Source organism: Leptospira bourretii (assembly GCF_004770145.1).
GTDB classification, from domain to species: Bacteria; Spirochaetota; Leptospiria; order Leptospirales; family Leptospiraceae; genus Leptospira_A; species Leptospira_A bourretii.
Map to the genome: position 1 here is coordinate 288,358 of NZ_RQFW01000019.1, position 115,343 is coordinate 403,700.

Below are 115,343 nucleotides of genomic sequence, written 5' to 3' on the forward strand. Positions count from 1 at the left end.
AATTCTTCAATGTGGATCGAAGAGAAAACATCGTCTTTAATGATTCGTTCCGAGATTAGAATCGCATCCTCAAAGTTGTAACCTTCCCAAGGCATAAATGCCACAAGAACGTTACGGCCAAGTGCCAAATAACCAGCGTCAGTGGATGGTCCATTGGCAAGAACAGTTCCTTTTTGGAGGATTTGTCCAAACTCACCGTATTTTTCGCCTTTGATGATTTGTCCCGCTACTGGGGCACCAATTCCTAAGTCTTGGCCTTCTTTCACAACCGCAACGTATTGCACATCTTCCGAATGGAAAAGTTCATGGGTTTCTTTTTCTCCGTTAGGAGAAGTAATCTCCACACGTTCTTTGGAAACCTTACCTACTTTACCACCAGTCGTCGTATGCAACATGGAAACGTTTGGTTTTTGGTTAAAACAAGTTCCTTGGTTGGTTTTTTTGAATTTAATGAGTGGGTAATGGACAATCTCTTTGGATTGGTCTTCTTTGATCCAAACACCTGTGGCATCCACTTTCGAAACCACACCATCTTTTTTGGCAACAATACAAACACCTGCGTCATAAGCCGCACGAGCTTCCATACCAGTTCCCACAAAAGGAGCTTCTTCTGTTAAAAGAGGAACCGCTTGGCGTTGCATGTTCGAACCCATAAGAGCGCGGTTCGCATCATCATGTTCTAAGAACGGAATGAGTGCTGTGGAAACCGATACAACTTGCAAAGGAGCCAGATCCATATATTGAATCTCAGATGGACTACGGAAAGGGAAATCCCCTCTATGGCGAGTGGAAATGAGTTTAGAAGTAAATTCTCCCTTATCATCCACAGTCGAATTGGACTGTGCCATGTAGTGGTATTCTTCTTTGTCAGCAGTGAGATACTCTACTTGTTTTTGGACTTTTCCATTTTTTACGAGACGGTATGGAGTTTCAATAAACCCATAATCGTTGACCCTGGCAAAACTGGACATGGAAAGAATGAGACCAATGTTTGGACCTTCCGGTGTTTCAATCGGGCACATACGACCGTAGTGAGAATAATGAACGTCACGAACCTCGAAACCTGCTCTATCACGAGAGAGACCACCAGGTCCAAGAGCGTTTAACCTACGTTTGTGGGTAAGTTCTGCCAGTGGATTGGTTTGGTCCATAAACTGAGAAAGTTGCGAAGACCCAAAAAACTCATTGATCACCGCAGTGATTGGTTTGATGGAAATAAGAAGCTGCGGAGTTTGTTGTTCCGGCTCCTGTACTGTCATTCTTTCTTTGATCACTCGTTCGACTCGAGAGAATCCCAGTTTCAATTGGTTTGCAATAAGCTCTCCGACAGAACGGATCCTTCTGTTTCCTAAGTGGTCAATATCATCCGGATAGTAGTTTTCTGCTTCCGACATAAGCATCACAAGGTAACGAACGGTTTCGATGATATCTTGTTTTCTTAAAACTCGGTCTTCTGCTTTTGAAAATTCTTTTGGATTGTTGAATTCAAATTTACTGTTGATTTTGTAACGACCCACAACACCTAAATCAAAAGTTTTAGGTGAGAAAAAGAGGCGTTTCAGTTCTGCTTCTGCGTTTTCAATCGTAGAAGGTTCGCCGGGACGCATGATCGTGTGAAATTTTTTGACAGCATCTTCGTAGTCGTTCACACCATCTTTTTCTAAACAGTTGATAAGAACTGGGTTGTCCTTTCCTTTCGGAAATTCAATAACATCCACATCTTTTACCTTCATTTCACGAAGGATGGAGATATTGTCCTCATTGATTTTGGATCCGGCATCGAGCATTACCTCGCCCGTTTCCATGTTGATGATATCAGCGATGGTTCGGCGGCCAATCAACCGTTTGAGGTCCTTTGGATTGGCACCAGCAATCTTCATTTTGGAAGATCCGTAGAATAAACGAAGCACTTCTTCGTTCGTTCCCATACCCATTGCTTTGACAAGAAGGGTTGCCGGGAATTTTTTCTTACGGTCGATTTTGGCAACGAGGATTCCCTTGTTGTCCATCTCGAATTCCAACCAAGAACCTCGGTAAGGAATGACCCGCGCCGAGAAAGTATCTCTTACTTGGTCATAAGAAAAGAAAATACCAGGTGATCTATGCAACTGGCTCACCACTACCCTTTCCGCACCATTGATGATGAAAGTTCCGTGGTCTGTCATCACAGGAAGGTCCCCCATGTAGACAACTTGTTCCCGAATCTCTCCGGTGTCTTTGATGATGAGGCGAATGACTGCCTTTAATGGAACTGCAAAGGAAGAATCAGTGTCCTTGCATTCTTGAGGATCGCGTTTTGGCTCTCCCAAGATATAATGGCCATATTCCATGACCATATCGTTGTTTGGTGATTCGATTGGGAAGGATTCACGAAATACCGCTTCCAACCCCTGGTTCAAACGTTTCGTCGGATCTTTCACTTCCGACTGGAGAAACCAATCAAAGGATTTTTTTTGTACGTAGATAAGATTAGGAAGTAAATTGAGGTCGGTAATTTTACCGAAATTTACCCGGTTTCTAATTTGCATTCGGGTATGCATGGAATACTCTCCCTAGAGACAACAAAATAATAGATGGTATGATAAACGAAAAAATAGAGGTGGGGACGCCTACGGCCTCCCTGCCTCTAAGTTTTTGAAGACTGGGTTTAAAAATTGGCAACCGATTAACCGGCAGCAGCAACTTCTACTTGAGCCCCAACACCTTCGAGTTTTTTCTTAATATCAGCAGCTTCGTCTTTAGAAACCCCTTCTTTCACTGATTTTCCACCAGCTTCTACAAGAGTTTTCGCATCTGCTAATCCAAGACCAGTGATTTCGCGAACGAGTTTAATAACGTCGATCTTTTTGTCACCGTGTGCTTTCAAGATTACATTGAAAGTTGCCGGCTCTTCAGCAGCAGCTGCGCCACCACCTGCACCCGCAACAGCCGCTACCGCAACTGGTGCAGCAGCAGAAATCCCGAATTTGTCCTCCATCTTTTTCACTAGATCAGCTGCCTGAACTAATGTAAGACTTCCAATTTGTTCTAATAGCGCGTCAACAGACATCCTATATTCTCCTTATCCTACTAATCACTATGATTACTAATTGCCGTTTTTCTCGGCTACAGCATTGATGGCGCGAGCCAATGATGCCATGATTTGATTGATTCCAGAAGCAATTTGCGTTGCAGGAGCATTGATCCCACGAGCCACTTGCGCAAGAAGTTCTTGTTTGGACGGAAGTCCAGCAATCGCCTCTACTCCGGATTTACCCAAAACTTCCCCGTCCATATAGCCGGTTCTAATTTCGAGTTCCTTCTTATCTTTTGCAAAGTCCTTACAAACTTTTGCTACTGCTGGAAGTGCATCCAGAGAGAAAATCGCTGCAAGAGGGCCTTTGTAAACATCCCCAAAATCAATGGAGTTGTTTTTATGTTCAGAAGACTCTTTTAATGCACGGAGAAAAAGGTTGTTTTTGATTACCTTCATCTCCGATCCTTCTTTGCGAAGTTTCGCACGAAGGTTGGACATATCTTCAACAGTTAAACCGCTGTAAGATGCTAAAATAAAGTTTGGTCGTTTTTCCAAACGAGTTTTTAATTCTGCTACTGCTTCAATTTTAGATGGATTTGCCATTGTTCTTACTCGTTATATGTTCGCGTTTACTAGTTCTTTTACATCGACTTTTACGCCGATTCCCATAGTTGCCGCAACAGAGAAAGACTTGAGGTAATCACCCTTCGCATCAGAAGGTTTGTCTTTCATAAGAGCTGCAACAACAGCATTGATGTTATCAGAAAGTTTATCATCAGAGAAGGAACATTTTCCAACACCTAAGTGAACCACTCCCCCTTTGTCAGGTCGGTATTCAATTCGGCCGGCTTTCAGTTCTTTTACGGCTTTAGAAACATCTGTAGTTACTGTTCCTGCTTTTGGTTTTGGCATAAGGCCTTTACGACCAAGAACTGGACCAAGTTTACCAACTTCCTTCATCATATCAGGAGTTGCCACACAAGCGTCAAAGTCAGTCCATCCACCAGAAACTTTTTCGATTAAGTCCATATCACCTACAAAGTCAGCACCGGCTTCCTTCGCTTCGTTTTGTTTGTCTCCTTTGCAGAAAACCAAAACTTTGATTGTTTTTCCAGTTCCGTGTGGAAGAGAGATAGTCCCTCTTACGTTTTGGAGAGACTTATAATTGATTTTAGTCGAAATCTCTAATGTTCCGTCAAATTTGGAAAAACTAGTAGCTTTTGCCAAACCGACTGCTTCACCAAGGGTATAAGCCTTTGTGCGATCGACTTTCTCTTTGAGTTGGATATATTTTTTGCCGCGTTTCATGACTTCGGTTCCCGTTTCCTAATGATTACTCGACGTTTACACCCATGGAACGACAAGTTCCAGCAATGATCTTAATTGCTGCTTCCATATCGTTCGCATTGAGGTCTTCCATCTTAGTTTTTGCAATTTCTTCTAGTTGTGCTCTTTTGATTGTTCCCACTTTTACAGTGTGGGGAGTGGCAGATCCACCCTGAAGCCCAAGCGCCTTCATCACAAGAAGAGCTGCTGGAGGAGATTTCGTTACGAATGTAAAACTTCTGTCAGAATAAACAGTGATGACCACTGGGAGTTTGAGTCCCATTTGGTTTTTGGATCTTTCATTGAACTGTTTACAGAATTCCATGATATTGAGTCCGGCTTGACCAAGAGCGGGACCTACTGGAGGAGCTGGGTTTGCTTTCCCTGCTTCCACTTGGAGTTTAATTTGTTTTACTACTTTCTTTGCAGCCATCTCGTTTCAAGTTCCTTACTAAAAGTCAATCTATCAGTTCTATTGTTCCGATTTTACTTGGAGGTAATCCAACTCCACAGGAGTGGATCTTCCGAAAATTTCTACACGAACGCGGAGTCTTCCCTTATCAGGAAAAATTTCATCCACAAGACCTGTGAAATTAGCAAACGGACCATCTATAATTTTCAATGTTTCGCCCACTTTGAATAGGAAACGAGGTCTCGAAACTTCTTCCGATTCCACACTTCCCACATCGCTGAAGAGGTTTTTGATCTCATCCAGTGAAAGTGGCTCCGGACCTTTTCCTTTTCCGCCTACAAACGTAGACACGGAAGGTAAGTTCTGGATTTTAAATCGAAGGTCATCGGTCATGTTCATCTCAACGAGAACGTAACCAGGCATGAGTTTTTTCTTTGTGACCTTCTTTTTGCCGTTTTTCATTTCGGCAACTTCCATCGAAGGAATTTTTACTGAGAAGATTTGGTCTTCCAGCTTTTGTTGTTGGACCATCTTCTCAATGTTCGTCTTCACCTTATTCTCGTGACCGGAATAAGTTTGAAGCACATACCATTTTTTATCTAAAGAATCGCCCACTTCCCTACCTATGTTCCTAATGCCCAGAACCACTTTAACAGCTTCAGGAAAACAAAATCCGAAGCTGATAAAAATAGGGAAAAGATAAATACTGTAACTAGGACTACAACGGTAGAACTCACTACCTCTTGGCGCGTTGGCCAATGTACTTTTTCAAGTTCTGCTTTACATTCCTGAATGAAACTCGTAGCTTTCATTGATCCTTGTCCTGTTCTCTAATTCTATATATTCTGCAGTCTGGCAGGGCTGGAGAGAATCGAACTCCCACCAAGGACTTTGGAGATCCTAGTTCTACCATTAAACTACAGCCCTAAAACAAGCCCTCTACCAGGCTTGAACTGGTGACCCCTTCCTTACCATGGAAGTGCTCTACCACTGAGCTAAGAGGGCAAAACGTTTCCCACCCAAGCGCGGGTTTCCAAGCGAGGCTAGGTTTTTTACACTATTTTAAATGAGGCTCTTTGGTCAATGGAAAATGAGTTTATTTCATAGAAATGGCAAAAAAACAGGAAAAACAATGAATTTCCCTTGAGATTTTAGTTGTGGATTTCCCGGTTCGATAATAGAACCATGTGGGATAAGTCCCCCACTTTAAGGAATGATTCGTGGCGAAACCCTTTGTAGAATTAGAAACACAAATCCCCGATTTGGTAAAGGCAAAATCCAAGATTGTCGTAAGATCCTCAAGGATGAATCGCCAACTAGAACAATATGTTTTAGGACTCATCACAAACATCCTTTCGGAAGTGGGACAATCTCAATTCGTGGAGATGCTTTATACAATCTCCAAAGAACTGACCATCAATGGAATCAAAGCCAATCAAAAACGTGTGTTTTTTGAAGATGAAGGCCTCGACATCACCGATGAGAATGATTATTTGCAAGGGATCAAAGAGTATTCCAAAAAATTCTCTGAGAAAATGGCAGATGAATATGGGAAACGTTGCCTTGCTCGTGGAGTTTACGTTCAAATCAAATTCCATTACTGTTTGGACGGACTTCTGGTAGAAGTGACAAACAACACTCCAGTCATCAAAACCGAAGAAGCTCGTATGCGAGAAAAAATGAAGAAGTCCATGGGATACAATGACATCGCCGAATTCTATATGGACAATATGGACAATACAGAGGGTGCCGGACTTGGAATTGCTCTCATTATGATCCTACTCAAAAACGAAGGTGTAGACCCTAACCTATTCCGGATCATCACCCATGCCGATCGAACGGTCGCTCGGGTAGAAATTCCGTTTAACGACAATTACGTGTCATTCCGCAGTGCAGAACTCGCTGAAATCTAGTTCGTTTTTCTCCGCTCCATCTACGATGTAATTGTATCGACCATCTGTTCGCCATTTTCGAAACTGGCGGACATGGAATTAAAAGGTGCAAACATTCTCGTCACCGGATCTGCCGGTGGACTCGGAAAGGCAATGGCTTACCGACTTGGTAAAGCCGGTGCCAATATCATTCTCTCTGACATCCAAAAAGACAAATTGGACGAAACCGTAGCTCTCTTCCAAAAAGAGGGAATCAAAACCACGGGCATTGTGGCAAACGTTGCCAAAGAAGAAGACAGTATCCGACTCATCGAAGAAGCAAGTGCTTTCCAAGGTAGCCTGGACGTTGCCATTTTGAATGCTGGAATTTTACGCGATGGACTTCTCATTCGCGTGGACAAAGAAACCGGAAAAGTAAAAGGCAAAATGGGAATCGACCAATGGCAATCGGTCATTGATGTAAACTTAACCGGTGTGTTTCTGACTGCTCGCGAAGCAGCAGCAAAGATGGTGGAACAAAAGAAAGGAGTGATCATCCCGATTGCCTCCATTGCCATGCATGGAAACTCAGGACAAACTAACTATAGTGCTGCCAAAGCAGGAGTAGCTGCAATGACAGTCACTTGGTCAAAAGAACTTGCTAAGTTTGGAATCAGAGTGGCAGGAATTGCACCAGGTTTTATCGGAACTGAAATGGTTCTAAAAGATATGAATCCGGAAGCATTAGAAAAATGGAAGTCCATCATCCCAGTGGGAAGACTTGGTGAGCCGGATGAGATTGCATCCACTGCCGAATTTATCATCTCGAATGACTTAGTGACTGGAGTAGTTTTAGAAATTTCTGGTGGTGTTCGAATCTAACTTTGATTAATGGTTTTGCCCTCAATTTTTTTCTGAGGGCAAAGCAGAAAATCTATGACTGGGTTTTGTCATTTTTTTTTTAAACGAAAAAAATTTCGTAGGTAAAATCAGTATACATTCGTCATAAGGATATAACGGAATCCTTAGTGATGAAAATAAAAACAGAACTCTCGAAACAACAATTGGAACAAGCCATTAAAGGAATACAAGGTATTGCCCACCCTATTCGTTTATTGATTCTATACACCCTAGCAAAAGAAGAAAAAACAGTCGGCCAACTTGTTGAGCTACTAGGAACAAGCCAATCGGCAGCTTCCCAACACTTAAGTAAGATGAAAAACAACGGAATCTTAGAATCTCGTAAATCATCCAACCAAGTTTTTTATAGTTTGAAGGACCCAAAATTCAAAGATTTGATCCAAACGATTGTCAAAGTGTATAAAAAGTAAACATCAGCTCTCTTCTTCTAATAAGAATCTGACGTATTCGCCAACCGCATCCCTGAGGTTTGTATAACCAAAGGGATATCCGGTTTGACCAATCTTCTCCATTGCCGCACAGGTATAATATTGGTATTTTCCCTTTAACGATTCTGGCATCTCAACATATTCAATTTGAACCGGTTTTTTCATGGATGCGAACAAAGCGTTTGCTAAATCGTTCCAAGTTTCAGCAACTCCTCGGCCTACATTGTACAATCCGTACTTTCGTTCAGAAAGAAGATAAATGCTAATTTTACTGGCATCCTTAACATAAAGAAAATCTCTTTTTTGTTCTCCGTCCTTGTATTCCGGTTTGTAAGACTTGAATAGTTTTAGTTTTCCAGTGTCTCTGATTTGTTCATAACCTTTTAGAACAAGGCTACGCATATCTCCCTTATGGGCTTCCCCATAACCAAAAACATTGAAGTATTTAAGTCCCACAAGTCTGTTTGATATCCCTACTTTTTTTGCATATAGGTCAAATAGCTGTTTGGAATATCCATACATATTGAGAGGTTTCAGATTTTCGATAGGAGCCTCGTCGTTATATCCAAATTCTCCCTCCCCGTAAGTCGCAGCACTCGAAGCATAAAGAAAAGGAATGTTTTTACTGACAGCAAACTCTGCCAATTTCTTCGTATAATGGAAGTTATTTTGCATTAAGTAAGTGGCATCTTTTTCTGTTGTGGCAGAACAAGCACCTAAATGGTAAATTTCAGAAATTTCGTTTAAGATTGAATTTCCAGAATCGAACATGGATTCGAATTTATCTTTTTCATAATAATCTAGGAAAAAATTCCTTTGTAGGTTTTTCCATTTTTCCGTTGTAGCCAAGTGGTCCACAACCAAGATATCTGTGTTCCCATTGTGATTGAGGTCTTCGATAATTTGTGATCCGATGAGGCCTGCGCCTCCAGTGACGAGAGTTAGTTTTTTTGCCATTGGTTTCTTTTTAGTTTTTTATACCTAGAGATTCTTTCTATACACTTTTTTACATTCAAAAGGAAAACGAGTTCTGTTCCTTATGATTTAATTTCCGTCTGCTTAGATTAAGTCGATCATACTTCCAAACTTTGTATCCACCTGTTTTACCGTTTCGGGGAGAGGAAGAAGTACTTCAGGGATCCAAGGTTTCATCCTGCAGTCAAAAACGATAGGAACTTGATATGCGATATGGTTCCCTATGGTTTCCGTTCTGGCATAGACATCAGATGCTGGTTCCATTCTCGTAAACATAGTCCAAATAAAATCAGAATCGGTTTTTACTGCATCCTCGGAATCATCCACAAGAAATACATAATGGAAACGACCAAGGTCTTCTCCAAGCAACCGATTTGCCAATTGGTCATTTGGAGTGAAAGCAGATCCTTCCACCACAAGAACTCCAGGTAAAAAAACTTTTGGTTTTGTGAATCGTTTGTCTTTTAGATTTCCTGTAAACTCTCTTGGTAGGTTTGGAAACTTTATTGGTGCATTGGCATCGGTGATTCCCATCCATAAAAGTTTACTACCTTTGTTGACCGTTCCACTTGTATAATCCAATGTATCTTGGCTAATATGACTGAAGATAAAAAAATCTGTTTTTGGATCCGATCTTTCTGTGATGACTTTGAACGTTTCTGAAAAGTTTTTTAAATTCACTTTTTCGTTTGTGACAAGTAAACATTTTGTGAGTGAAAGTTGCCCTTCTCCTAAGATCCGAAGAGCTCCCATAAAAGCTTCGCGAAAATACCTTTCTTTTACAACAGCGGCCGCAAGGGAATGAACTCCCGATTCTTCATAGGCCCAAACACCAAGCACTTGTGGCATCACCAGTGGGAACATGGGTGAAAGTAAATCCTGTAAAAACTCTGCGATATAATGGTCTTCTTGGGGAGGCCTTCCCACAACCGTAGCTGCCCAGATGGCATCCTTCCGATGGAGAACATGCGTTAGGTCCAAATAAGGATAATCATGTAACAACGAATAGTATCCGTAATGATCGCCGAAAGGACCTTCTGGTTTTCTTAAATGGGGAGGGATCGAACCGATCAGAGCAAAGTCGGCATCGGCAACAATCGGATAAGGAGAAATTGTTTTGTCTTTTTTCATCCGGAGTTTTTCACCCATAAGAAAGGATGCAAAAACAAGTTCCGGGATTTCTTCTGGAAGTGGCGCAACCGCTGCTATGGTCAAAGCTGGTGGCCCACCAATGTACACATGAGCTGGCAAGGACTCTCCTTTTTTTTCCGCTTCGTAATAATGAAAGCCACCACCCCTGTGGATTTGGATGTGCATCCCCACCGTTTTGTCGCCGAAAAGTTGCACCCGGTACATTCCTAAATTTCCATTGCCCGATTCGGGATGTTGGGTATAAACCAATGGCAAGGTGACAAAGGCTCCTCCATCTCTCGGCCAAGAAACCACTTGCGGTAACTCGTTTGTAGATAGAACGCTACCAGAGAGAACTGGGGCCCTTCTCACCTGTTTTAAGCCCACTTGGAAAGGCAAAAGTCCAAGGGAACGTTCTTTCCAAAGTTTGGAAAACCTAGGGGGAAATATCTCTTTTGCGAGTTTGGCAAGCCTTTGGATGGTCGCCACAGGTTTTGGGCCAAAGGCCAAATGAATTCGTTTTTCAGACCCATAAAGATTCGTGGCAACGGGAAACTTGGTCCCTTTGACATTGGTAAAAAGAAGGGCTGGGCCTTTTTTGGCCACAACTCGTCTCTGGATCTCTGCCAGTTCCAGATAAGGATCCACGGGATCGGAAATCACATGGAGTTCTCCCTCTGTTTGCAAAAGTCGGACAAAATCATTGGTGGATCGTAGTGAAACCATAAAAAGGAATGGACGGCTCCTTGTTTTCTTAAACTCTTAAGGGCATAAATTCTATGTCCCAAGAACCAAATACCACACAACCAATCATTACCGATATCAAAAGAATTGCTGTCTGCGGAGGATCTTTAGGAAGAGAGAGGCGCTCCTATGTGCGGGGACAGGTGGTGGATGTCGGGATTACGGATCTTATGAAGGCAGAAGGCCTTTGGGATTTAATGACGGGGCTTTTTATTGGGGAAGAAACAAAAATCACACCGTTCTTAGACTTTTCTTTGGCTCCAGTGCGTAAGCCCGTTTTAAAATTAGAAGTCTTTGATACCGGTGGAAATAAAATCTACACTTCAGGAAAAATCAAAGCCGATGAGGATGGTTTTTTTTCCTGCGAAATTCGAGACAAACTCCCTGTCGGATTTCATGACTTCCAAGTGATACTAGAAGGATTGGATAGTTTTCGCCAATACTCCAAAGACTTAGCCCATCTAAATAATACAGAAGATTCTATCTTAGGAAAGACAACCCTTGTAGGAAAAGGAAAACTCCGAATCCTTGCAGAAGACTACAAAGGGATGGTGGTGACTTCCGACATTGACCAAACTTATCTTGCCACAGACATTCATTCAGGAAAAGGCAAGTTCACAGCAGTTTTTGAAACACCTAACCAGAAGCAGGCGCTACCTGGGATGCCGGAACTTTATAGAGAACTTCGCAGTTCTTTATCCAATGCTCCTTTAGCTTTTATCTCTGCCAGTCCTCATTTTTTTCGTCGCACTATGCTTGCCACCATCGCCAAAGATGGGATCCAAATCGAATCCTTACATTTAAAATATTTAGAAGGAACCATCAAAGGTGTTTTTGATAAAGTACTCGGAACTATCTTTAATCCTATCGAATTTTTGCAAAATGGATTTAAACCAGCATGGTCCAGGACAAAAAAATTCTTAGGTGCTTCTTATCAAAGTCTCTTTGACCAAATGTCTTATAAACTTTCCATCCTACTCTATGACCGAGTGTATCTTCCCACAGAGGCCAAGGAAATTCTTCTGGGTGACAACACAGAATCAGATTATATGATCTTTACTTTGTACCAAATCATCTGTATGGGAAAACTCTCAGGTGATGAATTAGAAGAATATTTGTACAAACTAAACTTTCTCGGTCGCGATGCCATCACAAGAGATTCTGCCAAAAAAATTAGACTACTCGCAGAAGAAATCCAAAGAATCCACGGGACCATCAATCCGGTGGCACTCAGTCTTATCAACCGAACAAGCCATGGTCCGAGTGAAGTGGAAATGCGGGAAAAGGTAAGGGAGGCATTGCCTACGGGGATGTATGACTCAGTTTTTTCCAAGGAACAAGCGTTCTATGGAATAGAAGGAGCAATGGGAATGGCAGTGCTTCTAGAAAGTGAAGGATACTTAAATCTGGAACAGATTTTAGCAATTGTTGCGGGAATGATTGGAAAAGTGTTGGAAGGAAAACTTGTGGATGAAGGTTTTTTATTGAAATTAATCGATGAACTGACACTACCTAAGTCAGCCGAAGGGACTAAACAAAAAGTAAAGGAAGGCCTAGTTGCGGCCTTCCAATCATAAAACAAACTTTATACTTTTGTATCGTTTAGAATATGGCCGTTTAGTCCTGAAAGCGGCTTAAATAATAATGGAAAAATAACTTCTTTTTCGTAACCAAACTGACTGCGTTCATCACAATTGGAATGAGAAAACAAATCCAAAGTGCAAAAGTGGAAGTCTGTCCTGCCTGTATAAAGTCAACGGCAACCATTTGTTTTACAACAAAGTAAGGGAAAAAAGAAAGCAAGGTCAAAAGAAAAGAGACCAAAATCCTTTCTCTTGAATTTCCTTTTACATAATAAAAACTATTTGTAGAAATATCAAACCGAGCCTGAGTCCATTCGCGAATCTTTAAAAACGGTTTTTCAACAATCAAATAACTAATTAAAGCAATAAAGGTTGAAATGAGTAAACTAATCAGCGAAGCCTTGAGCAGTCGACCAAGACCATTGTTGTTTACAATTTTATGATCTAAAACAGATAACATAACGGTTGTATTCACTAACATATGAACTAAGTATATTCCATAACTCAATTTACCAACAAAGACCAACAAGGGATTTGCCAAAAACCAAGATACTTTGGAAAAAAAACCACCAACAGCGCCATAAACAATGACAAAGGCAAAAAAGGAGTAAAAACTAATTCGATAGATGATAAAATATTCTTTTGCTTCTGAGAACTCTAATGTGCAAAGATAACAAAAAATGAATACCAAAACAATAAACAAAAAATAAAAACTTAGTTTAGCACCCGGAAGTTTGGTAGATACTTTCTGTGCTCTCCAAAGCTCCATGAGTAAAATTCCATACACAAATGGTTCAAAATGGGTATGGATAGGATGGAACAACGTCTGCACATAAACCTCAAATGAATCCATGGGTACATTTAAAAAATAGTAGTAGCGAATAAAATTAGGGAGTAACAATAAAACAATTAAAAATACAATTTTCTGGATTCGATTTTGCAAAACCTTTGTATAAAACAAAAAAGCAATTGGCATGGCCAAATAAAATTGTTCTTCCATTGATAGTGACCAGCCATGTACTAAAATCCGATTCGGGAAATAATTGGAAATATAAGTTAGATCAGTCCACCAGTAGTATAGTTTTATTTTTAACCCAACAAGTCCGTCGGCAAAAGAATCAGCACCCTCCATTTCTTGGCTTTTCTTCAAAATCCCTGCCATAATGAGGATCGTTACAGAAAGGATCAAATAAAAGGCCGGAAAAATCCTTAACGAGCGTTTGATTACAAAATTTTTCCAACTCTCTAAAAAACTAGCACGTTCCAATTCTCTTGAAAAAGAAGTAGATACTAAAAAGGAACTGATGACAAAAAATAAACTCATTAGAAATTCAACGTTCTGCGCATTGTTTAAATAAGGTGCATAATGACCGGGAAAAGCATCCAACGAAAATGCAAAGCAGTGGAATAAAATTACGAAATAACAACTAAGGGCACGAATGCCGTATAACTCATTAATTTCCTTTTTGTTTTTCTTGAAAATTTCAATAAAATATTCTTTCATATTGGTACGATATTGGCATTATGTCTTGATAAATCATAAGAATGCAATCGATAATTCTTATTTAACCATTTGAATTGGAAATTGAACAAAAGGAATTTTTATTTAAATGAGAGAAGGCAAAATTAAAAACAGGATCTTTGGGATATTATTTATTCTAACAGTTTTCTATTCAATTGAATATACGCAACCTAAGTTTTCCCTTTTTCAAGATAGTCACGATAAGGCAGTACAAACATTTTCAATTTGGAAAAACCATTTTTTAAAGGAGGATTTGTATTATCCTGCCAAAACTTTTGACCCTACTCTCGATTTCTTTCATTTAGCTAAAAATTTACGTATCCAATTTAAAGAAAAATTAGTAAGTGCCTTTCCTATACAATTTGCATTCATGATGGCTCCCTTTCTATCTTTTTTACCTATAGAATTCTTACCATACACTTCATTTATTTTTCTTGCTCTTAGTTTCTTCGTATTAAACAGGAATTATAACTTTTCTTTGCTTCTACTTGCCCTAACCTATTTCACGACTTTTCTATGGCCTCTAAGTTGGGAATATTCAGAATTTCCTGTAGTTTTTGCCTTTTCTGTTTATGGGCTCATTCCCTTCCTAAGGAAAAATAGCTCAGGCCTCCAGCATTTTTTTGCTGGTTTGGTACTAGCCTGGGTAGTCATTGTTCGATTGGATACCTTGCCTTTCCTTTCACTTTTTTTTGCCGCACATTTTTTCTTCTATGTAAAAAGAAAAGGACTCAATCAATTTAAGGATTATTTCCAAACCTATTTCGTTTTTTTTTCTTCATTAATTACTTTTCTTTTAGTTCAACTAAGCATTAACCAATGGTTATACGGACATTTTTTGGGAACTAGGTTTTTAGCAAATCAGGACGGATTTGCCGTTGGATTCGCAGAAAGATTACAATGGTTTCAAAGTTTATTGTTTTTTTCCAATTTGAAAATTGGATTCTTTGGTTATATACCTTTTGCACTAGTTCTTATCTGTTTTTACTGGCTCAGATTGAATAAAATTTCTGATTCAAAAAAGGCACTACTTGTGGCAATGACCGGGACTTTACTGACCATTCCATGGATAGCTCCAAACGATGGATTTAACAACTGGGGACCGAGATTCTACACAATATTAATTTTTCCTTATCTATACCTATTAAAACCATTGATTACATTTTTTTATCATAGAAAGAAAAAGCTATTTTTTACCTTCTTCCTCATCTTTGGTATTTATACTTTTTCCATAGGTATCATTGGAGCTAAAATACAAAAAACCAAAACAAACTTAGTAAAAAGATTTACCCCAATTCTAGAGGAAACAAAGCCAGATATTCTAATATTCCAGGATTATTTAAACTTATATACCAGTGGAACCTACTATTTCAATCATATAGTGATAGTCTCTTATACAACCGATTCGAATATGAACCTGCTCGAAAAAATTGCACCATTATACCCAAATCAAAAAATTGCCTTCGTTGCTTGGAATCCAGATTTATTTTCGAAAGAAATAAAAGACGCAGTAAATGAAGATAAACGTAAATCAGGATATCCAATCTCTGATTGGGATATAAAACGATTAGAAGATCAAATGCGAAGCACAACTCGAAATTTCGAGATTCTAGATCGGCAAACCTATCGCATATGGACTGGAATCCTTAAATAAAAAGATTCGATCAGACAAAAAACAATAGATCATTTCTTTTTTGATTCTATTGTTTTTCCCTTAACAAACTCAACAACATACAGCGGTCTTCCCTTAGATTCCTCAAAGATACGTGCTATGTATTCGCCCAAAATTCCAATTGATATAAGAATGGAACCGCCAATCAAACAAATAAGTGTGACAATCGTCGCCCATCCCGGATTATAAACGATAGGCATCTGCAAAATGAAATGTTGGAAAGCACGGAATAAAGCATAAACACCCACTGCAAAACCAATGATTGCAACAATGATTCCAAGACCCAAACTAAACCTTAACGGTAATGGGGAAAATGAAACTGCAGCATTCATTGCAAGTTTTAACATCTTTCGCAAAGGGTATTTTGTTTCACCTGCTACACGAGGGTCTCGATTGTAATAGACCGGTGTCTGAGGAAAACCGATCCAAGCATTCATTCCACGGAGAAACCTATGATTTTCACGCAATCCATTTAAAGCATCTAAGCACCTTCTCGAAATTAATCGAAAATCACCAGAATCTAAAGGGAGATCTTTATGAACCAAAATTTTCATAATACGATAGAAGGCCCAAGCTGTTGTTTTTTTGAAAAAAGACTCACCCGATCGAGCCATTCGTTGCCCATAGACAACATCATACCCCTCCCGATATTTAGTAAGCATTTCTAGAATTACTTCCGGGGGGTCTTGTAAATCTGCATCCATAATAACAATTGCATCGCCCTTGGCATAATCCATCCCGGCAGTCACAGCAATTTGATGACCAAAGTTACGAGAAAGACTAACTACTTGGATGCGCGGATCATCCTTGGCCCAATTCACTAATTCAAAAATGGTATGGTCATCGCTACCATCGTTTACAAAAATTAGTTCTGTTTTCGTCGGTAACGTTTCCAAAAAACGATTTAAACGATCCTTTAAATAAGGAAGAACTGATTCTTCATTATAACAAGGGATAATAATTGTAAGCAATTTCGGATTATTTCTACTTTCTAAAAAATATTTCATAATAAATTAATTTTCCAAATCGTGTTTAATAAGAATCCAAAGAATAGTAAACTCTAAAGACTGATCAGTAAAAATCTACTTAACCTTAGCATATTCTTCAACGGTAAAACCATACAAAGTGGTTTCTTTAACTTTCTGAAAGTTCAAATTAGAAGAAAAAGTCATACCATTACCGCCGATCTGCCTTTTTACCACACAAATACTTGATTGAGAAATATCTAAAGGTTCGCGTAACATCAAAGGCTGAACTCCTTCTATTTGATTCCAACGCAAATAAACCGATAAAAATTCTGGGAATGAATCTGTGAGAACAAGAGGTTTCGTACAATTTAAAGAAACAAATTTAGCGGTTCCTCGCCAGTCCTCTTTAAACGCGTTATAGAAGTTTTTCTTAAATTCAAACAATGAAACTAACGTGATCAAAAACAGCAAAAAGACAACATATTTATTCTTAAGTTTTTCCCCCAATTGATCAGCAACAAACAAATACAACAAAGGTAATGTTACAATCCAGTTTCGATTTGTTACGATTGGTTTATAGAAAGAGAACAATAGAGTAGATGTAAGAATAAAGCCAGCAACTAAAAGAAAATTCGTTGAATTCGAGAAGAAAAACTGAGTCGACCGTTCTTTCCGTTTTTGGATATTCCTAATCACCAAAAACACAAAAACAATAAGGGGAACAACAAATGTTAATAAAAAGATTTTTTTTGACGTCGCATAGAACAAAGAATAATAAGTCAAAAATAAAACCAAGTTAGGTGGGTCAATCCAAGCAGCTGTCTCAATTTTTGTACTTCTTGTTAAATGGTAAATAAATGGCAAAAACAAAATGACATTCAAAATACCTAACGTAAAAAAGCGACCCGCATACGGGTTACGATTTTTAAGAGATAATAACCAATAAACAAGAAATATGCTACCTACAAAAATAAAACCAAACAAATGAACATAAGATGTTAAAACTGAAACTAAGCCGATACAAATCCAACTAAAACTTCTCTCTTTATCAAAATCAAGATTATGCACAAGTACAACAATAACCGATGTTAAACAAAGTAACAATGAATAAGATCTTACTTCTTGAGAATAGTAAATGGCTCCCGGCGAAAGCGAAATAAAAAAAATGAATAAAAACCTTTTGGCAGTATCCCACCGCTTTGTTAAAACAAAAATGAATATCAAATTCAAAATTGAGATAAACACAGGAAATATTTTTACGCCAATTTCAGTGAAGTTAGGTAAAAATCGTATCCATAAGGAAAGCAAAATCTGAAACAGTGGAGGGTGCGGGTCATTCTCGATATAAGACCAAAACTCGGTCCAATCAGACAGTGAAGAGGCATAAACAGAAAAAAATTCATCGCCCCAAAGACTCTGCCTATCAATTCGAAAAAAACGTAGGAAAACCCCTAGGGAAATTGAAGCAACAATTCCAACTTCCATACGAATTTTCCAAAACAAAGAAAAATAACCCTTTATCATTTTAACCCAACAGTTAATGTCTTCCATCTCAAGCCATTAACACAAACCTCAATCTGATTTAACGACGATTAATCCCAAATAACAAATTTAAGAATTAAACTTTAAGAGATGTTTTTTACATGCTCTAAACAATATAAAATTTTGTAAAATTCAAAATAGAAACGAAAAAGAAGCTGTTAAGAATCGTATAAAAAAGATAGATCAGATAAAAGAAAAGCTGGGCAAAAATGGACACAAAAATCAAAGCAATTTTGTTTTCAAAACTATACTTTGATACCCGAAAATAGTTACGAACTAACTCTTTTTTCGAAACCATTATTTTCTAATCGACAAAGAAAATTAAGAATAAAACCTTATCTGAGTTTTACCATAAATCAATGAAAATATGCAACGTTTAGAAAATCGAGGCTATCGAATCATGAAAATGACTACCCCATTCATTTTACTTCTTTCGTGCCTGATTCTTCCTTTTCTAAAATTCCACTTTGCCTTTATTAACTCGCAACTTATTGGAGATGGAATAGACAACATCCTTGTACTAACCATTTTTGAAAGAAATATCATTAACTTTTCGAACATTCTGACCGGTCAAGATATTACAACGATCTATTCGAGCAATGGATTATATCCCTACACGGAAACCAATCTATTCACAGAACCACTTTATTTCCCGACACTGCTCTACTCCTTACTAAAAACACTAACAGGAAGTAAATTACTCGCTTTTAATTCACTATTCATCGCAGCTTATGCCATTAATTTGTTTAGTTTTTACTACTTATCGAGATGTTTAAAAAACACAAGAACATCATCCATTTTAGCTTCTATCATATTCAGTAGCGGGCATTTCTTCTCGATACAATACGTACACCTACAAAATCAATTTGCATTTAGCTTTCCTCTTATTTTTGCCTTTACCCTGCGATACAGAGAGACCAACAAAAAGGATTTTCTATTTTTAATATATATAACTCTTACCTTACAATTCTTTTCATGCAACTATTTCGGACTTTATGGTTTATACTTTTCTTTTTTAGCTTTTTATATAACCAATCTATTAAGAATTAAAAACATAACTGATTTCAGGAAAACAGTTTTCAGCAAAACGGAGATTATGTTAGGATTAAACTTATTGATCCCGGCGTTGCTTTTTGTAGTTACAATTTTTATTTTTTATGGATGGTTTCTGATTCAGAATTATGAGTTATATCCCAAACGTATCCTGCTGGAAAACCAACATTATTCGAATACTATTCTTTCTTTCTTGAGGATTCCTGATGTAATTTCGAACTTTCCAAGCATCGTTTTAAATGGCGAGACTCATAACAGCGCCCACATCGGATTTTTACCTCTAGTCGTAATTATAATCTTTCTAATGTATCGCAAATTTCGAAGTACGTCCGCTTGGATCCTACTTGGACTCTCTTTACTCTTTTTCTTATTTAGTTTAGGACCAATTATTTCTATCCATAACTTTGAAATTCCAGGTCCTTATACAATCCTTTACCATATTTTTCCCGGGTTCAAAAACTTAAGAGTACCATCACGAATTTTTATTATCAGTTGGTTTTTTATTTCTGTTTTTCTACTTATGCTCACAAGAACTGCCATCTGGAAGAACAGTCTTAAATTGAAGATTGCGACATTTTCACTAATTTTTGTTGAATTCTTCTTTCTAACTTCAATTAACGAAGCAAACAAGTTACCAGAACAGATTACTACTCTGAAGTTAGATTTGCCATCAAATTCAAATATTGTTTTTATAAAGAAAAAAAAAGGGATTTATACTTTAAATGATGATGGATTTCCAGAGTGGTATCTTCTGAATACAGAATATAAAACGCCAAATGGATACTCTGGATTGACTTTGCCTTTTCAGTACTATCTAATAAATTTATTGTATAACAATTTTCTTACGGATGAGTTAGCTCATTACTTTAAAGAATTAGGAATTTCGCATATAGCCATTTCACATCCGGAATCCAGCAAAAATGATAAATTGTTTGAATTCGACTTTAAGGTTCCAAAATCCTTAAAATTTCTAATTTACGATAAAGCGAATCATTTATATTTATTTAAAATTGAAAATAGAAACGAGAGGACAGTAGAATTCGTCAACAACAACATAACTAACATTGAATCATTGGATTACATAGTAGAAGAAACTTCAGTCCCGAAGAAACAGGAATTCCTTAACGATAAAAAGCAAAAAACTTATTGGCAAAGTTTTTCGTCAGGATTCCAAACGAATTTAGACTTCATCAAAATTAAATTACCTTACAGTTCTAAAAAATCATATCTCATAAAATTGAATTCTGGCCCTTTTTTAGAACGCCTGCCCTATGGATTAGATATTTCCTGTGGAAGTAGAATACAAAACTACAGCTTTCCAAAAATAGATGTTGAGAACTTCCTTTCAAAACCAATTTCAAATCAGTTCATGTATTTCAAAATCAATAATTGTAATTCCAATCATTTAGAAATTCGGATAAACAAAACCACACCTTATTCTGTCTTTATGTTATCTGAACTTGAAATATTTCAGTACAAAGTAGAACCGTAGCAACTAAGCAGTCGCAGATATTGGATTTATTTGAGTAGAGATACCTAACCTCTTTTATAATAAAGGGTACAACGAACGTCTTGTTGAATTTGAACAGATTCAAACCGATAATTTCTTAAATAAGTTTGTAGCGCTAACACAAATTCCTGAGAAAATTCACTTTCACCTTTTTTCTGCGTCAATATTTCATGAATAGACTTCGAATTACACCATGTCACAATATTAACTTTTTTCTTGATAATATCAGAAATGACCTTCTCCCCTGAAATAGCAAAGTTAACTGCAAATGTTTTCTCCAAATAATTATTTGGCTGAATGTATTTAACAGGTGGCAGCTGATCTAGAATAACATATGGCGCATGACTCCCTGATGCAACAAAGAAGTAACCTTGGCCGGAAACCTGTTCTTTTGTTATCTTACGAATCGCATCAGCCATAAACAAACCTTGATCCGGAATAGAATTTAATGTCTTAGCAATATGATTTCTCTTTCGGATAGAAAAAATAAAAACGCCGACAATACATAGTAGTAAGATTGCCCTAATTACTATACGTTTGCCAAAAGTTTTATCGAAATCGAAGACAACAAAAGATATAAAAAGCAAAATCGGAAACAGCACTGCTAACAAATAGTGCTCATACAAAAAACCCGTCCACACAGCACCCAAAGAAGAGGTCAAAAACCAAACAAATGCAACAGTAGCGCCACGTTCTAACTTAAATTTCTTCGTAGTGTAAAAATGATATCCTACAAAAAAGAAAGAAAATAAATAAAAATATTTTAGATAAAAGATAAATTCTAACTTTTCATAAATTGTCGAAATTCGAACGTGATTTTTTCCAACCGCCAAAATAGAATTCCAATACGAATCAAAAGAGCCTAAGTGTAAATAAACGGTAATAGTAATCAGAATCGGACTTAGAAAAACAAAAACATAAAGTGCATATTCATAGAATATTTTTTTGAATACTTCAAATACTGAACCACTTTTTTTTATTCTCTCATCAATGAATGAAAAAACAAGGGCCGCGAAAAAAAACAAGATTACATCAAAAACAATAATGTATTTGATAATGAATGCAATTCCCAATACGAAAAAGGCGATCGACTTTTGTGTAACATTCACCTTCTCATTAACGAAGAGCAAGTAAAACGAAATTGCTTCAAAAAGGAGGAAATAAATTTCTGTATTAGAAGCCAAACCTGACGAATAGTAGACAAAACTATATAAAAAAACAAAAGAAATCAACAACGATTCCTTAAACCTTTTTCTGTAGTTAGAAATAAAAAGAATAACAGCTAAAATGCTAGAAAAAACGTAAGCACTAACCCTCATTGTTAAAATAGAATAATCGAAGAATAGTAACGTAAATGCATGAACTAAGTAAATACCAAGTGGCTTCAAATCCCAATAATCTCGATAAGGCAGAAAACCATCTAGGATTGACTTACCCATTATAAAGTAGGTTAACTCATCCCAGTCGATAGTTGAGTAATAAAAAGTAAATGAACGGTAGTAGAAATTAATTAAAAAAATTAGCACGACGGCTGTAATTATGTTTAATTTAGTTTTCATTATTTAATAAAATTCAGTAAACAATCTTCTACTCTCTTCCCAATCCAAAGCGAGGATACATCCTCACCCCTCCAATGCCTAAGATTAATCTCACATAAAATTGGCCGAAAGTGATGTTTCTCACAATATCCCAAAGTTGCCTCAGGATTTTTTAGCTCATTTTTTGAAATCCTATGTAATTCGGAGTAATGAAATAAAAATTTCTCTTGGGAATAGCGGTAGGAAGGGAAATCAGGCGGAAATATGGAGAACGATGAAAAATTAAGAATTTTTGGTACTTGTATGAGATTTTCCTGAGGGAATCTAACTAGGTTACATTTGTGATTTTTATCGAAATTCGCATTGATAATCGTTTGATTGTAGAAAAATTCATATTTATAAAACAATCTTGATATGAGAAAAGTGGAAAATATAATCAATAACACATAAACAAACAATTCCGACTTTCGCTGATTAATTAAATTTTGTTTTTCCTCCTTCTTAAGAAGCCAAGGATTGAAAGACAAAACAAGTATAAGAGAAAGCGGATATACATCTAAAAGCATATCAAAAGAATTATGAATCAAAAAATATATAATTGCAAAATGTGCGAGTTGAAATTCCCTCTTTTCTTTTATTATCAAAAAACATGACCTAACGAACAACCCAAGAAAAAAGAGATACAGACCAAATCCCAAAAAACCTCCATAAAACAAAACTGTAGTGGGTAAATTATGGGTATGGAGATATGCTCCATCAGCTTTAGTTGCAAACGTTTCCAAAACGATTCCAATATTTTTAGGTAGATATGCTAATAGAAAATTATGTTCACCAAATCCCAAACCTAACAACCAACGAATAGGTTCCAAACTGATAAATATTTTATAAAATGCCTTCCACAACTCTAGTCTGCCGGAAGAGAGAGTATCAAACCAAGCCCAATCAAATCCAAACACGCTTTCAAAAAAAAGAAAATGAAGCGGAAGAAAGTGAACAAAAAATAACAAAAACAGCAGAAGGCTAAGAAAGTATTTCAGATAAGAATATCTCAAATACCTTACGGCAACAAAGGTAAAAATCAAAACGGTGCTAGCAATAATACTCGCTCGCGAGATCTGATTTAAAGAAGTAAAAAACAATAAGGCGAAACTGAAAGCGTAAAAAAAAGAATCTTTCTTACCTTTGGCTTCTCGAAATCCAAACAAAAGATAGGCAACATGAATTCCCAAATAGGCAGCAACCCTATTAGAGTTCATGATACTGGAGCTATCTTTTGTAAACAGCAAGACTGTATCATTAGCATAATAATGTCGCGAAATAACTTGAAGTATATTAAAAGAAAAAATAATCAGAAGTAAATTTAAGTTTAAATCAAAAGAAAAAGATAACAAAAAATAAACCAGTAAAAATAAACCAAAATACACCAAGTATCCTTGAGAATTAAAACCGAATACCAATGATACAAAAAACAATACAAAAACAAGATAAACAGACCAATGAATCTCTTTTGATAATTTATTGAACTCTGGTGAAATCCTAGCAATGAGTAGCGGATAAACTAACAAAAAGGATAACTCAGGTAACTCAGAGAAAAGAAAAGAATAAGATATACCAGTTAAACAGAATATACAAAGGACATGAAACTGCAAAATAAACTTTGAAGACTGATAGCTCTTATGTAAAATAAAGAAGAAAACCGGAATCAAAAAGGGAATAAACCTAAATATATCGGGGTCCCAATAATAGCGACCTAACTTGTAATAATTAACCGCAAGAGAATTAAAAAAAGAAGCAACACCTATCCAATAAGCGAGCCAATAAAGTGAATCAATACCGTAGCTCTTGACATTTACTTTACGATTAAAAGCAAATTTGATAAATATAGATAAAATCGAGAGGTTAAAAATAGTTTGATAAAAGGTTTTAATATGCAAATGACTTTGCGAAATAAAGACTAAAGTGACTCCAAATATTAAAAAAAGAATATGAACAAAAATACTTTTTATTGCAATATTCATTTCTTTTGCATTAACAGGGAGTCAAAATGTATGATTTTTATTTTTTCCCTATCCCAAATACTATTTAAAGATAAATCAAAATTAACATTAAATTTCTTTTCCCAAATCTCCTTTGGAAATTCGTAATTTACTAATTTATTATCCTGCCAATAAAGGTATAATATCCTCTTAAAGCCATTTTTCAAAACTACATGCTCAATTTGATCCCATTCGTCTTGAGAATAAACAGCTATTTGAGGGTATTCTAAATAAGTGACCCCCATTAGATATGTTGTAGAAAGGCCTCTATGAATGATTAAATCCGGATTAATTTTTGAAATTAGATCTGAGTATTCATGAGATACTTTTGCAGCGCCGCTCCAATGTTTAATAGCTCGTAGATTTGATTTATAACTAAAATATAATGTAGTAAGGAATAACAGAACAAATGTAATGATTGCTATTTGAGAATTTTGAATATACTTTCCTGAGGAGAAAATTTGGAAAACCCAAAGAAAAAAACCTATAGACATCAGATAAACACCACTTTCATAATAGCGCAATCCAAGGATATCAACACCGGCTCTATAAGGTGAAACAAAGGGAAGCAACAATATAAATAAATATCCAGAAATCAGATAATCATTAAGTTTCACATTTTTCAATTTTTGTACAAATGAAAATAGGAATGGAACAATGAATAAAACTGCGAAAGGATAACCCTTAAAAAGACCTATTTTATATTTAGATCCCCATAGATCTGAAGTCCAATTAACAAGATAATCGCCTAGATTCAAAATAGCCGTATCATGGATTGTATTCAAACCCCTCATTCCCATGAAGTGACCGTAGACCTTTTGATTCCAATAGGAAAAGGCAAATGTAGAAAGGAAAGATACAATTCCGATACTAAACAATATTCGAAAATTCGTTCTATCCTTTACGTTCCTTACAAAATTTACGAAAAAAAATAAAAGTAGTGCTAAAGTAGATTCTGGTCTTAATTGAAAATTAAAAGACAGACAAATTCCCGATAAAAAAACAAACAGGTATGCACTTATATTGATATTGTTACTAAGAAAAATTCTTTTATAAAACAAGAGGGATAAAATGAAGAATGTATTTGTTAGTGTAAGTTCAGAATAATCCAGCGAAGACAAAAATACTGGGCTAAAAAAATGTATAAACAGACTAGCACATCCGCTCTGGACTACTGATAAACCAAATTGTTTAAAAAATATAAAAAGCAGAACTAGATTCAAGAAGAAGAAAAATATTGGAAAATATATTACAAATGTAAAAGAAGTCATCCTTGCCATAAATGCGTGAAGCACTGGCATAAAAATGGGATATTGAAAAAAACAAGTATCATTTGATGCAGAAAGAGCCCAAGGATAACCTAATGGAATGTTTTGTAACTGGAATCCGAATACTCCCGCAGGAAAAAAGCATTGGCGGGAATATGGCGAAAACCCTTCCTTATAATAAGAATAAGTTTGATAGTATTTGATTTGCGGATCGCTACCGATTGCAACATTAGGCTGATTCCAGTGGTATTTATAATATACGGGGATCATAGTCAAAAATAAAAAAACTATGAACAAAATACTTATTTGGAATCGCATTTTCATTCTAATAAACAGTTAATCTCTTTTTAAAATATGAGCTGTAAGTGCGTTGATTCCGAACAAAAAAGCAATAAGCCCTGAAGTAGAAATAACGATCAGCTCCCGTTCAAAATTTAAGAATTGAAAATTACTAACACTCCACTTCCACATCAAATAAACAAACATAGTGACAACTACAGCAAACCCTGAGACTAATACAAAAAAAAGGCGATCCTCGCTCCAATTTAGTATTCGAGCATAAACGCCGCTTACAACGCTTTGCTTAGTTGCAATTTGTAGACCAATATTCCAAATACTAATTCCGATGATTGCAGCGAAAGAAAGTAGGACAAGAGAATGGATTCCATAAATTCTGAAGCCATAAAACTCCCATATTCCCCCTATATATAAACCGCAAACTAATTGACTGAATGCAAGAAGTAGAATAATAAAACCTGTTTTCTGAAAAAAATAAGGTGCATAAAATAGAATTCTGAGTAGATGTCTCATACCATCTCGCCAAGTTTTTAAATGAGGCGTTCGTCCTGGTTTATCTGGATAAAGAGAGACTGGTTCATGTTCCATCTTCGCACCTTGTCTCAGTGCTTTGATCAACATCTCAGAAGCAAACTCCATTCCTTTGCTGCGAATATCCCAACTCAAATAGCTACTCTTCTTGAAACAACGAAACCCTGAATTACTATCTCGTATTTTAAATTTCTTTGCATATAAGCGATTAATAATCCAATTAATCACAGGTGTTCCTAGGTACCTATGTAGAAACGGCATAGCACCTTTATGAATAGTGCCATCTAATCTAGACCCTATCACCATATCTGCACCACTTGAAATTAACTTTTGAATTAACCTTGGGGATTCTAAAAAGTCATAAGTATCATCAGCATCGGCAAATACGATAATCTCACCTTTTGCATTTCGAATTCCAGAATCTAAAGCTGCACCATAACCTTTTATGGGACAATTCTCAACTCTTACTCCCAAACTCTTTGCAAAATCCTGTGAGCCATCTTCGCTCCCGTTATCAGAAACCAAAATTTCTAATTCGAATCTGTCTTTGAATTCTTTTTGGACTGATATACATTTCTCAAGCACAAAAGGTAGAGTTTTTCGTTCATTTAAACAAGGTATAACAATTGTAACTACTGGCTTTTCCATATAACTAAATCACACAATCTAAATCTTTTTTACTACAAGAATCATACTTTGACCAAATGGCAATGGTAAATAATCTAACCATGCAATAAACGGAATGAGACTATTCATAATCATAGCATCTTGTTTCTTGATCGCCTTTTGATTCATAAGCTTCATTTTTACAAACCAACCAATTGCTCCAATTGGATTAAAATACGACTTTTCCAACCACTTGATTTTCAAATTCTTTTCTAAGGCAGATTCCCATCTCTTTATATCTGTCCTCGAATACCGTCGGATATGACCAATTTTTTTATCAAAAGATGAATATAGTATTGGAAGTGCAGGAACAACGGAAACGAAAAATCCACCCTTTTTCAGCAACTTTAACGAATGATTCAAAACAGCCGTATCATCAGGTATATGCTCCATTACATTTGATGAGTAGATACAATCATACTGGTTCCAATTCTTTACAGAGAAAATATTTTGACCAACCTTCTGAATGTTTACATTCGATCTAAATCGTTTTTTCAGAATCGAATAATTTTCCTTTGATAAGTCATAAACTTCTACAGGAAAATTCTCAGCAACAATCGAAGCGATCGTTCCAGTTCCAGCGCCAATCTCAAGATTTCTCTGGCCTAAATAATCCAAAATCTTACTTGCAATCCAACGATTATATGTTTCCGCCTCTTCTATTGTTTCAAGAGTCTCAATACCCTCACCTTCTAATGAATAACTAAAATCATTAGATACAAAGGCATCAGGTTTTCTTAAAAATACAAACTGATCATAACTGACAAAGTTAATCAAAATGACAAACCCGATACTCACAAAAGAAGAAGATAGCCAGCCAAAACCTATAAATATCATAATTGCGAAAATTATGATCCTTATTAAAATACTCCAGAAGGATACAATGTGAAACTGAATCAGCTTTGGGAAAAAGTCTTCCCAACCCTCCAACCATGTAATAAATTTATGCAAGGGATACGAAAACAACAATGCTAACTCGAGGGCAAGAAGGTTACCTAGGTTTTTTTGCCAAAAACCTTCACTGAAGTATATATACGTAAATATCCATCGAGCCATCCAAGCATTAATCCAGAATACAACGATCCCGATTAACAAATATCGATAATGTCTTCCCTCAAATAAGGAAAATAGCCGTTTCCACATCTTATATTAAGTTCTATTTATAACCAATTTGCAGATTTTGGTATATAGTGATCGGGCATCTCATTCTTAAAGAAACTAACCTTAGATGCAAACAAATTAAAATAAAAGATATGCCTTAACGCTGCAATGCCATCCTTCCATGTAATTTTTTTTCCCTCTAAATAGTTTCTAGGGTAATATGATATTGGGAATTCCTGAACGCGAATTTTCAATCTTGCTAACTTAGCGGTGATTTCTGGCTCAAAGCCAAACCGATTAGATTCCAAATTAATATTTTGTATGATATCAGATCGGAACACTTTATAACAAGTTTCCATATCCGTTAAATAGAGGCCACTGAGGAAATTAGACAAAATCGTTAGGAAACGATTCACAAGATAATGAAAGGTCCGATGGACTTGTCTTCCATCCTTTTTAAATCTAGATCCAAAAACTACGTCAGCTTTGTTAATCAATATAGGATTTACCAACATATGTATCTCGTCCATGTCGTATTCGAAATCGGCATCCTGTACAAGGATGATATCTCCACTTGCCTCTTGAATACCTCTACGTAGCGCCGCACCCTTCCCCTGATTTTCGGGCTGCTGTAATATTTTTACATGATTCGTGCGAAAAGAAAATTTTCCCAATATTGAAAACGATTTATCTTTAGAACAGTCGTCAACAAACACAAGTTCCTTATCTGCAGGAAGAGAGAGTTTATCAATGCGAGATAGGAACTCCTCCAAATGGGCTGCTTCATTATAGATCGGAATGATTAGGGAAATTAATGATTTTGGTGTGCCGGTTGCTTTCTTTTTTGCCTTCGGAAGTGCCATGCGGATATATGACCATACCGTATTCGCAGGGCAAGCGAATATTCGAAAAATGACATGATTTAAATTTAAGAGGGTACAGACGAAACGCAAATATTTCGTGTGTAGAAAACCTAACAGAAATCAAAAGCCAACCGAAGGCTAGCCAAAACAAGAAAAAACAAACGATCTAGAGTAACGGGATTAAAATGGTGGGTAGGGAAAGGGAAGGGAGGCGAAGAAATTTGAGATTGTTATTTGGTTTTGTATTTTCGCAAACCAAGCAGTCCATGGATTAGAGTCAGAATCAATGCATAAAGAAAAGGAAGTTTTTCTCTGTTTTTTAACATTCTAAAATGGGCAAGCATCACTTTTTTCTTGTTAGATGTTGCCGCACCACGTCGAACCCGGTATCTAGCTAAAACCTCAGAATTGGCAAAGGCTACTTTCCCTTCTCTTACTATATCAAGCCAAAGTGCATAATCGTCCCTTAGGCTTTTTAGGGAAGGATCAAAATATTTTTTACCAACACTAGGAACATGATAAATGGCAGTAAGTAAACCAACTCGGTTGTAATGCAACAAATCAGAATAGGAATATGATTTCGATTTTACTAAAAACGGTTCACAAAATTCGAATCCATTTTCATCAATGATTCGATACGAGGCAAATGAAAATGGAGAACCATTTTTCTCCATAAAAGGAATCATCTTTTCCAAAAATTCAGGTTCCCAGAGGTCGTCGGCATCTAAAAATGCAATGTATTCACCCGTTGCCAAATCGATCCCGGTGTTACGAGTATCCGCAGAACCGGAGTTCTTTTCCTTTTGTACAAAACGAATTCGTGGATCGTTTGCGGCAATTTTTTTAGCAAGAATTGCCGTTTCGTCCTTAGAACAATCATCAACGAGTAATAGTTCCCAATCCTTAAAACTTTGATCTAACAAAGATTTTACAGATTCTTCCAGATAAGAAACTGCGTTATAAGCGGGCATGATGACAGAAACTTTAGGCATAAATAAGACTTTAAAATCCAGATTTACAAAACTTAAGAAAAAGAAAAGTCAGAATTAATCTTAAGATTGTTTGTTAATAAATTTTTCAGCACAATCGAGCGCTTCCTCAATGATATGGTGCATATCCAAATACCGGTAGGTTGCCAATCGACCAAGAAATGTAACGTTCGATAAACGAGAAACTTCTAATTCATACTCTTCTAGAATTTTCATATCTTCATCTAAACGTTTCGGATAGTATGGGATGTCGTCTTCATCCGTTTCTTTACTGTATTCCTCAAAATAGATGGTTTTGGAATGTGATTCCCAGGGAGTAAAATGTTTGTGTTCGTGCACTCGAGTGTAAGGGACTTTTTCATCAGCATAATTGATCACGGGATTTCCTTGGAAATCTCCCTCGGTTCGGTGTTCTTTAAAATATACTGTCCGGTATCCCAATCGACCATGTCGAAATGAAAAATAGGCATCAATGGGACCAGTGTAAAATATATGGTCATATCCTGAGCTTTGATCAGACTCGCCCAAAAAACGTTTTTCCAATTGAATCTTTATATTTGGATGATCCAACATCTTCTGTATGATCGCCGAGTATCCATCTTCAGGAATCCCTTGATATATATCATTATAGTAATTATCATCATAATTAAAACGAACCGGAAGTCTTTTTAAAATCGATGCCGGCAAGTTCCGAGGTTCCGTACCCCATTGTTTCTTTGTATATCCGTAAAAAAAAGCTTTGTATAATTCTTCACCAACAAACTTTTTTGCTTGGTCCTCAAAAGTTTTGGGATCATCGATTGATGAATCACCTTTGGATTTGATCCAATTTTTTGCTTCTTCCGGGCCAAATGTCTTTCCAAAAAATTGATTGATGGTATGTAAATTGATAGGCATAGAATAAACCTGGCCCATATAAATCGATTTCACTCGATTGACAAATGGACGAAATGTCCCAAAAGAATTAACATAGTTCCAGACTTTTTCATTACTCGTATGGAAAATATGAGGCCCATATTGGTGGACCATTACATCTGTTTTTGGATCACGTTCGGTATGACAATTTCCACCGATATGATTTCTCTCATCAATCACATCGATATAATATTCACCCGTTTTAGCAAGGGTATTGGCAATAACAGCACCAGAGAAACCAGCACCAACGATCAGTATTTTCTTCATAAAACTCGATTTGGCAATATTCTTAAAATTAAAAAAATGATAACTTTTAATAAAACAAGTAACCTTGTCCGTATCGCAGAAACGGCTCTAAGGAGAAATGGTGTTGACTCAAGGTTATACTTTGATCCTAAAAAAGAAACGATCTGTTTCCACTGCGAATCTGTCCACCGAAGAGATGTTAACCTTTCAATAAATCTTTGCGAATGAATTTTTCCTTCATGGAAAACTAAACGACATTCGCGTGCAAACTCAACATCAGAATTTAAAAACTTAGCCATAATTTCTTCTAGTTCACTTACTCCCCTACTTACATTTTTAGTAGAAAGACCACCAAGAGAATAATGAACAACTGATTCATTGACTATCTGGCCTTGATATCCATTCTTTATCACACGAAACATAAAATCTACATCTGCTGAATATCTGTATTGAATATCGAATCCACCTAACCTAGAATAAACAGTCTTTTTACAAAGATAAGCTTGATGATTTGACGGATTCCCAACAAAAAAATCAAAATCAGTTAAAGTTTTTGGTCTCCAGACCTTAAGTCCAAACAACATACTAGCAAAACCACAGACGTAGTCACAATTCTTGTCATAAGTTTTACTTACCAATTTTTCTAAGGCATGTTCATCCAAAAAATAATCATCTGCATTTAAAAAAAGAATCCATTCACCTTTGGCCAAAGGTAAACTTTGATTCATTGCATCGTATACCCCAGAATCCTTTCCCGAGTAAAAACGAATTTGATCTCTGACAGATTCCAACTTCTCTACCGTTCGGTCCGTACTCAACCCGTCCCAGACAAGAACTTCGAAACTAACATTCTTTTGAGATAAAGCGGAATGAATGGTTCTAAGTATCGTATCTTCGGCATTGCGAACGACTGTAATAATCGATACGACTGGTTTTTTATAATTCATACTTCTTCACTGAGCATTTGGTAAATTCGAATATGTTCATCGGCACATTTGTTCCAAGAAAATTTCTCTGCTCGTGTATACCCTCTCTCCGACAATTCCTTCTGATCATTCTCAGAATCGAGTAAATGCAAAAGTTTGGATTCTAGATCCAAAACGTTTTTCGGATCAAAATACCAAGCGGCATCACCGGCAACCTCATGAAAAACCTCAGTATCGCTACAGAGAACGGGACACCCCACCGACATTGCTTCGAGTAGTGGAATCCCGAATCCTTCATACAACGAAGGATAAACAAATACTTTTGCATTTCGATACAAATTTGCAAGCATTGCCTCGGAACTAAATGGAATCTGATGAACAAACTGATCCAATTTTTTTTCTCGAATCCATTTTTTTTCAGAGAATGAAAAACTGCCACCGCCGGCACAAACCAAATGAATATTTTCTGATTTTCTTAGATGATCAAAAGCCTCTAAAAACAATTTGAAATTTTTATAATCAGCACGATTTCCAACGAACAATACGTAATCGCCAATCGAAAAAAACTGAGGTGTTTTTGGTTCCCCAGAAAGATCTCCTGCCAGATAAATGACAGAAACTTTCTTTTCAGGGATAGTTTTATAAATTCTTAATAAATCTTTTTTTGTCGTATTAGAGATACAAATAATATGAGAAGCAGATTCACACAAGGCCTTCCGGTTGTTTAAAATGAAATTAGACTTTCCATAATATTCAGGAAAAATTTCATGCACACAATCGTAAACGGTAAGAACCATTTTCGTTTTACTACTTTCTAAACTTGGTAAATAGTAACTTTGAAAATATGTAGGATGAAAGATAGAATACTGATTTTTTTCTAATGATTTGTTAACTTTTATATCTATGTTATGAATTTGATTTCTCAAACTACGTTTAAAAATTCCACTTTCCCTCTTCAATAAAAAATCCGGGATTGGCTGACGAAAGATACGAAAGACAAACCGGATCCATTGATAGATTGTAAAAATTGAAAAAAAACTGGGAGAATTGATTTGGATTTTAGATATAGGATCTCTTAAGATTCCTGACTGATATTCCTCAATTGATACAGCCGTATCAAACTCAAGTTTTCGTTCCTTCAGCCTGCGCATGATCTCTAAAAAAATCTTAGAAATTCCGCCGTACTTATTCTGAAAAAAAATTTGATGGTCAAAAAGAATTTTCATTTGAATTTAAATAAGCTTTTTTTGTTAACCTTGCTGTTTCTTCCCAAGAAAAATTCTTAGCTCTCTCAAGGGCACGAAGGGACAAAGAGAATCGAAACTCGCTGTCACCAATCATTTTTTCCATAGCGGTGACAATAGATCTTTGGTCATATGGATCTGCATACAATCCAGAATCGCCAACTACCTCTGGTAAAGACGAAACATTGGATACAAGAACTGGTAACCCACACTGCATTGCTTCTAGTGGCGGTAATCCAAAACCTTCATAAAAGGAAAGATAAACAAAAAATTTGGCTCCAGAATAAATTGATGCTAGCTTTTCATCTGGAACAAATCCAAGAAACACGATTCTCTCATGGAATAGTCCCGGATACTCTCCAGCGATTTCTTCTAAATTATCTCCCCACCCTTTTCCACCTAACAAGACCAATTTTAATTTGGGATTCTTTTTTAAACTCGGTAACTGAAGAAAGGCTCGGATGGTTGATTTCAAATTCTTTCTTGGCTCAAGCGTGCCAACACTCAAAACATAATCACCGTAATTTAAATCAAACTGGCTTAAATCATTTTCTAACTTGATTTCTGAATCAACTCGATAAAAAAAATTAGAGGCAGCAAGAGGAGTTACAGTGATCTGTTTATTTGACAGTCCCAAATTTGCATTCAACAGATCTGCTTTACTATGTTCTGAAATTGTAATGATATTCGTATCCGGAGTTAAATTCCGGATTAGTTTCCAGACAACATCATCTTTATTACCAACAAAGAACTCAGGATATTTAATAGAAATTAAATCATAGATGGTAATGACTTTCCGAACTTTTGAATTTTGAATGTATTTCGGAATCGGCAAAAATGTGCTATGGAAAACAAACTGGTTAGAAAGATAATTCTTTGGAATCGGATAGAGATAACGGTAAAGCCCAAACAGAACTAAAACTGGATGACTCACACATATGTATAAAAAAATTAGAAAAGCAGAAATACTGGAAGAATTTTTTCGATCTAATTGCTGGTAGATCCAAAGATAAGTTTGAAATAATTTATCCTTAAATCGATTGGAAGATTGAGGGATAAAAAGATGAGTGGAAGGAAGATTGATTTTATTGTTTTTTAAGTATTCTTTTAAATCATTGAAATTTCCATGAATCGAACTAAGATATAAGTCAATATCTTGATCATTCAGGAACTGAAATAATAAGTTTTCTATGACGCGAAAGATTCCTGTTTTGGCCTTATGACTCCGAACAGACCAAGCAAGAACAGATACATCAAAGATAAGCTTCAAGATCTAAAAACTCTTTTTCATCGGAAGGAATATCAAAATTGCTAACAAGGTATTCCATACCGAATAACTCAGATACAACAAAACTCTTTCGTATATGTTCGTTAAAACAAATGGCTCTTCTGATTTTTCCCTGATCTAAAAGAAATATCTGGATCATTTTTTCACCATACGGCAGCCAAACATATTTTTTGATATAATTCAATTGATCCTTCCTATTTACCTATATACAATTCCAAGACAAAAACTATGAATTCGAATCATTACTTTCAAAAGAATACTTCCCCGAATGATCGGAAATTGGTCAGTCAAACGGTAATTTGCATAATGAAACAACCAGTGTTTTGATGTTTTCCCTACCACCCTCTTTTGCATTTGAATGATTTCGCTATGGACTTTTAAATTCTGGCTGGTCTTCGTATTTTCATGTATTCTCGTACAGGCCAACACTTCAGCCAAAAAGAAAAATGAATTCTTTTTTGCGATGCGAAGCCAAAACTCATAGTCCATACAGAATCCAAGTGACTCATTCAAAAAACCTACAGAAGACAAGACTTCTCTTTTTAAAAATACAGTAGGTTGGCAAATGATACAATAGTCGATCAACCTTTCAAACGAATATGGTTCAATAGGATAAAATTCAATTAGTTTATCTTCTTTATCAATATGTAGTCCAATCCCAAAAAGTCCAATTTCCTCTCTTTCTTTCAAAGTTTGGTATGCCTTGTTTAGAGCATTCGGAAGATAAATGTCATCTGAGTTTAACCAAGCAATAATTGATCCTACTGCTAACTTCCATCCTTTGTTGATGGCATGTGTTTGTCCGTTGTCTTTCTCAGAGACCCACCGATAACTAATTCCCAGGCAATTTGTTTTTTTAATTCCCTGGTCTTTTAAAGTTCGAAATGAAAGTTCCTCAAACCGTCCACTCAATTCACCTGAGTGAATCAGATTTGCATATTTCTCGATGATACCAACAGAGTTATCTTTGGAACCGCCATCCATCACAATCAAATCAATGTAAAACGGACCTGATTGCGTTATGATCGAATTTAATGTTCGATCTAAAAACTCACCTTGGTTATAGGAAGGTGTGACAATTGTGATAATTTGTTCTTGAGCTATTTCCATTTTAATAATATTCAAAACTCCGAATTTTCGAACTCAAATTCAGGAACTTCATTTAATAAAGATTTTGATTGAAAAAAACGAATTAATTCTTCGGTAGCCTGGCTCTCCATCGCCAACCGACAATCAAAGGAGCAGGAACCCATATGTTGAGTCAAAACAACATTTTCTAATTCTCTCAACTTCCCTTTGTAAGGTTCTTTTTCATATACATCAACTGCCATTCCAGCAAGTCCAAAATTCTTTAACCGATTGTATATCATTTCTTCATTAACGATTCCACCTCTAGAAAAGTTAATCAAATAAGATGTTTTTTTCATAAGATCGAGTTCCCGATCTTTAATCAAATTTCGTGTCAGAGAGGTTAACGGTACATGAATGCTGACAATATCAGAAGATTCTAAAAGAAAATCCAACGGGACTTGTTCGATCACTAAACCCATGGACCTTAAAAATTCTATTTCGTTTGATTTATCTAAGATATCACAGATATAAACTTTTGTTGGGGAAAAAGCTGTCAGCATCTTTGCAATGCTAAATCCAACTCTACCAAGTCCAACAATACCAATCTTTGCCGATTTGATACTGATTCCTACTGGACGAGTCCAATCTCCCCTTCGTAACTGCCGGTCCGCCCAAGCAACTTGCCGTGGCAAAGTAATCATCATTCCCATCACCAATTCAGATACCGCTAGGGTAACCGCATCAGGTGTGTATGAAACTTTAATACCCTTTTCCCGACACAATCTCAACGGAACTGAATCTAATCCAATTCCCACTCTAGAGATAAATTGTAAATTTTTAGAACGATTGACTAACAATTGCAAATTTTCCGTTCCAGCAATGATTCCTACTGAATCCTTGGCTAAATCAGAAACTTCTTCGGATGTCAGTTTTCGATTCAATGGATTTATGGTATAACTAAGTCCAGATCGATCCAATAAATCAAGCGGCAAAGAATCGAACTTTCCAAAGGGATAGGTTGATACAAAGATGTTTGCAATTGATTTCATACGTTTACAAAAATCACCTTAACATTTCTAATTGATCGCAGTCTAAATTGAGAGATTGGTTTGCGCAATTTAGACTAGACGCTTCAATAACCATATTGATAGAACCCTGGTATTCAATATTCAGAGGCTTACCTTTCTGAAATTTTGTTAAATTCGGTAAATCATGACGATTTAAAATCATTAAGTTAGGCATAAAACAAACAACAACAAAACATAAACCACTAATCTCGGCTGAATCCTTTCCGAACCTTGGATTCAAATCATAAAAAATGGCAGCATTTTTTAAATTACGCTGAATGAAATAAGGACGAACAGCATTTAAGTAAATTCGGGTTTGTTTATCTCTATAGTTAGTTGATAAGTATGATTCTAATTCTTTGTCATCCCAATTTTGATAACTCGACACAGTAACTCTGGCAAACAAACCAATTAACAAAGAGACAATAACGAGAAATTTAAAAAAATCAAAAATTTTCATTTTCCCCTAACACATAGTAGGCTAGCTAAAACAGGAAAAGAAATTAATCGAAAGTTTTCCTGATTTTCCCATCCATGCAGCAAAAGGTAGGGAACAAAAAAAATTGAGAAAAGAAACCATAGGGAAAAAAAAGTTTTTGGTCGGATTGGACTCGTTAAAACTCGAATGATGACAAAGAGAATCAAAAATACTAAAATCATTTTGATACGAGTGATTCCTTCTAAAAGAACACTGGGGCCACTAAAAAGTATCTGACCCAATAAAGAATACTTTCCTAGAGCATCCGCTGAACTTTGATTATCAAAAATTTGTCCATAATTTAGAAGGTTTTGGATATAAGCTAAATTACTAAAAAAGCCAAAAAAAAGTAAGTAAAATAAAACATAGGTTTTAGAAATCGAAATATTTCGAAGCAATAAAACAAAAGAATAGACTAACTGCGGCAATAGGAATACAAACATAGAAGATTTCGATGCTATTGCCAAAAAAGCAAAAATAAATATATTAACTAATTCAACGACAACTTGTCGTTTACGTCCTATTGAATTCAAAAAAAACTTTAGAGATAAAAGAGAAAACGAAAGCGATAAAAGATCACCTTTCGCTATGTGAAAAATATACCGAATTAATCCAAAAGAAATTAAACAAAAAATTAAAAATACAAATATATCGTTTTTTCGATTTGGCCTAAAAGAATCAGCCAATGTTATCATATACAGCAACACAGAAATACCATATACGAAGGAAATATATATTTCGCCATAGTAAGAAGCGAAGCCATAAATAAATGATGGAAATTTTGCATAGTCCCAATAAGCACCTTTAAGGGAGCTATTGAAATCATAGAACGCCATCAACTCAAAGCTTACAGCATCCCAAGTCAGATCTTTTACATTATATAAAAAAATTAATAAAAATACAACAAAGGGATAAATAAACCAAACCAACCTCAATTGGAAAGCCAGTACTAATAGCACCAGTAAGGCTGATGTAAGGATAAGAAAAAAAAATGGGGAATGGCTAAATGAAAAAAGATACAAAACAAGAAATGTATTAGCTAAAATAAACCAGTATATGCTTGTATTACGATTTTTTAATCGCACATTAAATCTGGTTAAAAAATTTCCCAAAAAATTCAATGAATCAAGCCTATCCAGAATTTTGCCTAAAAAATTCCGTAAATCCTTTGGTCAAAATTACCTATATGCCTTTCCAAAGTAATGAATAAGACAATATCAGGTTTGTGTTTTAGTAATTCTTGCAATGCTTCAGTAGTTTCATTTTGTACAAAATTGAAGGTGTCTACTTGAAAAAAACTTAAGTCAAAGAAGGACTTCATGGAATAAAAATAGGAATCGTGAATCACCAGTATTCGTAATTTGTTCGGACGATCGCCAGATTTCTTTTTTGGCAAATATAAAAATTCTTCATCTTTCAGATACCTAGTCAAAGATAAAAAATCACCAATATCCTTTCCACTTGATTCTCGATGAAGAATATCAAAATCATTCTCATTCAAAACTTGCACTGCAGGAAAATCCTGTTTTATTACGGAAACTAACTTTTTCGAAGCAACGAAAGCACCATTTTCATTCCAATGAGTATCTGTTTTATAATAAACTTTATTCCTTGACTTTGCATTATATAATTCTTCATGAAAAAAAACCGTTCGCCTCTTATTCCGAACAGTATCGTCGTAAATCCTAAAATATTTATCTCTCTTTATCGTTGCCTTATCCTGCACTTTCAGGTATTCAGAATATATATTAAATTTTTCAGGGACGACGGCTGTATAAAAAAGAATATTATTTTTTATACAGAAAGAATTCATGCGGTCTAAACCATTCCTGTATTCCAAAAACTCCTTTTCATCAAAAGAATAATCCCTACCGTTTGAACCTTTCCCTAAAAAAACAAAAATCCAATTATCGTTACCTTTAACAACTCTACGTTTGGGCGAAGAATCTAATACAAACCAAAGAAAGTAGTTATATTTCTGAATTAACCAGTTACGTAATGGAAAATTTCTTTCCAAATAGTTTTCTATTAGTTGGAATTTCTCCTTGGATGGGGCATCTAAAATAGAAACAAAAGTAATTTCTTTATTTTTGTCTGTTGGATTTATATCACTGATTACTTTAAAAACCAGATTAAAAAACGGAAAAACTAATATAAGGATTGTTAGTTTAATTACTAATTTTTTCATTAGAACCTAAAGTATATAAATGGATTATAATTATTTGCTAACAAACAAACAATGGAGACAGCAAAAACGAAAAAAATAGCGACCATTTTTAGAGCTGGGACAGAGTTCACCCTGCTAAACATTTTCCAGTCGTAAGAAAAGAAAATAGCAAATCCAACACCAATAACCCATCTCAAATCAAAAATAGAAATTACTTGATCGAACTGAACTCCATTCTTACCAAACAAAATTTCAATAAAGTCTAGAGCGCTAACGAAAGATTCCAAACGAAAGAATACCCAACCAATATTAATTAATACAAAGGTAAATAGCAATTTCAGTACATTTGGTAAATAGCTAATAATATTCTGATAGTATGTTCTTTCTAACACCAAAAAGAAACCGTGATAAATTCCCCAAATAAGAAAGTTCCAACTAGCACCGTGCCAAAAGCCGCAACAAACAAAAACAATTAACAAGTTTAAATATTGCCTTACTGGAGATTTGCGATTTCCCCCCAAAGGAATATATAAATAATCCCGAAACCAGGAAGACAGAGATATATGCCATCGACGCCAAAAGTCTTGAAAACTTAATGCTTTATAAGGGAAATTAAAATTTACGGGAAAAGTTAAACCAAAAATACGGCCAAGTCCAATTGCCATATCAGAATATCCTGAAAAATCAAAGTATATTTGAAAGCTATATGATATGATAGCTAACCAGGCTAGACCTGAACCAAAGTTGAAACTTTCTGAATTTAAAATTTCATCTGCATAGATACCAAGCGTATTTGCTATAATAACTTTTTTCCCAAGTCCAATGACAAATATTGATACACCCTCGATCTTATCTTGATAATCAGATTTCAGCCTAGAAAGTGAATGCATCACTTCACTATACCGAACAATAGGACCTGCAATGAGCTGAGGAAAAAAGGAAATATAAAAGGAAAATCTTAAAAAATTGCGATCAGGATAAATGTCTTTTCGATATATATCAATTAAATAAGAGATACCTTGGAATGTAAAAAATGAGATCCCGAGTGGAAGATGAATCTCATGAACCGCAATTTGTCTATAGGTTATACTTGAGAATATAGAAACAATAAAAGTCGCATATTTGAAGTATATAATGAGTAATAAATTTATTAAAATTCCAAAAAACAAAAGGACTTTTTTTCGTTTCGCAATATCAATCAGTAAACCAAACAAGAAGTTTACGATGATTGATGAAAACATAATTAATATGTATGTTTGTTCTCCCCAAAAATAGAAAAAAATACTTCCTGTTAGTAAAACTAACATTTTGTATTTCTGACCAACAATCGAAAACAAAATGTATACAATGGGAAAAAAAAGAAAAATGAAGAGAATTGTACTAAATACCATAAATTTTAACTATGTAACTATTGAATGAAGAATTTACATTCGGGATAACCGAAGGTTAACTTCCAACCTCAACGATTTGAGAATAAATGTCTTTTACAACCTTGGCAGTTTTTTCCCAAGTAAATTGAGATGACTGCTCCAAGGACAAGGTTGATAAAAACTTTCTATAATTGGAATCGGAAATTAATGACTCCATTTTTTCCTTCAAACCTTCCTTATCGTTTGGATCGAGCAAAATACCGGCTTTACCGATTACCTCCGGCAACGACGAAGAATTTGATGATATTACAGGCAAACCACATTGCATTGCCTCTAAAGGAGGAAGACCAAATCCTTCATATAAAGACATATAGACAAAAAATAATCCACCTGAATAGATAAAGGCTAACTCATTGTCTGGTATAAACCCAAGAAATCTTACCTTAGAATTGAATTTTTCTCCAAATTTTCTTTTGGTCTCTTCAAATGAAGGACCCCAACCCTCTGTTCCAATTAGAACCAACTGAATATCATCAGCAGAGCTATTTAGATTCAAAAAAGCTTCAATGATAGTTCCTAAATTTTTTCGTGGTTCAAAAGTAGAAACACTCACTATATATCGATCAGGAACTAGTTTGTATTTATCCAAAACTTTATTCATATGATCATCGAATGTTTTTTTGGTAAAGATATTGTTAGCTGCTAGATATGATACATGCGTACGCTGAGCTGAATCAGGAATCACCTTAACAATGTCATTTCGACTATGGTTAGAAATTGTTATAATGTTAGTATTGGAATTTAAATATTTCACTAGCTTTTGAATCAAATGATTGTTGTTATCCAAAAAATATTCAGGATATAAAACGGGAATTAAGTCATAAATACTTACAACCGTATGAAGTTCTGAATAAGCAAGATATGCAGGAACTGGCAAAAAGGGGCTATGAAAGATAAATTCTTTTGTTCTAAATCTAGTAGGAATTGATTTTTTATATTGATTCAAACCAAATAAAATATCAGCAAATAAACGAAAAAATCTAAATACAAATAATTGAATTCGATCATAAAAAGAAGGATTAATTTTATCTAACTTGTATTCAACTGCATTCAGCCGCTGAAAAATAGAATCCCGCTTCGGCGATTTTTTATTTGGAAAAATTAACTGACTCGGAGCAATCCCTAAGTTTGTCTCCTTAATATACTCCGAAACATCAGAATAATTTCCATGAATTGCAGAGAGATACAATTCGATATTTTTATCTTTCAAAAACTGAAATAATAGATTTTCAATGACTCTAAATATCCCAGTTTTAGCTTTTTCGTCTCGAATCGACCAACCTAATACAGAAATATCAAAAATTATCTTCATGTTCATTGAATGTAAAAAACGGATCTCTTTTTAAGTTATCAAAGAGTCTCTTTTGATAATATCCTATTATAAAAATCAATATGTTTGTCTGCACATCGCTCCCAAGTAAACTGTTCACTTCGAATCAAACCTTTTTGGATCATCTTTTTTCTGATTGCACTAGATCGAAATATCTGTTCAGCAGCATTTGTGATCGAATCGGGAAACCAAGGATCAAACTGAATGGCAGCATCTCCGACAACTTCAGGAAAGGAACTAGTATTACTACAAATTACTGGGCAACCAAGGGACATAGCATCAACTAAGGGAATTCCAAAACCTTCATATAAAGATGGGAACACAAACAAGGAAGCATTTTGATAATAATATTTCAGTTCTGAATCCGAAGTAAAATTAATATGTATTGTTTTGCCTAACAAATTCAATTTCTGTAAAGATTCTTTTTCCACTCCAGATAGTTTTTTTCCACCTAACAAAACCAGATTTACTTTATACTTATAAATTATTGGAGCAATGCCTTCTATAAAATTATTAAAATTTTTATAACCACCTCTATCGCCAACAAAGAGAATGTAATCTTTCCAGATAAAATTTAAATCCTTGTCGGGAACTTTGATTATGTTCGAGCCTAAATGAATTACTTCGATTTTTTTCTCAGGTATTTGATAAAACTCCAACAGATCTTTTTTTGTGGATTCCGAAATCGAAATGATCTTATCAGAAAAATCACAAAGTTTTTTTCGATTTTTTAAGGCAACATCAGATAATTTATAAAATCCAGGAAATCGTTCATGGGTTAAATCATAAATAGTGATTACTTTTTTGATCCTTCTATCATCCTTAAGTAAGTCAAAAAAATAAGTATCAAAGTAAGTGGGATGAAAAATCTGAACTTTTGAGTTTTTTAATCTTCGAGCTATTAAAGTTCGATTACGACCGTAGATAAATCTAAAAGCGATTTTATTATAAAACAACTTTATGGATTTGTATATTGGATAGATGATTGTTTTTCCCGAAAAAGATTTCCCCCAGAGCCAATCTTCTATTTCAGGTACATCTTTAGGAAATGAAAAAAAAGAATAGGGCTTAAAATAAGCTCTATTCTTTAAGTTTTCATTCTTCGTACTAATTATGGGAACTTCAAACTCTTCCTTTTGGTTATGGAGACGCTCCATAACTTCTGCGAATAACAAAGAAATCCCGCCATACTTTTGATTTAAAAAAATTTGAAAGTCGAATACGATCATAAAAATAAATTCCTGAGTTTTTTTAAGATCCTACCGAAAATATCCAACCGTGAAATTTCATTGGCTGCTTCAATCGTCCCAATGGATCTCCATTTACCAATCAATTCAATCTTTTCGATAGATGGAAATTCAAGTGTAAATTCAAAATAGCCATGGTTCGAAAAGAAACTAAAACAGTTTCCTCTTTGTTTTTGCCAATTGCCATTGATTTTAGAAGAAAATAAACTAATTGGAACTTTTTTTGTTTCGGTAAGCCCAGTTTTAATCGTTACCAAGATTTGGTCGATCTGGACTTCAAATGAAACTCCTTTTGCCAAAAGACAAAGTATCTTTATCGTTTTATCCTGAGTCACAATGTTTACTGGAAACTCTAATTTTACATTTTTGAAAACAGGAGAAATTTCAAAATTGTATTTTCCAAGTTCAACCAAATCTCCATCTTCAGGTAAATGATATAAATAAGATTCAGCTAATAAACCGGAATTTACTGACCTTTTATATAATAATCCCGAAATAGAATTGTCCAAAAGAGAATTGTAAGGTTCCATTTTAGATTCTATTTCTTTTAGGCGTAGAAACTGTGTTTTTAAATTTTCCGAGTAAAGCGAATATATTGATAAGTAAACATTTTTTGAAATATCATAAAAATCAGAAATATAGTTGAACTCGCCTTCTCTGACTTTTACATCATGAAAATGATAAAAAATAAGATTAAACTCCCGATTCGATCTTTTTTCTTTTAAAACAATCGCACTATTCTGATCAGAATCAAATTCATATTGTTGCACATTCCAAGGTGCCACCCCTCCTCCGAGATGTTTTAGTACATGGACTCGGTTGAATTCTGTTGTCCAATGGTCTAAGTATTTCTGATCTCCAAATTTCCCATCTTCAATACGCGAGTAACACCATTCGAGGCAACGATCCGCCCACCAGTGCAAAACTTTTAATCCATCTACATCACTTCGAAAGAATACAAATTGAACACAATAAATTCCAGCCGTAGCAGACTGGTCATATGCAGGAGAATAACGATGCTCAGTGATGAGCACAGAAGAATTTTCTGCCTCATCTAACAATACTTGCGGATTAGAGAAAAAAAATAAATCTGCATCGACATATGTACAATGATCTAATTGAAACCGATCCAAACAAAAACGAATGATCCAAGGAGTACAGGTCCAACAATATTCCCCTTTTGATCTTTCTTCTTTTACACGGAGTAAGTCTGGTGATTCAAATTCCTTTAAGGAAATCAACTGAACAAAACTTAAGTTCAATTTTTGAAGAGATTCATAACATTCGTTATCAAATGGAAACACAAACACCTTTGCTGAAGGATCTTTTTCAGCCAAGGATTGCAACATAGTAACTCCACGGAGTAAATAATTCGAATCAAATAATGTACAATAATAATTAATAGACATTAATTAGTTTTGCCACCGATTTAATACTGTTACCACCCGTTCAATTTCAGACTTCGAATGGAAAAATGAAATTGGCAAACTAAGTTCAGTTTCATGGATCTCTTCAGCAACTGGAAAAGAACCTTTCGTAATATTCCAATCTTTAAATTGGTGATTGATTAAAGCTAATTGTTTATGTGGCGGAACCGGATAATGAATTTCCGTTTTGATTCCATTTTCCAAAAGATAGGCTTTCAGCTCATCTCGACTTGTCGTTCGAACAGGGTAAATATGATGTACTTGGTAAATGGATTCGTCATCAGGAAGCGGTTTAACCAAGTGATTGGACAAACCCTCATTATAAATCTGGGCAAGTTCTTTTTTATGCTGATTTATCTTATAGAGATATTTCAGTTTTACCGAAAGAATTGCTGCTTGCATTTCATCGAGTCTCGAATTCATTCCCACAAACTCGTTATAGTACTTAATCGATGAACCATAATTTCTTAGTTTTCTTATTTTGTTCGCTATATCTGGATCATCTGTGACAACAGCGCCTGCATCACCAAAGGCTCCTAAATTCTTAGTGGGATAAAAACTGAATGCATTGACATGGCCAAAAGTACCAACATTCTTTTTTTTATATTTTGCACCGTGGGCTTGGGCACAATCTTCAATTAAAACTAAATTATTATTTTTGCAGATTTCGACAATTGGGTCCATATCACAGGGCCTACCGTAGAGATGCACCACCATCACAGCACAGGTGTTTTTAGTTATCTTTTCTTTTATTTTTGCAGGATCAATATTATAAGTGCCAATGGAGGGTTCTACTAAAACCGGTTTTAGACCATTTTGCATGATTGATAAAACAGTCGCAATATACGTATTAGAGGGAACAATCACCTCCATTCCTTCTGGGAAATCATAGTATTTAAGACTTAAAGCTAAGGCATCTAGTCCAGAGGCAACACCGATACAAAATTTATTACCATTGAATGCTGCAAACTCAGCTTCAAATTTTTCCAATTCATTGCCAAGAATAAACCAACCACTTCTAGAAACGCGCAGAACGGCTTCATCAATCTCCTCTTGGAATGGTGCGTTTAGTAGTTTTAAGTTTTCGTATTCAATCATTTTTTTTATGAGTAATGTATTCTAAAAATTCATTATAGTTTCGAAGATAATCTTTTTCATCAAAATAGCCAGAAGCATAAACTAACATAATACAACCCGATGATATTGATTCCATAGAATGCCATAATTCTTTTCCGAGGATAACTCCAACATGACTTTCATTCATCATAATCTTTTGAGAGTTTTCTCCATCATCAAGATTCAAAATAAAACTACCGCTGAGACAAAAGATGACTTGAACAGTTTCTTTATGTGCGTGATTTCCCCTGCTGACTTCGGAAGCATTTTTTTGAATGATATAGTAGGTTCGTTTAATTGCGAAAGGAATATCTCTATCGGATTCTGCAACCGTCAGACTTCCCTCTCTCTGGTCAGTAAACTGTTTTAGTCGAATATAACCTGAGTTTTTTACAATGATCTCTTCCATAAGAATTCTTTTTTTTTCCAGAGGAATGTATTTGATTTAAAATTCACTACTTAATGGCAGCCATCGGCAAACAATTTGAATTAAGAATGTAACCTTTGTTCATTTTTTTCGCATAACCACAAGGATTGTCTGTCCCCTTACAAGCGAACGAAAAATATCGAACGAAAGAAGCAACTTATAACACTTACAAAATAAATCAAATCCTCTTCGAAGTGTCGTACTTTGAACCTTACTTCGGAATCTTTCTCTTAATAAATTAATATAAAAATCAATATGATAAATAGCCAGAGGCTCGTATTCAACTAATTCCAGATCTAAATCGAACTTCGTTGCTAAATACTTAAAAAAATCTAAACTAAGAGAAAGCATATGATGAGGTGGCATATCAAGCAAAACCTCCCCATACTTAATAAAACTATCGCGATTAGGAACGGCTATCAACATATAGCCGTTATCATTTAGCAGCTTCAAAGAATTCTCCACAAAGCTCAAGGGATCATTTACGTGCTCAAACACTTCAAAACTAACAATAAAATCATATGAAGCTGATGATTCAATCAGTTGAGAAAATGTAAAATTTTTGATTGGTAACTTTTCCTTTGATGCGTAAAGAAGTGCGTCTTGGTTAAATTCAATTCCCAACGTTTCTTTTACAAAGGGGATCACCTTTTTAAGAAAATGACCTTTACCAGCGCCAATTTCCAACAAACTTTTTGGTGAGATTTTTTTAACAATCTTTGAACTGATTTCAAACTCCCATTTTTCATCCCCGTAATACCATTCGTATTTCTCGGACAATTGTTTATAAAGTTTATCTGAACCAGCAATATCAAGCGGATAATAAAATCGTATTTTCGACTCATTGCATTCGCAAAAATATACTTCGTCTACAGATTTAAAATCATCCGAAACATCGATGCCAAACAATTCCTTCCATTGCGAAATTAAATATAAAGAAGAATATTTCTTTACAATCGTTACATTTGAATTCTTGGTGATTGGGCTAATTACTTGCATTTAGTGCCTTTTTAAATATAATACTTTTATTCTTTATATTCAGATTCGCTGGGAAAATCTCATCATCTGCATCAAATTCAGAAAACAATTCATAACTCTTATTTACAAATGAAAGCAATGTCCGATAATTCATAAATCGAATTGGAATTTCAGCTTTATAAATCTCTTCCGGAACCCTCTGGATCATAATCCGCTCTTCTACATTGCCATAAATCAAAGGAGTTCGATCAAAAATGATATAATCAAAATTTAGTTCGGAAACTTGTTCTAAGATACTTTGCGGATTTTCTAAATATTGAATCGTACTCGAAAAAAGAATCACATTGGGGCGATTTTCTTTGACAGCTTCTTTGATAGTATTAAAAAAAGCTAATTTTTCATTCTGGAAATGTTCAATACCACACCTAACAAAGTGCGGTTGTTCAACGATGGACCATTTACAAAAAGATAAACCATTTAAAAATTTACGGTTTTGGAAAAAAGTACTGCCAAGTGACCCGCCAAAGTCAAGTAGGTTTAACTTCCCATTATTTTCGGAAGAGACATACAATAGAGAAACTAACAAAGGAAGCGAATAGTGAATCTCATCAAATAGAACGGAATCTCTTTCATATACAGCCTCTCCGTTTTTTACCTTTAGTAGAGAATTTTTTACTTTTTCAAGAATTCCTTCAGAGGCATATCCACTACATTGTTTTACAGCATCTTCCCATTTAGAAAAATTTCCATAAAAATTATCTTCCATTTTTATGGAGCGATATTTGGTCATTAATCGAAAAAATTTCCGTGGGAAATATTTCATCAGGCTTAAAAGTCTCAATGCATAACTTATTTTTTGTTGATTCAAGGATTTAAAGTATTCAGACAGACGTTTTCGCGCAATTGAATCATTTAGAATTTTTTCAGGAAAATATGAGACCCTTTGATTTGAGAACGGGGGACTCAAATATCCCTCGTCATTGCAGTGAGTCCCACTGCTATCCAAACCTATATTTTGAATTAAACTGTCTTTCGGATACAAGGTCACCTTATTTAGCAAAAACATCGAGGCATACCACCTGACTGCCCAGCTATCATTTTTTCCTTCTATTTGTTTTTTTAACATTTCCGAAAATTTGAAATGTCCCTCATAATCAAATTCTTTAATTAAGTCGTTTTTTTCTAACTCGGATAATAACTTTGAACCGTCAGTTTCAAACTGATCCCAAACCCGTTTCCAGGTTCCCCATCCCCAACAATCTGCACCTTTGATAAAAAAAGATTCCTTTAAACCTTTTGTGTTGATCGGATAATTGTAACCATGAATGCTCGCAACTTTTTCAACATCTTTATACTTTTTTAATCCAGCATTCATATATTCCAGGAAAAAAGGACTCACCACAATATCATCTTCCAATACGATAACAGATTCAAATCTTTTCAAAACATCTGTTACACCAGAAAGAATTGATTTAGAAAGACCGAAATTTTTATCTCTTTCTACTATCTGAATAGATTTGAATCCAGTAATACTTTTTATATAAGACCTCACTTCATTTACTTTCGTTATATGTGAGTCGTTCTTTGCATAATCAGCATAGATGATTAAATCCGAATCGGAAGATTCTAAATTAGTAAGCAATGAATCGATAACTCGTTTTGTGTGCTCAGGACGATTGTAAACAAAGATGATTATTGGTGAATTTGCCATAGGTGGGGAACTATAAATAATTGGTAATGTGTAAGTCTATGGTTGAAAGTTTTTATCTAGGTAAAAACAAGTACGAGGAGTTTTACAGTAAAAATAATATCCAAACTCTTTTAATAACAAGTGGATTGGATTATTTGTTATCGTCTCAAGATCAAAATTTAGAATTTCAATTAAAATTACTTTCGGTCTAAATTTTGTCCAATCCCCAGATTTTAAAACAGAAATTTCATTCCATTCCACGTCAATATTCATAAAATCAATCTCTTTATCCAGGGGAAATTGCTGTAAAACATTGGAAAGTGGTCTAACCTTTACTTTCACGTTATCTTTTGATCTATAATTTGTATTTTCTTCTAAGAATTTGACCCTCTCTGCATCAAAGGTATTCAACGCAGCTTCTTCAAATCGGTAGTAAACCAATTCAGATTCCTCTAAACCGATGCCTATGTTTAAATTTTGATCCCGCTTTCTATGAATTTCAAATTTCTTAAATCCATCCGGGGAAGGCTCAATATTAATCCCAGTCCAACCCAATTCGTAAAAGTAATTAGTATTGGAAAACCGGAAAGGATCATAAGCGCCAATATCTACATATCTACCATCTTTTTTATCACCAAAAAGATCGCGGAGAACCATATCCTCCCCTTCTTGAGAATAGGAACGGAAGTAATTTTCGGCTTTAAGTCTACTTACTATTTTTTTGATTAGATTCAAATTACTTCTCCTCAGTAAAACTAACTGATTAATTTTTCTTTTGAAGTTCAAATGGAAGACTCACTAAACCCATATTGAAATGCGGATCTAACTCTGAAGAAATGATACTAAGCGCAGGTAGATTTATATTATTATCAATTACGTCATACCATTTCCGTAAGTCTTTATTTCCAATACCAAAATACATTAAGTATTGCCCCACTCGAAGCGAATTTTTTGGTATCTTTAAAGAAAAATCAAGTGATTCTCCAACTTTCGGTGAGCTCTCCATAATAACTGTTTTATAATTTGTGATTACATTCATCCCAAGTGGCTCAATGAGCGCAAAATAGAAGGAAAGGCCATCACAATAATCACGTATATTCAAGGTAAGATCTATATATATGTCTTCTTTGGCATCAAAACTCCAAGAAGACTGAGTTTCTGATCTGGCACTTACACTTGTAAACAAAGCATTTCCATTGCTATTTGTTCGACTTAAACGATCACCAATTGCTAAACTTCCTAAATCAGCTTCTTGAAACAGACCTGTATATTTTTGAATACAAACATCAATATCACTGTTTTCCTCAACCATACCATGTTTAAGCAAAATACCCCTTTTACAAATTGCTTGAAGGGCTTGCATATTGTGGCTGACAAAAAGAACAGTTCTTCCTTCGCTCGAAACATTTTGAATTTTGCCTAAACATTTCTTTTGAAATTCTGCATCACCTACAGCCAGAACTTCATCAACAATCAAAATTTCTGGCTCTAAATGAGCTGCTACTGCAAACCCTAAGCGAACCATCATACCGGAGGAATATCTTTTCACAGGAGTATCAATATATTTTTCAACTCCACTAAAACTTACAATTTCATCAAATTTACTTTTAATCTCGGATGAGGTCATACCAAGAATCGCTCCGTTGAGAAAAACATTTTCTCTTCCAGTTAGATCCTGATGAAAACCAGTTCCGACCTCTAACAAGGCTGCTACTCTTCCCTTAATTTTTACATTACCTAAAGTAGGTGAAGTTACTTGCGATAGTATCTTTAAAAGCGTAGATTTTCCGGCTCCGTTTTTACCAATAATCCCAACAACATCACCGCGTTTTACATCAAAACTAACATTTTTTAACGACCATACGTAATCACTGTCACTAGCGACACTTCGATCATTCACTTGTCCTACTTGCAAATATGGATCTTCCTTACCGCGAAATAATTTCCACCACCGATTTAAATCATGGGCAAGCGAACCCGTACTAACTTGACCCAATCGATATTGTTTGGAAATGTTCTCTATCCGTAAAACTACATCACTCATGAATTTTTTTTCCTAAAACTCGACACAGAAATCAAACAGTATCGATAAACGATCTCTCGACCCGATTAAAAATTAATATTGAAAGAAAAACCAACACTATAGTAAAACCAACGCTAATACCTAGGTATAGCCAATCAAAAACCCCGACACCCAAAAGTATAAAACGGAAAGCCTCGATTAAACTAGTCACTGGATTTAGTAGCAGAATTAATTTCATTTCAGGAAAGTTTTTAGTCACGACCGATAAGGGAAAAACGATCGGAGAACAATACATTAAAAGTTGGACACCGAAATTGACTAAAAATTTCAAATCTCTATATTTAGTAGTCAAAGATGAAATAATGACTCCAAATCCAAGACCGATAACACCCATAAGAATGATTAAAAAAGGTATCAGGAGATAGTAAAAATTTAGTTTTATATCAGTGCCAAGAAAACCATAAAACAACATAACACCTAAAAGAAGCACAAACTGAAGAAAGAATTTAACTAAGTTTGATATTGCAATTGAAATTGGGACAATTAAGCGAGGGAAATATACTTTTCCAAAAATTGCGGCATTAACGACAAAGGTATCTGATGTTTTCACCAGAGTATCGGCAAAATAATTCCATATAGTGATTCCACTTAGATAAAACAAAAAATTTGGAATGCCATCAGTTGAAATTCCTGCCACTACACCAAAGATTACAGCAAACGTTAAAGAAGTTAAAACAGGTTGGATGAAAAACCAAATCGGACCTAGAATTGTCTGTTTATAGACAGATACAATATCCCTTCTAACAAAGAGAAAAAGTAAATCTCTATACCTAAAGATTTCACCAAGTCTCAGAGAATACCATTCCCGCTGTGGCTTTAAAACCAAATCCCAATGATCTTCAAGTTCAGGAGTATTAATACCTGTCATTTTTATCTACAACCTTAATGAAAAATTTAATATAGTAATTATCTAAGCAAAACACAAAAGCTTTTAATAATTTCTAGGTTTTAATGAAACAAGATTCAACTACAATATAGGGTGATGAGGAAGTTGTAGTTTGATCCACTTCTCGCTCTAAAGAAAAAGGAATCAAAAACTCTTCCTTATCCAAGTGAAATTGATATTCGGAAAATTCATTAGTTAGTTCGTAATTTGTTTGATCATGATGAATCCAAACCCGATTAGGAACAATTTTTTTACACCGAACAACAACCACGTCCCCAGATTTGTAATTGAGTGTAATCGAGAAATGCTTTTTTGTCGCTATGCCAAAAAATTCTTTATACCGATTCTTTTCCATGTCAGAAACGAAAAAACCAGAATAAAAATAAGGTAAATCTTCTTGTCGGTTATAATTCAAGATTGTAGGTGGAAGAAAATTTATTCTATTTCTAATTTTTTTGGCAGGTATTCCTGCGACAACTGTATATGGTAATACATCCTTCGTTACAACTGAATTGGCTCCAACAACACTACCTTTTCCAATTTTTACTCCATTCATAACAAGAACATTGGCACCTAACCAACAATCATCTTCAACAACTACAGGTTTGCTATGCTTTTTTCCTAACTCTAAATTTTGAATTACTCTAACATCTTGGTCTTTTATATTCAATTCAGGAAATTTATCGAAATAGTGGTTCCCTGAACTAATATAAATGTTGGGAGCAAAAGTACAATATCGGCCAATCGATACATCTCCTAAAATAATTGTTCGATCCTGGATAGAAGTATAATCACCTATTTCTATTTTCTGATTAGGTCCGATTTCTACATACCTACCAATGTAAACTCCATTACCTAAAGATAATTCAGAATACTTCGGGATGATTATATTTGAACCAACACCGATTGAGTATTCGGAAGGAAACTCAAATTTACCTTCACAAAACAAGACATAAGGATCTGAAATCTGCGCAAATTTATCACGCAGAAGCCGTTCCAGAATTTTAATACTCAATTGGATTAAACTATTTCGAATCTTACGAATCATAGGTTTGCCGCTATTTCTAACTGTAATTAGTAATTAGAACTGTAGATTCACTATTTTATTGCTTCCAATAGTTTCTTTGCATAAAACTTATTTACTTCAGGATTTGGATGGCCATCATAAGGAAGCATATTAAATTCTGGATTAGAGTAATCACGGTATGAATCAACATAAATAAAGCCTTTGTCTTTCAGATGTTTTATCATTGGATCTTTTTGGTATTCCCCCGTACTCCACATATGAAGAATTATCGGAGTTACATTTACTTTTTTAGCCTCTTCAAAGATTTCGTCAAAAATCTTCTCCGTTATTAAAAACTCCTCCTCGTTTCTGACCAACGGAACATATTCCTTCAGGAGGGGAATGGTTCGAATTTTTAATTCACCAGAATCAAGGTAAGCCTGAGGAAAATGAAAACGTACATCTTCAGGATTAGGTGGAATACCAAATTTAAAGTAAATCGTGTTACGAATAGAATCCAGTTTTTCAATAAAAAAATTCTTATTACTGAAAGGACCAAAAGTTCTTAGAGCACCGACATATTCTTTCGCAGCAATATTTCGTTGAGAATGCCAATCGATATATGAAATAGCTATATATTTTGGCTTCCGTTTAGACTTTATCAGTTCTTTTATTTGAAGTAGTGCATGGTGATTACCATAACCATTCTCACCAAAGTTGATCACTTTTAAATCTTGTCGTTTATTTTGAACAAGGTAAGCCATCGTTTCTTCATCGTTTAATCCCTGCCCCCAAACAAAGGAACAACCAAAAATCCAAAGTTCAGGCAAATGATCTTTCACTACACCAGTAAATCTCGTTGCATCTTGATTAATCTTAACCTTGTAGGACCTTTCTTCCTTTAGGTTAGATAATTTGATTTTTAGATTATACTCCCCAGGAATTGCTTTGTATCCAAGAAGCAAATCATCGACATACATTGGTGAGGGTTCTACACTTAATTCCCTAACAACAGCAGTTTGCATGCGATAACGGTTTAACAACTGATTTGCCAAATACAGTAGCGGAACCAAAATCGCAATTAACAACAAAAACATAATTGCATAAAATAAAGATTTCCTTGAAGTCATTTAAATCTCCTTAAATAAGTAATCACAATATTCATCCTTTAAGCCTTAAAAGCGCCTGAATATACAATTCAACAGACAAAGTCATCCGCTAATTTATTTACATTCTTTTATGGTGTAATTAGGATATCGAATTTCTACATATCCGCTAAAACCAAGTCGCTTAGTTTCATCACATAATTCATTTTCGGTATGTTCCATTTGCTGAGATTTTTGATAAATCTCCTGCGGGTAACCTTCGTAGCCTCTTACGAAATTATAACATTGTGTCTTTGAACCTTCCATCATTGGTAAACCAAATAAAGAAGGTTTTCCTGATATCATTGGAACAAAAAAAGGCATCTTGATACATTGTTGGTGTTTCCAGGGGGAAATTTTATCTGATTGATTGTTCCAAAAATTCACCTCTGATTTTGGAATGTAAACTAAGAGATCCTTTCTTGGAATTTTCCGAACTTCTTGTAAAATTTGGATATACCCATCTTCGAAAGAATTCCCTCTAACTTCCTTTGTTATTTCAGATATTGTTCTTAAGCTCGACCTAGCCCGCGAAGTGAAAAAGTTTCCTACTAAAACTACAAAAATAAACAAAACAAAGAAAAGATAAGAAATATAAATTGGATATTTTCGAGTGAAATCAATTTTTCTAGGCAGCCTTTTCGAAAACGTAGAGGCCAGAAAAAGTGAGAAAAATGCATGTAAATTAGAAAAATAATATCCCGAGCTATCAATCGTAATGTTTAATCCAACAAAACCTATAAAAGTAATTAGTATAAACGCAAGCGAGAGCATTAATTCGTTCTTATTTATTCTTTTTGCGAATAGTAACAAAAATGAGACAGGAGCAATTAACCAAAAATAAATAAAATGAGAGAACACAAATTGTGGAAGTGACAAATCCGATGCAAAATGAGATTGAAAAAACTTCCAAACAAACCTAACTTCCAAGCCTTTGATGTTCGACTGTGGTTTGGAACCTAGATAACCCAAAAGAAAAAATACTAAAGAAATTCCGAAAAAAATCAAAACCCGAGGGGAAAAATATTTTTTTTGAAAAATCAAAAATACTCCAAGTATTGCAAAAGCAATCACTCCTACCGAAATTTTAGATAACGTAATAAACAACAAACAAAGTGGAATCAGAAGAAACGTTTGATTCGATATTTTTCGATTTGAAAGTGAACCTAGTGCCGACATAAACGCAGCGAAAAAAATTAAACTAACCAAATATGATTCGGAATAAAAATGAGAACCAAAAATCGTAACGAACGGCTTGGTTAGAATTGCAGCCAAGGCAAGAAAAACAAATAGGATCTTGAAAAAGCTATTCCAGCCTCTTGCATACTCCTGACTCACTTCTAACAAAAACAATAATAATAAAGGTCCTAAAAACAATACAGAACCGAATCCATAAACAATATAAGCCGGAACCTCCATTATCAGGGAAATACGCGAAAATAGAAAATGAGAGAAAATATGATAGTAAACAGGGTTTAAACCATGCATACCTGTTGAGGCAACACTGTAATTTCGTATATTTTCTGATACCGAGGCATGATAAAGTGTATCCGGGTTTAAAACTAGTTGCTGAACTTTCTTTTCTATCAATGGATCAACAACATTACTCGCCTGACTTTCAACTAAGAAAGAAGCAAATATAAAAGACATAGCTAGAGATATAAGAACAAAAGACTTAGGAATAGATCTGAACCTAAGCTTAACGGTATTTAACTGCTTTCGTCCAAACCATAAAAACAAAATAACAGTCAAAATCAAAAACCCCAATCGAATAATCGCGATCCCAGGGATATAAGAAATAACGATCAATAAGACAAACAAGGAAACGATTGAGGAACCTGAGTTTTTTAAAGATAGTTTTATACTGAAATAAATTAAACAAACGAGGACGGAGAAAGCTACAAATTCTAATGCAACACCTCTATTTGATTGGTCAATATTCAAATTGGATAAAAAAACATAGTTAAAAGCGACAGTAAATATGAAGGTTAAAAAATTTAACCAAAGATTAGTTCTATTACGCATAATGCTCATTGATTCCAATACCTTTTTATAATAACCTATTACAACTTAACAACTAGATGAAATAAAAATGAATAACGTAGCTAACTTAAACAACAGAATTTTCGAGTGAACATTTTTCTTGTGAAAAATACAATCCACAAAGCAAATAAATCGTTAAATAAAAAACGAAGTTATTTTTCTTTTGTCTCAAAATATTCAATAATTTTTCTACCAATAGCCTGGCCTGGTTGTTCGATTAAATAGAAAGTAACGGTAGCAACTCCGGTAGTAATGGCCAAAACAGATAGATAGAAAATAATAGCAACGTGAGTTTGATTATTCGAAGAAATTAAAGGTATTATACAATCTTTCACAAAGCCAATGACTGCAAAGTGAAAGAGATACATACTAAAACTCAATTTACCAAAATAACAGGTAAGAGTATTAACGAAAAATCTAAATGGATAAAGGGACAATGCGTATGAAAACAAAACAAAAGACAAACCATACATAAAATTTGGTAACAGATAAATATAACCGCCCCCAGTAAAGGCCAACCATAAGAAAATTGATATAAGCAACCACCGAAGGGCTTCCGCTTTATAATTTTTATCTGAATCTTTTTTATCTTTAAATAGAAAATATAGAAAAAATCCTAATGGGAAAACACAAACTTGCGCAGGAAACCATAGTTGAAAAAAATAATTTACAAAAGCTTCCTTACCGGGATAAACCGAGGATACTTTAGCGAACATTAAACCATTCAAATACAATCCAGCAAATAACAAAATGAATGATAAAGAGATTGCTTGATACTTTTCCTTTATATGAAGGTAACACCAAGGAACAAAAATATAGAACATAAACTCGCTGGCTATGGACCAGCCACCAGGAACTACACTATTGATGGATGCAGGGTGCCAACCATGAACAAAACCTAAGGTAGTAATAATTTGCCAGAGATGAATTCCATCGGGTGCCCAAAACGTTGCTCCTGATCCATTTTTAATCAGATAAAATAATGCAGCTAAATAAAATGCTGGAGCGATTCGAAAAAAACGCCTTATAAAAAAATTTCGTATCGGGTTTTGCTCAACTTTAAACTTAGCATCCAATGATAAAAACAAAGTGAAAGCACTTAATACAAAAAACAACTGAACACCATACTGCCCAATAATACCAAATACACCTGTATTTTCTATATGGGGAAGAATCACTCCAAGTATTGCAATTCCCCGAAGTGCATCAACAAACCTGTATTTTTTTTGCTCTGTCATTTGCACCACCGCTTTGTGTTAAAAAATATTATCACAAATCTCCTAAGAACTGACTTGCTAGTTCTGGTATTAAATCAAGTATCGATCTTGGAGAAAAATTAAACTCTTTCTTAATTTGTAGAATTTCAATTGGTTTAAATTGTATCTTTCTCGCAGTCTCACTAATATGAATTTCACAGGGTATGATTTCATTGATTTTTTCTATAATGACCCGATTGCTTTGGTTTTGCCCTGAAGCTACATTATAGATAGAATGCTGGCCATTTAAAGAAATTTGAAGCAGCAACTCAATTACATCTTGAATATGTATATAATCCTTTTCAGAATCTAAGGTTGTAAAAAGATTAATTTTTCCGGTAGCTTTTGCTTCTCGTAAGAGTGAAATTACAAAATTGTCAGATCCAAAGTCATCACCTAACACATTAGATAATCGAGCACTTCGAACATTCTTACGTCCTGAATTCAAACAAATTGATTCCCCTAAAAGTTTAGAAAGATTAAATAAATCTTCAGATTCATTTACTTTAGTCAATATAGGTGAACTTTCACTAGTTGAATCAGAATGAATGTAAATTCTAGTTGAGGAAAGATAAACTAAAGATTGAAAGTCACTTAGTTCTAGAATTTTGCTCAATAAGGAAACATGGGCCTCAATGGTATCAAAAGGGCGAGTTCTAAAATCAGATGTTATACCTGCGCAATAGATTACGTTTGATAATGGTTTGGTAAACAAAGTATGATCGTCCTTTGCTGGGACATTACAAATATGCCCCAAACTACGTAAGTAGTTAACCAAATGAGAACCTATAAATCCATTTGCTCCTATAATTGTAAAAACTTGAGATCCTTCAATTGGAATCATATTATTTAAAATTTATTTTCTCATCCACTATGTACAATGGTCTCTCTTTTCCCTGGTTATAAATCCTTCCGACATATTCACCCATAATTCCAAGAAAAATTGAATTAATACCGATAGCAAATAGAAGTATTAAGATAATCGCAGTAGTTCCCGTAGGAGGAACCGGCATCCAGGCAGGAGGAAAAAAACGGACAAATATAAAATAGATAGAAGCAACTGCTGTACCTAACATTGTGAACAATCCAAAATATGCCACTGCTCGCAAAGGTAAATGCGAAAAACACATCATAGCATTAAATGCCCACTTCGTCGAATACCAAATACCGGCTATCGATTTTCCATGGATTCTTTTATCTCTACTGTATTTAAAGGGTATTTGTTTAAAACCTACCCAATGTACCAAACCACGTAAATACCTGTCAGGCTCACGCATAGTATTAACGGCATTTACAACACGCCGACTAATCAATCTAAAATCAGTAGCTGAAATAGGAAGTTTCGAATCACTCATAAAATAAATCAGTTGATAAAAGATTTTTGCACCTAACGTTTTAATTAAGTTAGAGTCATTTCTCTCCTCTAGAACTCCATACACTACGTCGTAACCCTCTTCCCAATAATCTACCATTCGAGGAATTAATTCCGGAGGTTCTTGAAGATCGCCTGCCAGAACTATCAAAGCATCACCTGTTGATAAGTCAAAACCACCAGCAAGTGAACCGTGATAACCAAAATTACGAGAATAACGGACATACTTCCAATTTTTGTCTTTTCGACAGATTTCCTTGGCAATAGAGGGAGTGCTATCCTCACTGCAATTGTCTAGGATTATCACTTCGGCCCTAAGTCTTTTTTTTAAACCATCAAGAACTTTAGTTAAACGAGAATATAGAATAGGTAGATTTACTTCTTCATTTAAAACGGGAATGAGAATTGTTAAAACTTTCACTTTATAAAACCTCCTATTGATCTATAAATAGAAAAGGATATCCTTTGATAATGTATCAACTAACCCGTTAGAGATTAGAGTAACGTAAGTCGATTGACTACCTCTAAAATGCATTCAAAATGATCTATAAAATGGTCAAATCAGGGATAGCAATAACATATTGGTTTGTTCGATTACCGGAAGCATTAAGCTGCTGAATTACTTCGTCTTTCAAATTCCAAGGTAATATGATTACATAATCAGGTTTTACAGATTCTAAAACCTCTTCATCCACAATGGGAATCCTACTACCGGGAAGAAATTTTCCCTGTTTAGATGGATTTTTATCGACAACGAAAGAAATTAAATCATGTCGAATCCCTGCAAAATTTAATAATGTATTTCCTTTCGCCGCTGCACCGTAAGCTGCAACTTTTTTGCCCTGCTTCTTTGCTTTTATCAAAAATTCTAGCAAATCGTTTTTTACTTTTTCTGCTTTTAGCTGTAGACCTTGATAATAAGAAGCAGAGTTCATTTGCAGATTGTTTTCTATTTTTAATAACTCATCAACTCTTTCACTAACAACCCTTTTGCCAGTATCACTTCGTTGAGCAAAGACTCTCAAACTGCCTCCATGAGTTGGCAATTCTTCAACATCAAATATGTTTAAACCATTTGCAGAAAATATTCGATTCACAGCAATAAATGAAAGATAAGAAAAATGTTCATGATAAATAGTATCAAATTGATTTTGATTCACCAATTGCATTAGATGAGGAAACTCAAAAGTAGCAACGCCATCAGGCTTTAATAATAAGGAAAAGCCTGAAACAAAATCATTTATATCAGGAACATGTGCTAGTACATTGTTCGCAGCAGTCAAATCAGCCTGTTTACCCTTTTTTACCAGTTCTTCTGCTAATCTTACTCCAAAAAAATCTTCTACAATCTCGATTCCTTTTTGTCTAGCGGCATTAGCAGTGCTCGTTGTGGGTTCGATTCCGGTGCAAGGAATATTATGCGCCTTTACAAATTGCAATAAATATCCATCATTTGCAGCAATCTCAACCACATGACTTTCTTTATTTAAATTAAAACGAGAAATCATTTGAGTTACATAGTTTTTTGAATGTTCTAACCAACTGCTAGAATATCCGCTGAAATAAGCATATTCGGAATCAAACAATTCATTGGCACTTGCAAAGTCTTCTGTTTGCACTAACCAACAGTTTTCACAGACCAAAACTCTGAGAGGAAACCACTTTTCTGGTTCATGAAGCTTTGTTTCGGTCAAATACGCATTGGAAGGAGGAGACGTTCCTAAATCAATCAAAGTAAGAGTAAGGTTTGATTCACAATGCCTGCATTTCATACCGAAACTCCTTCAAATTCTTTAGTTATATAAGGATGTTGTTTATCTCTTTCAGATAATTCGCTTACCTCTAACGGCCATTGAATCTTAATTGCCGGATCATTAACATTCAAAGCCCCTTCAAGATCAGGAGAATATTTTTCAGTGTGTAGATATAACATTTCGCAATCATCTGTTAAAGTTTGAAACCCATGAGCAAATCCTTCAGGGATCAAAAGACTTTTAAAATTTTTTTCTGATAAAACTTCGCCATGCCAATTTAAAAAAGTTTTCGATCCTTTGCGCAAATCTAAAGCCACGTCAAATACTTCTCCACGAATACAACTTACCATTTTTTTTTCAGCAGCAGGGGGAAATTGAAAATGAAGCCCCCGAACAGATCCTTTTTTTTTTGTAAAAGACTGGTTAATTTGAATTACTTGAAAATCCAACCCTAATTGATCAAAATCTTCTAAGTTGAAAATTTTTGAAAAAAAACCTCTCGAATCATTTCTAGAAAATCTTTGTATAATCAACAAGTCTTCTATTCGAGAAGTTGATGTTTTAAAATTTGATTCCATATTTATAATTTTTAAAAAATTCAACTATATGGAACGGTTTTAAAACAAAGTATAAATAAAGGGAGATATCGCACTTCCCTGCGTCATAACTAACAAAACCGACAATAAAACTAATAAGAAGATAATCGGCAATAACCAAAACTTTTTGCGTTCCAGCAAAAACTCAAAAAATTCCTTAATTAAAGATAACATAAAATATTCCTTTTAAAAATGTCTTTCATAGTGTTTGATATTCAGTTCTTGTTTTGGTCTATCATTCCAGTATGTAACAGCTTCTTTCTCCAGATTTTTATTAAGAATATCCTTTCTAAAGATTCTTAAAAGAAGAGAAATAGGTATAACAGTCAAAACGAACACAATAAACAAAATAATGCGAGTATTTACCATACCCAGAACATGGGCAAACTTCATCCAGGCAGTATGAATCGGTCTTATCCACCGGAAGTTAACGAGACGAATAAGAAGGAATATTCCTCCTAAACTTGCAAGCCCGTAAGAAATTTCCACTTTTCCTTTGTAATAAAAAAAAGCAGCCAAAGCAGACAATAACACTCCGCCACCCAGCGAAAATGTTTTAAGCTCTTTATCTTGAACTTCTATATTAGTCGAGCTCAAATTCATTTTTCCAGTCTGTGTCATTTTTTAACTCAGGTTGTTTTGTTTTATCTAAAATAAAATTCTCAACTACGAGAAAATCAATATTAGTACGCATAAAACATTTATAAGCATCTTCCGGCGTGCAGACGATAGGTTCTCCCCTAACGTTAAAAGATGTATTAACAACAACCCCTACTTGCGTAATTTTTTTAAATTCAGAAATCAGGTCATAATACATCGCATGGTCTTCACGACTAACGGTTTGTATACGGGCAGAATAATCAACATGAGTAATTGACGGCAGTGTTGATCTAGGGACGTTTAATTTTTCAATTCCGAATAGTTTTTCTTGCTCTGCATTCATCTTAATTCGTATAGAATCTTTAACTGGAGCAACGATCAGCATATAAGGAGAGTCTCCCTCATGCTCAAAATATTTAGAAACATCTTCCCTTAACACAGAAGGAGCAAATGGTCGAAATGATTCTCTGAATTTAATTTTCAAATTCATTATGGACTGCATGTTTTTCGATCTTGGGTCCCCAATAATCGAACGAGCGCCTAATGCACGAGGGCCAAACTCCATTCTACCCTGGAACCAACCAACAATCTTCTCATCTGCTAGAACTTTTGCTGTTCGCTCAGCAACCTTAGATCGAGGAACTTTTTCATAAGGAATATTATTTGTCTTAAAATAGTTTTCAATATATTCCTCACTATATTCTGGCCCTAAATAAGACGCCTTTTGCATTTTCGCAAAATTTGTTCCTTTTCGAGGAGCATTGTTTACATGATAATGAGTAATGAGGGCAGCACCCAATGCAGAGCCAGCATCCCCACTCGCTGGCTGAATCCAAATATCGTCAAAAGGACCTTCTCTGAGAATTTTTCCATTAGCAACGCAATTTAGCGCCACACCACCAGAAAGACATAAGTGCTTCATTCCAGTAGTCTTGTGAACATGATTCGCCATTTTCAGAAGCACAATTTCAATTACTTCTTGAACGGAACGAGCTAAATCCATTTCCCTTTGGGATAGTTTTGATTCAGGTTTACGAGGAGGAGCTCCAAAAAGTTTATCAAACTTTTTGTTTGTCATTCGATCTCCACCAACATAATCAAAGTAATCCAAATTGATTTTGTAAGAACCATCTTCCTTTAAGTCGATTAGGTTATCTAAAATCAGATTTACATATTTGGGTTCACCATAGGGAGCAAGTCCCATCACTTTGTATTCACCTGAATTCACTTTAAATCCAGTGTAATACGTGATGGCAGAATATAGAAGCCCAAGGGAATGAGGAAACTTAATGTCACTTAAAATTTCAATTCGGTTATCACGACCAACACCATAACTCGTAGTTGTCCACTCGCCTACTCCATCTACAGTAAGAAATGCGGCATCGAGAAAGGGAGATGGGAAAAAAGCAGAGGCAGCATGGGATTCGTGGTGCTCAGGAAAAATTAGTTTTCCTTTGAATTCTTTTTTTCCTAGCTGTTTTTTGATCTCTTCTCCAGCAAATAATTTTTGGCTCATCCAAATCGGAATTGCCTTCATAAAAGTTGGAAGTCCCTTGGGAGCAACACTCAGCGCAGATTCAATGATTCTCTCAAACTTTAAAAAAGGTTTATCATAAAAAGCAACATAGTCTAAATCGCTAACTTTTAAATTAGCAGTCTGCAAACAATACTCAATGGAACGCGAAGGGAAGTTAGCATCATGCCTTTTTCGTGTAAACCTCTCCTCTTGGGCCGCAGCTACAACCTCGCCATTTTTTAAAATAGCCGATGCACTATCGTGATAAAAACAGGAAATTCCCAAGATGTTCAAGAAGTATAACCTTTTCGAATATTTTTGCGTTTATACATTTATAATTTACTAGTATTTTTTGAGACACTAACAAAAAGCAACCAAATGTTGCCTGGAGGTCAAAAAAACAATAGAGTTAGCATATTTAAAGAGGACAAATGAAACGAAGAATCAACCCTTAGTCGTTTGGTATTCAGAAATTTGTTTTAAACATATCTCTCGCATATCTGCATTCTTTTGATAAGCTTCATACCACTCTGCAATTTTTTCAATAGCATTACTTAAACTCCATCGAGGTTCCCAGTTCAGATGGTGTTTTGCTTTCGAACAATCTAATTTCAAATAATTGGCTTCATGAAGTTTTGGACTCTCGTCTACTTCCCATGCGTCTTTTTTTCCCATTTGTTTAGTTAATCGATCAACAATCCACGAAACAGGTTTTGCATCATCTTCTTTAGGACCAAAATTCCAACCGCTGGAATACTTTTGATCATCATCCTTATACAATTTTTCTGCCAGACAAAGGTAACCGGAAAGAGGTTCTAGTACATGTTGCCAAGGACGAATTGCATTCGGATTTCTTATTTTTACAATCTTCTGGTTTAGAATGGATGCAAGAATATCCGGGACCAATCGATCCTCCGACCAATCCCCACCACCGATAACATTTCCCGCTCTAGCACTTGCTAAGCGAACTCCCTGTTTTAAAAAGAAGGAATTTCTGTATGCAGAAGTCACCAATTCCGAACATCCTTTGCTATTGGAATAAGGGTCATACCCGCCCATCGGCTCATTTTCTCGATAAGCCCAAACCCATTCCTGATTTTCATAACACTTATCAGTAGTAATGTTAACAACAGCTTTTACAGACTCAGAATGTCGAACTGATTCTAAAACATTCACTGTTCCCATCACATTTGTAGAATAAGTTTCGATTGGATCAGCATAGGATCTACGTACCAAAGGCTGAGCTGCCATATGAAAGACGACCTCAGCCTGGCTTTGTTTTAATTTTTTCGAAAGATTTTCGTAATCACGAACATCCCCGATTGTATGAGATGTTAACAAAGGTTCGACACCAATTAACGAAAACAAATTAGGATTAGTTGGTGCCGTTAGAGAATATCCATGAACATTTGCACCCAGTGAACTTAGCCATAAGGCAAGCCATGATCCTTTAAATCCAGTGTGACCTGTTATAAAAACAGATTTTCCCTTCCAAAAATGATTCTCTAATCCCATAATTTCCAAGGAGCCTTTCCCAAACTCCAAAGTTCTTCCAGATGATTTTTATCCCTAAGAGTATCCATAGGCTGCCAAAAACCAGAATGTTGAAAGGCCATCAGCTCCCGACTTTTTGCAATTTTTTCTAGAGGGTCCCCTTCCCAGCTGCTTTCATCTCCAGATATGAAATCAATAACCTTGGGAGAAAGTACAAAAAAGCCACCATTGATGAAACCACCATCTCCTTTGGGTTTTTCTACAAACCCATCAACCAAATCACCAGTCATTGACAAAGAACCGTATCTACCTGGGGGTTGCACTGCGGCAACGGTAGCTAATTTTCCATGCCCAAAGTGAAACTCTATTTCCTTTTTAATATCTATGTTAGATACACCGTCACCATAGGTGAAACAAAATGCTTTTTCGTTTTGTAAGTATTTAGCGACTCTTTTGAGACGGCCACCGGTTAAGGTGTTCTCACCTGTATCAACAAGAGTTACCTTCCATGGTTCTGCATTTTGTTCATGAACTTCCATCTTGTTATTACTCATATCAAATGTAACATCCGACATATGTAAAAAATAATTAGCAAAATATTCTTTGATTATATATCCTTTATAACCACAGCAAATAATAAAATCATTCACTCCAAAATGAGAAAACAACTTCATTATATGCCAAAGAATAGGTTTGCCCCCGATTTCGATCATGGGTTTTGGCTTTATATGGGTTTCTTCGGAGATTCTTGTTCCAAGACCTCCTGCTAAGATGACTGCTTTCAAATTAATAAAATCCTTTGTTCATAGGAATCTCTCATAAATATCATTATTTGATTTAATAAACTCTTCAATTTCCGGATTGGCAAATCTAACAATTTTTTTCGAAGAATAAGTTCCTCCAAAAAGATGGTCACTAAATTGTGTTTGAAAAATCAATCGACTACCTTTGATTAATGCTTTTCCCTTATGTAATCCTCTTGTATCTTCTGCGATAACTGTAAACTTTTTTGCGTTGTATTCAATATATTTTTCTTTAGGATAATACTCATCTACATCCTTATCCGTTAGTCTTGCATACCCATGTTTCAATAAATGTTTTGGAATACCTTTGGTTCTATGAGAACCTTCGATAAAACAATGTGGCCCCGTTTCAGGTGTAACATCAGTAAGGTAAAAAAAGAATTTTAACCACTTCACTCTATCCATATCAAAGTGCCACATAGTCGCAGCCTCAGCGTTTGGTTCTTTGGAAAAATCAGTATGCCACCACATCCCGGTTACATCTGCTTTCGGCAAACAACCCAAATAACTCTGCGCAACACTTAAAATAGAAAAATCTGTCAGGATTTTTTGAACAATTGGATCATTAATTAACATTTGTTCATCAAAATCGTAACGAATTGTTTTTGGGACTAGAGTTGGATTGAATTTCGAATGAACTGTTTTATCTTTATATCCGTCCGAATCGAGTGGTCGCTCAGCAAGGTCGGTATTACAGCCTAACTCAAACAAGTAGTTTCCAATTTCATCACTTATTCCTTGTTCAAAAATATAGTATCCTTTTTCCCTCAATATACTTGTGATTTTTCCAATATCATCTTTGGCATAATTTCCTAATATCCCACTTGATGAAGGAAATTTTCTCTTAGGGGTTTTTATAATTTGGTGAATTATATCATTTGAATAACCTTTTGTTTCGCAAAAAAGATTGATCATTTGAGAATAAGCTTCGGGGGGAGTGTTTCCAGTTTTTTTAAATTCAATAAAACCTCGCCTCACTTCAACTAACTTACGAAGAACTCTTAACATTTTTTTGAGCGTTTGAAACATTTATTTACCACCGCCTATTTCATTTTTTTATTATCATTCCAAAATTTATACAAACCCTTATCCTTCTCAAAATCAAGATCAAACAAAACTGACAAGATTTTATTCATTGTATCTCGTATCTCACGTTCTTCTCGTCGATTTACTTTCAGCTCGTCTTTTTTAATCAAATCCAGTTTTGTAGCAAGTTTATTGGTGATTACGGAGGTTAACCCTGCTCCGTCCTTCATTTTTTTATAGGACCCTAAATCGTAAGAATAATTAAAATTTCTTCTTTTGAAGTCTTGGGATACAAGCCCAAAAAGTTCCGATTTTTTTGAAACAAATCTAGCTTTCAACTTTTGCAAAAAATTCCCAGAGAGCAAAGTAGGATCTTCATGATGATGAAAATCATTTGAAATTTTAAAAACAGGTTTATAAAGTCTAAGTGCATACCAACGGAAGGCTTTTTTAGTGTTCTCAAAGCTTAACCCATCTTTGAGCGCAATACAAAGTTTTTCAAAATAATCTGTCTTGTTTGTAGCTACGTAATTTAGTTCTGCGGGATAAAGTAATAATTCTGGAGAGTAAATCAATACAGGTATACCAAAAAGGCTCATCTCCTCACCTACACTCGACCAAGCATTTAAAAACAAATCTGTTTCCTTTGCTAAGTCATAGATGGAAAGATTGTCTGTTGGCCAATTGATTGCAGTATTGTTTGGTAATTCATTGAAAATTTCTTCCAATTCAAGTGAGTGTTTCGATCGAACCCCTTCTCTTTTGTTCGGAAATTCTCTAGGATGAACTCTAATAATTAGAAATAAATCTGGATGGTTTTTAAAGTACTTTATTAACTCAGAAATCCATTCAATTTGAGAATTAAAAATTAAAGATTTTGGTTTTTTTAATTCTCCAATGGTTTCTCCTGCGAATCTTTCATCGTAACTACTCATTGTAGCGACAATTATTTTTTGACTGGGAGATATTTTAAAAAATTCTCTAACTGAAATTGTGGATTGGACTGGTTGAGAATAAGCTAAAAAATGTTTCCCTTGAAATAGCGTAAGAAAATGATCTTTAACCGAATTTGCTTCTACTTGTGTGCAGGTAGAGTTTTTAAATTGATCCCACTTTGAAATCAATTCCCTCCTATATTCAAAAGTAGTATTCAACGAAACGATCATCGTAGATAATCTGTTAGACAAATTTTCGCCAGCATGAAGGAAATAAACTGGAATGTCTTTTTGATTTCCAATAACTTTTAAGGTTTGGTTTACAGCATAAAGGGTATTGTAGATAAGTATCCTATCTGGTTTCTCTCTTTCTAGGATTTTTAAAGATGCAAAATAACTATAAAGAGTATTTCTTAGATTTATTTTACAACTTTCCCATTCCTTTTCATTAAAATTCAAATCACTTTTCTTATATTGCAGTAATACCTCATATAATGCAATTCTTCCCAAAGGAATACCATTCAACTGGAAGGATTCGAATGATTCATATGGTAATGAGTTAATTATTCTTTCTATACTGGATTTATCTTCTGACGATAAATAAGATTCAATTTTTCTGCTGTCAAATTTGAATCTGCTATTTATTACATCTCGAAGTTCATTGCAACGTTCGCAGATTGTTTGTTTATCTGTTTTTTCTGAAAACTGATTCAAGCCATGAGCACTCATAGCGACACAATATTCAGAAAAAATTCGATCGCAATGGATAAACAAGACCTCATTTCCTTCTTGAATTAATGCATCCGCAATACTTGCTTCAGGAAAAGAATGTGTCCAGATTGCCGAAAAAGGTGAATAAATTAAAATCTTCACCCTAACATCTCCCAACTCAGTCCAGTTCCCCTCTTCACGTCTTGATTGATTCTTTTTCCAATCACAAGATCGTAAAACTTTGGCGGCATACCATACCCGGGTCTGATGCTTCTGACATTTTTCTCAGTCACCACATCACCAGCTTTCATATCCTCAACTATATACAAAGATCTTCGAAAAACCAATGATGCCTTTTCCTTTTCAGTTGGTCCATAACTGATCTTTCCTAGACCCAACCAGGCTCTCTCTGTTTCCTCGACCAAAGCTTTCATTTCTGCTGGCTCCATCGAAAAGACCGAGTCCACCCCACCATCTGCTCGAGAAAGGGTGAAATGTTTTTCTATAATGGTTGCACCTAAAGCAACACTCGCTACCGCCACCCCAATCCCCATGGTATGATCAGAGAGTCCTATCTCACAACCGAACAGATCTCTCATATGTGGAATCGTTAGAATATTCGTAGACTCAGGTGTGGCTGGATATGTACTCGTGCATTTCAAAAGAACGATTTGGCGATTCCCAGTGCTAATGATGGCATCCACAGCATCTGCAATTTCTTGAATTTGCGCCATTCCGGTTGAAATGATAATCGGCTTTCCCGTGTTTGCGACTTTTTTTATCAAAGGAATATCAATATTTTCAAACGAAGCTATTTTATATGCAGGAACATTTAATTCTTCTAAAAAATCTACAGCCGTAAAGTCGAAAGGACTACTAAAACAGAGAATACCTTTTTCTTTGCACCTTTCCATAATAGGTTTGTGCCATTCCCAAGGTGTATAAGCTTTTTTATAAAGATTGTGAAGTGATTCACCTTTCCATAGACTTTTGGGATCAGAAATAAAAAACTCACCATCTGATTTATCAATTGTAATCGTATCTGCTGTGTAAGTTTGCAATTTAAGTGCATGCGCACCTGAATTTGCTGCAGCATCAACGATCTCAAAAGCTCGCTCAAGGGAGTGATTATGGTTACCTGACATTTCTGCGATGATGAAAGGTTTACTTGATCTTGAAATTTCTACATTTGCAATTTTAATCATAATTTTTTATAAATGATTCATTCAACGTCCATTGGATATTTCGACTTGGTTTAGTTTAGTACCCAACAATATGATTGATTTTTTCATTTACTTTCCAATTCCCGATTTTTTCTTTCTACGAATTCATTTCTTAACGTTCTAATTTTAATATCATTGACTGAATCTAAAACTGTTTCGCGGATAAGGAGAAAGTTATGTTCTTATTGATATATTGTACAATCAATAGATCCATATGTCGCTATTCTAACCTATTTCAAAATCAGTGAAAGCTAAGAACCCATCTTTCACTCTTGCTACGAACTGATTGTTTTCTTTAAAAATTAAACCAATCGAATTTAACACTGGTTGAGATAAATCCAAAGCCACTGCTCTATGAACGATTAGTTTCCGACCATCTGCTAGGTAACAATAAGCTCCAGGATAAGGCTTTGACTGGGCACGAATGAAATTTATTAGAGATTTTTTATCTTTAGTAAAATCTACATATCCCATTTCAGGTATTCGTTTCCCAAAATAAGTAGCATCCGCTTCAACTTGTGGAATAGGTTTAATACCTTGGTGAATTTTTTTTAAAGATTCAGTTAGACAGACAGGATAAATTTCTTTAAATTTCTGTATGATATCATTTCCAGTATCTTCATCCGCTATCTCCACTTCTATTTGGTGGTAGATGTCTCCTGTATCAACAGACTCTTCCATTATATGGCATGTTATTCCAGTTTTGGATTCTCCGTTGATGATTGCCCATACATGTGGTGTCCTTCCTCGATATTTTGGGAGTAGCGATCCGTGGATGTTCAACGGATAGGAGGAATTTTCTAGAATTATTTTAGGGATTATGTAACGATAGTTTACACTGATAAGAAAATTTATCTTTTCTTCCTTCAACTCATTCAAAAGAAGAAGATCAGTTCGCAAATCTGAATAGGAAAAATCAATGCCGTTCTTCGAAGACAATAAATCCACTGATTCTCCAGAGCCATCTTTATGGGTAAGTATCAAATCAAACTGATACCCATTCTCTAGTAGCTCTTTTAACACTACAAATCCTAATGTTCCAAAACCAGCAAATATATTCATATGAAACTTTTTACCTAAAAATCGAATTCAATGTCCAAGAAATTTGCATATCTATTTCTCTTTGGTTGTAAAAACCATTTTGAATGCAACCAAAGAATCTATTCTTCGACTGCCCTATTAAACTTCAACACATCCATTTAGAGAAACTTATACTCAAAAGAACGATTGTCGTATTTATTAATAGGAGCATCCAACTGTGGTGGATCCATCATCTAGTTTTTTGTATCTTGAATTCCGAAGGCTATTTTGTTGTTATTTTACCTGGTTTCCCATTTCTCTCAATAATTTGACAACTTCACCCGGTTCCTTTATTTCCTTAACACCTTGGTATTCAACAAAACCCCGAATATTTCCGACTTGGTTATCTGCTGTTTTAATCATTAGCATAGGAAGTCCACATCGATCCAATTCATACGTTGTCTGCCCTCCGGCAGTAATTGCAAAATCCATCTTTAACATCAGATCACGCATTTCTAATGCAGACAGGTTTTTATATAAAAACGTATTCGAATCTGATAGAGAAACCAATTCCTTCTCATTCAAAAAACCAGGTCCAATGACAAGATGTTTTTCTAAATCAGGAAATTCCTTACAAAGAAGATTCAAAAAAACCTCAGAATAAAGATGAGGATCTGTTCCTCCCAAGGTTATCAGAACCTTACGAAGAGGATTATTTCGCTTGGGAATCTCAAATCTCGCTCGGAAAGGTTTCCTCAAGAGAACTTCATTTTTTCCAGTAATTACTTTGTATTTAGATTTATCATAATTGATAAACAAACCTGGAAAACCAGGATTTAATATCGTCGATCCAACCGGATAAGAAATTCGGTGGTAATCATCGATACAAACCAATTCATCAGAATGCTTTTTTAACTCTTCATAAATGGAAACTGGAGCTAAATATGAATCAACATAAACCACTAAACTTTTTCTGGATTTTACTAATGAAAACTCAGTAAGAAATTTTTCAAGGGTTGGGATGTCCTTCCAGTTTTCTTTGTAAACTGGAAATGAATACGACCAATCAGGCAAAGAATCATCTGTATCTAGAACAATACACACATCCTTAGAACCTTTTTCTATTAGTATTTCTGCAAGGGCCGTACATCTTCCCAAATGTCCAAGACCACTTGCTTTAAACGCCTCGGTAAATATAACATACTTCATGTCGAAAATAGGAGCTTATATTTAAGTTCTGCAATTTTCCAATCTGACTCATTATCTATATCTTGAGCCTCTAAATCTGAAATCTCTAAACCAACAGAACGTTCAGTCCACATTTTCCTTTTTAACAGGAATGACTTAACATTAAAAAAATAAAATTGACCCGCATCAAAAAAAGCCGGCTGCAAATCTTGTGAGCGGACCTGCATATTTTCAGGCTGGATCATTTCTATAAATCCCATTGGATTTTCAATTAAGGCTCGTTGAATTGGAGAAGAATAACGAATTATTGGGAATACCGAATCCGCATCTTTTGATTTAAGTAAATCGAGTGCTTTCACTAGATACTCTTGTTTAAGTAATGGTGAAGTCGGATAGATACAGCAAGCAAAATCAAATTTTTTTCCCAATTGATTCTCATAGGTATTTAAAACTTCGACAAGAACATCAGAGGTTGTTGCAAAATCATCAGAGGTTTTGGCACTTCGAAGAAAAGGAACTTCCGCCCCATAATTTTCTGAGATTTTCTTTATTTCCAAATCATCAGTAGATACGATTACATTGTGAAATATTTTTGATTCTAATGCCAAATTTATTGGATAAGCAATGATAGGTTTCCCGCAAAAATCTTTGATATTTTTACGTGGAATTCTTTTGCTTCCACCACGAGCAGTTATGATTGCAAGAATTGAATTCATACTCCAATTACAATCTCTATTATTCTCTGGATGTCTTGGTCTTCTAAAGTAGGAAACATTGGCAAACTCAATGCTTTCTTATAGTAATTTTCTGCATTTGGAAAATCACCTTTTGAAAATCCCAATCCTTTGTAGTAAGGTTGCAAATGGATTGGAATATAATGTATCTGTGGAAAAATTTCATTTTCAACTAAAACATTGTATATCTTTGTACGTTTTTCAGATTGTATCACATACAAATGATAGGCATGCCCTTCGTTAAATTTTACGAGTGGCACAATTTCTGAATTTTTAAACCCTTCATCATACAATTTAGCAATTTCATGTCTTCTTTCTATATTTTTATCCGCCCTTTCCAACTGAGAAGTTCCTAATGACGCTAAAATATCAGGCATACGATAGTTATAACCAAGAGACTGCATTTCATAATACCAAGGCCCCATTTCTATATCTTCACTTGAATTTAAGAACTTTCCTTTTTCACGTGTGATTCCATGAGTCCGAAGAACTAACAACTTTTCATAAAGTTCCTCTGAATTCGTTGTTAACATTCCTCCTTCACCTGTGGCGATGTGTTTAACTGGATGAAATGAAAAGATTGATATATCGTTAAATTCGCAACTTCCGCAGAGTGATCTTCGAGAGTCCGATGTTGTAAAAAATCCACCTGGAGAATGGCAAGCATCTTCAATGATCCAAAGATTATATTTTTTTGCGACGATGCGTAATTTTTCTAAATTTACCGGATTACCGGCAAAATCAACGGCAATAATACCGGAATAAGAATCTGGCCCACCCGATTTGATTCGTTCTTCAAGCGAATTGATATCGATTAAACCTGAGGCAGAATCTATATCAGCAAAATCTATTTCACCTCCTACATACAATACAGAGTTCGAAGAGGCGACAAAAGATATAGGTGAAGTAATTACTTTTTTTCCAGGTTTCAAACCAAGAGCTAGAACAGCCAGATGAAGTGCTGCTGTTCCATTTGTCACAGCTACCGCATATTTGCTTCCAACATATTTAGCAAATTTTTCTTCAAACTTGGCAACAGCTGGACCTTGGGTAAGAAAATCTGATTTGAGTGTATTAATAACTGATTCAATATCAGCAGGAGAAATCGAATGCATTCCATATGAAATTTTTTTCATGATTCAAACCTACTATAAGTTCTTTATCATCTTTTTAAGATCTTCGACAGACAACCATTCGTTGTTTTTTCCACTATTGTATTGAAAACCTTCCTTACAATATTTCCCTTTAAAATGGGTCAGAAATTCTTTTATTTCCCACTTCGGTGTAAATGACGGAAGAATGACAAAATATTTTTCAAACTCCAAAGTGCTGAGTGCATCGGTTTCGGTAATCATTTCTTCGTGTAACTTTTCGCCTGGACGAATCCCAACGATCCTTGTTTCAATTCCGGGTGCCACTGCCTCAGCAACGTCGAGAATTCTGTAACTTGGAATTTTTGGTACAAAGATCTCTCCTCCCCACATATTCTCCATTGCATAAAATACTAAATCCACACCTTCATCTAAAGTGATGTTAAATCGAGTCATTTCAGGGTGAGTGATTGGTAAAAAACCTTTCTCTTTGTGTTTTTGAAAAAACGGAATCACCGATCCTCGAGATCCCATCACATTTCCATACCTGACAACGGAGAACTTAATATCATGATTTCCTTTATATAAGTTAGCAGCAATAAACAGTTTATCACTGCATAACTTGGTGGCACCATATAAATTAATTGGTGCAGCAGCCTTGTCAGTCGAAAGTGCAACCACATTTTTTACACCTTTTTCAATACAAGCCTCAATTAAATTCTGTGCACCTAACACATTTGTTTTGATTGCTTCAAATGGATTGTATTCTGCTGCTGGGACTTGTTTCAGAGCAGCGGCATGAATTACAGTATCAATCCCTTCCAAAGCATATAGTAGCCGAGATTTATCTCTGACATCACCAATAAAAAACCGAATTTGCGGATATTCATCGCTTGGAAATTCAAGAGACATCTCATACTGTTTCAATTCATCGCGAGAAAAAACAACAATACGTTTTACGTCTGGATATGCTTGAATTAATCTTAGTATAAATCTTTTCCCAAAAGATCCCGTCCCACCAGTTACTAGTATCGATTTTACACTCATATTTTTCCCTTTTTTACCTTTCTACTCCACCATTCAAAAGGAAATCATCATATGCTAATTTGATCCCTTCTCTTAACTCAACTTCATGTTTCCAACCCATTCGATGTAATTTCGAAACATCCAATAATTTTCTTGGAGTTCCATCGGGTTTGGTCAAATCGAAAGTCAATTTCCCTTGATAACCAACAACATCTTTTAGTGTTTCAGCAAGTTCCCGGATACTCACTTCAATCCCGGAGCCAACATTTACGTGTTCACCACCACGGGTCTCTCGAAACTCATTATAGTTCTGCATCAAAAACACACAGGCTCTCGCCATATCATCCGAAAACAAAAATTCACGCAAAGGATTCCCTGTTCCCCAAATCACAACTTCAGATAGATTGTTTACTTTTGCTTCATGAAACCTTCGGAGAAGCGCCGGCAAAACATGGGAATTTTGTGGATGATAATTATCTCCTGGCCCATAAAGGTTTGTGGGCATCACAGAGAAAAACTCTGTTCCGTATTGTCTGTTATAACTTTGACACATAACAATACCTGCAATTTTAGCAACGGCATACGGTTCATTCGTTGGTTCCAACTTTCCATCTAACAGTTGCCCTTCGTCCATAGGTTGTTTTGCAAATTTTGGATAAATACAAGAGGATCCAAGAAAACACAACTTTTTCCCTTCGTAACGATAAGTTGCATCAATGATATTGTTTTGGATCTGTAGGTTAGAAAATATGAATTCTGCTGGATAGGTATCATTCGCATGAATCCCTCCTACTTTTGCAGCTGCCAAAAAAACATACTCCGGTCTTTCTGCTTCAAAAAACTGGTTCACCTCAGACTGATTGGTTAGGTCGAGTTCCTTCCTGGTTCTACCAATCACATTCGAAAAACCTTGTCGATTCAATACTCGAACAAGGGCTGAACCTACCAAACCTTTGTGACCTGCGACATATATTTTAGAATTTTTATTCATAACGATATTTTACTGATCCCATATTAAATTGTTTTGTTATTTAATTCGAATTGTATTTTGAAATGTACCAATGGATGGTCTTCAATATTCCCGTTGAAAATGTTTCTTCAGGACTCCAGTTCAATTTATCCTTCATCTTTGTTGCATCGATAGCATAACGTTTGTCATGCCCCGGCCTATCAGAAACATAAGTGATTAGCTCGGAATAACTTTTACCGTTTTTTCTAGGTTTTAATTGATCCAAATGCCCACAAATAATAGAAACAACTTGGTTATTCGTCAACTCATTGTTCCCACCGATATTGTAAGTTTCACCGGGCAACCCAGTCGCCAAAACTCTCTCAATTCCTTTTGCATGGTCCAAAACAAAAAGCCAATCACGAATATTAGTCCCTGTTCCATAGATCGGAATATTTTTTTCAGCTAATGCGTTTCGAATGATGGTGGGAATTAGTTTTTCATCATGTTGTTTGGGGCCATAATTGTTAGAACAATTGGTAATCATCACTGGCAAACCATAGGTATGAAAATAACTACGCACCAAATGATCGGATGATGCCTTACTAGCGCTATAAGGAGAGTTCGGTTGGTAAGGAGAAGATTCAGTAAAGTAACCTTCTTCTCCTAAGGAACCAAATACTTCATCTGTTGAGATATGTATGAATTTTGCGTTTTTAAATTCTTCTTTGATTTGAAATGGCGAAAAAAACCAAGTTGTATATGCTTTTTGCAATAATTGAAATGTACCAATGATGTTTGTTTCTAAAAAGATCTTTGGGTTATTGATGGAATTATCAACATGACTTTCCGCAGCAAAATGAATCACCGTATCAAAAGAATGTTCTACAAATAAATTGTCTAAAATTTGCGGATCACAGATATCACCTTTCACGAACTTGTGGCGACTGTTCTCCGATACTTCAGAAAGATTTTCCAAATTCCCCGCATAAGTTAATTTATCCAAACTAACGATGAAGGCATCTTTATATAAATTTAATAAATAAGGAACAAAATTGGAACCGATAAAACCAGCGGAACCTGTGACTAAAATCTTTTTTTGGGCCATTTAATTCTCTGCTGCGCCTACAATGTCCCAAAGATAGGAGCCATATTGATTTTTTTGATTGAGGATCGCGTGTTTTTTAAGTGTTTCAAGTGAAATAAAATTCTTTCGGTAGGCAATTTCTTCCAAACAAGCAATTTTAAGCCCCTGTCTTTTTTCAATGACTTCAATGAAGTTAGATGCTTCCAAAAGACTATCGTAAGTTCCTGTATCCAACCAAGCAAACCCACGACCAAGCATCTTACACTTAAGTCTTGATTCCGATAAATACAAAAGATTGAGAGAAGTAATTTCAAGTTCACCTCTTCCCGATGGTAACACTTTTTTTGCATGTTTGACTACATCTTTCGGGTAAAAGTAAAGTCCCACAACGGCAATATTACTTTTAGGATTTGCCGGTTTCTCTTCTAAAGAAATAACATTCATCTCCTTATCAAGTTCTGCAACACCATACCTTTCTGGATCTTTTACATTATAACCGTAAACGACAGCTTTTTTTGATTCCTTCACTTCCGTAATTGTTTCCGACAATAACTGAATCAAACCGTCTCCATAAAAAATATTATCACCCAGCACCAAACAAACATCTTCCTCTTCGATAAACTCTTCTCCCAATAAAAATGCTTGGGCCAGTCCATCCGGCGAAGGTTGAATTTTGTATTGGATTTTAATTCCTAAATCACTCCCGTCTCCAAATAAATCTTCAAATCTCTTTGTGTCATTTGGAGTAGAGATGATGAGAATATCTCGAATCCCAGCTAACATTAAAACTGATAGTGGGTAGTATATCATTGGTTTATCATATACAGGAAGTAGTTGTTTCACAACTCCCCTTGTCAGTGGATACAACCTGGTTCCAGAACCGCCTGCGAGTATAATGCCTTTCAACCTAATTCCTCCGCAATATCACCTAACTTTTCTACTTCGGTTCGCAGAGCTTCATATTCTCTTTTTTTGATCTCATAGAAATGAAGTGTCATCCTTGCCTTTTCTTCTATCCCGCGAGGAGTGAGAAGGTATGTATAAGAAAGTTTATTTTTATTATTTCGAAAGTTATTCATTTTGATAAGACCCTTATCCAAAAAGGCTTTCAAAATATAATTCACCTTACCTAAACTAAGACCCAAAACATCAGAGGCATCCCTTTGCGATAAATGAGGATTTTCCTCAAGTAATTGCAAAAGTTTTAGGTGGTGGTCATTGTATTGGAAATTTTCTTTCATGAAAGGAAATGTTCCCGAACGGGAGCTTCGATGACTTTCGGTAGGCATAGCTCCGCCCCCTGAGTCCCAGCCATTTTACAAAATGTGTTCAGGTTTTGAACAAGGTCAAGAAAAAATGTTCATTTCATGAACATGAATCCTCGAATTCCGTTAAAAAAAGGAAAAATCTTTTATAGATTGAAGCCATAACCTTTGTTTGGGTTAACACTTTAGTTAGGTTCCAGGTATTTGATTCCGACTCTTATGAACCAAACAAATCCAACAAAAAACCAAAGAATGGGGATCACAAAGGAAATCAAAAGAAACAATTGCTTTGTGCTCTGAAAATACCATTCCTTAGATTCATATAACCTAAGCCAGGTGATCTGTCCTTTTTGAATCTCTGGATAGTTTAAAATCCATTCTAAAGTAAGTTCTTTTAAATCTTCGGTTTCAGGGAGAACGATTGCAAACTTCGGGATTAAATTTTCATTTTGCCACTGATGAAATCGATATAAGTTATCTTCAATCGCCAAAAATCTAATGCTTTCGTTTGGTTCAGCTTTATTAATCATAGGAATCAAAACAAAATGTTCTGTATGGCTATTGTCTCTCCCCTTTATGTCTTTGGATTTGTGTTGAAATGATTTTGAAACCATCCATTTTGGTTCAAAAACAAACCCCTCTAGTTCTAAACAACATACTCCAGGAACTACTTTGTTTTTTTGAATCAAATCGATGTTTCTTTCTGATAAAAGGATGTATTTTAGAATAGAAATCTCGTCTCGAAAAACCATTTGTGTGGCTAAAATGCAAATGGATGACAACACAATGATCTCTTTCCACTGCCTTGCAAAAAAACATGCCAACAATGTTAAGAACAAAAAAAGAACCATCGCCAAACCGAGAGAAACGTAAAAATCAAAATGAATCCAAAGCGGGAAATAAAAATAAGAACAAAGGCCTAAAATAAAAGAAAGAAAAATTACTTTTAATGGAGGCATTAAGAATTGGTTCTTCATTCGGATATTTCCCTGTAAAAATCTCCAACAAAGAAAATAAAAAACAAGTAGGAAAACTGACTACCGATCGGACTATTTTCAAAATTCTAATGAAAACAAACTGAACAAATCGGTATCAAAACAAACGAGTTTCCAATTGACTTTTATTGCTTAAACCACGATACCTATCTGAATGAAACCCAAAAAACGAACGCTCGTATATGATTTCCTAATCAAATTAGTGAGTTTGGCCAAAGGAACTGTTTTCCATTCCATTGAAGAAAATTTTTCAGGCACAGAAGAACATTTGGAATCACCTTACCCAACCGCTTTACTTTGTAATCATGTTTCCGAAGCCGATGTTGTCTCTCTTTCGATTGTTTATCCAAGGCTAAGTCCCAAAATCAAAATGATCATTCCTGCAAGGGAGGATATTTTGTTACCTGGGTTTTTACAAAAGGAATTTCGCTCAAAGGGATTTTTAAAATGGGTTTTTAAGTTTATCGATGCTACAAAAATCATTCCTTTTTTATTACGTTATATTGGGGCAGCTCCCATTAAACGCCCGTTCCGTGACAATGCAAGAGAACTCATCAAATCAGGAGAACTTCGAGACAAAGTTGACAGCGAATGGACAGACCTTGTTGCTCATATCAAAAAAGGAAGAAACTTGTTTATGTTTCCAGAGGGAACCTACAGCCATGACGGTTTTTTAAACCAAGTCAAACGTGGAGCCTACTACATCAAATCCAAAATTGACAAACTTCATTTTAATAGTTTTACGCTTACTTATGACCACCTTTCCTATCAAAAAACAAAGTTATACATAAAATACGGAAAACCGTTTGAAATTCATAAGGAACTTCCAGCCGACCAAGTAGTGAAATTAGTAGCAGAAAAACTGGGGAAAAACTACACAGTAACACTTGGAAACCTAACATCATTTATCCTATTAAAATTTGGAAAAGAAACAAAAATCAAAAAACACCAATTGATTGAACTCATCCTCAAACTTAAAAAACAAATCGAATCAACGTTTCCTGAAATCACAATTGCTTCCGAATTAAAAAAAGAAACGATTCAAATCCAATTGGAATCTATATTCTCCAAACTAAAAACTATCAAACTCATTGATTGGGAAGAAGAAACCATCCATACCAAAGAGATTCTCTATCATATTCCTAAATCAATACACAATTTAAAAAAATCGAATATAGTGATGTATCATAGAAATCAACTCACAGCCCACCTGCAACATTTAGAGGATGTTTGGAATGGGATCTTTACAAACCAAGGAGCTACAAATGAAACCACTTAAACCCATACGCATTGTTTTGTTATTTTCTTTCTTTTTTGTTGGTTGTGGGACCATCTCACGGGGTTGTGCCAAATATTTTGGTTATGATGAGGTTTGTGTGGACGGAGTCAAATACATTCAATTCACTTCTGGTGCGAGTGTAAAATACAATCCAGATGGAACGATTGCCACTTGCCGCTAAACAAAACAACTAAACTTCGTGATTGGTTCTATTTCTAGTGACTTCCCACAGTAAAATGGAACCGGCACAAGCAACATTGAGGGAATTAACGACTCCTCGCATCGGAATTTTAAGAATCAAATCACAAAGGGATTGTAAGTGAACACTCATCCCTTTGGCCTCATTCCCAAGAATTAATAATACAGGACTTTTGATATTGGTTTTTTCCAAAGATTCTTTTCCAAGAGAATCTGAACCTATCACTTGGAGATTACATCGATCCTTTTCTTTTTTTAAAAACATTTCCAAAGAAGCAACAGATTCTAAAAATACCAACTTGGTATGAAAGATACTGCCTAAACTTGCTCTTAAAACTTTCGGATCATATACATCAATTGAATGTCCGAGAACAAAAACAGTATCCACTTGGAAAGAATCAGCAGACCGAAGAATGGATCCAAAATTTCCCAAATCACTTGGTCTGTCAAAGAGGAGATAAAAAGGATGGTTGGTAGGAATTAGGTTCTGAATCTCCGTGCGTTGAATTTTGGCTGTGACAATGAGTTCTGATGGATTTTCTTTTTCGGAAAGTTCCAAAAAAAGACCAGAGCTCACCTCGAATTGTTTTGCCTTCGAATATTTTTTTAAAACAGATTCGGCCCATAAGGAAAGCTTCACTCCTTCCCTAAATAAAATACGAGTGATTTCCCAACGAGCACCTATCAGCTGTTTAATGCATTCAGTGCCCTCAACAAAAACCTCATTCTCTTGGCTCCGTTTAGACCGGTTGGTCCTAAGAGCCAAAAGAATTTGAAATTCAGCATTCTTAACAGATATTTTGAGAGGGCGGCCCTGAGACATATAGAACTTATATGGTTACAGCAAGCCTTGTCCCTTGGTCGATCGCACGTTTGGCATCAAGTTCTGAAGCTAAGTCTGCACCACCAATCAAATGTACAGGAATCTTTGCTTTTTGTAATGGTTCCAACAAAGAACGATTGGAATCTTGGCCCGCACAAACAACCACTGTATCACAAGGGATCTTTTTTGTTTCTCCTTTCACTTCGATCACAATTCCATCCGCTTCAATGGCTTTGTAAGTGACTCCAGAAATTTGCGTTACCTTTCGATCTTCCAGTGAGGTTTTATGAATCCAACCAGTTGTTTTTCCAAGTGTGGCTCCAAATTTACTATTAGAACGTTTTAACATAGTCACTTCTCTGCCGGAATGTGGTGTGTCCTTTACACTTAGCCCACCATCTTTTGTGATGTTTTGGTTGATCCCCCATTCTTTTAAATAATTTTCTTTGGTTAACTCATGCCCTGCATCAGTTAACATCAAACTCACATCAAATCCAATTCCGCCGGCACCTAAAACAACCGCGCGTTTTCCAACTGGTTTTCCTTTCAGAACCACATCCACATAACTAAGAACATTCGGACCTTCAATTCCTGGAATTTCTGGTATCCTTGGAGTGACACCAGTCGCAAGTACAACTTCCTCAAATCCTTGTTTCAAAAGATCATCTGCAGATACAAAGGTATTTAATTGTACATTCACACCATGTTTTTTTACCATCTCACCAAAGTAACGAATGGTTTCTTTAAATTCCTCTTTTCCTGGAATCCGACGAGCAATGTTTAACTGTCCGCCGAGTTCTTCGTGTGCATCAAACAAGGTCACGGAATGCCCTCTTTCAGCAAGCGTTGTCGAACAGGCCATCCCACCGGGACCTGCTCCCACCACAGCAACCTTTTTGGGTTTGGATGTTTTTTCAATGATTAGTTCTGTTTCATGGCATGCTCTTGGGTTCACCAAACAACTACAGATTTTTCCCTGAAAGATATGATCAAGACATGCTTGGTTACAAGCAATACAAGTATTGATTTCTGACGCTTTGCCTGCAGCTGCTTTGTTAACAAAAAAAGAATCAGCAAGGAAGGGTCTTGCCATAGATACTAAATCGGCATCTCCCGCAGCAAGAACTGATTCGGCAATTTCAGGAGTATTGATTCTGTTCGATGTCACAAGAGGAATGTTTACATGTCCTTTTACTTTTGCAGTCACCCAAGTGAAAGCAGCTCTTGGAACCATCATTGCAATGGTAGGAATTCTTGCTTCATGCCAACCAATCCCAGTATTGATGATAGTAGCCCCTGCTTTTTCAATTTCTTTGGCAAGAATCAAAACTTCGTCAATGTTACCACCATCTTCAACAAGATCTAACATAGACAAACGATAAATGATGATAAAATCAGTTCCCACTCGTTTGCGAACCGCTTTGATGATTTCGATAGGAAACTTGATACGATTTTCAAAACTTCCACCCCAATCATCGGTTCTGGTGTTTGTGCGTTTGGCTATGAATTGGTTGATGAGGTATCCTTCACTTCCCATGATTTCAACTCCATCATAACCAGCTAACTTCGCGAGTTCCGAGCAACGTGCGAAGTCTTCGATGGTTTGATAAATTTCCTCTTCTGTTAATGGATGAGGTTTGAACATATTGATTGGTGCACGTAGATTGGATGCTCCCACTATTTTATCATGGTATCCATAGCGACCAGTGTGAAGGATTTGCATGGCAATTTTTCCACCTTCTTTATGCACCGCATCTGTCACCACTCGGTGGTGTTTGGCTTCTTCTTCTGTATCCATCACACCACCACCACGGGACACTCTCCCCGCTTCGTTAGGAGCAATTCCTCCTGTCACAATGAGTGCCACACCACCCTTCGCTCGTTCACCATAAAAAGCGGCCATTCGTTCATAACCGTTCGGAGCTTCCTCGAGACCGGTATGCATGGAACCCATAATGGTTCTATTTCGTAATGTAGTGAACCCTAGAGACAAAGGGGACAAAAGATTGGGATAAGATGTCATATGCTACAAGAATAGAAAATGGAAGATTTTGGCAAGATTTACTTGCAATCCAATTGAGAACCGGTATAACAATCCCCGTGGCAATTGTGACTGAGAATAAAAATAAAAAAAATGCGATTCTATTCGTAGATGATGAATCCATAATATTAATGAGTATGAAGTCGCAGGTAAAACAACATTTTGGGGAACAATTCAAATACCTAACTGCAGACAGTGCCATAGAAGCTTGGGAGATTTTAAAAGAATTAGAGGAAGAAGGAAAATCTGTTTCGGTGATCATTTCTGACTGGTCTATGCCAGGCATGAATGGAGATGAATTTTTAAGGAAAGTACATAAATCTTATCCAAACATCGAAAAAGTAATCATCACGGGATTTGCAGACCAAAAATCCGTAGAAAATTTAAATTCAGAAATTGGCCCTATTACTTGTTTGAAAAAACCTTGGGATGAAGAGGAACTCATCACCACAATCACACAGGCCATTCACGACTGACTTTGTTTCGGAAGATAAATATAAAAAATCGTTTCCCCTGGCACAGATGAAAGATCGATCCTTCCCCCATGCCTTTTGACAATTTTATTGACGATATCGAGTCCAAGTCCACTCCCTTCCCCCGGAGCTTTGGTGGTAAAAAATGGCTCAAAAATTTTTCCTTGGATCTCTTTTGGGATCCCGGGACCAGAATCCTTCAGGGATACTAAAATTTCTCCTCCCTGGTCTTTCACTGCAATCTCCAAATTGCCAACAAAGGACATGGCCTGCAAAGAATTGTAAATCAAATTGGTCCAAACATGCAACAAGTCATCCGGATAACAATCAATTGGCGCTACCGGATCAAAATCTTTTTTTAAATTGATTCCACGTTTTAATTGGTTTTGGTAAATGGTCAGGACAGTTTCTATGGTTTCAGGAATGGACGCTTTGTTTTTTTTACCCGTGGCATCAAACCTAGAAAAATTCTTTAAGGCATACATAATTTTGGAAATACGATCCACTGCCAGTTGGATGGAGCGAGTGTTCCTACGGAATTGGATTTCCAAAGATAAATAATCTAAAAACACTTTAATATAATGCGATTTAAATAAAGGCAGATAACTCGGATCTATTTCTCCAATTCCTAACTCGACCCAGGCTTCGGAAAATTCTTCCGCACATCCCAAATCAAACCCATGGGCCAAAAAAATTTCTTTATTTTTCTTTTTTCTGAGTCGTTCTTCTTTGCCGGTATAAAATTCAATTGGTTGGTCTAAATTAGCCAAGATGGTTTTTACAATTTTTTGTTCCGGCAAAGGAACTGATAAAATTGCTTCACGAAAAAGTTGCGAGGCAACGCCATATTTTTTTTGCCAATCCAACATATTTTGGTTCGAGGCCTTAACAGCACCGATCGGATTATTGATTTCATGGGCAATCCCTGCTATCAATTGTCCAAGGGCTGCTAACTTTTCCGATTGGATCAATTGGTCTTGGGTTCGTTTGAGATTTTCAAGTGCTAACTCCAATTCCAATTTTTGTTTTTCAATGAGTTTGTTTTTATCTCGAATCTCTGAATTGATCAGACGTAACTCTTCCACCTCTTTTAATGGACTTAAATCGAAAATACTATAGGCAATTGAGTTTGTCTCTTTGTATAAAAATCGTTTTAGAGAAACTAGTGCTGGGAATAAATCACCATTTTTCTTTTTACAAACAATTTCCAAAGACTCTGTTGTAAAGTTTGCGATTGTATTTCGAATTTTGCGAAGTGACTCGGTTGTCAAAAGATTTTTTACTTTAAGATAGGGAATTTCAGTTAGGTCGTATCCAAACAAACGTTGGAATGCAAAATTAGAATCTTTTACATTCAATCCATTCTCATCAAAGATCAAAAATGCCTCTGTAGAAAATTGATAAAAAGCTTCAAACCGTTCATCCGATTTACGAAGAGCTTCTTCGCTTAGTTTTGTCTCTGTGATATCTAAAACTGTTCCTTGTAGGATCTTCGCTTCCCCTTCTTTGTTACGGGTGAGTTTACCAATCGCTTCGATCCAATGTAATTTTCCATCTGGGTGATTGATACGGTTTCTGATTCTGTAAGCAGAACGATTTAAATCTTCCATCAGAAGTGTTGTTTCTTTTGACAATAACTCCAAATCATCTTTGAATGTGAGTTCTAAAAATTTTTCGACAGTCACTTCAAAGTTTTGACCAGGAAATCCGTAAATACTATAGGTTTGTGGCGACCAATAAATCGTCCTCGTTTGGATATCCCAACTCCAGATTCCCATTTTTGCGGCATCAAGTGCCATTACCAAGCGAGACTCTGATTCTTTTAAGGCTATATTTGCTTCTTTTTGTTTGGTTCTGTCAATCATCGCACCAAACATTCGATAGGCGTCACCTTTCTCATTATAGAGAAAAATTCCATTGTCTTCTATATAAATATAAATTCCAGATTTGATTCGATAACGATATTCTATCGTAAACTTTTGGTGTTTTGCCAAAGCATCGTCGAACGCCTCAAGAGTGAGCTCTCTGTCATCGGGATGGATTGCATCGACCCATTCTTTATAACCCACTTTTTGGTATTCTTCTTCTGAATAACCTGTGATTTCTTGGATGGCCCCTCCCCAATGATTTTCCCCTGAGCCAATATCCAAATCATATACCATACTTAACGAAAGTTCGGTGATTGTTCTGTATTTTATTTCATTAGATTCTAAAGCTTTTTGTTTGAGAACATTTTCCGTAATGTCTGTGATGAGAAAAACAAGGAAAGTAAGTTCACCGTCTTTTCCAAAAACAGGAGAACCATTGATCGATAGGTATTTTTTATTCCCGCGAGAATCTTCTATTGCATGGCGAATGTCTGTGACTGGTTTTTTTGTTTTTAAAACGATATTAAAAGGTTGGTCTTCTTCCCTCCAAGGCCCACCGTCCAAAGAAGAATTTTTCCATTCAGGAGCATCGTAGGTCCTTGCTAAAATGTCATTGAGTTTGATCCCAAGAACAGACTCGGAAGCAGGGTTTGCATACCGAATCTGGCCCAATGGATTGAGTACCATCATGGCTGTGGAACTGACATTCATTATGGTTGTCAAAAGCTCGGCTTCGACAAACTTTTCATCTTCAGAAAGACGACGTTCTACTGGTTTCCCTCTTTTTTTTGTCTCTCCCTTTCCTTGCGTAGATTCCACTTCCCAATAGACTTATTTTTTTAAAGAAACTAGTTTAGAAGCTTCGATTTTTTGGTAAATTGGAAGAATGAAAAACAAAAACCGATCCAGAATTTGGATGAAACGGAAGAGAAAGGATGGATACACTTCTTTTGCATTCGATTCAATCCCTTTCACTACTTTTTTGGCTACTGTTTCTGGAGACTGGCTTGGAAACGGAACCGGTACTTTTTTCCCAGCGGCATCAAAGAACTGCGTTCTAGTAGCAATGGGATAGACAACCATCACACGATTTCCAGGCTTCAATTCAAACCGGAAGGCATCGATAAACGAACGAACTGCTGCTTTTGTCGATGAATACAATGCATAACCGGGCAAAGACAAATGGCTCATGGCAGAGGCAGTGACTACAAAAAGAAATGGTTCTTTTCTAGTTTGGTTCAGTGCAATCAAACAATAAAAAGGAGAGAAGACATTGGTTGAGTAAATCCTTTCAATTCGATCCCAATCAGCATTCGGAATGACTTCATAATAAGCAAAACCTGCGTTTGCATAAAAAATATCGATTCCACCTAGTTTTTTGTCTGCATCTTTTAATAATTTGTCCAAATTCTCTTTTTTGGATACATCGCATTTATAAGGAATGACATTGGGATGTGTTAGGATGTTCTTTTCGTTTAAGTCGCAAGCAAGGACCTTAACTCCTTCATACTTTAACACTTGCAACATGGTTTCTTTTCCGATTCCGGAACCTGCGCCGGTAATCACGATTCTTTTATTTTTTAGTTCCATGGGCGAAACCTAAACCGAAGAGATTTCAAATAAAGTCCTTTTTAATAAGACATCTAACTTTTTTTGGAATGATTCCATAAAATATCTTTACTGTGTTTTTCTTTAGCGATACTCTTTGTTTCCCTGAGGAATCCGTATGAGCATGTTTTTTGATCGTATTTTCAAGTTCTTCTATAAATATATTTCCTATAGCTTTGCCATTGTTATTTTCTCTCTCCAAGGTGCCTTTTTCGGAGCTTTTTATGCCTATTTTTTTGGATCTGCCTTAATCCCCGAATTCACTGTAGAAAATCATCCAGAAGTGGTTTTGGTATTTGTGATCACCACAGCCATCGCAGCTCTCGGCCATAGCATCGAGTTTGGAATTTTAACACCTATCGGGTATTTGGGCCTTCGTACTGATACTAAAAAACTGAATGCCAATCTTAAACCCAACGAAACCATCCGGCACAAAGATATTTTGGAATTAGAAAACCTTCTCAATGCCATCATTGATTTTCCAAAAGAAAATATGTATGCCGCCCTAAGATACGCTTCTTTTGTTTTTATCTCTGTATCTTTCACTTATATTTTTTATCATTATCCACTTTATGAATTGGCTTTAATTCTGATTGGTTGGCTTGCAGCCGTATTTGTATACGGAGGTTTTTCCTATATCATTTCCGATTATTTTACCGGAGCCAAACGAGTGGAGATAAAAAAAATACTCTCTTATCGGGATGTTACCATTCACAAAAACCACGGGATCATGAGTTTAAAAGGAAAGTTTATTTTCCTTCTCATCCTCATCTTACTTTCGTTATCCGTATTAGCAGTTTTTATATCCTTTGAAAATGCAAGTCTAATCAAAATTTTTGCCTTCATTACCATGACGTTTTTCGAAGCGGTTATTTTAATTTTTATGTTTTTTCAATCTATCAACTTAACTTTAGAACAAATTAATGAATCAGCAAATAGTTTAGCAAGTGGCGGAAGGGGTGCCCTTCCAATCCTTTCCATTGACAAAGAGTTCATTCGATTTGCTGAAAACTTTGAAAAAGCAACCAGGGAAGTGGGAAGGATTAGAGAAAACTTAACCGAATTAGTAGAAGCAAAAACTTCAGAACTTCGAAACAGTTTGGAAACCGTTGAAACATTGAAAAAACAACAAGATGGAGATTATTTCCTTACTTCATTACTCATCAAACCACTCAGCTTAAACAAAACTCTTGGTTCCAATGTCAAAACCGATTTTTTGATCAAACAAAAGAAAACCTTCACTTTCCATGGAAGGGAAAATGAAATCGGTGGCGATATTTGTATCACAAGAACCGTTCCTTTGCGCGGAAAAGATTACACTTTTTTTCTAAATGCGGATGCCATGGGCAAATCGTTACAAGGTGCAGGTGGAGTCCTTGTACTCGGAGCAGCAGTACAATCCATTTTGGAGCGTTCTTTTGCAGTACAATCGATCAAATCTCAATATGCAGAACGATGGATAAAAAATGCGTACCAAGAACTCCACCATATATTCGAAAGTTTCGACTGTTCCATGTTAGTTTCTATGGTCATGGGCCTCATTGACGATGAAACTGGCCTTATGTATTATCTGAATGCCGAACATCCCTGGTCAGTTCTGTACAGGAACCAAAAGGCAGAATTCATTAAAAATAACTCTGAACTAAGAAAATTAGGAACCCCAGTCAAAGAAAACTCCTTGGAAATAACCACCTTACAACTGCAACCTGGTGACATTGTCATTTTAGGTTCCGATGGTCGAGACGATATTGAATTTGATACGCAAACGGAATATAGAAAAATCAATCATGATGAAGAACTTTTTTTACACCATGTCGAAAAAGGAGGCGGAAACTTAAAACCAATTTACCAATCCATTTTGGAAATGGGAGAACTCACAGACGACTTAAGTTTAATGAGAATTTCTTTTAAAGAACACCAAACTCTTCCACCGAGATCCATTCGAAAGGAATCTTACGATCTGATGCGAAAGGCAAGAAACCATATTAAAGAAAACCAATTGGATCAAGCAAAAGATAGTTTAATCGAAGCCAACAGAATCAATCCAGAAAACCAAGAAATCACAAGAGCCCTCATTCGTCTTTTGGTTCGAATGAAAGAATACAAACTCGCAGCTGAAAAATGTAATACATACATCGAAGAATTTCCGGGAGACACGGATTTAATTTATCTCGCATCTTTCACTTACAAACAAACAAAAGAATATGGTAAGGCAATTGATATGGGAGAAAGGATTCGGTTGCGAAATCCGGGACATTTATCCAACCTTTTGCGACTTGTGCAACTTTACCTTCTTGTGGGTAACCTGCCCAAAGCAGAAAAAACCTTGGGCCTTGCTTCCTTTTTAACAGCAGATTCCAAACGAGTTGATAGCTTAAGGACAGAAATTGAGGGTTTTCGGAAGAAAAATGTTGATTAAATTGAATCAATGTTAGAGGGTCGGTCATCTCTCTCATTCATTGAATTTATGACACATTTTTGCCTGAGAATCCTATGTTTTTTTACTCTTGTTTCTATGTCATTTTCATGCCAAGAGACACACTTTAACAACCTCTGCGATCCTAAGTCAAAAGATTATCTGGAAAGTTTAGTCATACGATTCATCAATTTTGATGAAACTTCTCATTGCGGAGTGGTTTTAGAAGTCCTTCCTCCCAGCTATTTGATTTGTCCCGCACTCATCCCCAAACCCAACGAAACTTTCTTTACCGAAAATTTTGAAACTGATGGAAACCGTCTGAGTTTTTCGGCAAACCCCGCTTTGCCCATTGGAATTTCTTTTTCTCCATTTTCAAATTCGATCCAAGGTATCTACTCAGGATGGAAAGCAAACAGACAAACCTTTACCATCACAGCCACAAATCCCAAAGGGAGTGCCAGTTGTACATACAACCCAGCTTGGATGGGAAAACTCCCATTTAAGACAAAACAAACCAATTGTTATGATGGGAATGTACCTACCCCCTTCATCGATCCTAGTTGTGCCATCATTCCCGGTCAAGATGGACAAACACAAAAAGGAATACCGCAAGTGTTTATCGGCCCATCCCTCGTTGCGGGAGAAGAAATTACGACTGACCAAACCACCGGCCTTGTTTGGACAAGTTGCCAAAGGGGGAAAACAGGGATCGGATGTACTTCTGTTGGTGGGACCGATTTTACCTTTGCAACCGCCCAAGCGGACTGTGCAGGACTCAATGCTGGATCAGGGTTTGCCAATCGAACAGACTGGAGAGTTCCTGAAATGGAGGAATACATTAGTACATTTGATTATTCGCTTGCGAATCCCTCCATCAACCAAACTTATTTTCCTCAATCTGATAGTTGGAATTATAAAACAAATACCAGTTACGCTCCTGGGGTAGGCGCTTATTACCCCACTTTCATTGACTCTGGGATTGGCGGAGGGGGTTATGGTGATCCGCATCGTTTGCGTTGTGTATCCAATGGAACCCAACCAAAAAACAAACGACTACAAAACAATAACGATGGAACCATTCTTGATCTTGATACCTCTCTTGTTTGGCAAAGGTGTAGTGCCGGCCAAACAAATCTCACCACTTGCTCGGGAGGAACAGACCTCGTCATCGATTGGTTTGGTGCCATTAGTTATTGCCAAGGATTGAACTTAGCGGGAAGAACTTGGCGACTTCCGAATGTCAGTGAACTAAGAAGTTTACTCGATTATTACCTTACGTATGGATACCCAGGATTTGACCCAATCTACTTTCCAAACACTGCTACCGCAGTTGCCCCTGCTGTAGCAAACTACTGGACTTCGACAACAAGTATATTAAACACCGAAAATGCATTTGTCGTAAATTTTCAATTTTCTGGTGGTGGGGGTGACGTAAAAACAAACAATGCCGACAATCATATTCGTTGTGTTTCTGATTTTTAAGGTTTGGCGAAATCAAACAAAAATAGAAAGGTAACATCACAGTTCGAAATGTTGCAGCAGTTCCCCTATCACTTCTTCCTTTTATTTTTCCTCTTTGAATGTACCACCATTGGTTTTCATGAAAAAAAAGTCAGGGAGGGAATGGTCTTTGGGGAAGAAAGTCAGTTTCGAGTTTGCCTTATCACAGAGCCAGACATCACAAAAAAAGAAATCTCCGAATTATTTGCAGCATGGAATGAAGAACTTTCATTTTATCAACTGAAAGCCTTACCAGTCGAATTGGCCGTGATGGAAAGACCTGGATTTTGGGGAACAGACATTCTTGGTTATTTAATGGAACACCAACTAACAAAAGATTGTGACAGACTCCTCTATTTAAAAGGAAGGACTTGGGGAGATATAGTTTTTGAAGTTTTGACTCTCGGAATTTTTGTAGGAGTGGGATTAAAACTAGAAGTTCAAGGAGCAGTGGAAGGCCAAACCAACACCAGAGGTTATATCAAAGCAAAATACACTTCCACCATACAAATGTTATTTACTAGTCCAAAATCCACTCTCATCCACGAAGGATATCATTTACTCGGATGTGGCCACCAACTCTTTATGAAAGAATGTTATGAAAAAATTCGTGATGTAAAACTACTCCTTACTGATCCTAACCGTGATCCCAATTTTTTTCCTGTCATCACCACACGCGGAAAAAAAATTCTATCGAGGGACAAGTTCTTAATTCGCTTAAGAGAAGATTAATTCAAAATTCTGGCTTATGGCTTACCTTCGGACTCATCCGCATATCCCAACTCCCTTTCTGGCTTGCTAGTTTGAACAAAGTTTCCATACCATACAAATTAAAATCATTTATGAACCGCTACTTCTTGATCTCGTTTTTCGTCTTTACTTTCCTGCTTTCTTGTACTGAACCAAAGGCAGACAACCCTTGCGATGCGGACGACAGCTTTTTTCTACCCAATATTCTCTACAGGCTGATCATAAAAGACAAAAGTAATCAATGTGGTTACCGAGTGTTTCCCAAACTTCCCGCATGCCAATTGGAATACGAAGAAACCCATTTAGCAGAAAATTGGCCACAGGTCAAAGCCGAGATGGAAACTCAATTTTCCCTTGGTTCCTTCGGCCCAGAAACCCTATTCCAATACAGACCAGAAACAGTTGCTTCTGTTACTGGAAATGGTACAACAGCTTTTCAAGGTGCACTCAATGCGCCGAATGGAGAGGTTTATTTTCTGCCTTATGACTCAAATATGTTTTTATCAATCAATCCGTTTTCTAAAACTTATAAGGACGTTGGAGCATCCGCCGGTGGGGTAGAGTTTATCGGGGGATCGCTCGGACCATCCGGAAAAATTTATTTAGCACCCCATGTTTCCAATTCATTTCTTTCGTTAGACACAACAAAAAACAACCAAAAGACGACAATTGGTAGCCAAATAATGGTTAGTGCTGCTTACAACGGAGCCATGTATGCTCCAAATGGAAAGATCTACTTTGTTCCAAGTTCAGAAACAATCATTCGTTACTACGATACAAATACAGGCACAGTTGGATCGGTGGCAACACCCACATCAGGGGGATTTTCCTCTGCCGTTCTCACACCCCAAGGAAAAATCTATTTTATCCCTTTTACCACGACCACAATGTACATATTGAATATAATGGATGATTCAGTGACAACCCATCCATATGTATTTCCAGGAAGTAATGCTTATATTTCTGGGGTTCTCACTCCGAATGGCAGAATTTACATGATTCCCTATAATAACATCCCTCTGATTTATTTGAACACGGACTCAGGACAAATTGTCACTGTCTCCAATATTCCCGGAGCGACAGGATCAAATATGTTTAATGGAGCAGTGCTTGCACCGAATGGAAAAATCTATCCTGTTCCGAGTGACAATTATTCAAACTTTATCTCAATTGATACCAAAGACCATACGTTCGCTACCCTCTTCCCCAAAATAGGATCATCTTATCGTGGGGGAGCTCTTGGGCCGAATGGCGAAATTTATTTGGCTCCTCATGGAGCCAATCGTTTTGATGTAATCTTTACCAATTCCACCGGAAAGTTCTGCAATTCCCTACGACTCTCACCTTACTGGAACAAATTATAGGCGGGGAATTTCCAGGGATTTCTGCATTCTCTTCGTCTGATCTTCCAAGGTCTTCCAAAAGAAGCCGGTAGAACAATCGATGGAACCAATCAACGTAACTGATCCTACTTCTTTTGTTCTCTTTGCAGATAGTTTACCTATGGGGGTTTTTCTCTTCGAATCTCCCACAAACCAATTTTCTTTGGATAGCAAATTGGTTTATGCGAATCCAATTGCGAAGGCATTTTTCGAATCGGAAATAGGTAAAAAAAAATCCCTTTTTTTAAGAGAGATATTTTTTCCTTTCGGAAACGAAGAGTTTTTGACTCAAACTTTCTCATCGTTACAAAAAGAAAAGTCCTCACCTATTTATTTGGATGCAGAGAATCCGAAACACGAGACCAAAAATACTCGGAAGGTTTATTCACTCCGTGCACAATCTCTCTCCCCCCAATTATTTTATATTCTATTAGAAGATGCCACAAAACAAATCTTTGCTGGTCTTTCCTTCCATGAAAAAGAATCTCAACTGAGTCATGTGTTAAAAACTATGATCAACGGCGTGGTCGTTGTCAACCTACAAGGACAAATCATTTATGCAAATGATAGTGCTGCCAAAATTCTTTCTTTAGAAATTAACCAAATAGAAAACAAATACTTTTCTTCAAAAGAATGGAAACAAATCAGGGAAGATGGTTCACCCTTCCCCTCAGAGGAACTCCCTCTATCCATCGCCTTAAGCCAACAAAAAACTGTTTACCACTGCGAACATGGGATCATTGCGGAAGGGGAAACAATCAAATGGTTAAACATCAATGCAACACCAATCTATGATGCAGAAGGAAAACTAGAAGGTGCAACTGCCAGTTTTCTTGATATTACTGAATTAAAAAACACGCAAAATACAATCGGATTAAAAAACAGGAAACTAAAAGCAATCCTTGATGCCATTGAACGATCAGCTATTGTCAGCATTGCCAACACAAAAGGAATCATCCAAAGGGCAAATCAAAAGTTTGTCCAAATCTCTGGGTATTCCGAAAAAGAGCTGTTAGGTTCCGATCATAAAAAACTCAATTCCAAATTTCATCCCAAAGAATTTTGGGAAAAAATGTGGAAAGACATATTATCTGGCCGACCCTGGGAAGGGATCATTCGAAACCAATCCAAACAAGGAAATTTTTTCTGGTTACAAACTTATATCCACCCGTTGTACGATTCGAATGACAAAATCGAATCTTTTTTATCCATTCGGTTTGATATTACAGAAGAAGTAGAAGCCTTAGAAAACACAAACAGGATGCTTCATTTTACAGGGATTCAAAACAGTCGTCTACAGAATTTTGCATATATTGTTTCACACAATATCCGCCAGCACTCATCTAATTTTTCTTCTCTCATCGAACTACTCGAAGAGAATCCAAACGAAGAAGAAAGAAAAAATATAGTGAACATGTTGCACGCATCGTCAGAAAAACTGAACGAAACCATCACCCATTTAAATGATATTATTTCCATCAATCAGATGTTAAACAAACCAATGGAAGTTTGTGTGATTGAAGAGGAAGTGCAAAAAACTTTGAATATACTCAAAGGTTCCATCGAATCTAGAAATATTCAAATATTTTTGGAAATTGAAGAAAATTTAAAACTGAAGATCATTCCAGCCTATTTAGAAAGTATCGTCCTGAACCTGATATCAAATGCAATTAAGTATGTTAGATTAAAAGATGGAGCTTTCATTCGAATCTCCGCAAGGAAAGCGGAGGGACAAGTATTACTTCGTGTGGAAGACAATGGGCTTGGAATCAATTTAGAAAAACATGGAAATAAAATTTTCGGAATGTTTAAGACCTTTCACAAAAATGAAGACGCTAGGGGAATCGGACTTTTTATCACAAAATCCCAAGTGGAGGTCCTTGGCGGAACCATTACGGTAGAGAGCACTGAAGGAGAAGGCTCCACGTTCACCGTGTTCATTCCAGAAAATCCAAACCAAACCATCCATTTTTAAATGACCCTGCTGAATCTCTATACATCTGAAAAACTTCCCTCAAACCAAAGTTTGTATCGATAGAACCGATCATTCGGTCTTGACAATCTCCCCTTACCCACGAGCCTTACCCTAGTGATCCGTAAGTATACCCTACGGACGTACCAATGACATAAGGAAATCCATGAAAGTCCACGAATACCAGGCCAAAGAAATCCTACGTAGACACAATGCCAACGTTCCCTTCGGAAAGGTCATCGACACAGTCGGTGATTTCGAAAAGGCATATAACGAAGTTGTCCAAAAATCACCCGTAGTGGTGGTGAAAGCCCAAATCCACGCAGGTGGACGAGGAAAAGGTGGTGGAGTCAAAGTCGCAAAGACAAAAGATGACGCCAAAGCTGCTGCAGAGAAAATTCTCGGAATGCAACTCATCACCCCTCAGACCGGCCCAGAAGGAAAAAAAGTTCTCAAAGTGTATTTGGAACAAGGTCTTGAAATTGCAAAGGAATACTACTTATCGATCCTTCTCGATCGTGCCATCCGTAAAACCATCATCATGGCTTCTACAGAAGGTGGAATGGAAATCGAAGAAGTAGCAGAAACTCACCCAGAAAAAATCATTAAAATCCAAGTTGATCCGGGCATCGGAATCCAAGGTTCACAAGTGCGAGAACTCGCCTTTGCTTTAGGAATCCCTGCAGAGGCACAAAAATCTTTTACTGCTCTTGTGAATTCAGTATACAACGCATACATCAAAGAAGATGCGGCTCTACTCGAAATCAACCCTCTCATCCTTACAAAACAAAATGAAATCATTGCAGGTGACTGTAAGATGGATTTGGATGAAAACGCACTTTACCGCCATGCAGACAACGAAGCTCTTCGTGATATCACGGAAGAAGATCCGTATGAAGTAAAAGCAAAAGAATACAACCTCAACTACGTAAAGTTAGATGGAAATATTGGTTGTATGGTAAACGGTGCCGGTCTTGCCATGGCAACGATGGACATCGTTAAGTTAGCTGGTGCAGAACCTGCAAACTTTTTGGATGTTGGAGGTGGAGCAAACCCTACTACCGTAGAAAATGGTTTTCGACTCATCCTTTCTGATCCAAACGTAAAAGGAATTTTTGTAAACGTATTTGGTGGGATCGTTCGTTGCGACCGTGTTGCTGTTGGTATTATCGAAGCAACAAAAAAGGTAAACGTTTCTGTTCCTGTAGTGGTTCGATTGAAAGGAACCAATGCAGAAGAAGGGAAAAAAATCCTAAACGAATCCGGTATGAACATTGTGGGAGTAGAAGGACTCCGTGACGCGGCAGACAAAATTGTCTCCCTAATCAAAAAATAGGAACGAATAAACATGGCTGTATTAGTTGATGAAAATACAAGAGTAGTCGTCCAAGGGATCACCGGTAAGGAAGGATCCTTTCATGCGACTCAAATGTTGGAATATGGTACAAAGGTAGTTGCGGGAGTGACTCCAGGCAAAGGTGGCCAAATCTGGACTTCTGAGTTTGGAAAAACGGCTCCAGTTCGTAACACCATCAAAAATGCAATGAAAGAAGACGGTGCAAACGCTGCCGTAATCTTTGTTCCGCCTCCATTTGCTGCGGATGCAATTTTAGAAGGTATATTTGCTGAGATCCCTCTTGTGGTTTGTATCACAGAAGGAATCCCAACTCACGACATGTTAAAAGTGTATAGTGTGTTACGTAATTCCAAAACAAAACTTGTGGGACCAAACTGCCCAGGAGTCATTAACCCTCGTTACAATGTAAAGATGGGAATTATGCCAGGTTTTATCCACACTCCAGGAAACATTGGAATCGTTTCTCGTTCTGGAACTTTGACTTATGAATCCGTTGCTTCCCTTACAGCAGCAGGTCTTGGCCAATCGACTTGTATCGGAATCGGGGGAGACCCAGTTCCTGGGATGAACCACGTAGAAGCAGTTCGTCTTTTGAATGAAGATCCGGATACAGAAGGCATTGTGATGATTGGTGAGATTGGTGGAACTTCCGAAGAAGAAGCTGCCGCTTACATCAAAGCTCATGTCAAAAAACCAGTGGTTGGTTTTATCGCCGGCCAAACAGCTCCTCCAGGAAAACGTATGGGCCATGCCGGTGCGATCATTTCTGGTGGAATGGGAACTGCCACTTCAAAAATTGCAGCAATGAAAGACGCTGGTGTCAGCATCTGTGCTCATATTGGTGAAGTTGGCGATAAAATGAAACAAGCCCTTAAAAAATAAGGGCTTCGGTATAAAAAAAACAGCTATTCAAGGGGAATGAGGAGTCTGAATTAACAGTATGGAACAACGTTCATGGGTTTCAAGTACATTGATTCTCCTCGTTTCTGTAAGCCTTTTGGCTGCGGAATCTGGAGATAAGGGATTTACACTTAGCTTACAAGACGCAGTCAAGTATGCCATTGAAAACAACCGCGAGGTCATGCAGGCCCGTTTGGAATTGGCCAAGGCCGATTCAAACTTGATGAAGTTTGAATCAAAATATTCTTGGCGAGCCCTTTCCAAGGCAGAATTGGATCAGAAAAAATTCCCATTCAACCAAAACAATATTTTTACGGGAACCAAAACCCAAACCACTACTTATAGTGCCGGATTAGAAAAACTTTTTACAACAGGAACTTACTTCAAACTGGAAGCAAAGTCCCAACGATTTGACTCAAACGCTTTTGAAGATCCAAATAAAACTCCTGCGGGATTTGGATCCCTTGGACTTCCTCCATTATATACGGATACCCTTTCTGTGACCATTGCACAAGATTTGTTAAAAAATGCTTTTGGTGCCAATGAAAGGAACATGGAAAAAATCCTGGAAAACCAAACAGAGATCATGCGCGAGCAAATGGAAGACCAAGTGGCAAGCAAAGTGGTTGCTACCCTTGTGGACTATTGGAATTTTTCTGTTAAGGATTCCGGATACCAAACCTTCGAACAACTTTTAAAAAATACTAAGAACGTAAGAGACCTAACCATTCGAAAACAAGGCCTTGGACTTTCTGAAAGTTTTGAAGTCAACCAATGGAATGCCCTCCTCTCTCAAGTGGAAGGACAGATGGCACAGGCATCGGCTGAAAAAGAAGAAGCAAGAAGAAAACTGATTCGTTCCCTGAACCTTCCCGAAGACACAATCTTTCAAAAAACAACTCCGCTTTCGGAAGCTCTTCCTTCTAAACTGGATTACCAAGCCGACATCGAATATGCATACAAACATAGAGCTGATTTTAAAGCCATTGTTCGTAAAAAAGAAAATGCTGAACTTTCTATGAGAACTGCTAAAAATGAGGCTCTACCTTCTTTGAAAGCCGCTGGCACTTACGGATACCAAGCACAAAATACAATCAGTCCTCAGAACAATTATTCTGATAAAGGAGCTGGTGTATTTTCTTACCAATACCCAGTGATGCAAGGTTCGCTTGATCTTTCTTATCCGATCATGGACAAAGGGGTGAAAGCTGGAATTCGTGATGCAGAAATTCAAAAACGCCAAGTTTCTTTGGAAGAGGCAGATCTTACCAAAGCAGTTTCTGATGACGTCAAAACAAGAATCGATATCCTAAAAGCATCATTCCAAGTGATGGAAAATGCAAAACGGACAGAAGAAGAATCTAAAAAATACTACAATGGCGTTTTACGTTCTTTCCAACAAGGAAGGTTCAATGCACTTGCTGTCAAAAATGCCTTAGATACTTTGGTCCAAGACCAATTGTCACTAGTTCGAGCAAAAGTAGACTACAACATCAATTTACACAGATACTATGTTGCAAAGAATGCTTTATTTGAAGAATACGGAGTGGACAGATCCAAACTCCTACCTGAAAATCTATAATCACCAAACGGGAGGATCCTTTTGATACGCTCCCGTGTATTTCTTGTTCTCGGACTAGTATTCCTCTTTCTCATCCTTGTGACTTATGCCTTCGTTGACTTTCGAGAGAGAGAAGACAAGGCCTATGATCTCTACCAATCGGAAGCCTATCTAAAAGTCCTTAGCCTTTATTCCGAAACAGAGATTCCAACAAACGAATTAGAACTCACCATTCTTTCCCAAACCATTTCCCAATTGGAAAAGAAATTAAATGGAAAAGAACCTTCGAAAGACCTTCTTTCTAGGTTTCAATCAAGAAAGGGTACAAAACTTGTCGAATGGGAAACCACTCGTGGGAACTACTACCATCTTGAAGATCCCTACATTTCTCATTTAAAAAAACATGGAGACGGATACAAACGAGCACTCTTAACAAAGATTGGCACCATATCCAAACCAATCCCCAAACAAGAAGTCTCCCAACTTCTCCTCCAACTCATTCTTGAAGATCCCCGCGGTATGGAGGAAAGTTACAGTCGTTCACTCGCAAACCTCCTCAGTTTTCCTTTTGAACCCATCGGAGAAATTGAGTCTGGATTTTTATTACAGACACTCCATTTTCTAGCAAATACTTCAAACACGAACCTCTTCCACCAAACAGCGACAATACGAGGGAAAAACGTAAACCTCCGCAGTGGTCCTGGTCGAGAAAATTCAGAACAGGGAAAGGTCAGTGAACCAGAACTCACTTTTTGTTTAGAGGAAGATCCAACAACAGAATCCATCGCTGGAACCACCGGACACTGGAAACGATGTTACTTTCCAATGCTTCAAAAATCGGCTTGGATCTTTTCTGGATTTCTTACCGAAGTTCCACCGAGTGCAGAACTTGTGGCTGAATTTGAAAAACGTTTTAAGTCGGTTGAAAACGAAATTCGAATCGACTTTGAAGGTTGGAATGGAAACCAAATCCCAGCCACTTTTTTTGGGAATTACATCCCTAGAGACTCTGTGCGCATTTCCGGAGAAACCGGATTTCCAATCTATGGGCTCACAAAAGGTTCCAAAAATTGGCAGAGAATTTGTAAAAAACTTTCGGGTGATAAAAATTACTTTGAGTTTTCGTTTCATCCCACAGACTCAGAAGTTCCCATTCCTTTTTTAGAACTCCACTTAAACTACGACAACAAAGAACATCTGGCTTATTCCATTTCGCTAGACCAAGAATCAATTTGGGTAAATAAAAATCGATATGTCCTCGACGGAGAAAAAAGAAGAGAAAACCTGTCCTTACACATTGGATCTCATGAAGGGGACAAATGGAACGCAAGCCTATGGAGGCGGAACACGGGACTCATCCAGTCCATTCGTTCCCTCCCTCTAGATGCATCGGTTCTTGCATCCGGTCGATACTCTTGGGAAATTTGCCTTCCATTGGCAAAAGAACCAAACCGAGAACAAGTGTTACTTTTTGAAATCAGAACAGGAATCCATTAGAGGAGGAGATTATGGCTACCTACGATTACCATTGTAATACATGCGGAAAGGACTTCGAACATGTCCAATCAATGAAAGATGATGCTCTCACAGAATGTCTCTGTGGAAAAAAAGGATCGGTAGAACGTCGCATTTCTGCGAGCGCCGGAATCATCTTCAAAGGTTCTGGGTTTTACGTAACCGATTATAAAAAAGACAGTTCCACTCCTACTTCCGGTAATTCCGGTTCAGGAACTACTTAAGGCTCCCTCTTTGGCACAGAAAGGCCGATTAGCCATTATTGCTGGTGGTGGGGAACTTCCCCATATTGGAATGTCCGAAGCTTTGGCAGCAGGGGAAGATCCCCTGTTTCTTGGGCTCATCGAGTCTGATTTTTCGCCGAGAGAACACAGTGCCCGTACGATCCCAGTCCATATCACCCAAGTAGGCAAAATTCTCAAAACCATTCAAAAGGAAAAGATCACAAGAATTTTAATGCTTGGTAAGGTGCGAAAAGACCTACTCTTTCAAAAGTTAAAATTCGACCTAAAGGCCCTTGCTATCCTTGCAAAAACCATCAACAGAAATGACTATCCCATCTTTTTAGCCATTGCCGATGAGTTTGAGGCCATGGGAGTCAAGGTGATCTCTCAAAAGATCTATCTAAAATCATTACTCCTTCCGGAAGGAAGATACACTCCTAAAAAGTTTGGATCCCAAGAACTAAAAGACATCGACTTTGGGATGTTCTACGCCGAAAAAATGGCCGATTTAGACATTGGGCAAATGGTTGTGGTTTGTGACGAATCGGTAATCGCAGTGGAAGCTGTGGAAGGGACCGATGAAACCATCAAACGAGGTGGTTTGTATACCAAAAAGAAAGGAGATGCTGTTGTTTGCAAAAGCCCAAAAGCCAAACAAGACGACCGCTTCGACTTACCCACCATTGGGATCCATACCTTTCAAATGATGCTCGAAAGTGGTTGTAAAACACTATGCATTCGCGAAGGAGAAACCTTAGTTGTGGATCCAAAAGATGCAATTGAATTTGCCACCAAACATAAATTAAACTTTTGTGTGATAGGAAAAAGCGGTAGTAAGGTTCTCAATGGTAAACAAAAAAAAGTCCCATAGTATCCAATCAGACAAAAACATCTTAGTCATTGCCGGGGAACATTCTGGCGATTTGCTCGGAGCTGACCTATTACAAGAATTGTCCATTCTAGAACCAGAATACAAGTTCTATGGAATTGGTGGAGAAGGAATGATCCACCAAGGTCTAGATTCTATGGAAGAATTAGAACAACTCAGTGTGATTGGTTTTTCCGAAGCCTTAAAAAAATACAGTTTTTTGAAAAAAATATTTTATCGTGTTTTAGAAGAAACCAATCATAGGCCAACCAAACTTGCTATTTTAATTGATTACCCTGGCTTTAACTTACGTTTGGCGAAGGAATTAAAGCAGAGAGGAATCCCAACTGTTTTCTATGTATCACCGCAAATTTGGGCATGGAAGTTCAACCGTATCTATTTTATCAAAGAACAAATTGCGCTGATGCTCACCCTCTTCCGATTTGAAGAAGAGATTTATACGGAATACGGAGTGAATGCTAAGTTTGTGGGTCACCCCATCACCAAACGAATTCCTGAAAAATTAAAAAAAGAACCGGTGATCACAGAGAAACTTCCCGACCCCCACCATGGGTATACAGTAGGTCTCCTACCTGGTTCGAGGAAAGGTGAAATTCGAAGGTTGATCGACCCCATTCTCGGAACTGCTGCCCTCCTCCACGAACATTGCAAACTGGAAAAAAAGAAAGTGGTATTCCTTCTGCCCAACATCAATGCAAAAGAAGAATCCTTTATTTTAGAAAAAATTGAGTCCTTAAAACAAATCCATCCTGACATCCAAATTCATTATTTGTGGAATGCCTCCTTACGGGTGATGGAGACCAGTGATCTTCTTCTCATTGCGTCTGGTACGGCAACTCTAGAAGGACTTTATTTTGAAACACCCATGGTCATTCTTTATAAGGTGAGTTTGTTTACTTATCTTTTAGGATCCCTTCTCATGAGATCCAAGTTCATTGGCCTTGCAAATATCCTTTCGGGTGAGGAAGTTTGCCGCGAGATTACCCAAAACGAATGCCAGCCAAAGTATATTTTTGAGGAAGCTTGGAAAATTCTTTCCAATACAAAACTCAGAAATAAAATCAAAGGGATTCTTCGGGATGCAAAAGAAAGAGAACTGGGAACCACCAATGCTTCCAAAAAGGCAGCAAAGGAAATCCAATCACTCCTTCGCAGTCTTTCGAATTAAACGAACCACTCGATTTTCCCAAGTCCCAATCCAAGACTTAGGTTTTAGATCCGAATATAAAAAATATCCTTTAATGGATTCTTCGTCGTTTGCTGCTAATCGGATTCCTACTGAATCCAATTCTAAACGTAAGTCCTCTGCCCCATTCCAAAGGACCTTATTTTCTTCCGGTAAAATATTTAATAAATGCGTTCTATTTTCCCACTCGAGAACCCATTCTCCACCAAACGCAGGCAATTTGGAAATTTCTGGAGCAATGTCTGCTGGATTTTTTTTGTCTTTGCATTGAAAACAAATTAAGAAAAGAAAAATGAATCCAAAGGTAATTATTTGATGACGCATTTATTTTCCTCTTCTGTAAAACTGAAAGTCCCTCGCGATACTCCCACCGCCCCATAAGCAGTGAAGGCATAGTTTCCATTTTTGTTATTTCCATAACCTTTCAAATCTAAGGTATCACTGGAAACTACTAAATTAGAAATATAGTCCATATCCGAATAGCGGCTCAAATCAAATTCAATCCGAAAGGGTTTTTTGAAAGGACTAAGATCCATTTCCAACTTAGGGACCAAATCTGCCTGCTTAAAATCCACTCCAAACAATTTGAGTGAATATGAAGTTCGTGCATCCTTATGAAGGCTATAATAATCGCTTCCAATGCTATTAAAACTATAATCTAAACTAACATGAGTTGGTTTTAGTTCCGCTCCACAGAAATTCATCCAAGGGTCTGACCAGGGGTATTCACTTAACACCAAACTCAAACCAAAGTTAGGAGTTTTACTCGCAAAATATGAAACAGCAGATAATTTAGAATTTGAATTCCCCAGATTCAAAACAAGGTTCATTCGACCATCTTTCACAAGAAAATTTCCCTTGGCTTCTCCTAATGATTGGGATCCACTATATGGAAAATAATTAGTTATTTGAATGGAGAGATCCAAATTCATCATTTCCAAAAAATATTTATAAATCTTTGTTTGGTAAAAGTATTCTTCTGGAATTAGTTTTTCTTGTCTTTCTCTGATTTCTTCTAAGGTTTCCTGTTTCCAGTCTTCATACAATGGTTTCCAATCATTGGCAGTTAGATCCGGTGTTTGGAAATTCAGTTTTGTTTTGGATTGTAATGGGTAATAATAGGAACCGTCCGTTTTTTTAGACCGACCCCAAGTGGAATTCCCTCCACCAGAAAGATGGGTTGGTTTCCCAAAAAATAAAGAATCAAAATTGAAAGCCCATTCGTTGCCTTCGGTTAGTTTTAAGGAGAAATTTCCTTTTTCTAACTGCAGTAGTTTAGAGTCCCACTGAATATCTGATCCAGTTACTTCTCCTCGTAGCAAAAACCATTTGTTTTTATCACCTGTTTCTGTTAGGTCAATATTACCTTTTAAACTTCCTGATAAAGGAAGTGTGAAGTTGCCAGAAAGGTCAGAAATCCTTTCTGCAATGTCTTCCAAAGATTCAATTTGAAATTCGAAATGTCTGTCGAGAACTGTTTCCTTTACAGTTTCTGATTTGATTGAAGTTTTGATACGAAAATCAGTTCCCAAAAATTCCCTTTCTTCTTTGTTCGGAGTAAATAAAAACACCTCACGAAATCGAAACCCATCCAAAATATAATTTTCAAAAAAAGGAAGAGGGATAAACGAATTTTCAAACTCAACATCTCCTTTTGCAACAAATCCAGAAACAGGGTCACGACTCACCTTTCCTTCACCAGAAAGAACTGCTGAATGTACGCTGGATCCAAAAAGGTAATTGGTAAGGATGATGGCCTCTTCTGATGGATAGTTTTTCCATTTAAATTCAAACTGGAACTCATCCAAACCGGCTTCGCTGAATTCCCCTTCTCCTTTGATTCGTGTGGAGTTCGGAATCCAAAACCAACCGTTGTTATATGAAAGATACAGGCGTTTGTTTTTTCGTTTTAATACAATATCCCAACCTTCTTTCCAGTCGACCAAAGTAGAATCATTCTGTTTGACCGTAAGCCTCGCATCATGAAACCGAATGTCCTTTAGTTTGCTCTTTTGCGCATATTCGATGAGTTGATTTCGTAAACTGGCATTTTCATTTAATACCAAATGAGGGCTATAAAAATCGATTTGTTCAACAGTGGGAGATTCTTTAAAATAACTGGAAAGTCGAAAGGTTACTTTTTTTACCTTCAACATATGATCGTTAAAGGAAAAATCTTCTTCATTCGAAACCACAAGGTCTTCGATGATAAGGCCCTCTCTTAAGGAAAAGTCAAGAACCCCAATGTCAACCGCTTTGCCGAGTTCTTTGTTAATGGTATAGGAAACGACTTTCCTAAGTTGCACTAAAGGGATGCGGTAATTGCGGAGATAAAACTCAAGACCGTAATAACAGAGGATAAAACAAAAAAAGATAAACCCAAGCGCTAAAAACGAAAATAGAACCCGTTTGTTTTCACGGATTCTATTCAGTAGGTAAATCAACGATTGCCTAAAGAGAATTAGGCGTTGTAAAGAAAAGATTCGTTCCAAAAGAACTTAGAGTTTGCCCTCCGGCTGCAATACTTCCAAACATTCCTTCTGAATGGACTTCAGAGTTTCGTTGTTCGGAAATTCTTCCAATCCTAAATTGGCAACTTGCAAACCTTTTTGGTAAAAACCTGTGTTCTTATACTCAAAGCCCATTTTTAAATAGGTCTTTGCAGCAGTTTCATAATAGAATTCGTCTTTTTTCTGATTCCCTTTGGTGTAAGTTTTCGTAAGTGTTGCAAGAGCAGGATAGTATTCCCTTTCTGCAACAAGTGATTGCACTACGAGTTTTTTACGTTCCATAAGGTTCGTGTTTTTATCCAATCTTTCGGATTGGTTTAGAAATTGAATGGCTTTCGAATATTCATTTTTTCCCACATAAGCTTTGCCCATTGTGAGATTCCACTCAGAAAGTTGGACAGGGTTGGACTTTGCCTGGTTCACTTGGTTGAGTGTAGAGATAGTTTCATCATATTTTCCAAGATCGAGTAGAAGTTTTCCTTTTCGGATCACTAGTTTGTCTCGGGATTCGTCAGATAAAGCAGAGGATTTGAGATCAGCATCGATGGATTCGATTTGGGCCAAATGGGACCCTGTATTGATTTTGGAAACTCCTAGTTTTTGGTTTCCTTGATTTGATGCACAATTTTCAAATGCCACAACCAACGCCAAAATGAGGGTTAGTGGGAGAATCGATTTCATTAGCCTACCTTTAGTTTGTCTAATTCCTCTAAGAAATTCTTAGTTTCTGTGTCTCTATCCTTCGTTTCCATCGGGAAAAAAAGAACAGCGTCCTGAGACAGCTCATTTAAAAACCGAGAGGGGGCACTCTCGATTTGCTCCCCAAATTTGCGTCTTGTACGAGCCGAAGTCAAGTACAATTTTCGCCTTGGGCGAGTCATACCCACGTAGAGAAGGCGTCTTTCTTCATCGACCACTTCCCCTTCTTCTTCTATAACACGTGAGTTCGGTAAAATTCCCTCTTCCAGGCCCACTAAAAAAACTAAATCGTATTCCAATCCTTTGGATTGGTGCATTGTCAGAAGTTGCACCCTTCGGTCTTCTTCGTCCTCTTTGGGTTCGTCTTCCATCAGGAGGACAAGCCTTTGCAAAAAGTCGAAAATGGTGGCCTTACCTTCACGGCCCTCTTCCTCTTCAAAAAAGGACAACATATTCACAAGTTCACTCAAATTGTAAATCCGAGCTTTGACCACTTTCTCTTCGGTTTCTTCCATGGAGATTTCCCGCTCAAAACCGATTTGGGTGATCATTTCCCGAAGGATCGGTGCCAGTTTCGGTGACATCGCAAATTTCTTTTTAAAAGCATCTACCATTTCTACAAATTGGTAGATTTCTTGTCTGACCTTAGCTTTTACTTCGGGCAAATAGTCAGGACTCTCAATCATTTTATGAAAGATTTCGTACAAAGATAGTTTATGGGTAAAAGCTTCCTCTTGGAGTTTTTGCATGGTGCCGGGGCCTATCCCGCGTTTTGGGTAGTTGATGATTCGAAGTAGTGAATAATCGTCCTTAGGGTTTGCCACATAACGTAAGTAAGAAATACAATCCCGAATTTCCTTCCTGTCAAAAAAATTATAACCGCCCACTACCTTGTATGGGATACTCCGGTTACGAAGTTCTTCTTCAAAGGGACGAGATTGGAAATTGGTGCGAAAGAGGATGGCAATTTCTTTTCCCTTAAATTCATTTTTGATGAGTAAGGTTTGGATCCTACCTGCCACAAAAATGGCTTCTTCCCTTTCATCGGCAGTTTCATAGTATTCCACTCGTTCCGCAGAAGGGATACGACTATAAAGAGTTTTTTCCTTACGGCCTTTGTTGTTTTGGATGAGAGAGTTTGCCGCTTGGATGATGAGAGAAGTCGAACGATAGTTCTCCAGTAACCTTACTACTTTTGCATGAGGAAATTCCCTTTCAAAATTGAGGATGAGTTGGACATTGGAACCACGGAATGCATAGATACTTTGGTCATCATCCCCCACAACACAAAGGTTATCACTTTTCCCACGAAAAAGTGATAAAAACTCATATTGGAGTTGGTTTGTATCTTGGAATTCATCCACCAAATAATATTCGTGTTTCCTTTGGTAATAGGCAGCAATTTCAGGAAACTCAGCTAACAGACGTTTGGGAAGTAAAATCAAATCATCAAAGTCGATTGCATTTTTTTCCTTTAAGCCCTCTTCATACATAGAAAAAAGTTCCGCTGCGACAAGATCAAATTCTTCAGTAAGCCCATTGTCTCTCGGATGGACCTGTGTATTTTTTGCATAAGAAATACGGCGAAGGATTTCTTTCGGAGGAACTTTTTTAGGATCCAAACGTTTGGACTTTAATAGATCAGAAATAAAGGCCTCTTGGTCGGTTCCGTTGAATAACAAAAAGGTTTCGTTGTATCCAAGTTTTGTGATATGTTCTTTTAATATCTTTAAACCTAACGAATGGAAGGTGGAAAGAGTGATTCCTTTCAGTTTTTCCCTGGGAACCATTTTTCTTAGGCGTTCGGCCATCTCTTTGGCACTTTTATTCGTAAAAGAAAGCGCAACAATTTTACTCGCAGGGATTTTTACCCCTTCTACCATATGAGCAATCCGGTTGGTAATGACCCTGGTTTTTCCGGATCCCGCACCAGCAAAGACCAAAAGGGGACCTTGGATGGTCGAGACTGCTTCCATTTGCGCCGCATTCAATTTCATAAGGGGACCAGTAAGGGACATAATCCAAGGAAATCCCATCTGGTCGAGTGAAAAACGACTGTTCTTTATTACTTAGGGGCAGTTTCCTTCCAAGATTTGTTCTGACCGTGGAAGTTTAAAAAACCGGCAAAAACTGGATCTTCATCGATTGGTAGAACAGAACGAAACCGAATCCAATCTAGGGCTGTGTAGAGGGCAATTTCAGAGAGTCCAATTTTCCCATCCGTAAAGAAAAAATGACCGTTTAACTCACGTTTGATATAATCCAAAATAGAACTGATCCGAAGTGCATTTTTTGTTAGATAAGGAGCGGCATCTGGTTTGATCCCTTCTTTATTCAAATAAAACAGTAAAATTCCATTGTCGAGAGCTTGGTCTATGGCAGTCAGCAAATTCGCTTCTCTGTAATGGTGGGGGCCTTTTTGCGGGCGAAAGTTCCCATTGCCTTTTGTCTCAAAAATATAATCGGTGATGGTGTGGCTGTCCCAAATTTTCAAATCATCAATTTCAGCATAAGGAATTTTCCAAAGAGGAGTTTTTTCGCGTAATTCTTTTTGGCCGGCTTCTGTCATGGTATCGGTGAGAGAAAAAGGAATACCTAATTCCAAACAAAGAAAACGAATCCTTCTTACATAAGGAGATGTGATGCTTCCATATAATTTCATATGGAGATAGTTTTCCTTATCCCGGAATCCGCAAGAGGAAGATTTTGAGTATGACAAAAAAGATGGAAAATCTCTATACAATCCACGGAAACCGATTTCCTTTGTCAGCAGGAAACCAAAGTGAAAGAACGAAAAAACTGGAAAGATCTCTACCCTACTCCCATTTATACTCTTGCTAGTTTTGATATCCAACTTCCCCGCTCAACGGAAGAAAAAACCTATTATGTTCTAAAATCTAAAAACTGGGTCAATGTTGTACCAGTGACAAAAACGGGAGAGATTCTTCTGATCAAACAATACCGACATGGAATTGGTGAAGATAGTTTGGAAATCCCCGGTGGAATTGTAGACGAAGATGGACCCGGCTCCGAACTGGAATCCGCCATTCGAGAACTCAGAGAAGAAACCGGTTTTGCCACTGAAAGATCAAAATACAAATTGCTCTCTAAGTTTTCCGGTAATCCAGCCATGTTTACCAATTGGTCTTATTCCTATGTTGCCTATGATGTGGAACAACTTCATGATGTAGAATTTGATGAAGGAGAAGATATCGAAGTTGTATTAAAGAAACCAGATGAGGTAAAACAACTGTTACTTGATGGAACCATCCATCATCCACATATGGCAGCAGCTCTTGGACTTTACTTTCTTAATTTTAAAGAATGATCTAACGATTGTAGAGTTTTTTACTAAAGAGTCCTCGTAGAATCACATTCATTCTTTAGTGAATTCTAAAAAATAGAAGGGACTGTGTTTAGAAAAATCCCCAAGATTTTCGAAATCGCTGGAAATTTAAACATAAGTTTGAGAGACTACGAATATGAGAAAGTCCATCGCACAATCAATCTTAGTACTTATCATAATATTCGGTCAATATTCACTCTTTGCGGAAGGTGCCGAAACATTAGAACCCATCACCATTACAGTCCAAAAAGGCGAAACTCTTTCCTTAATTTCGGAAAGACATCTTTCCGATCCGAAACGTTGGCCAGAACTTTTAAAACACAACAAAATCCCGAACCCAGACTTAATCAAACCGGGTTTGACTTTAGTTGTTCCTGTTTTCCTTCGGAAAGCAGTTGTCGGGGTCACTGAATTTGTGATGGGACAAGTAGAATGGAATGGAACTGGTGGGAAAGGGCCTTGGGTTCCCCTAAAATTAGGACAAGAACTGCACCCGAACGACCAGATCAAAACATCGGGCAAAGGCAAAACAGACCTACATATCAATAACGTCGGTATGGTGCGAATACTGACGAACAGCCATTTTGAAGTAAAAGGCGAAGATAAAAAAGGTGGGCCTGTGACTGTTGCCTTGTTCAAAGGAAGTTTGGATGCAAAGGTAACAAAATCCAATCCACCGACCACAGAACATAAATTCAATATTGTAAGCCCCTCTTCCACTGCGGGAGTTCGAGGAACTGAATTCCGAGTGGAGTTAGATGAACGTTTAAGTTCGACTATTTCTTGTTTTGAAGGCGTAGTTGATGTTGCTGCGCAAGGGAAAACTGTCGAGTTAAAACAAGGGATGGCAACTTTTGTTGAAAAAGGTAAGTCTCCCGTACAACCATATAAAATTCCAGAAGCACCTCGCCTCAAAGAAGAATAGAAGGAATATGAATCGAAAATTTTTACTGATATTTTCCATTTTTGTTTTTGCTTTTAGTTCTCTTGTTTCTAAACCAAAAAGAGAACTTCGGATTGCCATTGATGCAGAACCGGATGCTACTTTTGAATTAGAACTTTGGCAAGAGAAACCAAACGAAAATGGGGATACGATTGCCCCAAAACCGCCAGAGTCCATTCAGTTCAAAGGAAACCGAATTACCGTCACACCAAAAGATGACTTTGAATACTTTCGTGTTCGCAGGTTAGGTGAATATGGTGCCAAAGGGTTTTGGACGCAAGTTTATTCAACAAATGTAGATCCAGGATCACCTCTCTCGGTTCCCAAAGAGTTTGTTGCCAAAAAGACCTTCGTTCCGAAGGCAGAACCCAAAAAAGTCTCTTCTGTTGTTTCGACAGAAAGTTTTGTCATCGTAAAGGAAAAGGATGATTCTGTTCGTTATCTCACAAAAGACCAACTTACTTTGAATCCGTCGGATGATGCTTCTGGTGTGGCTGAAATTCGATACCGCATCAACGGTGGCCATTGGAATTCTAGCAAAGCGATGACTTCTGTTCCCATCCAAGAAGAAGGGAGTTATAAATTTTTATATTTCTCTTTGGACCATGCTGGTAATAAAGAACCAATGCAAGTTTTAGACTTTATAAAAGATACCTCTGCACCTGAAACAAGATGGGAATGGGTAGGTCCAAATTCTATTGGGAAAGGAGGCCACAAATACCTTTCACCAGAGACCAAAGTTAAGCTGATTGCCAAGGATCGATATAGCGGAACCAAGGATATTTTGACAGCTTATACTTGTCAGTCGGGCACGCAAACTGAGTTTAAATCGTATCAATCGGAAATTTCCATTAGTGAAATAAAATCAGTATGTAAAGGTTCTTTCCAACTTTTCTATTATGCTGTTGACAATGTTGGAAATGAAGAGGCAGTAAAAACTTTAAATTTCCAACTGGGTAGTGAGTGATCGGAAGACCTACCATTTAGATTGTCGATTGCCCCAAATGAATCACTTATAATCATTGGCTAAAGAGATGAAGAAAAACCTTTCTTTGGCCATTTTCAAACACCGCGATTTTCGATTTTTTATTTTCGCCAGATTCTTTATGGTTCTTGCGATCAATATTCAGGCAACCATTGTCGGTTGGCAGGTTTATGAACTAACAGGAAGTGTTCTGGACTTAGGCCTTGTTGGACTTTTTGAAGCCATTCCCTCCATCATCGTCTCCCTTTATGCAGGCCATTTAGCTGATCTCAGAGACAGGCGCAATATCATTGTAGTTTGTTTATTCTTTTTACTTGTTTGTTCCTTAACACTTTTTGCATTCACTGGACCTTTGGGTTTTTTACTCGAAACCTACAAAGCTTATCCAATCTTTTTAGTCATTTTGGTTTCTGGAATTGCGAGAGGATTTATTTCTCCTGCGATCTTTAGTTTTGTGACACAACTTGTTCCCAGAGAACATTACCCACATTCTGCTGCCTGGATGGGGACCTCTTTCCAAGCAGGTGCTGTCATTGGCCCGGCTCTCGGTGGAATTGTATATGGTACTTTTGGAATGCAAGCAGCCTATGCCCTTGATTCTATTTGTATTGGACTTCCCTTTTTATTGTTCTTTTGGATCGCCAAAAGAAGCCTTCCCGAACGAAAAGAAAAGGAAGCTTTGAAAGATAGCCTACTTGTTGGACTTCGTTTTGTTTTAAAAAATGAAGTGATGTTAGGTGCTATGGCCCTAGATATGTTTGCCGTTCTTTTCGGTGGAGCCGTTGCTCTTTTGCCAGTCTATGCAAAAGATATTTTATTTGTAGGTTCAGAAGGCCTAGGGTATTTACGTGCTGCCCCATCACTTGGAGCACTGCTGATGGCCTACTACCTCACGTACAAACCACCACTAGAAAAATCAGGGCGAGTTTTACTTTTCTGCGTATTTGGCTTTGGTGTTTGTATGTTAGTGTTTGGTCTTTCTCATTCCTTTTTACTTTCACTTTTTGCCTTATTTTTATCCGGAGTCTTTGATAGTGTGTCTGTTGTTGTTCGTTCTACCATTATGCAAACCATGACACCGGAAGAAATGCGAGGAAGAGTGAGTGCAATTAACAAAGTGTTTATTGGTTCCTCCAACGAGATTGGTGCCTTTGAATCAGGGGTTTCCGCAAAAATCCTAGGCCCTGTTGGATCGGTGGTCTTTGGTGCCACAATGACCATACTCATCGTTTTTTTTACCTTCCGTTTTTCTCCTAAGTTGAAAGAGTTAGAACTGAAAAACTGGGTCTAAAAGTGCTTGGAAAATCTCTTTTCCAGTGAATACTGGACAAGCCATGTCAGATTTAATCCATGATTCCAAAATTCCAGCAGATAAAAAACACACGCTTATCTTGCTCATACAAACGATGTTAAACGATGTGAACAAACAAATCACTCATTTGGGAATCAACAACTACATGAAACTCCAAGATGAAATTGCAAAGATCCTTGTTCCTGTAATAGAAGATAAAATGGAATGATTAGTCATTTGAACATAATGGTGAATGTTTTCCTTTTACCTCCAACCGGTTTTTAAGAAATACCATCCACTCAGGTGGTTTCATTTTCTCTTTTGTGTGACAAAAAGAAAGAATCCTTTTTTCTGTATGCACCCAAAACCATAAGTTTCTTCCCTTCCAAAAATCAGTTTGGCCTAAAATTGTTGAATTTTCATCCAACAAATAAAATTCTTTTGGGTGGGATCCGTCCCAAAACGAAATAGAAAGGATTCTTTCTCCATTGGAAAGATTTAGTTTTGTGCCTAAAAAATAGTTTTGGAATAACAATTGTAAATTTGATCCTTCACTTTCTTCCCAAATTGGATCTATCATTTTAGAATGAAAAAGGAACCGCTCCCCTTCTTTGGATCGACTGATGCCAGTGAAACCAAACGTTTGTTTGTATGCACTGGAAAGTGCATTGGAATTAGAATCAAAGATTCCATCTGCATTGAATAGAAGATTGGTTTGAAAAAGAGAATTTTGAAATTGATCAATTGAAAACATCCGAATATCTCCGTTGTTTCCCAAATTGCTTCCTCCATCGAAACTAGGGGAAATGAGATTTGCCATCCACAAAATCCTCTTCCATTCCATTAGAAATTCCTTTGCAATCAAAGGGTGGTCAAACCTTACAAATATTTCCTTATTTTTATCTCTCGCTGAAACAGAATAATTATAAGAACCCGTATAAACAATTTGGTCATCAATGATCATTGTTTTGTGGTGCAACAAACCTCCAAGATAACGATCATCTTTAAAAACAATATCAAGATTTCCATCTTCCCAAATCTGAGAAGGATACTCTAAATTTTGACTTAAGTAGATGCCTTCTGGATTTGTGGACATAGGTGCGTTATAAACAGCTTCAATCCGAACTCCTCGTTTGTTTGCCTCAATAAGTTTCAGACTAAGTAAAGGATCATAGTGAGAATAGATCAAATATTTGATTGAATGTTTCGCCGAATCCACAGCCTCAAGTAACTGCTGCTGGATTTCAAGACCGGCCTCCGGTGAAGTCCAATAAACGAGAGGCCCAATTCGAAAAGATCCATTTGGATTTTTTCCATCTAACGTTGTTGTGATCTCCTCCCATTCTTTTTGAGAAATGTTATGCATCCAAAAAACATTATTGTCTGTGGCAAGGCCATGAGTTGTAAAGTTCCCTGTTCCTGAAAAAAATCGGTTCTGGTCAAAGATCCAGATTTTAGTGTGGTGAATCCCCGAGCCTGACCATCTTTGGATTCCCAGTCCAAGGGATTCCAATTCGGAATAATCTTCTTCTTTATCACCAAACAATTCAATCCGAACTCCAGCCCTTTGTTTCAAATAAAGTTCTGTCAAAATTTCGTAATCATCAATGGAATATAGGTACGCTCGAATGGAAACTTTTGCCTTTCTGATCTCGGAAATCAAAACATCCTTTACAATTCTTTTTTTTTCATCAGCCACATCGCGACCTGGATACGAAAAATATAATTCTGTCAACGGAGGGTTACCATACAAAAGAGAAGTTAAATCAATCTTCGATTTTGGTTTTTGGCAAAAGTGAAAGAATCCAAACGAAAAAATCAAAAAGACAAAACAGAATTGTTTCATATTTCCAACCTCCCAAAAACATAACCAAAATTTGATTTGAGGCCCAAAGAATCTGGCACAAACAATTGAGATACACCAATTCCCAATTCAAAGGAAGAATCTTCTTTTAAAGAAAACTCGAGTAAACCTTCGCCGATATAAAATACTTCAAAGTCTCTTTTTTGAAAACTGATTCGTCCATCACTCGGTCTTGTGACTTGGTAAGGTAAAAAATAAGAACCGATGATTTTTAGAACAAACTGACGATAGGTGAATTGCAAAACAAGTTCATTTAGATATCCGAAGGACCGACCTTCCTTTAGTGCATAGTTTTTTTCATATCCCCTTTCTGTTAAGGCTGCAGAAGGAAAAATACGAAAGATTTGTGAAAGATAAGGTGTTTGTGCTGGATGGGAACCCATGGATACATAACCGTCGCGGATGATTTGGTTCTTTTGATTCCTTTCTTCTCGATCAGAAATAAAATGAGAACTGCGGATTAAAAAACCTCCAAAACGAACCTCTGATCCCAACTGGATTGCTTCCCCTGCAATCGGAATCGAACTGGACTGGGTGGCTACTTTTGAATTGGTTCTGTCGTTTCCCTTTGCCCATAAAAAATCAAATTGGACCTCCCAAATCTCTGCATCAAATCGAAAACCAACATTTCCATTGAGGAGAGAATCCCCATCGGCTCCAGATGCCTTTGTTTCCTTTGTATGATCTTTAACATGTTTTCCCCAACTTCCCAGTTCCACATACTGAATGCCCAAACGAAGGGAAAGATACTCTCCGTAAACAAGACCAAAGGAGTGTCTCCTGTGATGACTCACATTTGTTCGCTGGTCTTTGTTGCGAAGTTCGCTATAGGAATTCAAATCTTCCGAAGGAATCTGTAATAGAGACAGGAACCGGTCTTTCTCAAGTAATAAGACCCCTGAATAATGGTCCCAAAGAAAAAATTGTAGGGTAAGATTTGGCTGCG

At 36.6% G+C, this 115,343-nt stretch carries 103 protein-coding genes and 2 tRNA genes (2 of these 105 only partly in view); 26 read left to right on the forward strand and 79 right to left on the reverse strand.

Annotation, left to right across the window (positions count from 1 at the left end):
• The 9 genes from rpoB to EHQ47_RS15770 form a co-directional block, all read right to left on the reverse strand.
• Positions 1-2,540 carry the 5' portion of a DNA-directed RNA polymerase subunit beta gene (rpoB, locus tag EHQ47_RS15730; RefSeq protein WP_135747940.1) on the reverse strand. The gene continues 1,147 nt to the left of window position 1, outside the view, so the window shows 2,540 of its 3,687 coding nt (coding positions 1-2,540); the start codon lies at positions 2,538-2,540; its stop codon lies off the left edge, out of view.
• A gap of 125 nt (positions 2,541-2,665) precedes the next feature.
• On the reverse strand, positions 2,666-3,049 hold the full coding sequence (gene rplL / locus EHQ47_RS15735; RefSeq protein ID WP_004783509.1) for a 50S ribosomal protein L7/L12: 384 nt from the start codon (positions 3,047-3,049) through the stop codon (positions 2,666-2,668).
• 36 nt (positions 3,050-3,085) lie between these two features.
• On the reverse strand, positions 3,086-3,619 hold the full coding sequence (rplJ, locus tag EHQ47_RS15740) for a 50S ribosomal protein L10 (RefSeq protein WP_100743131.1): 534 nt from the start codon (positions 3,617-3,619) through the stop codon (positions 3,086-3,088).
• 12 nt (positions 3,620-3,631) lie between these two features.
• Positions 3,632-4,324 (reverse strand): 50S ribosomal protein L1, encoded by a 693-nt coding sequence (rplA, locus tag EHQ47_RS15745; RefSeq protein ID WP_135632108.1) that lies wholly within the window; start codon positions 4,322-4,324, stop codon positions 3,632-3,634.
• Between the two features lie 25 nt (positions 4,325-4,349).
• Positions 4,350-4,775 (reverse strand): 50S ribosomal protein L11, encoded by a 426-nt coding sequence (gene rplK / locus EHQ47_RS15750; RefSeq protein WP_135747941.1) that lies wholly within the window; start codon positions 4,773-4,775, stop codon positions 4,350-4,352.
• A gap of 39 nt (positions 4,776-4,814) precedes the next feature.
• Complete coding sequence (gene nusG / locus EHQ47_RS15755) at positions 4,815-5,369, reverse strand: transcription termination/antitermination protein NusG (RefSeq protein ID WP_004783847.1); 555 nt, start codon at positions 5,367-5,369, stop codon at positions 4,815-4,817.
• A gap of 8 nt (positions 5,370-5,377) precedes the next feature.
• Entirely contained in the window at positions 5,378-5,566 is a 189-nt protein-coding gene (gene secE, locus EHQ47_RS15760) for a preprotein translocase subunit SecE (protein WP_002973751.1), read from the reverse strand.
• A 41-nt stretch (positions 5,567-5,607) separates the two neighbouring features.
• Positions 5,608-5,681 (reverse strand) — tRNA-Trp (locus EHQ47_RS15765).
• Between the two features lie 6 nt (positions 5,682-5,687).
• Positions 5,688-5,759: transfer RNA gene (locus EHQ47_RS15770), tRNA-Thr, on the reverse strand.
• A gap of 215 nt (positions 5,760-5,974) precedes the next feature.
• On the opposite strand from EHQ47_RS15770, the gene EHQ47_RS15775 reads away from it, so the two are divergent.
• The 3 genes from EHQ47_RS15775 (at position 5,975) to EHQ47_RS15785 (ending at position 7,956) form a co-directional block, all read left to right on the forward strand.
• Entirely contained in the window at positions 5,975-6,667 is a 693-nt protein-coding gene (locus EHQ47_RS15775; RefSeq protein WP_135693658.1) for a histidine kinase, read from the forward strand.
• A 72-nt stretch (positions 6,668-6,739) separates the two neighbouring features.
• The gene (locus tag EHQ47_RS15780; protein WP_004783705.1) at positions 6,740-7,507 is read left to right on the forward strand and encodes an SDR family NAD(P)-dependent oxidoreductase; all 768 of its coding nucleotides are present in this window, start codon (positions 6,740-6,742) and stop codon (positions 7,505-7,507) included.
• A gap of 149 nt (positions 7,508-7,656) precedes the next feature.
• On the forward strand, positions 7,657-7,956 hold the full coding sequence (locus EHQ47_RS15785; RefSeq protein ID WP_002973834.1) for an ArsR/SmtB family transcription factor: 300 nt from the start codon (positions 7,657-7,659) through the stop codon (positions 7,954-7,956).
• Between the two features lie 3 nt (positions 7,957-7,959).
• Here EHQ47_RS15785 and rfaD read toward each other — a convergent pair whose 3' ends face one another.
• Together rfaD and EHQ47_RS15795 are read right to left on the reverse strand one after the other, a co-directional pair.
• A complete protein-coding gene (gene rfaD / locus EHQ47_RS15790) occupies positions 7,960-8,931 on the reverse strand; it encodes an ADP-glyceromanno-heptose 6-epimerase (RefSeq protein WP_135747942.1) in 972 nt (323 codons plus the stop codon).
• Between the two features lie 102 nt (positions 8,932-9,033).
• The gene (locus tag EHQ47_RS15795; protein WP_135777543.1) at positions 9,034-10,806 is read right to left on the reverse strand and encodes a UbiD family decarboxylase; all 1,773 of its coding nucleotides are present in this window, start codon (positions 10,804-10,806) and stop codon (positions 9,034-9,036) included.
• Positions 10,807-10,859: 53 nt separating this feature from the next.
• On the opposite strand from EHQ47_RS15795, the gene EHQ47_RS15800 reads away from it, so the two are divergent.
• A complete protein-coding gene (locus tag EHQ47_RS15800; protein ID WP_135777544.1) occupies positions 10,860-12,401 on the forward strand; it encodes a phosphatase domain-containing protein in 1,542 nt (513 codons plus the stop codon).
• 40 nt (positions 12,402-12,441) lie between these two features.
• Here EHQ47_RS15800 and EHQ47_RS15805 read toward each other — a convergent pair whose 3' ends face one another.
• Entirely contained in the window at positions 12,442-13,911 is a 1,470-nt protein-coding gene (locus tag EHQ47_RS15805) for an acyltransferase family protein (RefSeq protein ID WP_135777545.1), read from the reverse strand.
• A 106-nt stretch (positions 13,912-14,017) separates the two neighbouring features.
• Between EHQ47_RS15805 and EHQ47_RS15810 the strand changes: the two genes are divergently transcribed.
• On the forward strand, positions 14,018-15,583 hold the full coding sequence (locus tag EHQ47_RS15810) for an LA_3751/LA_3752 family putative glycosyltransferase (protein WP_135747946.1): 1,566 nt from the start codon (positions 14,018-14,020) through the stop codon (positions 15,581-15,583).
• Positions 15,584-15,612: 29 nt separating this feature from the next.
• Here EHQ47_RS15810 and EHQ47_RS15815 read toward each other — a convergent pair whose 3' ends face one another.
• Both EHQ47_RS15815 and EHQ47_RS15820 read right to left on the reverse strand, forming a co-directional pair.
• Positions 15,613-16,608, reverse strand: a complete 996-nt coding sequence (locus EHQ47_RS15815) for a glycosyltransferase family 2 protein (RefSeq protein ID WP_135777546.1) — start codon at positions 16,606-16,608, stop codon at positions 15,613-15,615.
• 75 nt (positions 16,609-16,683) lie between these two features.
• Positions 16,684-18,054, reverse strand: a complete 1,371-nt coding sequence (locus tag EHQ47_RS15820) for a glycosyltransferase family 39 protein (RefSeq protein WP_244290382.1) — start codon at positions 18,052-18,054, stop codon at positions 16,684-16,686.
• Between the two features lie 1,630 nt (positions 18,055-19,684).
• Here EHQ47_RS15820 and EHQ47_RS15825 point away from each other — a divergent pair.
• Positions 19,685-20,656 (forward strand): hypothetical protein, encoded by a 972-nt coding sequence (locus EHQ47_RS15825; RefSeq protein ID WP_135777548.1) that lies wholly within the window; start codon positions 19,685-19,687, stop codon positions 20,654-20,656.
• 44 nt (positions 20,657-20,700) lie between these two features.
• Here EHQ47_RS15825 and EHQ47_RS15830 read toward each other — a convergent pair whose 3' ends face one another.
• The 54 genes from EHQ47_RS15830 to EHQ47_RS16085 all read right to left on the reverse strand — a co-directional run bounded on the left by EHQ47_RS15830 (position 20,701) and on the right by EHQ47_RS16085 (position 78,796).
• The gene (locus EHQ47_RS15830; protein WP_135777549.1) at positions 20,701-22,233 is read right to left on the reverse strand and encodes an ArnT family glycosyltransferase; all 1,533 of its coding nucleotides are present in this window, start codon (positions 22,231-22,233) and stop codon (positions 20,701-20,703) included.
• The gene (locus tag EHQ47_RS15835) at positions 22,233-24,230 is read right to left on the reverse strand and encodes an O-antigen ligase family protein (protein WP_135777550.1); all 1,998 of its coding nucleotides are present in this window, start codon (positions 24,228-24,230) and stop codon (positions 22,233-22,235) included. The genes EHQ47_RS15830 and EHQ47_RS15835 overlap by 1 nt, the downstream gene beginning before the upstream one ends.
• Complete coding sequence (locus EHQ47_RS15840) at positions 24,227-25,840, reverse strand: LA_3751/LA_3752 family putative glycosyltransferase (protein WP_135750035.1); 1,614 nt, start codon at positions 25,838-25,840, stop codon at positions 24,227-24,229. The genes EHQ47_RS15835 and EHQ47_RS15840 overlap by 4 nt, the downstream gene beginning before the upstream one ends.
• Before the next feature lie 12 nt (positions 25,841-25,852).
• Complete coding sequence (locus tag EHQ47_RS15845; protein WP_135748163.1) at positions 25,853-26,992, reverse strand: glycosyltransferase family 2 protein; 1,140 nt, start codon at positions 26,990-26,992, stop codon at positions 25,853-25,855.
• An 18-nt stretch (positions 26,993-27,010) separates the two neighbouring features.
• Positions 27,011-28,105, reverse strand: a complete 1,095-nt coding sequence (locus tag EHQ47_RS15850; protein WP_167483301.1) for a class I SAM-dependent methyltransferase — start codon at positions 28,103-28,105, stop codon at positions 27,011-27,013.
• 65 nt (positions 28,106-28,170) lie between these two features.
• Entirely contained in the window at positions 28,171-28,974 is an 804-nt protein-coding gene (locus EHQ47_RS15855) for a glycosyltransferase family 2 protein (protein ID WP_135748161.1), read from the reverse strand.
• A gap of 230 nt (positions 28,975-29,204) precedes the next feature.
• Positions 29,205-29,966: a glycosyltransferase family 2 protein gene (locus EHQ47_RS15860; RefSeq protein ID WP_135748160.1), complete on the reverse strand. Its 762-nt coding sequence runs from the start codon at positions 29,964-29,966 to the stop codon at positions 29,205-29,207.
• Positions 29,967-30,026: 60 nt separating this feature from the next.
• The gene (gene glf / locus EHQ47_RS15865; protein WP_135777552.1) at positions 30,027-31,145 is read right to left on the reverse strand and encodes a UDP-galactopyranose mutase; all 1,119 of its coding nucleotides are present in this window, start codon (positions 31,143-31,145) and stop codon (positions 30,027-30,029) included.
• The gene (locus tag EHQ47_RS15870; protein ID WP_135777553.1) at positions 31,142-32,071 is read right to left on the reverse strand and encodes a glycosyltransferase family 2 protein; all 930 of its coding nucleotides are present in this window, start codon (positions 32,069-32,071) and stop codon (positions 31,142-31,144) included. Before EHQ47_RS15870 ends, glf begins: the two co-directional genes overlap by 4 nt.
• A complete protein-coding gene (locus EHQ47_RS15875) occupies positions 32,068-33,276 on the reverse strand; it encodes a glycosyltransferase family 4 protein (RefSeq protein ID WP_135777554.1) in 1,209 nt (402 codons plus the stop codon). Before EHQ47_RS15875 ends, EHQ47_RS15870 begins: the two co-directional genes overlap by 4 nt.
• Positions 33,260-34,564: a glycosyltransferase family 4 protein gene (locus EHQ47_RS15880; protein WP_135777555.1), complete on the reverse strand. Its 1,305-nt coding sequence runs from the start codon at positions 34,562-34,564 to the stop codon at positions 33,260-33,262. Before EHQ47_RS15880 ends, EHQ47_RS15875 begins: the two co-directional genes overlap by 17 nt.
• Positions 34,548-34,766: a hypothetical protein gene (locus EHQ47_RS19705; protein ID WP_167483299.1), complete on the reverse strand. Its 219-nt coding sequence runs from the start codon at positions 34,764-34,766 to the stop codon at positions 34,548-34,550. Before EHQ47_RS19705 ends, EHQ47_RS15880 begins: the two co-directional genes overlap by 17 nt.
• 14 nt (positions 34,767-34,780) lie before the next feature.
• Positions 34,781-35,692: a glycosyltransferase family 2 protein gene (locus tag EHQ47_RS15885; protein ID WP_135746884.1), complete on the reverse strand. Its 912-nt coding sequence runs from the start codon at positions 35,690-35,692 to the stop codon at positions 34,781-34,783.
• A gap of 11 nt (positions 35,693-35,703) precedes the next feature.
• Complete coding sequence (locus EHQ47_RS15890) at positions 35,704-36,702, reverse strand: phosphoglycerate dehydrogenase (RefSeq protein ID WP_135746883.1); 999 nt, start codon at positions 36,700-36,702, stop codon at positions 35,704-35,706.
• A gap of 13 nt (positions 36,703-36,715) precedes the next feature.
• A complete protein-coding gene (locus EHQ47_RS15895) occupies positions 36,716-37,180 on the reverse strand; it encodes a hypothetical protein (protein WP_135777556.1) in 465 nt (154 codons plus the stop codon).
• Positions 37,177-37,641 carry a hypothetical protein gene (locus EHQ47_RS15900; protein ID WP_135749736.1) on the reverse strand — a complete coding sequence of 155 codons (465 nt, stop codon included), beginning with the start codon at positions 37,639-37,641 and terminating at the stop codon, positions 37,177-37,179. Before EHQ47_RS15900 ends, EHQ47_RS15895 begins: the two co-directional genes overlap by 4 nt.
• 704 nt (positions 37,642-38,345) lie before the next feature.
• Entirely contained in the window at positions 38,346-39,386 is a 1,041-nt protein-coding gene (locus tag EHQ47_RS15905) for an alginate O-acetyltransferase AlgX-related protein (protein ID WP_135777557.1), read from the reverse strand.
• Positions 39,386-40,672 (reverse strand): MBOAT family O-acyltransferase, encoded by a 1,287-nt coding sequence (locus EHQ47_RS15910; protein WP_167483302.1) that lies wholly within the window; start codon positions 40,670-40,672, stop codon positions 39,386-39,388. The genes EHQ47_RS15905 and EHQ47_RS15910 overlap by 1 nt, the downstream gene beginning before the upstream one ends.
• A 139-nt stretch (positions 40,673-40,811) precedes the next feature.
• Positions 40,812-42,005 (reverse strand): glycosyltransferase family 4 protein, encoded by a 1,194-nt coding sequence (locus EHQ47_RS15915; RefSeq protein ID WP_167483303.1) that lies wholly within the window; start codon positions 42,003-42,005, stop codon positions 40,812-40,814.
• Between the two features lie 140 nt (positions 42,006-42,145).
• The gene (locus EHQ47_RS15920; protein ID WP_135777558.1) at positions 42,146-43,354 is read right to left on the reverse strand and encodes a glycosyltransferase family 4 protein; all 1,209 of its coding nucleotides are present in this window, start codon (positions 43,352-43,354) and stop codon (positions 42,146-42,148) included.
• A complete protein-coding gene (locus tag EHQ47_RS15925) occupies positions 43,351-44,781 on the reverse strand; it encodes a hypothetical protein (RefSeq protein ID WP_244290383.1) in 1,431 nt (476 codons plus the stop codon). The genes EHQ47_RS15920 and EHQ47_RS15925 overlap by 4 nt, the downstream gene beginning before the upstream one ends.
• 3 nt (positions 44,782-44,784) lie before the next feature.
• Entirely contained in the window at positions 44,785-45,897 is a 1,113-nt protein-coding gene (locus EHQ47_RS15930; protein ID WP_135750028.1) for a DegT/DnrJ/EryC1/StrS family aminotransferase, read from the reverse strand.
• On the reverse strand, positions 45,890-46,324 hold the full coding sequence (locus tag EHQ47_RS15935) for a sugar 3,4-ketoisomerase (protein ID WP_135748533.1): 435 nt from the start codon (positions 46,322-46,324) through the stop codon (positions 45,890-45,892). Before EHQ47_RS15935 ends, EHQ47_RS15930 begins: the two co-directional genes overlap by 8 nt.
• 99 nt (positions 46,325-46,423) lie before the next feature.
• Positions 46,424-47,341: a class I SAM-dependent methyltransferase gene (locus EHQ47_RS15940; RefSeq protein ID WP_135748532.1), complete on the reverse strand. Its 918-nt coding sequence runs from the start codon at positions 47,339-47,341 to the stop codon at positions 46,424-46,426.
• Positions 47,328-49,031 carry a methyltransferase, TIGR04325 family gene (locus EHQ47_RS15945; protein WP_135777559.1) on the reverse strand — a complete coding sequence of 568 codons (1,704 nt, stop codon included), beginning with the start codon at positions 49,029-49,031 and terminating at the stop codon, positions 47,328-47,330. The genes EHQ47_RS15940 and EHQ47_RS15945 overlap by 14 nt, the downstream gene beginning before the upstream one ends.
• A 36-nt stretch (positions 49,032-49,067) precedes the next feature.
• On the reverse strand, positions 49,068-49,745 hold the full coding sequence (locus EHQ47_RS15950) for an FkbM family methyltransferase (protein ID WP_135748530.1): 678 nt from the start codon (positions 49,743-49,745) through the stop codon (positions 49,068-49,070).
• Between the two features lie 28 nt (positions 49,746-49,773).
• A complete protein-coding gene (locus tag EHQ47_RS15955; RefSeq protein ID WP_135748529.1) occupies positions 49,774-51,054 on the reverse strand; it encodes an ABC transporter ATP-binding protein in 1,281 nt (426 codons plus the stop codon).
• Positions 51,055-51,085: 31 nt separating this feature from the next.
• Complete coding sequence (locus EHQ47_RS15960; RefSeq protein ID WP_135750027.1) at positions 51,086-51,961, reverse strand: ABC transporter permease; 876 nt, start codon at positions 51,959-51,961, stop codon at positions 51,086-51,088.
• A 73-nt stretch (positions 51,962-52,034) separates the two neighbouring features.
• The gene (locus EHQ47_RS15965; protein WP_135747135.1) at positions 52,035-53,027 is read right to left on the reverse strand and encodes an acyltransferase; all 993 of its coding nucleotides are present in this window, start codon (positions 53,025-53,027) and stop codon (positions 52,035-52,037) included.
• Positions 53,028-53,077: 50 nt separating this feature from the next.
• Entirely contained in the window at positions 53,078-54,115 is a 1,038-nt protein-coding gene (locus EHQ47_RS15970) for a hypothetical protein (RefSeq protein WP_135747134.1), read from the reverse strand.
• Positions 54,116-54,208: 93 nt separating this feature from the next.
• On the reverse strand, positions 54,209-56,173 hold the full coding sequence (locus EHQ47_RS15975; RefSeq protein ID WP_167483304.1) for a hypothetical protein: 1,965 nt from the start codon (positions 56,171-56,173) through the stop codon (positions 54,209-54,211).
• A gap of 152 nt (positions 56,174-56,325) precedes the next feature.
• A complete protein-coding gene (locus tag EHQ47_RS15980; protein WP_135750025.1) occupies positions 56,326-57,411 on the reverse strand; it encodes an acyltransferase family protein in 1,086 nt (361 codons plus the stop codon).
• Positions 57,412-57,442: 31 nt separating this feature from the next.
• Positions 57,443-58,273, reverse strand: coding sequence for an NAD-dependent epimerase/dehydratase family protein (locus tag EHQ47_RS15985; protein WP_135750024.1), 831 nt, complete (start codon positions 58,271-58,273; stop codon positions 57,443-57,445).
• A gap of 1 nt (position 58,274) precedes the next feature.
• Positions 58,275-59,222, reverse strand: coding sequence for a glycosyltransferase family 2 protein (locus EHQ47_RS15990; protein ID WP_167483305.1), 948 nt, complete (start codon positions 59,220-59,222; stop codon positions 58,275-58,277).
• A 124-nt stretch (positions 59,223-59,346) separates the two neighbouring features.
• A complete protein-coding gene (locus tag EHQ47_RS15995; protein WP_135777561.1) occupies positions 59,347-60,573 on the reverse strand; it encodes a class I SAM-dependent methyltransferase in 1,227 nt (408 codons plus the stop codon).
• Positions 60,570-61,133 (reverse strand): dTDP-4-dehydrorhamnose 3,5-epimerase, encoded by a 564-nt coding sequence (gene rfbC, locus EHQ47_RS16000; protein WP_135749711.1) that lies wholly within the window; start codon positions 61,131-61,133, stop codon positions 60,570-60,572. Before rfbC ends, EHQ47_RS15995 begins: the two co-directional genes overlap by 4 nt.
• A 39-nt stretch (positions 61,134-61,172) precedes the next feature.
• Positions 61,173-61,325 carry a DUF5989 family protein gene (locus tag EHQ47_RS19865; protein WP_238839007.1) on the reverse strand — a complete coding sequence of 51 codons (153 nt, stop codon included), beginning with the start codon at positions 61,323-61,325 and terminating at the stop codon, positions 61,173-61,175.
• 12 nt (positions 61,326-61,337) lie between these two features.
• Entirely contained in the window at positions 61,338-61,748 is a 411-nt protein-coding gene (locus EHQ47_RS16005) for an SxtJ family membrane protein (RefSeq protein ID WP_167483306.1), read from the reverse strand.
• Complete coding sequence (locus EHQ47_RS16010; protein ID WP_135747428.1) at positions 61,735-63,561, reverse strand: carbamoyltransferase family protein; 1,827 nt, start codon at positions 63,559-63,561, stop codon at positions 61,735-61,737. Before EHQ47_RS16010 ends, EHQ47_RS16005 begins: the two co-directional genes overlap by 14 nt.
• Positions 63,562-63,711: 150 nt before the next feature.
• On the reverse strand, positions 63,712-64,782 hold the full coding sequence (gene rfbG, locus EHQ47_RS16015) for a CDP-glucose 4,6-dehydratase (protein ID WP_135777563.1): 1,071 nt from the start codon (positions 64,780-64,782) through the stop codon (positions 63,712-63,714).
• Entirely contained in the window at positions 64,773-65,546 is a 774-nt protein-coding gene (gene rfbF, locus EHQ47_RS16020; RefSeq protein WP_135747430.1) for a glucose-1-phosphate cytidylyltransferase, read from the reverse strand. Before rfbF ends, rfbG begins: the two co-directional genes overlap by 10 nt.
• Positions 65,547-65,564: 18 nt before the next feature.
• Positions 65,565-66,593 (reverse strand): phytanoyl-CoA dioxygenase family protein, encoded by a 1,029-nt coding sequence (locus EHQ47_RS16025; RefSeq protein ID WP_135777564.1) that lies wholly within the window; start codon positions 66,591-66,593, stop codon positions 65,565-65,567.
• Positions 66,594-66,607: 14 nt separating this feature from the next.
• Positions 66,608-68,398 (reverse strand): capsule biosynthesis protein, encoded by a 1,791-nt coding sequence (locus EHQ47_RS16030; protein ID WP_135750023.1) that lies wholly within the window; start codon positions 68,396-68,398, stop codon positions 66,608-66,610.
• Positions 68,395-69,441, reverse strand: a complete 1,047-nt coding sequence (gene pseI / locus EHQ47_RS16035; protein WP_135748736.1) for a pseudaminic acid synthase — start codon at positions 69,439-69,441, stop codon at positions 68,395-68,397. The genes EHQ47_RS16030 and pseI overlap by 4 nt, the downstream gene beginning before the upstream one ends.
• 243 nt (positions 69,442-69,684) lie before the next feature.
• Entirely contained in the window at positions 69,685-70,521 is an 837-nt protein-coding gene (locus EHQ47_RS16040) for a methionyl-tRNA formyltransferase (RefSeq protein WP_135777565.1), read from the reverse strand.
• A 252-nt stretch (positions 70,522-70,773) separates the two neighbouring features.
• Positions 70,774-71,688: a glycosyl transferase gene (locus EHQ47_RS16045; protein WP_135748738.1), complete on the reverse strand. Its 915-nt coding sequence runs from the start codon at positions 71,686-71,688 to the stop codon at positions 70,774-70,776.
• Complete coding sequence (pseF, locus tag EHQ47_RS16050) at positions 71,685-72,383, reverse strand: pseudaminic acid cytidylyltransferase (protein ID WP_135748739.1); 699 nt, start codon at positions 72,381-72,383, stop codon at positions 71,685-71,687. The genes EHQ47_RS16045 and pseF overlap by 4 nt, the downstream gene beginning before the upstream one ends.
• A complete protein-coding gene (gene pseC / locus EHQ47_RS16055; RefSeq protein WP_135777566.1) occupies positions 72,380-73,537 on the reverse strand; it encodes a UDP-4-amino-4,6-dideoxy-N-acetyl-beta-L-altrosamine transaminase in 1,158 nt (385 codons plus the stop codon). The genes pseF and pseC overlap by 4 nt, the downstream gene beginning before the upstream one ends.
• A gap of 12 nt (positions 73,538-73,549) precedes the next feature.
• The gene (pseB, locus tag EHQ47_RS16060; protein WP_135748741.1) at positions 73,550-74,539 is read right to left on the reverse strand and encodes a UDP-N-acetylglucosamine 4,6-dehydratase (inverting); all 990 of its coding nucleotides are present in this window, start codon (positions 74,537-74,539) and stop codon (positions 73,550-73,552) included.
• A 13-nt stretch (positions 74,540-74,552) separates the two neighbouring features.
• Positions 74,553-75,509, reverse strand: coding sequence for a GDP-L-fucose synthase (fcl, locus tag EHQ47_RS16065; RefSeq protein WP_135748742.1), 957 nt, complete (start codon positions 75,507-75,509; stop codon positions 74,553-74,555).
• 40 nt (positions 75,510-75,549) lie between these two features.
• Positions 75,550-76,575, reverse strand: coding sequence for a dTDP-glucose 4,6-dehydratase (rfbB, locus tag EHQ47_RS16070; protein ID WP_135748743.1), 1,026 nt, complete (start codon positions 76,573-76,575; stop codon positions 75,550-75,552).
• Positions 76,576-77,460 (reverse strand): glucose-1-phosphate thymidylyltransferase RfbA, encoded by an 885-nt coding sequence (gene rfbA, locus EHQ47_RS16075; RefSeq protein WP_135748744.1) that lies wholly within the window; start codon positions 77,458-77,460, stop codon positions 76,576-76,578.
• The gene (locus EHQ47_RS16080) at positions 77,457-77,795 is read right to left on the reverse strand and encodes a MarR family EPS-associated transcriptional regulator (protein WP_035983633.1); all 339 of its coding nucleotides are present in this window, start codon (positions 77,793-77,795) and stop codon (positions 77,457-77,459) included. Before EHQ47_RS16080 ends, rfbA begins: the two co-directional genes overlap by 4 nt.
• 209 nt (positions 77,796-78,004) lie before the next feature.
• Positions 78,005-78,796, reverse strand: a complete 792-nt coding sequence (locus tag EHQ47_RS16085; protein WP_135777567.1) for a hypothetical protein — start codon at positions 78,794-78,796, stop codon at positions 78,005-78,007.
• A 172-nt stretch (positions 78,797-78,968) separates the two neighbouring features.
• Here EHQ47_RS16085 and EHQ47_RS16090 point away from each other — a divergent pair, with 172 nt between their 5' ends.
• Together EHQ47_RS16090 and EHQ47_RS16095 are read left to right on the forward strand one after the other, a co-directional pair.
• Entirely contained in the window at positions 78,969-80,093 is a 1,125-nt protein-coding gene (locus tag EHQ47_RS16090; protein WP_135777568.1) for a lysophospholipid acyltransferase family protein, read from the forward strand.
• Complete coding sequence (locus EHQ47_RS16095) at positions 80,080-80,274, forward strand: hypothetical protein (protein ID WP_004783710.1); 195 nt, start codon at positions 80,080-80,082, stop codon at positions 80,272-80,274. Before EHQ47_RS16090 ends, EHQ47_RS16095 begins: the two co-directional genes overlap by 14 nt.
• A 9-nt stretch (positions 80,275-80,283) precedes the next feature.
• Here the strand turns inward: EHQ47_RS16095 and EHQ47_RS16100 are convergent, their stop codons facing one another.
• Together EHQ47_RS16100 and EHQ47_RS16105 are read right to left on the reverse strand one after the other, a co-directional pair.
• Positions 80,284-81,114: a TrmH family RNA methyltransferase gene (locus tag EHQ47_RS16100; RefSeq protein ID WP_135777569.1), complete on the reverse strand. Its 831-nt coding sequence runs from the start codon at positions 81,112-81,114 to the stop codon at positions 80,284-80,286.
• Positions 81,115-81,121: 7 nt separating this feature from the next.
• The gene (locus tag EHQ47_RS16105; protein WP_135777570.1) at positions 81,122-83,137 is read right to left on the reverse strand and encodes an NADPH-dependent 2,4-dienoyl-CoA reductase; all 2,016 of its coding nucleotides are present in this window, start codon (positions 83,135-83,137) and stop codon (positions 81,122-81,124) included.
• A 77-nt stretch (positions 83,138-83,214) separates the two neighbouring features.
• Between EHQ47_RS16105 and EHQ47_RS16110 the strand changes: the two genes are divergently transcribed.
• The gene (locus tag EHQ47_RS16110) at positions 83,215-83,631 is read left to right on the forward strand and encodes a response regulator (RefSeq protein WP_135748816.1); all 417 of its coding nucleotides are present in this window, start codon (positions 83,215-83,217) and stop codon (positions 83,629-83,631) included.
• Here the strand turns inward: EHQ47_RS16110 and EHQ47_RS16115 are convergent.
• Both EHQ47_RS16115 and EHQ47_RS16120 read right to left on the reverse strand, forming a co-directional pair.
• On the reverse strand, positions 83,622-86,207 hold the full coding sequence (locus tag EHQ47_RS16115) for a PAS domain S-box protein (protein ID WP_425269586.1): 2,586 nt from the start codon (positions 86,205-86,207) through the stop codon (positions 83,622-83,624). The two genes, EHQ47_RS16110 and EHQ47_RS16115, sit on opposite strands and share 10 nt — an antisense overlap.
• Positions 86,208-86,327: 120 nt before the next feature.
• Positions 86,328-87,086 (reverse strand): SDR family NAD(P)-dependent oxidoreductase, encoded by a 759-nt coding sequence (locus tag EHQ47_RS16120; RefSeq protein WP_135748750.1) that lies wholly within the window; start codon positions 87,084-87,086, stop codon positions 86,328-86,330.
• A gap of 136 nt (positions 87,087-87,222) precedes the next feature.
• On the opposite strand from EHQ47_RS16120, the gene EHQ47_RS16125 reads away from it, so the two are divergent.
• From EHQ47_RS16125 to lpxB, 12 genes are all read left to right on the forward strand, one after another.
• Entirely contained in the window at positions 87,223-89,523 is a 2,301-nt protein-coding gene (locus EHQ47_RS16125; RefSeq protein WP_135748751.1) for a SpoIIE family protein phosphatase, read from the forward strand.
• A 48-nt stretch (positions 89,524-89,571) separates the two neighbouring features.
• On the forward strand, positions 89,572-91,005 hold the full coding sequence (locus EHQ47_RS16130; protein WP_244290384.1) for an Lcl C-terminal domain-containing protein: 1,434 nt from the start codon (positions 89,572-89,574) through the stop codon (positions 91,003-91,005).
• Positions 91,006-91,146: 141 nt separating this feature from the next.
• The gene (locus EHQ47_RS16135) at positions 91,147-91,755 is read left to right on the forward strand and encodes a hypothetical protein (protein WP_244290385.1); all 609 of its coding nucleotides are present in this window, start codon (positions 91,147-91,149) and stop codon (positions 91,753-91,755) included.
• A gap of 110 nt (positions 91,756-91,865) precedes the next feature.
• Positions 91,866-93,137 carry an NHL repeat-containing protein gene (locus tag EHQ47_RS16140; protein ID WP_135748753.1) on the forward strand — a complete coding sequence of 424 codons (1,272 nt, stop codon included), beginning with the start codon at positions 91,866-91,868 and terminating at the stop codon, positions 93,135-93,137.
• Positions 93,138-93,216: 79 nt separating this feature from the next.
• Entirely contained in the window at positions 93,217-95,130 is a 1,914-nt protein-coding gene (locus EHQ47_RS16145; protein WP_135748754.1) for a PAS domain-containing sensor histidine kinase, read from the forward strand.
• 163 nt (positions 95,131-95,293) lie between these two features.
• Positions 95,294-96,463: an ADP-forming succinate--CoA ligase subunit beta gene (gene sucC / locus EHQ47_RS16150; protein ID WP_135777572.1), complete on the forward strand. Its 1,170-nt coding sequence runs from the start codon at positions 95,294-95,296 to the stop codon at positions 96,461-96,463.
• Between the two features lie 12 nt (positions 96,464-96,475).
• Positions 96,476-97,366, forward strand: coding sequence for a succinate--CoA ligase subunit alpha (sucD, locus tag EHQ47_RS16155; RefSeq protein ID WP_135777573.1), 891 nt, complete (start codon positions 96,476-96,478; stop codon positions 97,364-97,366).
• Positions 97,367-97,424: 58 nt separating this feature from the next.
• A complete protein-coding gene (locus EHQ47_RS16160; protein WP_135748757.1) occupies positions 97,425-98,966 on the forward strand; it encodes a TolC family protein in 1,542 nt (513 codons plus the stop codon).
• A 21-nt stretch (positions 98,967-98,987) separates the two neighbouring features.
• Positions 98,988-100,442, forward strand: coding sequence for a hypothetical protein (locus tag EHQ47_RS16165; protein ID WP_135748758.1), 1,455 nt, complete (start codon positions 98,988-98,990; stop codon positions 100,440-100,442).
• An 11-nt stretch (positions 100,443-100,453) separates the two neighbouring features.
• Positions 100,454-100,684, forward strand: coding sequence for an FmdB family zinc ribbon protein (locus EHQ47_RS16170; protein WP_135748759.1), 231 nt, complete (start codon positions 100,454-100,456; stop codon positions 100,682-100,684).
• A gap of 10 nt (positions 100,685-100,694) precedes the next feature.
• Positions 100,695-101,555: an LpxI family protein gene (locus EHQ47_RS16175; RefSeq protein WP_135748760.1), complete on the forward strand. Its 861-nt coding sequence runs from the start codon at positions 100,695-100,697 to the stop codon at positions 101,553-101,555.
• Positions 101,530-102,741 (forward strand): lipid-A-disaccharide synthase, encoded by a 1,212-nt coding sequence (gene lpxB, locus EHQ47_RS16180; protein WP_135777574.1) that lies wholly within the window; start codon positions 101,530-101,532, stop codon positions 102,739-102,741. Before EHQ47_RS16175 ends, lpxB begins: the two co-directional genes overlap by 26 nt.
• On the opposite strand, the gene EHQ47_RS16185 is transcribed toward lpxB, so the two are convergent.
• The 5 genes from EHQ47_RS16185 to EHQ47_RS16205 form a co-directional block, all read right to left on the reverse strand.
• Entirely contained in the window at positions 102,715-103,083 is a 369-nt protein-coding gene (locus EHQ47_RS16185) for a hypothetical protein (protein WP_135777575.1), read from the reverse strand. The two genes, lpxB and EHQ47_RS16185, sit on opposite strands and share 27 nt — an antisense overlap.
• The gene (locus EHQ47_RS16190) at positions 103,068-105,251 is read right to left on the reverse strand and encodes an LIC_12586 family protein (RefSeq protein WP_244290386.1); all 2,184 of its coding nucleotides are present in this window, start codon (positions 105,249-105,251) and stop codon (positions 103,068-103,070) included. Before EHQ47_RS16190 ends, EHQ47_RS16185 begins: the two co-directional genes overlap by 16 nt.
• A 6-nt stretch (positions 105,252-105,257) precedes the next feature.
• Complete coding sequence (locus EHQ47_RS16195; protein WP_135748763.1) at positions 105,258-105,950, reverse strand: LIC12587 family lipoprotein; 693 nt, start codon at positions 105,948-105,950, stop codon at positions 105,258-105,260.
• Positions 105,950-107,965 carry an ATP-dependent helicase gene (locus EHQ47_RS16200; protein WP_208727454.1) on the reverse strand — a complete coding sequence of 672 codons (2,016 nt, stop codon included), beginning with the start codon at positions 107,963-107,965 and terminating at the stop codon, positions 105,950-105,952. Before EHQ47_RS16200 ends, EHQ47_RS16195 begins: the two co-directional genes overlap by 1 nt.
• A 68-nt stretch (positions 107,966-108,033) precedes the next feature.
• On the reverse strand, positions 108,034-108,630 hold the full coding sequence (locus EHQ47_RS16205; RefSeq protein ID WP_135748765.1) for a glutathione S-transferase family protein: 597 nt from the start codon (positions 108,628-108,630) through the stop codon (positions 108,034-108,036).
• 120 nt (positions 108,631-108,750) lie between these two features.
• On the opposite strand from EHQ47_RS16205, the gene EHQ47_RS16210 reads away from it, so the two are divergent.
• The 5 genes from EHQ47_RS16210 (at position 108,751) to EHQ47_RS16230 (ending at position 112,762) form a co-directional block, all read left to right on the forward strand.
• The gene (locus tag EHQ47_RS16210) at positions 108,751-109,296 is read left to right on the forward strand and encodes an NUDIX hydrolase (RefSeq protein ID WP_135777577.1); all 546 of its coding nucleotides are present in this window, start codon (positions 108,751-108,753) and stop codon (positions 109,294-109,296) included.
• A gap of 154 nt (positions 109,297-109,450) precedes the next feature.
• On the forward strand, positions 109,451-110,239 hold the full coding sequence (locus tag EHQ47_RS16215; protein ID WP_135748767.1) for a FecR family protein: 789 nt from the start codon (positions 109,451-109,453) through the stop codon (positions 110,237-110,239).
• 7 nt (positions 110,240-110,246) lie between these two features.
• A complete protein-coding gene (locus EHQ47_RS16220) occupies positions 110,247-111,224 on the forward strand; it encodes an LBF_2017 N-terminal domain-containing protein (RefSeq protein WP_135777578.1) in 978 nt (325 codons plus the stop codon).
• Between the two features lie 67 nt (positions 111,225-111,291).
• Positions 111,292-112,533, forward strand: a complete 1,242-nt coding sequence (locus tag EHQ47_RS16225) for an MFS transporter (protein ID WP_135748769.1) — start codon at positions 111,292-111,294, stop codon at positions 112,531-112,533.
• Positions 112,534-112,576: 43 nt separating this feature from the next.
• Entirely contained in the window at positions 112,577-112,762 is a 186-nt protein-coding gene (locus EHQ47_RS16230) for a hypothetical protein (protein ID WP_004783670.1), read from the forward strand.
• On the opposite strand, the gene EHQ47_RS16235 is transcribed toward EHQ47_RS16230, so the two are convergent.
• Together EHQ47_RS16235 and EHQ47_RS16240 are read right to left on the reverse strand one after the other, a co-directional pair.
• Positions 112,763-114,379 carry a phospholipase D-like domain-containing protein gene (locus tag EHQ47_RS16235; RefSeq protein ID WP_135777579.1) on the reverse strand — a complete coding sequence of 539 codons (1,617 nt, stop codon included), beginning with the start codon at positions 114,377-114,379 and terminating at the stop codon, positions 112,763-112,765. It lies immediately after the preceding gene.
• Positions 114,376-115,343, reverse strand: partial view of an LA_2168 family protein gene (locus EHQ47_RS16240; RefSeq protein WP_135777580.1) — the 3' portion only. The gene runs 463 nt beyond the window's last position; 968 of the gene's 1,431 nt are visible here — the last part of the coding sequence; the start codon falls outside the window, past its right edge; it ends in the stop codon at positions 114,376-114,378. Before EHQ47_RS16240 ends, EHQ47_RS16235 begins: the two co-directional genes overlap by 4 nt.

Coding starts and splice junctions, on each gene's coding strand:
- rplL (WP_004783509.1), bottom strand. CDS start 3,049: ATGTCTGTTGACGCGCTATTAGAACAAATTGGAAGTCTTACATTAGTT.
- rplJ (WP_100743131.1), bottom strand. CDS start 3,619: ATGGCAAATCCATCTAAAATTGAAGCAGTAGCAGAATTAAAAACTCGT.
- rplA (WP_135632108.1), bottom strand. CDS start 4,324: ATGAAACGCGGCAAAAAATATATCCAACTCAAAGAGAAAGTCGATCGC.
- rplK (WP_135747941.1), bottom strand. CDS start 4,775: ATGGCTGCAAAGAAAGTAGTAAAACAAATTAAACTCCAAGTGGAAGCA.
- secE (WP_002973751.1), bottom strand. CDS start 5,566: ATGAAAGCTACGAGTTTCATTCAGGAATGTAAAGCAGAACTTGAAAAA.
- EHQ47_RS15780 (WP_004783705.1), top strand. CDS start 6,740: ATGGAATTAAAAGGTGCAAACATTCTCGTCACCGGATCTGCCGGTGGA.
- EHQ47_RS15785 (WP_002973834.1), top strand. CDS start 7,657: ATGAAAATAAAAACAGAACTCTCGAAACAACAATTGGAACAAGCCATT.
- rfaD (WP_135747942.1), bottom strand. CDS start 8,931: ATGGCAAAAAAACTAACTCTCGTCACTGGAGGCGCAGGCCTCATCGGA.
- EHQ47_RS15795 (WP_135777543.1), bottom strand. CDS start 10,806: ATGGTTTCACTACGATCCACCAATGATTTTGTCCGACTTTTGCAAACA.
- EHQ47_RS15800 (WP_135777544.1), top strand. CDS start 10,860: ATGTCCCAAGAACCAAATACCACACAACCAATCATTACCGATATCAAA.
- EHQ47_RS15805 (WP_135777545.1), bottom strand. CDS start 13,911: ATGAAAGAATATTTTATTGAAATTTTCAAGAAAAACAAAAAGGAAATT.
- EHQ47_RS15810 (WP_135747946.1), top strand. CDS start 14,018: ATGAGAGAAGGCAAAATTAAAAACAGGATCTTTGGGATATTATTTATT.
- EHQ47_RS15815 (WP_135777546.1), bottom strand. CDS start 16,608: ATGAAATATTTTTTAGAAAGTAGAAATAATCCGAAATTGCTTACAATT.
- EHQ47_RS15820 (WP_244290382.1), bottom strand. CDS start 18,054: ATGGAAGTTGGAATTGTTGCTTCAATTTCCCTAGGGGTTTTCCTACGT.
- EHQ47_RS15825 (WP_135777548.1), top strand. CDS start 19,685: ATGCTCACAAGAACTGCCATCTGGAAGAACAGTCTTAAATTGAAGATT.
- EHQ47_RS15830 (WP_135777549.1), bottom strand. CDS start 22,233: ATGAAAACTAAATTAAACATAATTACAGCCGTCGTGCTAATTTTTTTA.
- EHQ47_RS15835 (WP_135777550.1), bottom strand. CDS start 24,230: ATGAATATTGCAATAAAAAGTATTTTTGTTCATATTCTTTTTTTAATA.
- EHQ47_RS15840 (WP_135750035.1), bottom strand. CDS start 25,840: ATGAAAATGCGATTCCAAATAAGTATTTTGTTCATAGTTTTTTTATTT.
- EHQ47_RS15845 (WP_135748163.1), bottom strand. CDS start 26,992: ATGGAAAAGCCAGTAGTTACAATTGTTATACCTTGTTTAAATGAACGA.
- EHQ47_RS15855 (WP_135748161.1), bottom strand. CDS start 28,974: ATGGCACTTCCGAAGGCAAAAAAGAAAGCAACCGGCACACCAAAATCA.
- EHQ47_RS15860 (WP_135748160.1), bottom strand. CDS start 29,966: ATGCCTAAAGTTTCTGTCATCATGCCCGCTTATAACGCAGTTTCTTAT.
- glf (WP_135777552.1), bottom strand. CDS start 31,145: ATGAAGAAAATACTGATCGTTGGTGCTGGTTTCTCTGGTGCTGTTATT.
- EHQ47_RS15870 (WP_135777553.1), bottom strand. CDS start 32,071: ATGAATTATAAAAAACCAGTCGTATCGATTATTACAGTCGTTCGCAAT.
- EHQ47_RS15875 (WP_135777554.1), bottom strand. CDS start 33,276: ATGAAAATTCTTTTTGACCATCAAATTTTTTTTCAGAATAAGTACGGC.
- EHQ47_RS15885 (WP_135746884.1), bottom strand. CDS start 35,692: ATGGAAATAGCTCAAGAACAAATTATCACAATTGTCACACCTTCCTAT.
- EHQ47_RS15890 (WP_135746883.1), bottom strand. CDS start 36,702: ATGAAATCAATTGCAAACATCTTTGTATCAACCTATCCCTTTGGAAAG.
- EHQ47_RS15895 (WP_135777556.1), bottom strand. CDS start 37,180: ATGAAAATTTTTGATTTTTTTAAATTTCTCGTTATTGTCTCTTTGTTA.
- EHQ47_RS15900 (WP_135749736.1), bottom strand. CDS start 37,641: ATGTTTGTATTCCTATTGCCGCAGTTAGTCTATTCTTTTGTTTTATTG.
- EHQ47_RS15905 (WP_135777557.1), bottom strand. CDS start 39,386: ATGAAAAAATTAGTAATTAAACTAACAATCCTTATATTAGTTTTTCCG.
- EHQ47_RS15910 (WP_167483302.1), bottom strand. CDS start 40,672: ATGTTAGTTTTACTAACAGGAAGTATTTTTTTCTATTTTTGGGGAGAA.
- EHQ47_RS15920 (WP_135777558.1), bottom strand. CDS start 43,354: ATGATCGTATTCGACTTTCAAATTTTTTTAAATCAAAAGTATGGCGGG.
- EHQ47_RS15925 (WP_244290383.1), bottom strand. CDS start 44,781: ATGTCTATTAATTATTATTGTACATTATTTGATTCGAATTATTTACTC.
- EHQ47_RS15930 (WP_135750028.1), bottom strand. CDS start 45,897: ATGATTGAATACGAAAACTTAAAACTACTAAACGCACCATTCCAAGAG.
- EHQ47_RS15935 (WP_135748533.1), bottom strand. CDS start 46,324: ATGGAAGAGATCATTGTAAAAAACTCAGGTTATATTCGACTAAAACAG.
- EHQ47_RS15940 (WP_135748532.1), bottom strand. CDS start 47,341: ATGCAAGTAATTAGCCCAATCACCAAGAATTCAAATGTAACGATTGTA.
- EHQ47_RS15945 (WP_135777559.1), bottom strand. CDS start 49,031: ATGGCAAATTCACCAATAATCATCTTTGTTTACAATCGTCCTGAGCAC.
- EHQ47_RS15955 (WP_135748529.1), bottom strand. CDS start 51,054: ATGAGTGATGTAGTTTTACGGATAGAGAACATTTCCAAACAATATCGA.
- EHQ47_RS15960 (WP_135750027.1), bottom strand. CDS start 51,961: ATGACAGGTATTAATACTCCTGAACTTGAAGATCATTGGGATTTGGTT.
- EHQ47_RS15965 (WP_135747135.1), bottom strand. CDS start 53,027: ATGATTCGTAAGATTCGAAATAGTTTAATCCAATTGAGTATTAAAATT.
- EHQ47_RS15970 (WP_135747134.1), bottom strand. CDS start 54,115: ATGACTTCAAGGAAATCTTTATTTTATGCAATTATGTTTTTGTTGTTA.
- EHQ47_RS15980 (WP_135750025.1), bottom strand. CDS start 57,411: ATGACAGAGCAAAAAAAATACAGGTTTGTTGATGCACTTCGGGGAATT.
- EHQ47_RS15985 (WP_135750024.1), bottom strand. CDS start 58,273: ATGATTCCAATTGAAGGATCTCAAGTTTTTACAATTATAGGAGCAAAT.
- EHQ47_RS15995 (WP_135777561.1), bottom strand. CDS start 60,573: ATGAAATGCAGGCATTGTGAATCAAACCTTACTCTTACTTTGATTGAT.
- rfbC (WP_135749711.1), bottom strand. CDS start 61,133: ATGGAATCAAATTTTAAAACATCAACTTCTCGAATAGAAGACTTGTTG.
- EHQ47_RS19865 (WP_238839007.1), bottom strand. CDS start 61,325: ATGTTATCTTTAATTAAGGAATTTTTTGAGTTTTTGCTGGAACGCAAA.
- rfbG (WP_135777563.1), bottom strand. CDS start 64,782: ATGGGATTAGAGAATCATTTTTGGAAGGGAAAATCTGTTTTTATAACA.
- EHQ47_RS16025 (WP_135777564.1), bottom strand. CDS start 66,593: ATGTTTCAAACGCTCAAAAAAATGTTAAGAGTTCTTCGTAAGTTAGTT.
- pseI (WP_135748736.1), bottom strand. CDS start 69,441: ATGATTAAAATTGCAAATGTAGAAATTTCAAGATCAAGTAAACCTTTC.
- EHQ47_RS16040 (WP_135777565.1), bottom strand. CDS start 70,521: ATGAATATATTTGCTGGTTTTGGAACATTAGGATTTGTAGTGTTAAAA.
- EHQ47_RS16045 (WP_135748738.1), bottom strand. CDS start 71,688: ATGAAGTATGTTATATTTACCGAGGCGTTTAAAGCAAGTGGTCTTGGA.
- pseF (WP_135748739.1), bottom strand. CDS start 72,383: ATGAATTCAATTCTTGCAATCATAACTGCTCGTGGTGGAAGCAAAAGA.
- pseC (WP_135777566.1), bottom strand. CDS start 73,537: ATGAAAAAAATTTCATATGGAATGCATTCGATTTCTCCTGCTGATATT.
- pseB (WP_135748741.1), bottom strand. CDS start 74,539: ATGAGTGTAAAATCGATACTAGTAACTGGTGGGACGGGATCTTTTGGG.
- fcl (WP_135748742.1), bottom strand. CDS start 75,509: ATGAATAAAAATTCTAAAATATATGTCGCAGGTCACAAAGGTTTGGTA.
- rfbB (WP_135748743.1), bottom strand. CDS start 76,575: ATGGCCCAAAAAAAGATTTTAGTCACAGGTTCCGCTGGTTTTATCGGT.
- EHQ47_RS16080 (WP_035983633.1), bottom strand. CDS start 77,795: ATGAAAGAAAATTTCCAATACAATGACCACCACCTAAAACTTTTGCAA.
- EHQ47_RS16085 (WP_135777567.1), bottom strand. CDS start 78,796: ATGAAGAACCAATTCTTAATGCCTCCATTAAAAGTAATTTTTCTTTCT.
- EHQ47_RS16090 (WP_135777568.1), top strand. CDS start 78,969: ATGAAACCCAAAAAACGAACGCTCGTATATGATTTCCTAATCAAATTA.
- EHQ47_RS16095 (WP_004783710.1), top strand. CDS start 80,080: ATGAAACCACTTAAACCCATACGCATTGTTTTGTTATTTTCTTTCTTT.
- EHQ47_RS16100 (WP_135777569.1), bottom strand. CDS start 81,114: ATGTCTCAGGGCCGCCCTCTCAAAATATCTGTTAAGAATGCTGAATTT.
- EHQ47_RS16105 (WP_135777570.1), bottom strand. CDS start 83,137: ATGACATCTTATCCCAATCTTTTGTCCCCTTTGTCTCTAGGGTTCACT.
- EHQ47_RS16115 (WP_425269586.1), bottom strand. CDS start 86,207: ATGAATGTCAGTTCCACAGCCATGATGGTACTCAATCCATTGGGCCAG.
- EHQ47_RS16120 (WP_135748750.1), bottom strand. CDS start 87,086: ATGGAACTAAAAAATAAAAGAATCGTGATTACCGGCGCAGGTTCCGGA.
- EHQ47_RS16125 (WP_135748751.1), top strand. CDS start 87,223: ATGAGCATGTTTTTTGATCGTATTTTCAAGTTCTTCTATAAATATATT.
- EHQ47_RS16130 (WP_244290384.1), top strand. CDS start 89,572: ATGACACATTTTTGCCTGAGAATCCTATGTTTTTTTACTCTTGTTTCT.
- EHQ47_RS16135 (WP_244290385.1), top strand. CDS start 91,147: ATGGTCTTTGGGGAAGAAAGTCAGTTTCGAGTTTGCCTTATCACAGAG.
- EHQ47_RS16140 (WP_135748753.1), top strand. CDS start 91,866: ATGAACCGCTACTTCTTGATCTCGTTTTTCGTCTTTACTTTCCTGCTT.
- EHQ47_RS16145 (WP_135748754.1), top strand. CDS start 93,217: ATGGAACCAATCAACGTAACTGATCCTACTTCTTTTGTTCTCTTTGCA.
- sucC (WP_135777572.1), top strand. CDS start 95,294: ATGAAAGTCCACGAATACCAGGCCAAAGAAATCCTACGTAGACACAAT.
- sucD (WP_135777573.1), top strand. CDS start 96,476: ATGGCTGTATTAGTTGATGAAAATACAAGAGTAGTCGTCCAAGGGATC.
- EHQ47_RS16160 (WP_135748757.1), top strand. CDS start 97,425: ATGGAACAACGTTCATGGGTTTCAAGTACATTGATTCTCCTCGTTTCT.
- EHQ47_RS16170 (WP_135748759.1), top strand. CDS start 100,454: ATGGCTACCTACGATTACCATTGTAATACATGCGGAAAGGACTTCGAA.
- lpxB (WP_135777574.1), top strand. CDS start 101,530: ATGGTAAACAAAAAAAAGTCCCATAGTATCCAATCAGACAAAAACATC.
- EHQ47_RS16185 (WP_135777575.1), bottom strand. CDS start 103,083: ATGCGTCATCAAATAATTACCTTTGGATTCATTTTTCTTTTCTTAATT.
- EHQ47_RS16195 (WP_135748763.1), bottom strand. CDS start 105,950: ATGAAATCGATTCTCCCACTAACCCTCATTTTGGCGTTGGTTGTGGCA.
- EHQ47_RS16200 (WP_208727454.1), bottom strand. CDS start 107,965: ATGAAATTGAATGCGGCGCAAATGGAAGCAGTCTCGACCATCCAAGGT.
- EHQ47_RS16205 (WP_135748765.1), bottom strand. CDS start 108,630: ATGAAATTATATGGAAGCATCACATCTCCTTATGTAAGAAGGATTCGT.
- EHQ47_RS16215 (WP_135748767.1), top strand. CDS start 109,451: ATGAGAAAGTCCATCGCACAATCAATCTTAGTACTTATCATAATATTC.
- EHQ47_RS16220 (WP_135777578.1), top strand. CDS start 110,247: ATGAATCGAAAATTTTTACTGATATTTTCCATTTTTGTTTTTGCTTTT.
- EHQ47_RS16225 (WP_135748769.1), top strand. CDS start 111,292: ATGAAGAAAAACCTTTCTTTGGCCATTTTCAAACACCGCGATTTTCGA.
- EHQ47_RS16230 (WP_004783670.1), top strand. CDS start 112,577: ATGTCAGATTTAATCCATGATTCCAAAATTCCAGCAGATAAAAAACAC.
- EHQ47_RS16235 (WP_135777579.1), bottom strand. CDS start 114,379: ATGAAACAATTCTGTTTTGTCTTTTTGATTTTTTCGTTTGGATTCTTT.